Below are 112,567 nucleotides of genomic sequence, written 5' to 3'. Positions count from 1 at the left end.
CGGGTCGAACCGCATCCGGCATCCGGTCCGGGCCTGCCCTGCGGCAAAGCGCCATGCCGCGAAGGCGGGCAGTACATCTTCGCTCGAAATATACAGCACCCGAACCGCTGCAGATGGACGCTGCTGGCGCACGATGCTCAGCGGACGTCCCTCGGCGTCGATCCGGAACGCCATTTCGATCGGCTGCGTGCGCGATCCCGGCATGCCTTCGGCCCATACGGGGAATGGCCGCTCTACCCGCACCGGCACCGCCACCCCGCCGTCACAGCTTACCTGCCCCACTTCGAAATCCACTACGAAGCCAGTGCTGCTGACGGGCGGCCCCGCATGCGGCGCCACCGGGATGCCGTTCTGCGCAAGCGCCGCACCCGCCAGGCCGGCGGCTCCGATCCACGGCAATGCCAGAATGCCCTTCATACGCGATCTTCCCTCTTGTTCGCCTCGGAACGCATGCTCCCCTGTCGGGGTGACATCAGCGGTTCTTGAACTTCATTCTATGGGTCGCGCGCGACAGGTCCGTGACCCTCTTGGATACTCGCCCCTCGGGAAGCGGTGTGGGCCGCACAACACGAAACTGGGCTAGTCATGACGCCCGGACAGGATGCTTGCGAACCGCGGATCCCAGAATGCTGGGATTGAGTGCCACCTGCGTGTCGCCATTCTGGCGGTTGGGACCACCACCGCGTTGCGCCCCGCGATCGAACACCGGCTCGCCGATCAATCGCAAGCCTCAGCCGTGAACCCGGACAATCGAGCACGCAGTGTGGGGATCGTTCACCGCAAGGTTGCAGCGAAGGTCCACTTGCCGTGGCACGCCGGAACCCTTCCACGCCACCCCGGCGACCTCGGACTCCCCGTCATCATCCAGCCACCGCACCTGGAGCCTGTGCCCCTGTACGCCGCCCAGCCTGAATGCGGTTCCCGCTGGCGAAGCGGCGCAGACGCCAGCCATCGTCTGGCACGACGCGATCTGTCCCGATCCCTGTCGATCCGATCGATACGGATCGATGCTTGCGCCATATACCAGCACCAGAGTGGGGGTCTGCACCCCTGCTTCGGTCACTTCGATCCGCACCGCCGGCGCCGCCGGACCCCACTCTGCCGATGTCGACGCGATGCTCCCGCCGGCACCCATGGCCAGCCCGCTCAACGCCGTCCCCACATCCCAGATGCGAATCATGGCCCCGCGCCTCCCGACGCGGGGCATATCCGTAATACCTCGTAGCGGTATTGAGCGGAATCGACATGGCGCGATTGCTGGTGCGCAGCGATCGAGAACGCAGCGCCGGTGCCGATCAGAACGCCGGCTTGCCGAACTCCTGCCGCGTCACGGGATGGCTCGACGACAGCCCGCCATCCACCACCCAGGCCTGCCCGTTGACGTAGCTCGCCGCGTCGGATGCAAGGAACAGCGCCACGCGGGCGACTTCCTCCGGCGCTCCAGCCCGCCGCAGCGGGTTCAACCGGCCTAGCTTGTCCTCCTTGCCGACGTCGCGCGCGTGATCGAATGCCCGCTGGGTCATGCCCGTTTCGATCAGTCCGGGGCAGATCGCGTTGACCCGTACCTGGGAGGTCGACAGCTGCTGCGCCGCGGTCTGGACCAGGTTGATGACTCCGGCCTTCGATGCCGAATAGGCCGCCCCACCGGCGCCCGATCGCAGCCCCGCCACGCTGGCGGTGCACAGGATCGCGCCGCCGCCGCGCTCCGCAATCCGTGGCGCGGCATGCTTGATCGCCAGTGCCGGCCCAATCAGGTTCACGCGCAGCACTTCGGTCCACAGCGCGGCACTGGCCTCCAAAATGCCCGATGCGTCGCCGGAAACGCCTGCATTGGCGTAGAATATGTCCAGTCCGCCAAAGCGCTCGCACGCCAGCGCCACCGCGCGCGCGACATCGGCTTCCTCGCCGGCATCCATCTGCAACGGCACTGCCTGCGTGCCGACCGCCGCCGCCGTCTCGTGCACGGCATCGCTGATGTCGCACAGGACGACGCGCGCGCCGGCTTCGGCGAACAGCCGTGCCGACGCGCGTCCGATCCCGGATCCCGCCCCGGTGACGATCACCACCTTGTTCTCGAACATCATGCCCCTGCCTGTTCCGCGAAGCCCCACGCCGCCGCCGCCAGTCCGGGCAGGCGCTCCACCGTCGCGGCCGCCTGGGCGCTCGATGCATTGCCGTCCAGCATCCGTTTCTTGATCCCCTGGACGATGCCGGTCAGCCGAAACAAATTGTACGCGAAATACCAATGGAGGTCGGGCATCCCGTCGCGCCCGGTGGCGGCGCAATAACGCTCCACCATCGCCTCCATGGTCGGGATGCCAGTGGCGGGCCCGGTCAGCCCCTTCACGCCCGACCGCCCTTCCGGCTCGGTGACCCAGCTCATCAGGAAGTAGGAAAAGTCCGCCAGCGGATCGCCCAGAGTCGACAGCTCCCAGTCCAGAACCGCGCGGACCTGCGGTGCACTGTCAGCGAAGATCAGGTTGTCGATGCGGAAATCGCCGTGAACGATGCTGGTTCGCTGCTGTTCGGGCACCGTGCGCGGCAGCCATTCGATCAGCCGTTCGACCTCGGGCAGGTCGTCGGTCTGGCTCGCGCGATATTGCTTCGTCCAGCGCTCGACCTGGCGGGCGAAGTAGTTGCCGGGCCTGCCATATTCGCCCAGGCCGACGCTTTCAGGCTCGATCGCATGCAGCCTGGCGAGCGTGTCGAGAGTCGCGTGGTAGATGGCCGTGCGCGCGTCCGGGTCCATGCCGGGCAGCGCGCCGTCCCAAAAGGTTCGGCCTTCCACCAGGTCCATGACGTAGAAAGGCGCGCCGATCACCGCCGGATCCTCGCACATCGCGCGCGGGCGGGGCACTGGAAAGCCCGTCGGATGCAGCGCGGAGATCAGCTGGTATTCGCGCTCCACCGCATGCGCGCTGGCCAGCAGCACACCATAGGGTTTCCGGCGCAAAACCAATGGGTTACCGCCCGTTTCCAGCCGATAGGTGGGGTTGCTCTGCCCCCCGGGGAACTTCGTAATCGACGTCGACAAGATAGTGGCCGCGACATGCTCGCGCAGCCAGTTGCCCAGTTTTCCCTCGTCCAGGTCGCTCACCGCGCCGCTACTTCCGCATAGCGCCCGAACTCATGCCGCGCGATCGTCCGGTTGTGCACTTCGTCGGGCCCATCGGCCAACCGAAGCGTCCGCACATTGGCCCATGCGCTCGCGAGCTCGAAATCGTCCGACACCCCTGCACCACCATGCGCCTGGATCGCATCGTCGATGATCCGCAGCGCCATGTTCGGCGCCTGCACCTTGATCATAGAAATCTCCAGATGCGCTGCCTTGTTGCCCGCCTTGTCCATCATGTCCGCGGCCTTCAGACACAGCAGCCGCGTCATCTCGATGTCGATCCGCGCCCGCGCAATCCGTTCCTCCCACACCGACTGATCCGCGATACGCTTGCCGAACGCCACGCGACCTACCAGCCGCTTCGCCATAGCCGCGAGTGCCTCTTCGGCGACTCCGATCGTGCGCATGCAATGGTGGATACGGCCCGGCCCAAGCCGGCCCTGCGCGATCTCAAACCCGCGCCCCTCCCCCAACAGGACATTCTCGATCGGCACCCTGACATCCTCGAGCACCACATCGCCATGGCCATGAGGCGCGTGGTCATAGCCGAACACCGACAGCATCCGCTCGATCCGCACGCCCGGCGCGTCGAGCGGCACCAGGATCATGCTCTGCTGTGCATGGCGCGCCGCAGCTGGATCGGTTTTGCCCATCACGATCGCAACCCGGCAGCGCGGATCGCCCACGCCCGACGACCACCATTTGCGCCCGTTGATCACATAGTGATCGCCATCGCGCACCATCGCCGTCTGGATGTTGGTCGCGTCGGAAGACGCCACCGCCGGCTCCGTCATCAGAAAGGCGGATCGGATGGCGCCGTCCATCAACGGCTTCAGCCAGGACTCCTTCTGCGCGCGGCTGCCATAGCGGTGCAGCACTTCCATGTTGCCTGTATCGGGCGCCGAGCAGTTGAAGCACTCCGATGCCCAGCCGATCCGCCCCATCTCCTCGGCACACAGGGCATATTCCAGGTTGGTCAGCTGCGTTCCCTCGAACGCGAAGCTGTCGTCCGCCTGCACTTGGCCCGAGCTCGGCGGCATAAAGAGATTCCACAGACCGGCAGCCTTGGCTCGGGCCTTGACTGCTTCGATGAGGGGAATGACCTTCCAACGTTCCCCATCACCATGTTGAATACGGCATTCGGCATCGCGTGGGCGGATCTCGGCATCCACGAAACGCTTCACGCGGTCGCGGAAACTCATTTCTCGTTCATTCAGGGAGAAGTCCATCGCGCCGCTTCCATTGCAATCCCGTTCAAGCTCACAGCGTACCCGATCTTCGGCAAAGCGCCAGCCGCGAGATAATTCGCGATACGCAAACTTCAAAAAATACTTTGGCGCCCATGGGAATCGGCTAAGCTCGGCATCGATGAAGGCACCAGCATCTCCCGGGGAAGCAAGCGGCACCAAACGCTTTCAGGCGAAGCGGGACTCCATCCTTGCCGCCGCCGCCGACGCGATCAACGAGCAGAGCGCGAAGGGCATGACGTTCGCGGATGTCGCGCGCCGCGTCGGCCTCAACACGACGTCCGTGACCTATTACTTCAAGCGCAAGGAGGATCTGGCAGCCGCGGCGTTCGAGCAAACGCTGGCCCGGCTTGATGCAATGCTCGACTCGGCATTGGAAGAGCCGACCCCGGAACGCCGCGTCGCGCGATATTTGCACGATCATATCACGCGGCTCGCACGCATCGAACGCGGCGAAGAAAAGGCGTTCGCCATTCTCTCGGACCTTCGCGCAATGGAGGAGCCACTGAAAAGCCACCTGCTCGCCGGGTGGCGCAATATCTTCCGCAAGACGCGAAGCATCTGGGGCAGCGGCAGCAATCGTGCGCAGACCGATCTCTTCGGAGCGCGCGCCCATGTCCTGCTTGAGAACACCTTCTGGCTGGCGGCGTGGCTCGACCGATACGATGTCGACGAATATCCCCGTGTCGAAGCGCGGCTGAGAGAGGTGTTCAGCCACGGCGTCGCCGGGCCGGGCAAAGTGTGGGCGCCGCAGCTTCTACCCTTGATCCATCAGGAACCCGAACCCGGACGCGAAGCGTTCCTGCTGGTGGCGACGCGGCTTATCAACGAACTGGGCTATCGTGGCGCGTCGGTGCAACGCATCGCATCCGAGCTCAACGTCACCAAGGGCAGCTTCTACCATCATCTGGACGCCAAGGATGAACTTGTCGTCGCGTGCTACCGCCGCAGCTTTGACATCATCGCCGAAACGCAGCGCTTGGCCGAAGGGCTTCCGGGCACGCAATGGGATCGGCTGGAAGGCACGATCGCCACGCTGCTGGACTATCAGTTTTCAGAACGTGGCCCGCTTCTTCGCACCACCGCGCTGTCGGGGCTGCCGGCGGACGCACGAACCACGATGATCGACCGGTCCAACCGCATTGCCCGGCGCTTTGCGGGGATGCTGTCCGACGGGATTGCCGAAGGGTCGATCCGCGCCATCGACCCCCTCGTCGCCAGCCAGGCACTTATGGCGCTGCAAAATGCCGCCTTCGACATGCGCCGCTGGGCGAGCGCCATGCCGCGACGAAAAGCGGTCGCGTTGTACGCATCCACCTTGATGTTCGGTCTATTTGACGATCGCGTCTTGAACGCCTGAGGTCAGCTCCCCTGATGGGGCCGCTCTGCCGGCCAAGGCTGCTCCAGGTCATTGCCGCTGACGATGACTCGGCCGGTATCGTTGTAGCGGGCCAGTGCTCGCGCGGCCGCACGCTCAATCTCGCTCGAATGCTGCTGGAAGATCGCCACCGCATCATCCGAAGGGATACGGGCGCTCAGCGCCTCCAGAACGTCATACTGCACCGCGAAGTCATAGCGTTCACCGCTGGCCTCGCCGGAGAATTCGACCTGCCGATCACCGACATTGTCCAGCAGCGTGTTGTTGTCGATCGTAACCCGGTCCTCGGCCATGAGCCTGCTTCTCCTCAACGCGCACTTGCGCTCCCACAGATAATCGCAGCAGGCCCTTGGGAGTTCCCGAAAAGCCAAGGGCCCGCAGCGTGCGCGGGCCCTTGACCAAATTTGGTTCTTAGAAACGCGAGCGCAGCGTCACGCCATAGGTTCGCGGCTCCGACAGATAGGCGGAAAATATCTGCGACCCGCCCGGATAGCCTGGCGTCGGCGTAGTGCTCACGGCCTGGAACGGAGAACTGAACCCGACCTGCATGTAGTTGGTGTTCAACAGGTTCTGGCCCCAAATCTCAATCGACCAGAGCTGGTCGTTGCCGCTGATCCCGATCCGCCCATTCACCAGCACGAACCCGTCCTGTTCCTTTTGCGGAAACAGATCAGAGCCGGTGTTGTAATCGCCGGTCATCCGCGCATCGACATAAGCGAGTCCGCGCAGATTGCCGCCAAGTGTCGGCGTCCAGGCCACCGAGCTAGTCACCACCCACTCGGGAGCATTCGACATCTGATCGCCCGGGAGCAACCGGAGCTGCGGGTCCAACGGGGCGCCGGTCTTGCTGCCCACCAGATTGTCGGCAAAGCGAGTATCGGCATAGGTCACACCGAAATTCGTGCGCAGATCGCGGGCGGGCGACATGCCGAATTCCACTTCGACGCCTTTCGAAACCACGCCAGGCTTGATGTCGCCGGTGCAGCTGCCACTGGTCGGGCTCAAATCCCGGTCCAGCCCCCCCAAATCGTCTTCACAGCCATTGATGTTCTGGACGATGTACACCGTGCCATTGAACGTGTTCAGCTGAAAGTTGCTGAACTCCTGCCGGAACGCGGCGATGTTTATGTTGAAATGCGGGCGCGTGAACTTGATGCCCAGTTCATATGCGTTGACCGTTTCCTCGTCGAACTGGAGCACGTCTTCATAGAAATCGGCGTTGGCTGGTGTCGCCGGGAAGATTGGAAACGGCTGCGTCGCCAACGGATTCCGGAATGCCGAGCGGTCTAGATTGTACCCTCCGGCTTTGTAGCCGCGCGAGTAGCTGCCATAAAGGAGCAGGTCCTCAGTAGGCTTGTACGAAAGGATCGCCGTGCCGGTGAACCGATCCTCCTTCCGTTGATCATCGAGCGTGAGCCCGTTGACGCCAGAGGAAGAACCCCCTTGGCAGGCGAGCGAGATGATGCCCCCAATCAGCGCCTGAGAAGCGGCGAGGTAAGGCAGCAACGTCCTTTGCGCAGTCGGGCAGACGGTATTGGTGTTGTTGAAGTCCGCGCCCAGCGTCTTGGTCTCGTTGGTGTAGCGCAGACCCAAGGTCAAATCCACCTTGCTGGTCAGGTGCACGATGTTGTGCGTGAAGAAGGCGAAGTTCTCACTGGTCTGGTTGAAGTTCGCGGTGTCGTCGCCCACGTCGCGCACTGTATCGAGCAGGCGCAGTCCCCCAACCGCGACGGGACCCAGAGGACCAAGCGGCGACAGCCCGGAGTTCAACCCCGCCACGGTCGCCGGGCTGAGGCAGCCCGCGTTCGTCGGCGCGATGGTGCCAAGGGCCGACAGCGCGATCCGGCAGCTGGCGAAGCGGCCATAATCATTGCCGAACTTCAGCTCCTGTCGAGTCTTGAGCTTTTCGTTGGCGTAATAGCCGCCGATCAGCCAGTCGAGCGTGTCGCCAAAGGCTTCGCCTTGAAGACGCAGTTCTTGCGAAAAGGTCCGGAACTCACGTCCGGTATCCGGCCCGAAATAAAGGATGTCGGCCAGACCATAGTCTGCGTCGGCAGCCTGGTACGCGCTGTACTTACGGTAGGCGGTGATCGAGGTCAGCTCTGCGCCGCCCAGCTTCCAATTGATCTCGCCGGAAAAGCCGTAATCCTCCGTCTCTCCGGCGTAGCTGCGGTTCGGGGACACTGCGACGCGACGCGAATAGGCATCCCCGGCAGCAGGGAAATATTGCGCAAAGGTAGTGCCAGTGATTCCTGTCAGCACGCGGGCGACTGCGCTGGTCGGCGTGATCAGGCCACGGTTCGCCGGCGCAACATCTTCGGTGGCGTACACCGCCGCGCAGCAATCCTCCTCGCGATGGCTATAGTCCGCGATCAAACGAATGGAGAGGTCGGAGCTCGGCTCAAACAACAGCTGCCCGCGCACGAGATAGCGGTCTCGGTCGTTGAACCGCTGATCGGTGTTCACATCGCGTAGATAGCCATCGCGTTTGGCATAGAGCCCGTCGATGCGGAACGCGATCTGCTCCGACACCGGGCCGGTTACTGCTCCCTGAAAACGCCAGGAATCAAAGTTGCCGTATGTCGCCTCGGCCATGCCGCCAAAGGTGAAGGACGGCCCCTTGGTGACGATGTTCAGCAATCCCGCGGAGGCATTGCGCCCAAACAACGTGCCCTGCGGCCCCCGCAGGATTTCGACACGCTCGATTTCGCCCAAGTCGTTAAGCCCCAAGCCGGTGCGCGAACGATAGACGCCGTCGATGAACGTCGCGACCGAACTCTCCAGTCCGGGATTGTCGCCCACCGTACCCACGCCGCGAATTCGCGCGGAGGCATTGGCTTCGTTACCGGTGGACGAAACCAGCAGCGACGGGGCGACTTGGTTCAGTTGGCGGATGTCCGTCGCGCCGGTCCGCTCTAGTTGCTCCGACGTAATTGCCGAAACGGCCAGCGGCACGTCCGACAACGCCTGCACGCGCCCTTGTGCGGTGACCACCACCTCTTCACTGTCGCCGTCCTCTGAAGAAACCGCACCCTGCAAAAGCGGGTCGCTGGCCTGCGCCGGTGTGCCCGCTTGCGGGTCCGTGGCTTCTTGCGCATGAGCAGGCGCTGCCGACGCTATGATCACAGCCGTGACCGCGCAAGCCGACAAAAGGCGTAGCCGCATCATCCATCCTCTCCCTGTTCGGGTCGAAGCGCTTATCGGCTCCATACCCTATCCTCGAATAACACTATGTTGATCGGCTCTCGTCAAGCAAAACAAGGAAGTCGCAGTCTTATAGCGATGTGGGGACGCGCCGTGCACCGATCGGAGAAATCCAAAACCCTTTTTCGAAACACCTGGCGAGCCATGAACCTCCGCCCGATCACGCGGCCGAAATCCGCTGCCGATTGCGATCGGCCCGCTGCTTCCTATCTCCGCCGCTCTACGTTCCAGGAGACCAGGACATGATCGAGCTCTATTATTGGCCGACGCCCAATGGCCATAAGATCACCTTGCTCCTGGAAGAAGCCGGCCTGCCATATCAGATCAAGCCGGTGAACATCGGCGCTGGAGATCAGTTCGATCCGGAGTTCCTGAAATTCTCTCCGAACAACCGGATGCCCGCGATCATCGATCGGGCGCCGCAGGATGGCGGCGACCCGATTAGCGTCTTTGAGAGCGGCGCGATCCTGATCTACCTGGCGAACAAGACCGGTCAGTTTTTCGGACCCGATCAACGCGCCAAAGTCGAGCAGTTGCAATGGCTCATGTGGCAGATGAGCGGCCTTGGTCCGATGGCTGGACAGAATGGCCACTTCAACATCTACGCGCCTGAGAAGGTGCCTTATGCCATCGATCGTTACACCAACGAGACTGCACGCCTCTACGGCGTGCTCGACCGGCGCTTGAAGGACCGCGAATTCATCGCCGGCGACTATTCGATCGCCGACATGGCCTGCTACCCATGGATCGTTCCGCACGAGGCGCACAAGCAGAACCTCGATGATTTCCCGAACATCAAGCGATGGTTCAAAGCCACCCAGGCCCGCCCTGCCGTCATCCGCGCCTATGCCAAAGGTGAGGAAGTCCGCCCCTCCAACACGCCGATGACCGACGAGCAGAAGAAGATCCTGTTCGGGCAGGTGCCTTCCAATACTAGGCGGTGATCTCCACCGAGAGTACCGGGCTATGGCAATTGCCGCGTCCGTGAATTAGCGAAGGCGCATGGGGGAGACCATGCCAAGCGCCGAGCTCCTACTCGGCAGCGACTTCGCGAATATGACCGATCTGGTCCGAGCGCATGCGAGCGAGCGCCCGGACAAGCCGGCGATCTTCTGCGGCGAGGATAGCCTGTCCTATGCCGAACTGGACCGGGCCGTGGACCGAGTGGCGGCCGCGCTGCAACGCGACGGCGGACGCGTCGGCACGGTCGTCGCGATTTTGGGCGCGAATTCCATTGCCCATGTCCTTGTGTTTCTCGGCGCATTGCGCGCGGGTTGTGTGCCCGCACCGCTGGCGACTTCCGCCACGGCTGATCAGCTCGCAGGGATGGTGTGCGACAGCGCGGCGCCAATCATCTTCATCGATCCCGACTATGAGGCCCTGGCTCTCCCCACGCGTAAGGTCCGGTTGGATCGTCTCGCCTGCTGGTTAGCGCCCGAAGGTGCCCTGCCCCAGCCAGTTTCTGTCACGGCCCAGCATCCGTTCAACCTCATCTATTCCTCCGGCACCACGGGCACGCCCAAGGGCGTCGTGCAGCCCCATGCCATGCGGTGGTTCCACATCGCCCGTGCCCCGGCCGGCTTCGATCGTGCCGTGACGTTGGTCGCGACTCCGCTTTACTCGAACACGACGTTGGTCAGCATATTGCCGACGCTCGGCTGGGGCGGAACGGTGGTGCTGATGCGCCGGTTCGATCCGCGCGCGTTCCTGATCGAGGCGGAGCGCCACCGCGCCACGGTGACCATGCTCGTGCCGGTTCAGTACCAGCGCATCATGGCGCTACCGGATTTCGACAGCTTCGACCTGTCGAGCTTTCAGCTGAAAACCTGCTCGAGCGCGCCCTTTTCCGCAGCGCTCAAGGCCGATATTCTCGCCCGCTGGCCCGGGCTTCTTGTCGAATATTACGGCATGACTGAAGGGGGCGGCACAACCATCCTGGTCTGCAACGCACATCCCGGCAAGCTCGCCACGGTGGGCACGCCCCTGCCGGGCCATGATATCCGCATCATCGGCGAAGATGACCGTGAACTGCCCTGCGGCGGGATCGGCGAAGTGGTCGGCCGCTCGCCCGCCATGATGAGCGGCTATCATGGGCGCGACGAAGTCACAGACGAGGCTTCCTGGTCGGATGCCCACGGCAGCCGCTACATTCGCCACGGCGATATCGGCCGATTCGACGCCGATGGCTTCCTGACGCTGATCGACCGCAAGAAGGACCTGATCATCTCGGGCGGGTTCAACGTGTACCCTTCTGATCTGGAGGCGGCGCTCCTCCTGCATCCCGGCGTCGAGGATTGCGCCGTCATCGGCGTGCCATCCGAACAATGGGGAGAGGCGCCGGCTGGTTTCTTCGTTGGGCGGGCCGACCCATCGGAGCTGCTCGCCTGGCTTAATGCTCGCATGGGCAAGACTCAGAGGCTGGCCGACCTCCGCCTGATCGACGAGATACCCCGCAACGCGATCGGCAAGATCCTCAAGCGGGAGCTGCGCGCGCGCTACATCGCCTGACGCCCGTGCGACATGTTGCGACACTTTTCCGCGCCGGTGGCATAGGCTTGCGACAGATCGGGCGCAGATGTGCATCAACCGCGTAAGACTCGCGGGTCTCGCTCAGGAGTTCGCACACGTGAAGAAACCGATCCATGCCGCCCTGCTCGGCGCGACATTGCTTGCCGGCAATGCGCAGGCTGCCGGTCAACAGACGCCCCAGCACCCCGGTCCGACGGTGAAGGTGGACAGCAACGGCGACGGCCTCGTCACACGCCAGGAAGCGCTTGCCGCTGCCGACATGCGTTTTGCCATGCACGACGCCAACAAGGACGGGCAGCTGAGCGCTGAGGAGCGCCGCGCCGGCAAGCGCCACCGCATGCACAAGCCGGGCATCCCCCACGCAAACAAGCACGCGGCGTTCCGTCAGCAGATGCTCGAGCGCTTCGATACGAACAAGGACGGCGCGCTCTCGGACGCCGAGCGCGAGTCCGCACGTGAGGCGCGGCGGGCGAAACGTGCCGAACACCGCGGGCACGCTCCTGCAGGCGAACCGCTCCGGATCGACACCGACGGCAATGGCCTGGTGAGCCCTGCCGAGATGCGTGCCGCCGCGCAGGCAAGGTTTGATCGGACCGACACCAATCACGACGGCAGAATCGATGCAGGCGAACGCGACGCCGCACACGTAAAGCGCAAGGCGATGCACGCTCATGGCCGCGGGAGCGCGGTTCCAGCAGCCGCACCGCGCTGAGCGCCAGCCGGGGTGCGCCTACACCCCGGCACTTCCGTTCACGCAGCGAGTTGTTACGGTGACATCATGTCTGAAACACCCCACCTCCTTCTTGTCGATGATGAGCGCTCGATCCGCGAGCCGCTGGCGCAGTATTTGACGAAGCAGGGCTTTCGCGTGACTCAAGCCGGCGATGCGGAGGGTGCCCGTGCCCGCATGGCGGCCTATGCGATCGACTTGGTGGTGCTCGACATCATGATGCCCGGCGAAGACGGCCTGTCGCTCTGCCGGCACATTCGCGAGACCAGCGAGATGCCGGTTATCCTCCTTACCGCACGGGCCGAGGAGACCGATCGCATCGTGGGGCTTGAAATGGGCGCCGACGATTATGTGGTGAAACCGTTCAGCCCGCGCGAACTCGCCGCCCGCATCAAAGTGGTGCTGCGGCGGTTCCAAGCCGGCGGCGCCAAACAGCATGCACCCGAGAGCGGCAGTTTCTCCTTCGCCGGCTGGGTACTCAAGACCGGTGAACGCGCGCTCGTCGACCGCGAAGGGGTCTCGGTCCCCCTCTCCACTGGCGAGTACAACCTCCTCCACGCACTCGTCACGCGACCGCGCCAGGTACTGACCCGCGATCAGCTGCTCGACCTTACCCAAGGCCGGGAAGCCGCAGCGTTCGACCGCGCCATCGACAACCAAATCAGCCGGCTGCGCAAGAAGATCGAACCCGATGCCAAGAGTCCGGCGATCATCAAGACTGTCTGGGGCGGGGGCTACACGCTCGCTGCCGAAGTGACTCGTCTGTGAGGCGCTTCCTGCCCAAAAGCTTGGCGGGACAGATGGCACTGCTCGTCGCACTGGCGCTGTTCGTTGCGCAGGCGATAAACTTCACCATGCTGCTGCGCGAACGAAGAGCGTTCCGCTACAGTCAAGTCATCGTTCCCGCCGTCACTCGGCTGGTGGACACCAGTGAGCGCCTGGCTGCACCGCCCCAGGCGGATCGGCAGCGCGAACGGCGTCGAGGGCCCCAGGGCGGATCGCGAGTCCAGATCACGACCGCTAACCCGATCTCCGGCGGCGAGCGCCGCGGCGATCTGGAAGAAGACTTCCACCAGAGCCTTCGGGAGGCGGGATTGCGCCCGAAGCAGCTGATCGTCACCGTTCAGCGCATCGGCCCCGACCACCCTCTGCCTGGGCTTTCGGTAAACCGCGCCGAGCGTTTGCGCCGCGCCGGAGGCGAGCTTCGCGTCGCACTCCAACTTCCCGACGGCCATTGGCTTTCGCTTCACACCAGCTGGCCGAGGACGGAGCGCAGGCTCGTCTGGCAGCTCGCCGGCCAGACGTTGATCCTGTATATCGTCGTTCTCATTCCGTTGCTGCTCGCGGGCCGGCGCATCGCCCGTCCGCTCCGGACTCTGGCACAGTCTGCGCGCAGCTTCCGCCCCGGCGACGGCGCCTCGCCGTTGGAAGAGCGGGGTCCCCGCGACGTGCGAGCCGTCATCGCGGCTTATAATCACCTCCGCCAGCGGGTGACCGCGATGCTGGATGAGAAAGACCGGATGCTAGGTGCCATCGGCCACGATCTACGCACCCCGCTTGCAGCACTGCGCGTCCGCATCGAATCGGTCGAGGATGATGACGACCGCAATCGCATGGCCGACACGATCGATGAGATGAACCGCACGCTGGAGGACATCCTGTCGCTGGCGCGGCTGGGCCGCCCTAGCGAATCGGCGACCGATGTCGACCTGTCAGCGCTCATCGACGCCGTGGTCGAGGATTTCCGTGACCTCGATCATGATGTGCAGTTCGAAGAGGCCCCGCGCCTGCGCATGCACCTGCGCTCCGCGCTGATGCGCCGCGCCGTGCGCAACCTGATCGAGAACGCGGTGAAATATGCCGGAGGGGCCGAAGTGCGGCTGGTGCCCGGCGCCGGGCAGGTCCGCATCGAAGTCGCCGATCGCGGCCCTGGCATTCCGCAGGACAAGCTCGCCGCCGTTTTCGCGCCTTTCACGCGGCTGGAAACCTCGCGCAATCGGGAAACCGGCGGGATAGGGCTGGGCTTGGCGCTCGCCCATGCGATCGTCAGCGACGCTGGCGGCACCATTTCGCTCACTAACCGCGAAGGCGGAGGACTGCTTGCGACGATCACCCTTCCCCGCACGGCAGCGTAGCTGCCGTCAGGCCGCGGTGATGCTTTTCGCCACAGCTTCGGCCACTTTGATGCCGTCGATCGCTGCGGACAGGATGCCACCGGCATAGCCGGCGCCTTCGCCGGCCGGAAACAACCGCTCGACGTTCAGGCTCTGGAGATCGGCGCCACGGGTGATACGGATCGGCGACGACGTGCGCGTCTCCACCCCCGTCATTACTGCATCGGGATGATCATAGCACGCGATCTGTCGCCCGAACGCCGGCAGTGCCTCGCGGAACGATTCCAGCACGAACGGCGGCAGGCACGCGGACAATTCGGTCAATCGCACCCCCGGCTGATAGGACGGAATAACCTCCCCCAGCGCAGTCGAGGGGCGGCCAGCAAGAAAGTCGCCGACCAATTGCCCGGGCGCGTGATAGTTCGATCCGCCCGCCACGAACGCGAGCGACTCCCAGTGCCGCTGGAAGTCTATTCCCGCTAGCGGCCCCTCTGGGTAATCGCGCGCCGGATCGATGCCCACGACCAGTCCCGAATTGGCGTTGAACTCGGCGCGTGAATATTGGCTCATGCCATTGGTAACAACGCGCCCTTCTTCTGAGGTCGCCGCCACAACCCGCCCGCCCGGGCACATGCAAAAGCTGTAGACCGTACGTCCATTCTCGCAGTGATGCGCCAGGCTATACGCCGCCGCGCCCAGATCGGGATGCTTGGCACATTTGCCGTAGCGCGCCTGGTCGACCCAGCTCTGCGGATGCTCGATCCGCACTCCGATCGAGAACGGCTTGGCTTCGATATGCACGCCGCGCCGGTGCAGCATCTCGAATGTGGGCCGGGCGCTATGCCCCACCGCCAGGACGACATGATCCGCCTCCAGGAAGCTGCCGTCATGCAGATACAATCCCCGAATCCGCTGCCCGTCCTCGGTGGTGCGCTCCAGCGCTACGTCGTCCACTCGCGTCTGCCAGCGATATTCGCCGCCGAGCTCCTCGATGGTCCGGCGCATGCTCTCGACCATGGTGACCAAACGGAACGTGCCGATATGGGGATGCGCCTCCCACAAGATGTCGTCGGGGGCGCCGGCCTTGACGAATTCCTCGAGCACCTTGCGCCCAAGGAAGCGCGGGTCCTTGACCCGGCAATACAGTTTGCCGTCGGAAAAGGTCCCCGCCCCGCCCTCGCCGAACTGAACGTTCGAATCCGGGTTCAGCTCGGAACGGCGCCACAGCCCCCAGGTGTCCTTGGTCCGCTCGCGCACGATCTTGCCTCGGTCGAGGATGATCGGACGAAAGCCCATCTGCGCCAGGATCAATCCGGCAAACAACCCGCACGGCCCCGCCCCGATCACCACCGGCCGCAACCCGCTCCACCCCTGCGGCGCCTGCGCCACGAAGCGGTACCCCATGTCGGGGGTGGCCCGCACATCCTTGTCGCCCGCTAGCCGCGCCAGCACCTCGGCTTCATCATCCAGCGTGATGTCGAGCGTATAGACCAGCTGGATCGCGCTTTTGCGGCGAGCATCGTTGCCCCGCTTGAACACGCGATAATCGCGCACGGCTTGCGCCGTCACGCCCAGCCGCTTCGCGATCGCCGCCGGGATCGCATCGGGCACATGGTCGAGCGGCAGGGCAAGTCCGGACAGGCGTAGCATGGAACGACTCTAGGTGGAGGAAGAACGGGAGGTAAGCGCCGCGGCTTGAAAGAAAAAGGCCGAGGCAAAGCCCCGGCCTTTCAGCTTCATCGCGGAAGCGAAATCGTCAGCCGACGATCTCTTCGGGCTTGAAGAAGAAGTTGATCTCGATCTCAGCATTCTCTTCGGAGTCAGAACCGTGGACCGAATTAGCTTCGATCGACTCGGCCAATTCCTTGCGGATCGTGCCTGCTTCGGCATTGGCCGGGTTCGTCGCGCCCATGATGTCGCGGTTGCGCTGCACGGCGTTCTCGCCTTCCAGCACCTGCACGACCACCGGCCCCGAGATCATGAACTCGACCAGGTCGTTGAAGAACGGGCGCTCGCGGTGGACTCCGTAAAAGCCCTCGGCCTGCTCGCGGCTCATCTGGATGCGCTTGGACGCGACGACGCGCAGCCCGGCTTCCTCCAGCATCTTGGTGACCGCACCGGTAATATTGCGGCGCGTGGCATCAGGCTTGATGATCGAAAAGGTCCGGGTCGCGGCCATGGCCGTGCGGCTCCTGCTGTTGAATTGTGGAAAGTCGCGGCTCTCTAGTCCTGGCACCGTGCCGATGCAAGCCGCGCACCCGCGATCAACGCCGCTTCCCGCGCGACGATCCGCATAATCCCGGCATTGAAGCCGAAATCATATGACGCTAGCCAAAGACCGGGGCACAGCCGGGGAGGCTAACGTGATCGAATTCTTCATCTTTATGTACGCCACGCTCGGGATGTTCGTTATCGCCGCGATGCAGCGTAACCACCGGCTTGCACGGCCGACGCCTCAGATGGTGACCATGGTCGGGTGGGGATTGTTCTCCCTGTCCTCGACCTTGGCCATGCTCCTCGGCGCCGTTGCCGTCGCGATGGCGCTGGGCCTTCAGCCGCAGCTGCCTGCCAGCTTCCACGCGCCGCTCTTCTGACGGCAGGTGCCACTCTACGAAATCGACGGTCTAAGGCCTTCGCTAGCATCGGATGCCTGGGTGGCACCAAGCGCCGACTTGATCGGCGATGTGCGGCTCGCCGAATTGGTCAGCGTCTGGTTCGGGGCGGTCATCCGCGCCGACAACACGCCGATTCTGGTGGGCACACGCTCCAACATCCAGGAGGGCGCGATGCTGCACTCGGATCCGGGGGCACCTTGCGCCGTCGGAGCGGATGTCACCGTCGGGCATCATGCCATCCTGCACGGCTGTACCATTGGTGACCGGACGCTGATCGGCATGGGCGCGACGGTGCTCAACCGTGCCGTGATCGGCGAGGACTGCCTGGTTGGCGCCGGCGCGCTCGTGACGGAGGGCAAGACCTTCCCGCCAGGCCATCTGATCGTGGGCTCGCCGGCGCGCGCCGTCCGCCCGCTCGACGATGCGCAAAGGGCACTGCTGAAGGCCAGCGCCATGCTCTACGCTACCAAGCAGCGGCAATATGCCGCCGGCCTCACGCGAGTCGGCTGACCCGCAGCCGCGCCTGCCGTAGCGTCGGCAGCGACAGGATGGACAGGCGACGGCCTTGCGCTAGACTTTACGCATGGCCCTGCCCCCAATCTTCGACCGTCTGCGCCTTCCCGTCATCGGATCGCCACTCTTCATCATCTCGGTACCCGACTTGGTCATCGCCCAGTGCAAGGCTGGGATCGTCGGATCCTTTCCGGCGCTAAACGCTCGACCGCAGGGCCAGCTCGACGAATGGCTCCACCGTATCACCGAAGAGCTCGCCGCCTGGGACCGCGACAACCCCGACACCCCGTCCGCTCCATTCGCGGTGAACCAGATCGTCCACCGCTCGAACGAGCGGCTCGAACAGGATCTCGTGACCTGCGCCAAATGGAAGGTGCCGATCGTCATCACCTCGCTGGGCGCGCGCCCCGAACTCAACGACGCGGTACATGGCTGGGGCGGCATCACCCTGCACGACGTCATTGATGACCGTTTCGCGCACAAGGCGGTGGAGAAGGGCGCCGACGGACTGATCTTGGTCGCGACCGGCGCGGGCGGTCACGCCGGGCGGCTCAACCCGTTTGCACTGGTGCAAGAGGTGCGCGACTGGTTCGACGGGCCGTTGATCCTTTCGGGCGCGATCGCCACCGGTCGCGCGATCCTGGCGGCGCAGGTGCTCGGCGCTGATCTCGCTTATATCGGCTCGCCCTTCATCGCCACCGATGAAGCCAATGCCGTCGACGCTTATAAGCGAAGCGTGGTCGATGGCCGGGCCGCCGACATCGTCTATTCCAACCTGTTCACCGGCGTGCATGGCAATTATCTGCGCGCCTCGATCGAAGCGGCAGGACTGGACCCCGAAAAGCTGCCCGAAAGCGATCCCAGCACGATGAACTTCGCCGGCGCCAAGGCGTGGAAGGACATATGGGGATCTGGCCAGGGGATTGGGGCGGTCCATGCCATCGAGCCCGCAGCGGTCCGCATCGAGCGGATGAAGGCCGAGTATGACGCGGCCAAGGCTGCGCTCGCTTAGGCAAAGGCAGCCCATCTTCCGTTACTAGCTGGCTCTGAGCCAGGACCGCTGCCTCGAACTACAAAAACAGGATCTTTACGCGAGGTCGGGATGACAAGCGCTTCAACAGCTTGCGCAGGTTCCCAACCCTGGCGGCGTCAGCCCGCCGTCCGTTCAGAAGGACGCGGCCAGCCGGTTCATCATGGTGCGTGCAGGACTAGGCAACGCAACGGGCTCCTCCAGCGTTAGGTCGAGGCGCGCCACGCGGCGGTATAGATCAACACTGGTCCTGATGATGCCCGCCGCCTGAACCGGCATCGCCAGCAAGATCGCCGCGTCGGTTTCAGGCGCCTCTCCCAGCCGGCGGGACGGCATCAACGCGTCGCAAGCCTCGATCTCGCCGGCTTCCACTGCGCGCTGAGTCAGGAGCCAGGCGATGATGTGCATCAGCCGAGTCGTTACCTTCAGCGACTCGCACGAAAACGCGACACGGTTCAGCGCCGTCAGTCCATCGCGCTCGTCGCGGCCGACCCAGTCGAAATAGGCACGTGCCTCGTCAGCCAGCAGCATGGCATCGGTATAGAGCGAGTCGATCAGCCGCCGATGGATCAGGGATGCGCGCTTGGCCGTCATGTCGCCAGGATTGCCACACCCGCCGCCGCAACAAAATGCTTAATCTGAGTAACTTGTGCCAGCGCGGAGCATTAGGCGATGATATCGGGCACCAACTGATCTTCCAGCAGCGACATTTCGTCGCGGAGCTTGAGCTTGCGCTTTTTCAGCCGCGCGATCTGCAACTGATCGGCGGTGTTCGTGCCAAGTAGCGCCAGGATGGCAACATCCAGGTCGCGATGTTCGGACCGCAGCATTCCAAGCCGCTGTTGAATCTCGCCTACGCTCATACCCGCCCCCGTGCCGGCTCCCTGCACGAACCCTCGGCATATCGCAACGGACCATCGTTCGTTTTCGGCGGGCCACCGATTACGGGCAATCCACAGGAGACAAGGGGCTTTAAAGCTGATCTAATCGTTTCCCCAGCGACCCTGAAGGAGCAAGACTTCCATGCAGAATGCGCACCAGTCGGCACTCACGGCCAAGCACATGAAGCTCGATCAGCAGATCAGCAGCGAGGCGCAACGGCCCCTGCCCGACCAGATGCTGATCGCGCAGCTCAAGAAGGAAAAGCTGCGCCTAAAGGAAGAGCTCGGACGCTAGTTTGCGCTGCCTCCGGGGTGTGCCATGGCGCGTCACCCCGGTGGCCATAGCGGTCAACGGCGCGAAGAGAGCGGCTTGGTATAGCTCGGCGTCATCGTCCCCTTGCCCACCGGCTTGCGCGCCAGCAGCGGATCGATCTCCGTCGAAAACGCCACGCCCACTCGCCCGTCGGTCGCCCAGGCGATACGCCCGCTCACCCAGCCCACGCCGCGTACTTCGATCTCCACCAATGTGCCGGGCATGATCGGTCCGGCGAACTCGGCCATCAGGCCGCCCGACGACAGGTTGCGCACCCGCACCTGGTGCACCTCGTCGGTGTCCTTCACGCGAAACTGCGCCGTCAGCAACAGGCTGTCGCGAGCCCCGCTGCGAGGAACGGTGAAATCCTCGGCGGACAGCGCGTTCACGGATTCGGGTGTAAACTGTTCCATCGATGCTGCTCGAACGCGTAAGGGGAATGTAAGCGGACTACACCAGCAATCCTTATCGAACCAGTAACGATCAGGCTCCTGCGGCGCCCGACGTCGGGCGAACGCCCTGCCTCATTCCTCGCGCGACACCTTTTCGTTGCGCTCATGGCGCTCCTGGGCTTCCACCGTCATCGTCGCAGTCGGGCGCGCTTCCAGCCTGCCGAGCGGGATCGGCTCGCCGGTCACTTCGCAATAGCCATATTCGCCTTCTTCGATCCGGCGCAGCGCCGCGTCGATCTTGGCGATGAGCTTGCGCTGCCGGTCGCGGGTGCGCAGCTCGATCGACCAGTCGGTCTCGCTGGACGCGCGATCAGTCAGATCGGCTTCGCGAAGCGAGTCGGCCTGGAGCTGGTTGAGCGTACCCGCCGCCTCGCGGCAGATCGCGTCCTTCCAGGCGATCAGCTTGCTGCGGAAATAGTCCAGCTGCCTTGGCCCCATGAAGGGCTCGTCATTGTGCGGCCGGTATCCGTCCGACCTGTCGTTCGCGGCGGTCGGCAACATGTTTTCGGGTTCGTTGTAGCAGTCCAAAACGGTAGCCATCCCCACTCTCCTCACCGGTCTTCGAGTGGCCAAGCCCCCGAAGAACGCCGTTTGCCCGGACGCGCCTATACTTTCGCGCATCAACCTTCACAAGCAAATGATTGTGCGTGCGAATACCCTCCGACTACATGGAAATTAGCTCCGGCCGGGTTTTTACCTGCGCTGCGAGGTTTGCACCTGCGACAACATCGTGCAGCCGGTTGCTTCCTGGCTTTTGTACCGTTTCCGAACGTTAACCATAATATTTCGACTGCCGCGGCGAAATTGCCCAAAATAAAACGGTTAAGCGTCATTCACTGTCTTGCGCTTAATAGTTTGTTTTGCCCTTTCTCCCCAATGAATGGTGCACCTGTTGCCGGCGTCCGTGCCGGCACCAGCCGCCAGCAACGAGAGAGTGGGACATCATGTCGGTTCGCATGGCTTTGGCGAAACTTTGCGCCTGCGCTGCTGGCGGCGCGGTGATTGGCGGCTCGGGCATTTATGTCGCCGAACGTGTGCAGCAGCCCAAGGTGGTCAAGCAGCACGTAGTCGCGAAGAAGCGCGTCGTGCGCAAGGTCGCCACCGCGGCCGTGGCGAAGAAGACGCTGCGGCGCGTGACGACGACCACCACGACGACTCAGGCTCAGCCGCAGGTCGTGGTCGTCGCGGCCCAGGCAGCGCCGGTACCGGTGCCCGCCCCCTTTATCTCCTCCAGCTCGGGCTCCAGCAGCTCGTCGGGCGTGATCGGCGGCTCGGGCGGCGGCGGTTTCGCGGGCGGCTTCTTCGCTGGCGGATTTTTCGGCGGCTCGGCCTCGGGCAGCAGCTCTGGCAGCAGCGGCGTCGACATCAACATCGAGATCGACAACAAGAACAATAATCAGAACAATAATCAGAACCAGAACAACAATAACAACAATAACAACAATCATAACGAGCAGGAACAGAACCAAGGCCAAGGCCAAGGTCAGGGGCAAGGCCAGGGTCAAGGTCAGGGGCAAGGGCAACATCAGGACCAGGACACCAAGCCCGGTAAGCCGGACAAGCCTGATCGTCCGGACAAGCCCGACAAGCCCGACAAGCCCGGCTGGGGATCGAGCGGCTGGAACAATTCCAGCGGCTGGAATTCGAGCGGCAACCATGGCGGCGGCTCGGGTGGCAGTGGTGGCTCGGGTGGTCCCGCTCCGGTCCCCGCCCCGCCGATGATCCTGCTGTTCGGCGGCGCAGCGGCGGCGCTGGTCGCACGCAAGCGCTTCAGCAAAAAGGCCCCGGCCGGCACGACCGAGGCCTGATTTGCCCTGCCCCGGCCATGCGCCGGGGCAATTCGCGTTAGTCCGCCTTCAACAGCGCTTCCTCGATCTGGACCACGGTGTGTCCGGTCAGGTCCTTGCCGATCTCGCCGGTCAGCCGCTCGCTCACTGCCTGGTGATAATGCTTGCGCAGCTCGCCCAGCGTCCTGGGCGGCGCGACGATGATCAGCGATTCGAAATCGTTGTTCAGCGCCCGCTTCTTGAGCATCTCCGCGGTTTCGGCGGCGAACTTGTCTTCCTCCAATTGGTGGAAGTCGGTCTCGCCCATCGTGCCGCGCGCTGGCGCGAACTGCGCGCCGCCGCCACGGGCATGCATCGATCCGTTCTGCGCCACTGCCGGCGCGCCCGGGCCGCTCTGAGTCGACGAGGACTGGCCCGACTGATCCCGCTTCTGGTCAGAGTCCTTGGGGTTCTCGTGGATCTCCTTGGCCTCGACCTGCAGGTTCGGGAATTCGGCATCCCCTTCATTCCTGAGGAAGAGCATCTTTCGCCCATCGGCGACCAGAACCACTGCCTGGTGAGGAACCTGCATAACCTGTCTCCTTGTTCGGTTCTGCATCTGTAACGCCGCGCTTCGCGCCAGGGTTGCGCGGTTTTGTCGCCCCCGCCATAGCGGCTGCCATGCACGACATCCGATCGATCCGCGAAAATCCCGAAGCGTTCGACAAGGGCTTGGCCCTTCGCGGGCTGGCGCCGCGTTCGGCCGAACTGCTCGCTCTGGACGAGCGCCGCCGCGCGCTGATCACCGAGGCGCAGGCAGCCCAGGCCCGCCGCAACGAAGCGTCCAAGGCGATCGGCGCGGCAAAGGCGCGCCGCGATGATCCCACCGACCTGATGGCGGAAGTGGCCGCGTTGAAGGAACGGATGCCGCAGATCGACGCCGAGGAGAAAGCGGCCGGCGCGGAGCTGAACGAACTGCTGGCCGCCATTCCCAACCTGCCGCTGCGCGACGTGCCAAAGGGTGACGGCGAAGACGACAATGTGCTGGTTCACGAACGCGGCACTATCCCCAGCTTCGCGTTTGAGGCCCGCGAGCATGACGCGATCGGCCCGGCGCTCGGCCTCGACTTCGAAACCGGCGCGAAGATCTCCGGCTCGCGCTTCACCTTCCTGCGCGGTCCCGCAGCCCGGCTTCACCGCGCGCTCGGCCAATTCATGCTCGACACGCTGACGCACGAACATGGCTATGAGGAAACGGTCGTCCCGCTGCTGGTGCGTGGCGAGACCATGTTCGGCACCGGCCAGCTCCCCAAATTCGCCGAAGACAGCTTCCACACCACCGATGACCGCTGGCTGATCCCCACTGCCGAGGTCAGCCTGACCAATTCGGTGCGCGAGCAGATCTTGCAGAACGATGTGCTGCCGCTGCGCCTCGCCGCGCTCAGCCCCTGCTTCCGCTCCGAGGCGGGGGCGGCGGGCCGCGACACCCGCGGCTATATCCGCCAGCACCAGTTCGAAAAGGTGGAAATGGTGTCCATCACCGCCCCCGAAGCGTCCGAAGCCGAACATGAGCGCATGACTGCCTGCGCCGAGTATATCCTCGACAAGCTCGGCCTCGCTTATCGCCGCATGAAGCTGTGCACCGGCGACATGGGCTTCACTGCCGCGCGCACCTACGACCTCGAAGTATGGCTGCCCGGCCAGGCCCGCTTCCGCGAAATCTCCAGCTGCTCGACCTGCACCGATTTCCAGGCGCGCCGCATGAACACCCGCTATCGGCCCGAGGGCGAAAAGGGCACTCGCTTCGTCCACACCCTCAACGGTTCGGGCCTCGCGGTCGGCCGCACGCTGGTCGCCGTGGTCGAGAACTACCAGCAGGAAAACGGCGGGGTCGCGGTCCCGGAAGTGCTGCGGCCGTATCTCGGCGGGCTGACCCTATTGGAACCCAAGGCGTGAGCGCGCAGAATCCTCCCCGAGCTTGCCTCAGGGAGGGGGACCGCGCCCGAAGGGCGTGGTGGAGGGGCGCCCCGCAGCGGCGGGGTCGCGTGCCGCAAGCGCATTCCGCGCCTGAGGCGCGACCCCTCCACCAGCGAAGCTGGGGGAGGATCTAAGCCATGCGCATCCTCCTCACCAACGACGATGGCTACCACGCGCGCGGCCTGGCACATCTGGAAACGCTCGCCCGCACCATCTCTGATGACATCACCGTCATCGCCCCTGCCGACGAGCAATCGGGCAAGGGCCGCTCCCTGTCGCTGACCGAGCCGTTTCGCGTCCGTCGCCATGGCGACAATCGCTACGCCGTTCACGGCACGCCAACCGATTGCGTGATGTTCGCGCTGGCCGACGCGATGAAGGACAACAAGCCCGACCTTATCCTTTCGGGCATCAACCGCGGCGGCAACCTGGCCGAGGATGTTAGTTATTCGGGTACCGTTTCAGCGGCGATGGAGGGCGCGCTTGCCGGCATCCGCTCGGTGGCACTCAGCCAGCGTTATGCCCGGGGCGGCGCGGGTGAAAAGGTGCCGTTTGACGCCGCCATGGCCTGGGGCGAACGCGCGCTCAGGCCGCTGCTCGCCATGGAATGGGCACCGCGCACGCTCGTCAACATCAACTTCCCCCCACTCGCGCCCGAAGCGGTGAAGGGCATCAAGGTCGTGTCGCAGGGCTTGCGCGATTATGGCCGGGTCGGCGTGGAAAAGCGCGCCGATCCGCGCGGCTTCGACTATTACTGGCTGGCGATGGGCAGCCGCCCGATCGTGCCGGCACCGGACACCGATCTGGAAGCGATCGAACAGGGGTACGTGACGGTCACGCCGCTGCAACTCGATCTCACGCACAGGGACTCGCTCGACGCGCTGAAATCCGTCTATAGTTAACGCCATGTGGGGGTTTTCCAGGACGTATCGGCACGCCTGCTTTGCGGCACTTGCCGGCGCAGCATTGGCGGGGTGCATCCCGCCGTCGGGCTATGCTTCGGCGGCGAGCGAGCCGCCACCCGCGCCCCAACGCGCGCCGCAGCAGCGCCCCGTCCGGCAGTCTCCCGTCCAACAGCGTGCACCACAGCATCGCCCGCCGCAGCAGGTACCGGACTATGAGCGGCGTACGCTGGATCAGGATGTTCGCGCCCTGCCCGCGCCGCCGCCCGCCTGGGAAGCCCGCCGCGTCGTGCCGGACGCCCGCCAGGTCCCCAGCTCAACCTACGTCGTGCAACCCGGCGAGACACTGGGCGCCATCGCCGCCAAGACCGGCGCCGGTGCCGAAGCGATCGCTCGCGCCAACGCCATCACCTCGCCGGGCCTGATCCGGGCCGGGCAGCGCCTCTCCATCCCCGGCGGCCGCTATCACCTCGTCCGCGCCGGTGAGAGCGGCATCGCCATCGCCCGCGCCTACAGCATCGCCTGGTCGCAGGTCGTGGCCGCCAATGCGCTCGCCGAGCCCTATATCCTGCGCACCGGTCAGCGCTTGCTGATCCCGTTCACCGGCCCCGAGACGCTGGAACAGCGTGCAGCGCGCTTCCACATCGACATCGACGACATTCTGACGGGCGGCGAACCCGCGCTTGCCGCCAACGCAGCGCCCGCCAAACCCACTGCCTCCTCCGCGCGCATCCTGCCGCCGACCACGCCGGTCGCCGCGCCGGTCAAGCGCGCCGCCGGCCTGTTCGCCTGGCCGGTCAGCGGCAAGGTCGTGCGCCGGTTCGGCCCGGGCCGCAGCGGCGAACGCAATGACGGCATCAAGATCGCCGTGCCGCTCGACACCCCCGTGCTCGCCGCCTCGGACGGCGTCGTCGCCTATGTCGGCAGCGATGTGCCCGCGCTGGGCGGCCTCGTCATCCTCAAGCACGGCAATCGGATGACCAGCGTCTATGGCCATGCCGGCCAATTGCTCGTTCAACGCGGCCAGGCCGTGCGCAAGGGGCAGACGATCGCGCGGTCGGGCAACTCCGGCTTCGCCGACCGCCCCGAACTCCATTTCGAGATTCGCCAGGGCCGCACCCCCGTCGATCCGCTCGCGCGGCTGCCGGCGCGCTGATGGCGGCGCTGCAACCCGGCACGCTGAAACGCAAGTCGAGCCTGCCGGTATGGCTGGCGATCGGCTGGCGCGTGGCGGCGGTCCTGGCGCTGCTCGCGCTCGCGGTGGGTGTGCACTGGATCGAGCGGGACGGGCTGAAGGACACCGCTGACGGCCAGGTCAGCTTCCTCGACATCATCTATTTCACGTCGATCTCGATCACCACCACCGGCTATGGTGATATCGTGCCGGTCAGCACCGCGGCGCGGATGTTTGACGCGTTGGTGGTGACGCCGATCCGCATCTTCGTGGTGCTGCTCTTCCTCGGCACGGCGTACAACTTCGTGCTCAAGCGTAGCTGGGACAGATGGCGTATGACGATCATCCAACGGAACCTTCAGGGCCACATCGTGGTCGCCGGCTATGGCAAGACCGGCTCCGAAGCTGTCGACGAACTGATCGCCCGCGGCGCGACCGCCGACAATTTCGTGGTGATCGACGCCGATCCCGACGCGATCGCCCACGCCCAGGCATGTGGCTGTATCGTGGTGCAGGGCGACGCCACGCGCGACCAACTGCTGGAGGACGTCCGCATCACGCAGGCCAAGGCGATGATCGTCGCCGCCGGTCGCGACGACACGTCGATCCTCATCACGTTGACGGCGCGGCATCTCGCGCCTGATCTGCCGATCAGCATCATCGTCCGCAACGAGGATAATGAGTTTCCCGCCCGTGCCGCGGGTGCCACCACAGTGATCAACCCGGTTAGCTTTGCCGGCCTGCTGCTCGCAAGTTCGTGCACCGGCACCAACATCGCCGCCTCTCTAGCCGACCTGGCATCCGCGCGCGGCAAGGTCGCGCTGACGGAGCGCCCGGTTCGTGTGGGGGAGATCGGCAAGCCGTTGGGCGCCATCGCCACCGGGCTGGGTGTCCAGCTTCGCCGCAACGGTCAGGCCTTTAGCTTCGCCGATCCCGAAGCGGAGACGCTGCTTGCGGGCGACTCGGTCATCGAGATCATCGCGACGCCTCTCGCGCAGGCTTGACCTCTTCCTTGCGGGCGACATGGTCGCGGCATGACCGGAACCCTGCTGCCCCGCCTTCTCCCGATCCTGCTTCTGATCGGCTCCAACGTCCTGATGACCTTCGCCTGGTACGGACATTTGAAGTTCAAGGACAAACCGCTGCTCGCCATAATCCTGGTCAGCTGGGGTATCGCCTTCTTTGAATATTGCCTGGCAGTCCCCGCCAACCGCTGGGGCAGCAGCCTGTATTCGGCCGCGCAGCTCAAGGGCATGCAGGAAGTCATCACGCTGTGCGTCTTCGCCATATTCTCGGTCCTGTACTTGGGTCAGCGCATCACCCCCAATCACCTGATCGGCTTCGCCCTGATCGCCGCCGGCGCCTTCTTCCTGTTCCGTGCGCCGGTGGCCGCAGCCTGAATCCTCGCCTGCACGGGGAGGATTGCGCACCGCCCTCACTAGCAATTTCCCCAGAAATCCCTATGTCGCGCCGCAATCATGGCAACCAAACTTCCTGAAGCCCCCAAGGTGGGGATGGTCTCGCTCGGCTGTCCCAAGAACCTGGTCGACAGCGAACGCATCCTCACCAAGCTGCGCAGCGACGGTTATGCCATGTCGCCCGATTATTCGGGCGCGGACGTGGTGCTGGTCAATACCTGCGGCTTCCTCGACTCGGCGAAGGAAGAATCGCTCGAGGCGATCGGTGAGGCGATCGCCGAGAACGGCCGCGTCATCGTTACCGGCTGCCTGGGCAAGGAAGCCGAGGTCATCCGTGCCCGCTTCCCCAACGTGCTCGCCGTCACCGGCGCGCATCAATATGAGGAAGTCGTCGGCGCGGTGCACCAGGCTGCGCCGATGCCGCCCTCGCCCTTCGTCAACCTGGTGCCCGATGCCGGGCTCAAGCTGACGCCGCGCCACTACAGCTATCTCAAGATCTCCGAAGGCTGCAATCACCGCTGCTCCTTCTGCATCATCCCGGCACTGCGCGGCGATCTGGTCAGCCGCCGCCCCGACGCGATCCTGCGCGAGGCCGAAAAGCTTGTCGAGGCCGGCACCAAGGAGCTGCTGGTCATCAGCCAGGACACCTCGGCCTATGGCATCGACATCCGCAAGGAACCGCGGATGTGGAAGGGCGAAAGCGTCGTCCCCCACATGACCGACCTCGCCCGCGAACTCGGCAAGATCGCGCCTTGGGTGCGGCTGCACTATGTCTACCCCTACCCGCATGTCGATCAGGTCATCCCGCTGATGGCGCAGGGGCTGATCCTCCCCTATCTCGACATCCCCTTCCAGCACGCCGCGCCCAGCGTGCTGCGCACGATGAAGCGCCCCGCCAACGACGCCAAGGTGCTCGAGCGGCTGCGACACTGGCGCTCGATCGCCCCGGACATCACCATCCGCTCGACCTTCGTCGTGGGTTTTCCAGGTGAAACCGAAGCCGATTTCCAGTATCTGCTCGACTGGCTCGACGAAGCCCAGCTCGACCGGGTGGGCGCGTTCCGCTTCGAGCCCGTTCAGGGCGCCGCGGCCAACGACCTGCCGGGCGCCGTGCCGGAAGACGTCAAGGAAGAGCGCTATGCGCGCATCATGGAGAAGACTGCCGCGATCAGCGCCGCCAAGCTCCAGGCAAAGATCGGCCGCACCCTCGACGTCATCATCGACGAGGTCGGCGAAGAAGGTGCCACCGGCCGCAGCCAGGCCGACGCACCCGAGATTGATGGCGAGGTGTTCCTGCGGGACGCCGCCCATCTGAAGCAGGGCGACATCGTGTCGGTCGCCATCGAAGACGCCGATGAGCATGATCTCTACGGCGTACCCCTTTCCAACCCCAGCATGTGAGAACCCATGGGTTATAAAGTACCGACCTTCCAAGACCGCGCCGCCCTTGCTGCCGAGGCGAAGAAGAAGGCGTTGGAGCGCCTGAAGGCACAGCCCAAGCTCGATCCCGCCGAGCTCGAGAAGCGCCAGGCTGCCCGCCTCGTCCGCGAAGCCGAGGAAGAAGCCAAGCGCCAGGCCAAGCGCGATGCGATCGCGCAGGAAAAGGCCGACAAGCTCGCCGCGGCCGAGGCCGAACGCGTCCGCCTCGAAGAGGAAAAGGCGCAGGCTGACGCCGACCGCAAGGCAAAGGCGCCGCCCACGGCCGCCGAACTCAAGGCGATCCGTGACGCCCGCTACGCCGCCCGCAAGGCCCGCGTCCTCGGCAAGTAAGCCGGACAAGGGCCAGCCTTTGCTTGGCCATGCTCGGGGCTCCCCTTTCCGGAGCCCCGATGATCCACCCGGCCCCCACCCGCGCCAGAAATAAAGGCCGCGGAATCACCCGCGTCCTCCGCCGGGAAAGCCGGCCGCGCCACAGAACGCCGCCGACCGCCGGGGCAAGAACCCGCGCGACTTTGAGCCCGGGGCTAGGCGCAGGCCCCCGCGCGTCCTAGATCATTGCCATGACTGATCTTTCCACGCTGATTCAGCCCGATCGCGGCCAGGCCGCGCGCACCATCCACTTGATCGACGCAAAGGGCTTCGACGCCTGGCTCTCGGCCCAGCCGCCGCGCCACCGCGCCGCCGCCGCCGCGCAGAAGCTCGCGCCGGCCGGCTATTCCAGCGCGATCCTGCCGGGCGACAATCCCGATGACTGGTCGGTGGTCAGCGTCGTCAACAATGTCGAGCGCCTGTCGCCCTGGTGCTTGGCCAAGCTGGCCGAGACCCTGCCCGAGGGCACGTACCGCGTCGACGCGCGCGAGCCTGGCAAGGCGCTGCACGGCTGGCTCGCCGCCCAGTACAAGTTCGACCGCTACAAGAAAAAGGACGCCAAGCCCCAGGGTCCGCGCATCCTCCTGACCAGCGACCCGGCAAAGATGGAAGACGCCATCCGCATGGCCGCGGTCACCTTCAAGCTGCGCGACCGGATCAACACCGGCGCCAACGACATGGGCCCCGCCGATCTCGAAGCCGCCGCCGCCGATCTCGCCCAAAGCTATGGCGCGACCCTCAGCGTCGCGAAGGGCGCCGAAGTCGAAAAGGGCTATGGCCTGCTCTGGGCGGTCGGTCAGGCGGCGGGCAAGGGCCGCGAGCCGCGCCTGATCGAACTCGAATGGGGCAATCCCGAGCATCCGCGCGTTGCCATCATCGGCAAGGGCGTATGCTTCGACACCGGCGGCCTGGACATCAAGCCCGCCGCCGGCATGCGGCTGATGAAGAAGGACATGGGCGGCGCCGCCCACGCCCTCGCGCTCGCCGAACTGGTGATGCAGAACCGCCTTCCCGTCCGCCTCCACATGCTGGTCCCCGCGGTCGAGAACGCGATCAACGGCGACGCGACGCGCCCGGGCGACGTGATGATCTCGCGCAAGGGGCTCAGCGTGGAAAACAGCAACACCGACGCCGAAGGCCGCCTGATCCTGGCCGACGCGCTGACCAAGGCCGAGGAAGCCGGTCCCGAGCTGGTATTCGATTTCGCCACGCTCACCGGCGCCGCCCGCGTCGCGCTGGGCGCCGATCTCCAGGCGCTGTTCGCCAATGACGATACGCTCGCCACCGAACTGTTGTCCGCTGCCGAAAGCGAGTTCGATCCGATGTGGCGCATGCCGCTCTACGATCCGTACAAGGATCTGCTGAAATCGGATGTGGCCGACATGGTCAATGCCGCCGAAGGGCCGTTCGGCGGCGCGATCACTGCCGCTTTGTTCCTCAAGGAGTTCGTGCCGGACAAGGCGCAATGGGCGCATTTCGACATCTTCTGCTGGAACGGTGCGAGCAAGCCCGGCCGTCCCAAGGGTGCCGAAGCGGTCAGCCTGCGCGCAGTCTGGAAAGTTCTGAAAGACCGCTACGCGAGCTGAGCGCCCGCCACGTCGCTTCCACTTCGCCTGCGGCCATGGGACGTCCGAAATGGTATCCCTGGCCGTAGGTGCAGCCCATCACCGCCAGCGCCCGGGCGGCGGCAGCGGACTCCACGCCTTCGGCGATAACCGGCAGGTCCAGCTTGCGGGTCAGCGCGACGATCGCCTCCACCAGCCGCTGCGCTTGGGGATCGCGGTCCATGGTCGTCACGAACGACCGGTCGATCTTGATCTTGTCGAACGGCAGCATCTGGAGATGCTGGAGTGACGAATAGCCGGTGCCGAAATCATCCAGCGCCAGCTTGATGCCCTGCGTCTTCAGCTCGGCAATCGCGTCGCGGGCACTCTGCCCGTCGGTGATCAGCGCATTTTCGGTGATCTCGACGACCAGCTTGTGCGCCGGAAAGCCTTCGCGGGCCAGCAAGGCCAGCACCTTCTGCGCAAACCAGCCGTCGCGCAGCTGGTTCGGCGACACATTCACCGCCAGCATCGTACCCCAGTCGCGGGTCTCGCGAAACGCACGGCGCAAAAGCCGCAGCATCAGATCGTCGATCAGCCCACATTCCTCGGCGATCGGGATGAACTGGTCGGGCCCGATCGCGGCACCGTGACGGGGCCAGCGCGCCAGCAGCTCATATCCCACCACGACACCGGAACGCAGTTCCACCACCGGCTGATAAAAGGGTACGAACGCGTCGCGCTCCAACGCTTCCCGGATCTCGATTTCGATGGCTGACCGGCGCCGGATCTCTGCATCCAGCGATGGCTCGAATGCGCAATGGCGCCCGCGCCCTTCCTCCTTCGCCTTGTACAGCGCGATATCGGCACGACGCATCAGCGTCTCGCGATCGTCGCCATCGTCGGGGAACAGCGCCATGCCGACACTCGCGCCGATATGATGCGCGCGCTTGCCGCACGTGAAAGGCCGGCCCACCTGGTGGACGATGGCTTGAGACAGCCGGTGCGCCACGTCGCGTCCCCCCTCCAGCACGATGGCGAACTCGTCACCACCGATGCGATAGCTTTGGCCATTGCCGGCTATGGTGTCGGCCAGCCGGTCGGCGACGTCGTGCAGCAACCGGTCGCCGACCGGATGGCCATGCACGTCGTTCACGGCCTTGAACCGGTCCAGGTCGACGATCAGCAGCCCGAAGGGCCGCCTTGGCTCGTCGCCTTGCAACCGCATCGCCAGCGCCTCCGCCAACGCCCGGCGGTTGGGCAATCCGGTCAACGGGTCGTGATAGGCAAGCTGATAGGCCCGCTGCTCGGCGCCCTGCGCGCGCCGCTGCTCGCTCGCCATCTCCTGGCGCGATCGCAACACCTCCAGGAGTCCGGCGAAATTGGTGCGCAGCATGCGCACGATCACCACGGACACCAGCACCATGTTCATGCCCATTCCGCGCATGAACCAGCTTTCGGAAAGCACCATGCAGAAGGTAATCGGCGCCGCCCCGCACAGCAGCACCAGATACGCCGCGCGCGGCAGCGATTGCAGGCAGTAACAGCAGCAGATCGCACCGATGAACACATACAGGGCGATGCATGCCCGGCGCAGCAGATCCGCCTCGACATACAGGTACATGCCCCACCCGCCGAACCCCAGGCTCAGCAGGCCGGCCACGACCGTCGTGGTGATCAGGTATCGGCGCACCTGCTTCGGGCTTGGGTCCGCGCGCCGAAGGCGAAGCCAATATACCGCTCGCACGGCCGATGCCAGGGCGAGCAGCAGTGGCATGCCCAGGCTCCAACCATAGGCTACACTGTCATGCGACGCGAAGCCCAGAAAGGCCGCGTCGACCATGATCAGCGCGTACATCAGCGGCACCTGGCCCCGCAGCCCACGGAACTGCTCCAGCAGGATCTCGCTGCTCTCCGCCGAAGCGGGGATAATTGCCGAAACAAGGCGACGCGTCATCCGTCACAGATGGAGCCTCAGCGCCGCCGCTCCCATTCCCGCGTTGTACGGATGCGGGAATTACCTTTCGTTAACCAGAAGCGCGCGCTGCCGCTTCGACGATCGGCACGAACTTGTCGGCGGTCAGACTGGCGCCGCCGACCAGCGCACCATCGACATTGTCGACCGCCAGGATCGCCTCGGCATTGGCTGCGGTAACCGATCCGCCATATAGGATGCGGATGCCGTCCGCTGCATCGCCCACCATCATCCGCAGCTTGGCGCGGGCAATGGCGTGGATCGCCTCGATCTGGTCGAGCGACGGTGTGCGGCCGGTCCCGATCGCCCAGCGCGGCTCATAAGCCAGCGTCAGCCAATCGGGCGAGGCGCCGTCGGGCAGCGACTTCTCGATCTGCGACTGGACGATCCGCTCGGCACGGCCGGCATTGTGCTCGGCTTCGGTCTCCCCGCAGCACAGGATCACGCGCAGCCCGCGGCGATGCGCCGCTGCCGCCTTGGCCCAGGCGTCGTGACTGGTCTCGTGCTGATCCGCGCGGCGCTCGGAGTGGCCGACGATGGTCAGCGTTGCGCCGGCTTCGCGCAGCATCGCTGCGGAGATATTCCCGGTATGGGCGCCCTGATCCGCCTCGTGCACGTCCTGCGCGCCGATCGGCATATCGCCGGCAACCGCCACTGCCGCCGCGATCAGCGTGAACGGCACGCACAGCGCCACATCCACCTGGCGGTTCGCCGCCGCCGCCGCGGCGATCGCCTCCACTTCGCCCAACTGCGCGCGCAGCCCGTGCATCTTCCAGTTCCCGGCCACCAGTTTGCGGCGCATATTCTTTCCTCCCCAACGCGTGTCCTGCCGATAGCAAGCCCACCGCCGCGCACAAGCTTGATGGGATCGGCCCACGGCCCTAAAGCACGGCCAAACCCTCTTACGAACGGCCCTTCATGCTCCAGTTCTTCCGCCGCTTTACCAAGTCGCGCCTCGGCCTGATCGCGGTGTTCATCTTCCTCGGCATCATGGCGCTGGCCTTCGCGGTGGGAGACATTACCGGGCTGCGCTCGCAGGATGGCGGCCCGGGCGGCAACGTCATCGCCCAAGTCGGCCGGCACAAGGTGACCGACATCGAAGTGCGGGAGCGGATCGAACGCTTCCTCCAGAACGCGCAGCGCCAGGGCCAGACCGTGACCATGGCCGAATTCCTGGCACAGGGCGGCCTGGACGTCGCGGTTGATGAGATCATCAACAGCGCGGCAATTGTGGCGTTCGCCGAAAAGTCGGGCATGCAGGTCAGCAAGCGGCTGATCGACGGAGAGATCGCCAGCAATCCAGCCTTTCTCGGCCTCGACGGCAAGTTCAGCCAGAAGCAGTTCGAGGATCTGCTGGCGCAGAACCGTATCTCTCCCATCGCCTTTCGCCGCGATCTTGAGCAGGAACGCTATGGCAACTGGCTGATCAGCCGCGCCACGCTCGGCAATCAACTGCCCGATGGCGTGGTGCTGCCCTACGCCTCGCTGCTGCTGGAGCGCCGCACGGGTGTAGTCGGCCTCGTCCAATCGATCGCGATGGACCCGGGTCCCGATCCCGATGACAAGACGCTGAACAGCTATTACGCCAGCAACCGCGCTCGCTACAGCGTGCCGCAACGCCGCGTGATCCGCTATGCCGCGGTTACCGCCGATGCCGTGCGCGCCCAGGCGGCTGCCACCGACGCCGAGATCGCGGACGCTTATAAAAAGGCGGGCAATCGCTATGCCGCGACGGAGAAGCGCACCGTGCGTCAGGTCATCATCGCCGATCAGGCGACGGCGAACCGCATCGCTGCCCAGGTGAAGGGTGGCCAGGCGATGGCCGCCGCCGCCGCCGCTGCCGGGCTCGAACCCAGCAGCTTCGACGGCGTGGAAAAGGCTGCGCTGGCTACGCGCACCTCGCCCCAGATCGCCGACGCGGCCTTCGGCGCGGCACAGGGCGGCGTTGTCGGTCCGGTGCGTTCGCCGCTCGGCTGGCACGTGCTCAAGGTGGAGAAGGTGGAGCGTGTCGCAGCGCGTTCGCTCGATCAGGTCCGCGGCGAACTCGCCAAGGAAGTCACGGATCGCAAGGTCGCGCAGCGCCTGGCCGATCTGCGCCAGTCGATCGACGACGGCGTGGCCGACGGCAAGACCTTCGATGAAGCGATCCGCGATGCGAAGCTTTCGGCACAGACCACCCCGGCGTTGACCGCGCAGGGGCAGAACCCCGAAAATCCGGCCTACAAGCCCGATCCGGCGCTGGTGCCGATCCTGCGTGCCGGCTTCGGCGTAGAACAGGCCGGCGACGAGCCACAGGTCGTGCCCACAGGCGCCGATGGCAGCTTCGCGCTGGTGACGCTGGACCGCATCGTTCCCGCCGCGCCGCGTCCGCTTGCCCAGATCCGCGATCAGGTGAAGGGCGATTATCTGATGACTCAGGCGCTGCAAAAAGCACGCGCCGCCGCCACGCAGATCGTCGCCAAGCTGCAAAAGGGTGTGCCGATGGCGCAGGCTTTTGCCGAAGCCGGCGTGAAGAAGGGCCCGCCGCCCAAGCCGTTCGACCTGAAGCGCGCCGAAGTGCTCGGCCGCCGCATGGAACCGTTCATCCAGATGGCCTTCAGCATGGCGCCCAAAAAGGCCAAGCTGGTCGAAGGACCGAACCGTCTGGGCTATTATGTGGTCTATCTCGACCAGGTCGAGCAGCACAGCGCTGCGGGGAACAAGGCGGCGATCGCCCGCGTGCGCGGCGACATCGCCGGGCAGGTCGGTCCGGAATATGCCCGCCAGTTCATCCGCTCGATCCGCGCGCATATGAACGTCAAGCGCAATGAAAAGGCCGTGGCGCAGCTGCGTGCCCAGCTTGCGCAACAGGGTGTCCGTTAAGCGTGATCCATGGCAGCGAAGCGGCGCTGGCCGCGCTTGAACAGGGCAAGCCGGCGCTTCTCTGGCGGCGTGAGATCGCCGATACCGAGACGCCGGTCGCCGCCGCGCTCAAGCTGATCGAGCCGGGCCGCGGCGACTTTCTGCTGGAATCGGTCGAGGGCGGCTCGGTGCGCGGCCGCCACAGCCTGATCGGCCTGGCGCCAGACCTCGTCTTCCGCGCCACCGGCGCCGCTGCCGAAGTCAACGAGCATTGGCTGGCGGATCGCGATGCGTTCGCGCCCTGCCCCGAACCCACGCTCGACGCGCTGCGCACCCTTGTGGCGCGCTGCCGCATGGATGTGCCGCCCGAACTCCCCCGCGCCCTGGCCTGCCTAGTGGGTTATTTCGGCTACGAAACGATTGGGTTGGTGGAGGATCTACCCCGCCCTCGCAAGAACCCCGTCGACGTGCCCGACATGATGTTCGTGCGCCCCACCGTCATCCTCATCTTCGACCGCCTAGCCGACACGCTGTTCCTGGTGGCGCCCGTCTGGCCTGGCGATGATCCCCATACCACGCTCGCCGCCGCCGCCGAACGCCTCGACACCGTCGCCGCTCGCCTTTCGGGTACGTCGATACCCGAGCCGACACGTTTCGACGTCGACAAGATAGTGGCCCAGCCCGTCCTTCCCCCTGGCCGCTATGGCGAAATGGTCGCCCGTGCCAAGGACTACATCGCCGCCGGTGACATCTTCCAGGTCGTGCTCGCCCAGCGCTTCACTGCGCCCTTCCCGCTCCCGCCGTTCGAACTCTACCGCGCGCTGCGCCGCGTGAATCCCTCGCCTTTCCTCTACCATCTCGACCTGCCCGGCTTCGCGCTCACCGGCTCGAGCCCCGAAATCCTGGTCCGCGCCCGCGATGGTGAGATCACCATCCGCCCGATCGCCGGCACCCGCCCGCGCGGGCACACCGCTGCCGAAGACGAGGCAAACCGCGCGTCGCTCCTCGCCGATCCCAAGGAACGCGCCGAACACCTCATGCTGCTCGACCTCGGCCGCAACGATGTCGGCCGCGCAGCCGAAGCCGGCAGCGTCCGCGTCACCGACAGCTACACGGTCGAATATTACAGCCACGTCATGCACATCGTCTCGAACGTGGTCGGCAAGCTCGCGCCCGGCAGCGACGCGCTCGACGCGCTCTTCGCCGGTTTCCCCGCAGGCACCGTCAGCGGCGCGCCCAAAGTCCGCGCCTGCCAGATCATCGCCGAGCTCGAACCCGAAACCCGCGGGCCATATGCGGGCGGCGTCGGCTATTTCTCGCCCGACGGATCGATGGACAGCTGCATCGTCCTGCGCACCGCGCTGGTGAAGGACGGCGTCATGCACGTCCAGGCCGGCGCCGGCATCGTCGCCGACTCCGACCCGGCCTACGAGCAGCGCGAATGCGAAGCCAAGTCCGGCGCGCTCTTCGCTGCCGCGCGCGAAGCGGTGGCCCGCGCCAGCGAGCCCCGCTTCGGGCAATAGTTCACGGCACTCGCGCGGCCTTTGCCTTCTGGTCCAGCCGCTCCTGCGCCCATTGCCGCAGCCACTGGCGTGTACATCCGGTCTGTCCGCCCGTGCCCACCGGCGAGCAGCTGTTGGGCAGCCCAACGCGGTTCACTTCCTCGACCGTCTCGACCCGGTTGGTCCAGGCTTGGCCGCCAGGCCCCTCCTCGGGCTGGTCGCGGAACTCCTTGGGAATCCGATAGGGCGAATCGCCGCCCTTGGCGCACACCACCACTTCGTCGGGGCTCGCCGCCTTGGGGCATTGTTCGTCGCCATATAGCAGCACCGAGCGCACCCGCTTGGGCATGTCCTGCCCCGCCTCGCCGCGGTCCTGAACCGGAACAGGCGCAGCCATCAGCATGGCGATCAGCAACTGGGAAAGCATCGGCACTCCTTCGAACACGCACATCAACGCCCCTGTGCCGCCAACCGTTGCCACCAATCATGGCCGGGCCAAGGCAATTGCGCCCCACCTGCAGACGCAGGCAATTGCCCGGAACCGCCCAAGCGCCTACCTCCGCTCCCATGATCCTGGTCATCGACAATTACGACAGCTTCACCTGGAACCTGGTCCACTACCTCATGGAACTGGGCGCCGAGGTGCAGGTCGTGCGCAACGACGCGCTCACCGCCGCCGACGCGCTTGCCACCAATGCCCAGGCCTTCCTGATCTCGCCGGGCCCCTGCACGCCGAACGAGGCCGGAATCAGCCTGGACCTCGTCGCCGCCTGTGCCGAGGCTCGCAAGCCGTTGCTCGGCGTGTGCCTTGGCCATCAGGCGATCGGCCAGCATTTCGGCGGTCAGGTCGTCCGCGGCGGGCTGATGCACGGCAAGACCTGCCCGGTCGAGCATGACGGCACCGGCCTCTTCGCCGAACTTCCCTCGCCCTTCACCGCTACCCGCTACCATTCCCTGATCGTCACCGACGTGCCCGATGCGCTGGTGGTCAACGCCACCGCGTCCGACGCCTCGGTCATGGGCTTCCGCCACCGCGAACTCCCGATCCACGGCGTCCAGTTCCACCCCGAAAGCATCGCCACCGAACACGGCCACGCGATGCTGGCGAACTTCCTGAAGGAAGCCGGCGTACAGACTAAGGCGCTGGCCTAACTGAAACCTCCAGGGCACGGGGAAGTATGAGGTTGGCCACCACAACATTCCCTCGACTTCGCCCCGCCGCCCCGGAATAGAGGCCCCGTGACCACCTTCTCCCTGCTTCCCAGCCCGGCCACCCCGCTCTCGCGCGAATCCGCGGCGCAGGCGTTCGCCGACATCCTCGACGGCACCGTTCCCGAAGAAGCGATCGAGCATTTCCTCATCGCCCTCTCGGTCCGCGGTGAGACCAGCATCGAGATCGCAGAGGCTGCCCGTGCGATGCGCGCCCGCCTCATCCCGATCACCGCCCCGGCCGGCGCGATCGACGTGTGCGGCACCGGGGGTGACGGCCACCACACGCTCAACGTCTCCACCGCGGTCAGCCTGGTGGTCGCGGCGTGCGGCGTCCCCGTCGCCAAGCACGGCAACCGCGCCGCCTCGTCCAAAGCCGGCGCCGCCGACACCTTGGAAGCGCTCGGCCTCGATCTCGACCGCGCCGCCGCGCAGGCCGAGGACACGCTCGGCGACTTGGGCATCGCGTTCCTCTACGCGCAGCACCATCACCCCGCGATGGCGCGCATCGGCCCGCTGCGCCGCCGCATCGCCCGCCGCACGATCTTCAACCTGATGGGCCCGCTCGCCAATCCCGCGCACGTCACCCGCCAGCTGATCGGCATCGCGCGCCCGGACTATGCGCCGATCTATGCCGAAGCGCTCGAACAGCTCGGCGTCGAAGCGGCCGCGGTAATCTCGGGCGAGGAAGGCCTGGACGAGCTCTCCACCGAGCATCCCAGCATCGCGGTGAATATCGGTAGCGCCACTCTGCCTGCGCGCATCACTCCGGAGGATGCCGGCCTCGCGCGCCACCCGCTTGCGGCGATCCGCGGCGGCGATCCCGCGCACAACGCGCTGGCGCTGCGCCGCCTGCTGCTCGGCGACGCAGGCCCATATCGTGACGCCGTTCTGCTCAACGCCGCCGCCGCGCTGATGGTCGCCGGCACCGCCAAGACGCTGAGCGAAGGCGCCGCAGAGGCCGCCGACGCCATTGACGATGGCCGCGGGAACGCGCTGCTCGACCGCTGGATCGCTTACGTATGAGCAACATTCTGGACCGCATCCTCGCCACCAAGCGTCAGGAAGTCGCCGACCGCAAAGCCAACCCGCGCGCCTGGCCGCAGCCCACGCCGCCACGCGGCTTCAAGGCGGCGCTCGACGCGCGCGCCGCCGCTGGCGGCTATGGCCTTATCGCCGAGATCAAGAAGGCCAGCCCATCCAAAGGGCTGATCCGCGCCGACTTCGATCCGCCTGCGCATGCCCGCGCCTATCAGGCCGGCGGCGCCGCCTGCCTGTCGATCCTGACCGACCGTGACTATTTTCAAGGCCACGAAGACTATCTGATCGCCGCCCGTGCCGCCTGTGACCTGCCGGTGCTGCGGAAAGACTTCATGATCGACCCCTGGCAGGTCGAGGAAGCCCGCGCGATCGGCGCCGACGCAATCCTGATCATTGTCGCCGCGCTAGACGACGGCCAAATGGCCGAAATCGAAGCCGCCGCCTTCGAACAAGGCATGGACGTGCTGGTCGAAGTCCATGACGCGCAGGAACTCGACCGCGCGCTCAGGCTCAAGTCGCGCATGATCGGCGTCAACAACCGCAACCTCAAGACCTTCGAGGTCGATGTTCAGAAAACCTACGAGCTCGTCGCCCGCGCGCCCGCTAACTGCACCTTTGTCGCCGAATCCGGCCTAATCAGCCGCGGCGACTTGGACGCCATGGCCGAACACGACATCCGCTGCTTTCTAATAGGCGAGTCGCTGATGCGCCAGCAAGACGTGGAAGCAGCCACCCGCAACATGATCGGCTGAGTCTGACAGAAAAAGCCGAAACGCAAGCAACATCAAGAGTATGCATGTGGTGAAACAAGGATGCTACGAGCAGGTGCAAAGAAGGGAGCTGATCGCGGCAATAACGCGTTCGTAACGATTGTCTTCTATGGGAAGTGTAGGCTGGATCGAGGGCCTATCATTTCAGGGGACAGGTGAGGGCGTTGACAATTGGTGCTTCCACGGGACATCCGACGTCCCAGCAATCGCGTGAGCCGAAACCACACAGCTACCCGATTTCCCTCGGCGAACTCCGGCCCCTGAACGCCGACATGACGAAAGCCGTCCGGCTTTCCGCCGAACGACTGGAAGCCGTTCGGGGCCGACACTTGTCGCTCTCCAACTTGGAGATGATCGCCTCCCAGCCGGATTGGGCAGATAACACCGTGTCCAAGATTTGGGGCAATGTCGAAGTCGGCGGAAAAGTCGTGGCGCAGATTTACGATTCGGGTCTGACTGTCACCCGCACAGGCTTCGATCTGCCACCATCAGGAGTCGCAAGCGACGATCCGGCAGCCCGGGCACAAGCACTCATCGACGCCTATCACGGACATCTGGTGCGCCGGAACGAGATGACGAACCCGACCCTGTTCCACGGCTGACGGGGACCGACGTCAACCGGCCGGCGGCTTACCTATCCCACGCGAAGACGCGAAGAGAAGAGGGTCGCGCAGAGACGCGGAGGCGCAGAGAAGGTCGACCCGCCGCGCAAGCGGCGGCCTCATCAAAGAGCGCGGCCAACTTCCTGCCGCTGACGCGGCTTCCCGGCTACGCCAGGCGAACCGCCTCTGCGCCCTCTTCGTCTGCGCCTCTGCGCCTCTGCGCCTCTGCGCGAACCCCTGCCTTCTTCTAAACTTCGCGTCTTCGCGCCTTCGCGTGAACCCCATCTCCCCCACCGCTTGCCCCACACTTAAACTCAGCGCATGCCCAAAAACATGTCCCAGCTGACCCATCTCGACGAAACCGGCGCCGCCCACATGGTCGATGTCGGCCACAAGCAAGCCACCACCCGCGAAGCCATCGCCACCGGCCGCATCACTATGTCCGCGCAAGCCGCGACTGCCATCAACCAGGGCGCGATCGAGAAGGGCGACGTCCTCGCCACCGCCCGCATCGCCGGGATCATGGCCGCCAAGAAGACTGCCGAGCTGATCCCGCTCTGCCACCCCCTGCCGCTCACTCGCGTGGCCATCGATCTCGCGCCCGACGACACCGGCGTCACCGTCACCGCCACCGCCGCCACGTACGGCCAGACCGGCGTCGAGATGGAGGCGCTGACCGCCGCCACCGTCGCTCTGCTCACGCTCTACGACATGGCCAAGGCCGTCGATAAAGCGATGGTGATCGGCGATGTCCGCCTGCTTTCGAAGAAAGGGGGCAAGTCCGGCGACTGGAGCGCCTGACGCCGCGGACCTTTGCGCCTTGCCCGCGGGTTGTTCCCGCAGCCCACGTTAACGCGACATTCAAACGCGGGCGTCAAAGCTGGCCTGTGAAAGACCGAGCGGAAAGTACGACGACGTCATGCAGCCTGTCAGGTCCGGAACCATCTTCAGCCTCGCGGCCGACCCTCCCCGGGCCTTTTCGGACGCACGCGAAGCGCATACCCAATTCGACGCCGCGCTGCTGATCGCCGCTGAGAGCCAGCACCCCTGCTCGCTCGAACGGCTGACTGCGCTCGGCGCCACGTTGTGCCTTTCCGCCGATCTCGCGACTGGGGACTCGGTCACACTGGAACTCTCCAATGGGCAGGGAATCGTCGGCAGGGTCGATTGGGCCACCGAAGCCGAAGTCGGAGTCCGCTTCGATCAGCCGATCGACGTGATCGGCACCATCGCGCGCAATCTCGCCGCGCTTCCGGCCGACCGGCGGCACATGCCCCGTGTTGAGTTGCGCCAGACCGTCGCGATCCGCCATGCCGGACGGGTCGAACATGGCCGCACCCGCAATATCTCGCAGGGGGGCCTCGCCGTCGAAAGCAGCCTCACCCTCGCGCGCGATCAACCAGTCCAGCTTACCTTGGACGGGCTACGCCCGCTTGATGGCGTCGTGCGCTGGGCACAGGATAGCTTCGCCGGCATTGCCTTTGACGAAGATCTTGGCTGGCAGACGCTGATGCCCTGGCTGCGTAGCGTGCAGCAGGCCGCGCTTGCCCAGCAAACCGCACGCCTCGCCGCCCCGCCCGTTTCGATGGAGGCGGAAGCGGACGGCATGATCCCCGACAAGCACGCGATTCGCCTCGACGCGCCCGCGCGGGTTCGTGAAGGCGTGCGCTGGTGGAATGCGCGGGTCCGCGGGCTTACCGCGCAGATGGTTGAACTGGAAACGCATGCCCATCTGGCGCCGGGCGCCCAGCTTTGGGTGGCGCTGCCGGAAATCGGCGGCGGCCCCGCCTCCGTCGTGGAAGCCGCGCACGGCCGCGTGCTTTGCGAATTCCGCTTACCGCTCAAGCCCAGCGACTTGGGCGCGATCACCGGTCACCGCCGCCCCATCTAATACGGGCGCGAGCCAGCCTCTTACCGGCCCAAAGTTTCCCGAAAGGAAGGCCGCGCGACGAACGCCGCTTGGTAAAGGGGCCGGTTCCTAAGGGAGCGCGCCTACGCCTCTATCCTGCTCAGCAGGACCCCTCTCGGTGAAGCGCACATACTCGCACAGGGGTGACGCCGGCACCGCGAGGTGCCGGCAACGCCATTACCCGCGTACGCCACGCAGACTATTCAGCACCGCCACCGCGGCCACGCCGACGAATGCCGCGCTGGTCCAGGGCCGCGCCTTGGCAAAGCTCTTGGCCTTCTCGGTGATCGGCGCATCGCCCGAAAAATGCTCGCGGAACGCGTCGGTCAACGCGGTCTTCTTGTTCGACGTGTGGGTGGTGGTTTCGGTTGCAATCGCTTCGGTCATGAAAAACCTCCATGTCGGCGCGGAAGTGCGCCGGTTCGGAGGAGGGAACGCCCAAACGGCGCCGGAGTGCCAACGCCCGGCCGAAACCGCGGACACTATCGATGCGCGGCTGCATGCTACAAACGCTTGCGCACTCCCGCCTCGCCTGCACAAAGGCGGTTCATGCGCCCGCTGCTCCCCCTTGCCGAGGCTCAGGCCCGGCTCCTCGCCCTTGCCGAGCCGATCGCGGCAGAGCAGGTTCCCCTCGCCCAGGCGCACAATCGGTGGCTTGCCCAGGATCTCCATGCCGGCCGCACTCAGCCTTCATCCGATCTGTCGGCGATGGATGGCTACGCCATCCGCTTCGCCGACATGCCTGGTCCCTGGACCGTGGTGGGAGAGAGCGCCGCCGGACGCGCGCACCAGGACGCTGTGAACCCCCGTGAGGCCATCCGCATCTTCACCGGCGCTCCGATGCCCACCGGCACCGACACGGTGCTGGTGCAAGAGGAAGCCGCCCGGGACGGCGCCACGCTGCTCCTGGCCGGCGAAGGCCCGCCGCACCTCGCCCGCAACGTGCGCCGCCGCGGCCTCGATTTCAGCGAAGGCGAAATGCTCCTCTCAGCCGGCACGCGCCTCACGCCCGCGTGCCTGGCGCTCGCCGGCACCGCAGGTCACGCCGCGCTGCCGGTCCGCCGCCGCGTGCGCGTGGCGGTGGCCGCCACCGGCGACGAGCTCGTTCCGGCAGGCGCGCCGGTCGGCGAGGCAGAACTACCCGAAACCAACCGACTGATGCTGTGCGCCCAGCTCGACGATCTGCCCGTCGACATTCTCGATCTCGGCATCCTGCCCGATCGCCAGGATGCGCTCGAAGCCGCCTTTGCCGGGCTTGACGCCGACCTGCTCGTCACCAGCGGCGGTGCTTCGGTCGGCGATCACGATCTTGTCCAGCCCGCGCTCAAGGCACTGGGTGCAAACATGGATTTCTGGCGCGTGGCGTTGCGTCCGGGCAAGCCGGTGATGGCGGGACGCCTCGGCAGGACCTTGATTACCGGCTTGCCCGGCAATCCCGTCTCGGCCTTCGTCACCGCGCTCCTCTTCGTACGGCCGCTCGTCGCCCGCCTGGCCGGCGCCGTCGATCCACTGCCCCGTACCGGCATCGCTGTGCTGGGCGAACCGATCGCCGCGAACGGCGAACGCACCGATTATCTGCGCGCCGAACTGCGCGACGGACGGGCCTATGCTTCGACGATACAGGATAGTTCGATGCTGCGGACGTTGGCACGTGCACACTGCCTGATTTTACGCCAACCCCATGCACCGGCTGCAAAAATCGGCGACTCCGTGGAAATCCTAGACCTCGCTTGACAACTTATCGGAACATTGCATAAACGTTCCGTGTCTGTTCTGGACCCGGAGGACTTCCCGATGCTCACGCGCAAGCAGCACGAGCTCATCTGCTTCATCGCCGATCGCTTGAACGAAACGGGCGTCTCGCCTTCGTTCGAGGAGATGAAGGAAGCGCTCGACCTGAAGTCCAAGAGCGGCGTCCACCGTCTTATCAGTGCCTTGGAAGAGCGCGAGTTCATCCGCCGCCTCCCCAACCGCGCCCGCGCGCTTGAAGTCCTGCGCATGCCCGAGCGGAAAGCTGAGGGCCCTCAGCGTAAGGCGAAGGCCCCCTCCGCCGCGGCACCTTCACCAACTTCCGTGACTCCAGCCAACGACGTTGTGGAAATCCCCCTCCACGGCAGAATCGCAGCCGGCACTCCCATCGAAGCACTCGAAGGCGCCACCATGCTCCCCGTCCCCGCGGCCCTGCTCGGCGCCGGCGAGCATTACGCCTTGGAAGTTGCGGGCGACTCAATGGTCGAAGCCGGTATCCTCGACGGCGATTATGCCCTGATCCGCCGTACCGAAACCGCGCGCGATGGCGAAATCGTCGTGGCGCTCATCGAGGACGCCGAAGCAACCTTGAAATATTTCCGGAAGGAAGGCGCGATGGTCCGCCTCGATCCGGCGAACCGTTCCTACGATGCCCAGCGTTACCGCCCTGATCAGGTGCGGGTGCAGGGCCGTCTGGCAGGTCTGCTCCGCCGCTACTGACCAACGCGCGGTGGGTCGATGACCGGTGGCGATTTCCAAGGATGCACGCCACCATCGCGTACCGTGCGTATCCCTCGCGAAGCGAACTCGACCGCGACGCCACCGGTCTGCCGCAACGTGTCGCGGTCCAGCTTGAGCCAGCGCGGGTTGCACCCTGGTGGTAGCCGGCGCTCACTCACGACGATGTCCGACGCTGCGCATACTGCCATCATTTCGCGCCAAGGAACCAGGTACCCGCTCCGCGTCGCGGCGATGCGCCAGCCTCTTGCGCCATGTCGCACATCAACAAGGCATAGATCGGCGCTGCAACGCGCCTCGGGTGCCTCCGTCAACAGCGCAAGTTCGTCGCCCGCGCCGCTATTCTCACCTAACATCGAGCGCGTGTAATCGCCTGCACGATCGCGAAGCAGCGCCATCGATCCGTTGGACAATCGCAGCACCAGATGCCGCCCATCACCGGTGAGCAGCAGGTCGGGCGCCGGCGTGGTCAACGCCCAAACCAAGCCGCCCGCAGCAGGCACGAGCCCAACGAGCCGCGCCCGGGTCTGCCAGAGCGCCCCCCAAAGCCCTCCGCTTATGATCATGGCATAGGCCCCAGCAGGCATCGTGGGGAGCGAGGCCACTGCGCCCGGTGCCGAAGCGGCGGCGTGGGCGAGCCGAAGAAGAAGTTTCAGTGCGAGCTCCGTCATCCACCAAACCGGCCAGCCTAGGCCTACTAGGTCGAGCAGGAGTGCCAGCGCTTCGAGTGGCATGATAACAAAGGTCGTCAGCGGGATGGCGACGATATTGGCCAGCGCGCCATAGACACCGGTTTCGTGAAAGTGGAACAATGCGATCGGCATCAAGGTTAATTCGACGACGATCCCGGTAAGCAGAAGCGAGGCCATGCTGCGCGCGAGGCGAGGTAGACCTCCCTCCTCTCGCCTCGTAAAATGGGCGCGCAATTGCGGGCTTTCGTGCAACGCCACGATCGCAGTGACGGCGGCGAAGCTTAGCTGAAAACTTGGTCCCGCTAGTGACTCGGGCCAGATCAGCAGCACCAGCACCGCGCCCGAACCCACCAGCCGCAAGGTGATGGCTTCGCGCCCAAGGCTCAGCGCAAGCAAGACGAGTAGCGCCGCCGCGCAGGAGCGGATGGTCGGCACCTCCGCTCCGGTCAGCAACGTGTATCCAACTGCGGACAACGCTCCCGCGCCTGCCGCGATGACCGGCAGACTCCAGCGCAACGCCAGTGTCGGACTGAGCGCCAGGAGGCGGAGCACAGCCAGCATCGCCGCCGCGGTCACGGCGGTCACATGCAAGCCGCTGACGGACAATAGATGCGCCAGTCCCGACCGCTGCATCGCTTCGGCATCTTCGTCCCCAATCGCGCCGCGATCCCCTGTCGCCAGGGCGCTTGCAATCCCGCCGGGGCTGCCCTTCACCTGTAACTGGATGTGGGCGGACAGCCGCTCACGGAGCCCCGCGCCGCCGTTTTTACCGGGCTCCAGCAGTTCCACCGGAGCAAAGCCTTTGCCGGTCGCACCCAGCCCGCTGAACCACGCAGCGCGCGAAAAATCGTAGGCGCCGGGCACCGATGGTGGAGGTGGCGGCAATATCCGGGCCCGCACTCGGATCCTAGCGCCCTGCGCCAGTTGCTTTGGCACATCCGCCTCAGCGAGATTCAGCCGTACCGTCGGGGGCAAGCCGTTGGAGGCTGCCGGGACCACCGTGACACGCACCATCTGGCGGGCGGGAAGGAATTCGACCCGCTTCACCCGCCCGGTGACGATGACCACCGCAGGACGCGCGATCACGGGTGCTGCGACTCGCTCCGCCTTCCACCATATCAGCGCGCATCCCGCAGCCATCGCTAATCCGGCGATCATCAACAACTGCGCAGCCCGTGCTCTTCCGCTCAGTGCAGCACCCGTCAGGCCAGCCGCAACGCCCACCAGGAGGAACGCTGTCCACCGCGATTGGTCCGGCAGGACGAACCAGGCGGTAATGCCTATGCCCAGTGCGACCGGGATCCACAGGACGAGTCGCTCGCGCTCGGCTTCCAGCCAATTCCAGCACGCCGAAATATTGGCGAAACGCCGCCAGGGCACCCATTTGAAGGCGCGGCAACCCCGTGCTAGGGGCCTCGGCGGCTGATCTGGCCATCGATTTCATAGTCTGGGAGCACGCGCGGTTGAGCGCAACATCTGATACCGCCGCCGGCACCGTCATTACGCGCTTCGCGCCATCCCCTACCGGATTCCTGCACATCGGCGGTGCGCGTACCGCGCTGTTCAACCTGCTGTTCGCCCGCCGTCACGGCGGCAAGTTCCTGCTCCGCATCGAGGACACCGATCGCGCCCGTTCAACTCAGCCGGCGATCGACGCGATCCTGGATGGGATGCGCTGGCTCGAGCTCGATTGGGACGGCGACGTCACCTATCAGTTCGCCCGCGCCGAACGGCATGCCGAGGTCGCGCGCGCAATGCTTGCCAGTGGCCATGCTTATAAGTGCTTCGCCACCGCCGAGGAACTCGAGGCAATGCGCGCCGAGCAGCGCGCCAACAAGCAGCCCCTGCGCTATGCCGGCCGCTGGCGTGACCGGCCCGAGAGCGAGGCAACCGAAGGCGCGCCTTTCGTGGTCCGGCTCAAGGCCCCGCGGGAAGGATCGGTGACGATCCAGGACCAGGTGCAGGGCGCGGTAACCGTCAACAATGCCGAGCTCGACGACATGGTGCTGCTCCGCTCGGACGGCACGCCCACCTATATGCTCGCGGTGGTCGTCGATGATCACGACATGGGCGTCACGCACGTCATCCGCGGCGACGACCACCTCAACAATGCCTTCCGCCAGCTGCCGATATACCGCGCCATGGACGCGATCGAAGGGGGCTGGCCCGAACCGACCTACGCTCACATTCCGCTAATCCACGGGTCGGATGGCGCCAAGCTGTCCAAGCGCCACGGCGCCCTGGGCGTCGACGCGTACCGCGACGAACTCGGTTTGCTTGCCGAGGCAGTGTCGAATTATCTGCTCCGCCTCGGCTGGGGCCATGGCGATGACGAGATCATCAGCCGCAAGCAGGCGATCGAGTGGTTCGACCTCGGCGGCGTCGGCAAGAGCCCGTCTCGCTTCGACCTCAAGAAGCTCGAGAACCTCAACGGCCACTACATCCGCAACACCGACGATGCTCAGCTTGCCGATCTTGTCGCCAAACGGCTACCGTTCGAGCCCAACGACGCGCAGCGTCAGCTGCTCACCGATGCGATGGCCGCGCTCAAGCCGCGCGCGGCGAACCTCAACGAACTTGCCGACGGCGCCGCGTTCCTGTTCCGCATGCGCCCGCTCGACATGGATGAAGGCGCGGTCGCGCTGCTGGAGGGCGACGCGCGAACGCTGCTCGCCCAAGTGCATGACGCGCTCGCCGCGGCAGCCAGCTGGGACAGCGAGACGCTCGACGCTGCCGTCCGCGCCGTCGCCGAAGCGGCGGGCGTCAAGCTCGGCGCGGCAGCGCAGCCTTTGCGCGCGGCGTTGACCGGCCGACGGACCTCTCCGGGCATCTTCGACGTATTGCTTCTGCTTGGGCGCGACGAAAGCCTCGCCCGTATCGCTGATCAGATTTCCAAGCCCAACTGAACCAAGGGCAAAAACCTAAGGACTCGCATATGACCGACATCGCCAAGCTGCAGGTCGCAGGCAAGGATGTGGAATACCCGGTGCTCTCGGGCAGCGTCGGGCCGGACGTCGTCGACATCCGCAAGCTCTACGCCCAGACGGGCACCTTCACCTATGATCCGGGCTTCACCTCAACCGCGTCTTGCGAATCCGGGCTGACCTATATCGACGGTGACCAGGGCGTCCTGCTCCACCGCGGTTACCCGATCGGCCAGCTCGCCGAGCAGTCGAGCTTCATGGAAGTCGCCTATCTGCTGCTGAACGGCGAACTGCCGAATGGTCAGGAACTCGACAAGTTCAACAGCACGATCACCCGCCACACCATGCTGCACGAGCAGCTCGCCACTTTCTATCGCGGCTTCCGTCGCGATGCGCATCCGATGGCGGTGATGTGCGGCGTCGCCGGTGCGCTCTCGGCCTTCTACCACGATTCGACCGACATCACCGATCCGCAGCAGCGCATGATCGCCTCGCACCGTCTGATTGCCAAAATGCCGACGATCGCGGCGATGGCGTACAAGTACAGCGTAGGTCAGCCCTTCCTGTATCCGGACAATTCGCTGTCCTATACCGGCAACTTCCTGCGGATGACCTTCGGGGTTCCTGCCGAGCAATATGAAGTGAATCCGGTGGTGGAAAAGGCGCTCGACCGCATCTTCATCCTCCACGCCGATCACGAGCAGAATGCCTCGACCTCGACCGTGCGTCTCGCCGGCTCGTCGGGCGCGAACCCCTTCGCGTGCATCGCCGCCGGTATCGCCTGCCTATGGGGACCCGCGCATGGCGGCGCCAATGAAGCGGCGCTCAACATGCTCCACGAGATCGGCCGTCCCGAGCGCATTCCCGAGTTCATCGCCCGCGCCAAGGACAAGAACGATCCGTTCCGCCTGATGGGCTTTGGTCATCGTGTGTACAAGAACTACGATCCGCGCGCGACCGTGATGCAGAAGACGGTCCGTGAGGTGTTCGAGTCGCTCGGCGTCAACGACCCCGTCTTCGAAGTTGCGCTCCGACTCGAAGAACTGGCGCTCAAGGACGATTACTTCGTCGAGAAGAAGCTGTTCCCGAATGTCGACTTCTATTCGGGCGTGATCCTCTCGGCGATCGGCTTTCCGACCACCATGTTCACGGCGCTGTTCGCCCTTGCCCGCACCGTCGGCTGGGTGGCGCAGTGGAACGAGATGATCTCGGATCCGGAGCAGAAGATCGGCCGTCCGCGCCAGCTCTACACCGGCCCGACCCAGCGCGACTACGTGCCGGTCGGCCAGCGCTGAGCCAGCTTTGGCCCCGGCGGGTCCGGGGCCGTTAACTGAACCTCAGCCTACAGACCAGTTCAGCTTGGTGTATGGCTGGTCCGGCTACGCCTCTCCTCATCGAGAAGAGGAGACGGAAGCATGAAACTCGGGAAAATCCTCGCCGCCGCGGCTCTGGCGCTGTCCGGAGTCGCGGCTGGCGCATCGCCCGCCACTGCTGCAGCCACGACCAGTATCGCCGCCGCGAGTTCCCCCACTTTCATGGCGGCCAGTTCGGTTAGCAACATCCAACGCTACCGCGACGGCGATGGCTGGGGCCGCGATCACCGCCGTTGGGACCGTCGCGACCGCCGTGGCTGGAATCGTGGGCGCCATGATCGCCGCGGCTACAATCGCGGCCGCTACTACCGCCAACACCGCGCCTGCTGGAATGAATGGCGTCGCGGTCGCCCGGTGACCGTCTGCGCGCGCCGTTAAGCGCGAGGCAAACTCTTCCACGTCGACCGGCTGCAGAATGGCAGGTCTAACTAACCGCACTGAGCGGCTGAGCAGACATGCCCGGCCGCTCAGTGCAGTCATCGCGCACCGTACGGCAATGACACCGCTTTAGCCTGCGCTCTCGCAGCCGCGCCGAGGGGCATGACCCCGATCACACCTGGGTGTCGAACGCTTCGACGCGAAGCGGCAGCGTCAAGACGAAACGCGCACCCATGCCTGGCGCGCTGTCGACAGTCAGGTCCCCGCCCATTGCGCGGGCGAGCCGCCGGGCGATGTACAATCCCAGCCCGCTTCCGCCGGGCTCGGCGGGGTCGACGCGTGTGAATTTGTCGAAGATTCGCTTTTGATCCTCTGGGGCGATGCCCTTGCCCTGATCGGCCACGATGACATGGCCGAAGCCGTCCTCGCGCTCGAGCCGTATCCAAACCATGCCGCCGGCAGGCGAGTAGCGCACCGCATTGCCGATCAGATTGACCAGCACCTGCAGCGCGCGCCGGAACTCGCCGGTAACCGGCAGCCGCTCGTCCAAAGCCGGCTTGTCGATGCGCACCTCGGACTGCTGTGCCCGGACGGTCAGCAGTCCGGCCGCGCGCCGGGCCACGTCAGCCAGGTCCAGTGGTTCGGGCGCGATCGTGAAATCCGGGCGTTCGATCGCCTGCAAGTCTACCAGGTCCTCGACAAGACCGAGAAGATGACGCCCCGCGCTGGCGATATCGCCGGCATATTCGGCATAGTCGGCCTTTAGCGGTCCTTCGGTCTGGGCACTGATGCTGTCGGCGTTGGCGATGATACGACCCAGCGGCTCGCGCAGCGCACGATCTAACCGCTGGCTAAACGAGTCAGGAAAGCCGCCGAACGGACCCGGCGTTGGCAGCGGAGCGTCGGCCTGTGACGGGACCCCGTCGTCAGCGTCGAGCATGTAGGCCGCGCCGAGAAACCCCGCGAACCGCCCCGCCGGATCCATGCGTGGTGCTGCTTCCAAGCGGACAGTAAGACCGGTGCCGCGCAGTTCTGCCTCTTGACCGTGGAAGCGCGCCTGAGCCGCCACAGCGTTCAGGATCGGCAGATTGCCGCCTTGATCCTGGGCGAGGCTGAACAGACGGGTGATCGGCTGGCCGAGCACGGCACCGATGTCGAAGCCATAGCGGCTCCCGGCATCAGCCGAAATGAAGGTTATGCGCAGCGACGCATCAGTTTCCCACTGCCAATCGGCCGCAGACCGCAGGAAGTCGCTCTCTCGCTCAGGCTCGATGGTAGACGCACGCCAACTCGGCCGAGGACGCCAGCCGCTGACTTCCAATCTTACGCTGCCAATCTCTGGCTCGGCACGAACCCATAGTTCAACGTCTTCCTCACCATCGGCGGCAACAACGTTACGCGAGATGGCGATGCTCAGCCGCTGCGCTAAACGCGCCAGTGCCGCGATCTGCGGGATGGCTAACGGCGCACCGATTCGCCCGCCCGCACGCGCGTTCAACCCGGCAAGCTGCGGTTCGGCATCGAGCAGCCTGCCGGCGGCGTCGAGGCGCGCGATCGCGATGATCGAAAGCGATTCGGCCGCTCTCATGCCTGGGCCGCCGCGTTCAACGCTAAAACTGCTGCCCGATAATCTGGATGGAGCTTTAAAACCGCCATCGCACTCCGCGCCTCGGCCGAATCCAGCGCCATGATCTCGTCCATTCGATCCGCAAATTGCTCGAGATCGCGGCGCGCATCTGCTTCACACAAGGCAAAGCCTAGCTGCGCGACGGCGCCTCTCGGCAGGTCCAGCGCGCGCAGCGCCACCCACAATCGCTCTCCGGCAGGATCGAGCACCAACTCGCGTGCGATCGCAAAGCCGACTCCCAGCGCATGCGCGAGAATCGCGATGAAAAGTACGACGCGCCCGTCTCCAAGCGCTTCGATCAGCAGCGCGGCCAGTTCTTCGGGGGGGGCATCCAGCGCGACCGCGAAGCGCATTGCGGCTCCTTCCAAGCGCTCACCCTCGTCATGGCCGGCCAAGCTGCGCAGCGCCGCTTCCGAAAGCACCCGGTCGAGCACCACGCCGTCTTGTGCCCCGACCTTCGCGGTCTGCCGGATCGCTGCGGCCACCCACCAGGTAAGCCGATGCTGCAACTCTGCGGGCAGATCGCCTGCCCGGCTTCCGCCGTTCACACCGCGCCGCCGGCTCTCCGCCATCAGCAGCGCGACAGCGCCATTTGCGAGTATCCGGTCTGGGTGCTGCGCGAAGCGGTTGATCAGGCTTGGCTTCTCGGGATCGTCCGGCGCGTGCATCGGCAGCGCCGCGCTTAGCGCTTCCTGCCGCACGCGCGCGATCAGTTCGGCCATCAACTCGCCGTCGCGCAACAGTTCCGATTCGATCAGCCGGCGGTGCACCGCGCCCGGCGGCTGATCCAACGCAGCCGCGAGGTTCGTCTCGCCCCGGCCGACCAGGAGGCGACGGGCGCTTTCGCGCACCTCCGTCTCAACGGCGCCTACCAGCACTTCGATCACCAGTGCCAGTTCGGAGCGCAGTCGCTCGCCCAGGCGCACCGCTTCGGGAAGAAAGAAGTCGTCAATCGCCAGGGTCAGGCTGCGCGATGCGCGCGCCTCCGCTGCCGCTGCTCCTACGAGCAGCGTGCCGGCGTCCATGGTCGATCCATGACGCGTGTCGTGCGGTCGATCCGACATCCGCGTCGATCTAGCAGAGCCATGATTAAGACGAGACTAAGCTTTTTCGCGCGTCGCCTCGATCGCGCCTGCCAATGTGCCAAAGGCGTACAGCGCGCAGAGTCCCAGGCCGGTCCCGACCCACCCAGCCAAAGCGAAGGGAGTCAACATGAGAAGATGCGCCGCCGGACTGGCCCACCAACGCCGGGGCCGCGCCGGCACACGCTCCACCAGGAACTGCGCCGCGGCTGCGACCATCGCCAATACCATCGGAGTGGCCGCGTCGACTCGCGCCTGCTCCACCCAGCCGGCAACGAGTGTCACGCCACCGAACAATGCCAACATCGCCCATTCAAGCTGCTGCGAACGCCGTTCTTCGCCTCTCAGCGTCGTCAGCGATGCAGCGGTGCTAAGCGCCGCGGCCGAAAGGAGCGAGACGACAAGCCCAGTGCCCGTCCATTCCGCCGCAAGGGCAGCCAGTGCACCCACGCCCAGCAGGCCGCCAGCGGCAAGCGGGCCCCAATCGGGTATGTTTCGCGCGACAAGTTCCGGCAGCGCGAGCCGCGCGACGCGCGTGAATACCCAACGGTTGGCCCAATCGGCGCGGCGATCGCTGAGCGCTGCCAGCACGCCGGTGTTACGCGCGGCAAGCCCCTCCGCGCTGCGCTCGACGGCATGGCCGCCGCGCAGCCAGCCGCCGGTCAGCGGCACATGGTCAGCGCCAGATTGCGACGCCACGCGGAGCAGCGCAGACTGGAAATCATAATCATCGGGCATTTCGGCGATCTTCTTGAGCTGGCCTAGCGAGATGCGCGCCATTCCGGCCCAGCAATCGCGCATGTCCAGCCGTTCGATCGCCGCCGGCGAATCGGCTTGGTCGGTTACCAGCAGCGCTTCGGGGCCCTCGCTGCCCATCCGGTCCATTACGGGATCGGTGGTCACCAGCCCGTCCGCCAACACCAGCACGCGCGTACCTGGAGTCATCTTTTCCGCCGCTTCTTCGGCCGACCGCACCACCTCGAGCGCGATGTCGCGCCGCGACGCCCGATTGATCGCCGCGAGCAGCGCGGGTGTCATCCGTCCGACTGCGATCAGCACCTGCTGCGCACCAGCACCTACCAACAGCCGCACCTGATATTCCAGCAGCGTCATGCCGCCGAACGGCAGCGTCGCTACAAGCGTACCGGGCCGGTCGCTCGCATCCTCGATCGCAAAAATGAGCCCCGCCAACATGACCGGCTGGTTAAGCGGATTGTGCGCGTCCTGCAAAGCCCTTCCGCGTCCCCGCCTGCGGTCAGTACAACAGGAACGCCTCGCGCCCCTGGAGCCACGCGGCCTCGTCCGGCATGGTCAGCGCGTCTAGGTCGCGCGGCGTCGCGCCCGCATCGTCGACCCATTCGCGCAGACCTGGGCCGCCGTTGATGACGTCGATCGCTAGCTTGTCGAACACATATTCGTACGGAAAATCGCGCCACAAATCATAGGTCGGATACAGCCTGCGAATGGCTTTGAAACCCAGCGCCTGAACTCGCCAGGGCTGGAATGCGGCGTGCAGATAGCACGGCCCCTCGGCATGGATGAACACCCCCGAGCACAGCTGGCCGACATGTTTGTGGAAGGTCGGCTGGAACCACATATCGCGCAGGCTGACCCCTTCCAGCCACTCGGGCGAGAGGCGCCTCATCTCGGCAATCACTGCTTTGGCGTCGATATCGGGTGCGCCGAACAGCTCCAGCGCGCGCGTCGTGCCGCGCCCCTCGGACAGCGTCGTTCCTTCCAGCAGCACGGTGCCGGCATAAGCGCGCGCCATGTTGACGTTGGCGGCATTTGGGCTGGGATTGATCCAGGGCCGTTCCGCCGGCCAGCCGAACCCCGGCGCTGCCTCAGGCGCCCACCCTTCCATCCCGATCACGCGGTACTCCACGTCCAACCGGAAATGATCGATGAACCAGCGACCCATTTCGCCCAACGTCATGCCATGCCGCATCGGCATCGGCCCGGCCCCGACGAAGCTCTCCCAACCGGGCAGCAGCGTCAGCCCCTCGACCGGCCGTCCGGCCGGGTTCGGCCGGTCGAGCACCCACACCGCCTTGCCATGTGTTGCAGCGGCTTCGAGCACATAAAGCAGCGTCGTGACGAAGGTGTAGATGCGGCATCCGACATCCTGCAGATCGACCAGTATCACGTCGAACAGGTCCATCGATGCGTCGGTCGGCCGCCTAACTTCACCGTAGAGGCTGAACACCGGCATACCATAAGCCGGGTCGGTAAAATCCGGCGACTCCATCATATTGTCTTGCAGGTCACCGCGCACGCCGTGCTGCGGCCCGAACACGGCAGCGATGTTCAGACCGGTTCCAACCAGCGCATCCAGCGAATGCGTCAGGTCCGCCGTCACCGAAGCCGGATGCGCAAGTAGCGCCACGCGCTTGTCTTGCAGGGGGCGACGAAGCTCAGGGTCGGCGAGCAGCCGGTCAATGCCGAAGTTCATGACCCCTTCGCTGCCGGGAGTTCGAGCACGAAGCAAGCGGGATCGTGGAAGTCGGGCTTTCCCGCCGAATGCGCGAGCGCCCAAAAGGACTTGGTCCCGTCGCGCTCTTCGATCACGGCAGCTAGGTTCGTCTGGAACGTCTGGCCGTCTACACCGAACCAGTCGAGATCGGCTCGCAGCGTAAAGGCAGCACCGTTCTCCGGCTCGCTCGCCTCGATCATCGGCGTTGTGCGCATCGGCAGTTTGCGCATTCCGTCGCGATAAGCGTCAAAGCCGTATGCCGCCCAGCGGCTTGAGGGCGAGAAGTTGAACTCGACATAGCCTTCGCCGTTCCACCCGCGCAGGAACAGCTCGAAACAGGTTGCCTTCCAAAGATCATCGGCTCGAACACCGGACGCGGGCCTGGGAAGAAGGGGCACCGCCCCATAAACCTGGTAGGTCAGCACCAAATGATCGGCCTCCCGCACATGGATGTCGGCTTCAACTCGGTGCACGGCACGGGGCGGGAAATCCGGGTGCGGGATGAGGCGATACGTCACACGCTCTGCGTGCCCGAACCGCTGACGCGATGAAAGCCCCGAACCAAATTCGCGGTCCGACCGTTGAGGCTGCACCTCACCAACATCAGAAAGCCGCCCATGCTTCGCTCCATCCTTATCGGCCTCGTCGCCGGCGCCCGCGCGATGACTCCGCTTGCCGTCGTTGCTAACGCCGCGCGCACCGGCACGCTGCCCGCCGATAACGGCGCACCGCGCTTCCTCGCCCACCCGCTGGCCTCCCTGGGCGCGACCGCGCTCGCCACCTATGAGTTGATCGGCGACAAGCAGAAGAGTGCGCCCGACCGGATCATTCCACCCGCCGTGATCATCCGCAGCATGAACGCGGCATTCGCCGGAATGGCGCTGTCGCCGCGTAAGGATCGCTTCGCCGCGGCCGCAGTGGCGGGCGCTACCGCGGTGCTCTCTTCCTACGCGACCTTTGCAGCGCGCATGGTGGCCATGCGCTCGGGCAGCCAGTTCACCACCGGCGTGGCGGAGGACGCGCTTGTCGTCTCGGCAGCGATCGCAGCCGCCCGCGCGCCCCTGCCCGACGTGTCCGCGCCCACGCGGGAACTCGCCGCGCCGCGCTGACATCCTTTGCAACCGCGGGCGGAGGGATGACGTGCCCGCGTGCAGCGGCTATGCGACGCGGATCATGACCGAATACAAGTCCGATCTCCTCCGCCTGCTCCACGACCGTGGATACATCCACCAGTTAACCGATGCGGAAGGGCTTGACGCCCTCGCCGCAAAGCAGGTGGTGCCGGGCTATATCGGCTTCGATCCGACCGCGCCGTCGCTCCATGTCGGGCATCTGGTCTCGATCATGATGCTGCGCCGACTGCAGGCCGCTGGGCACAAGCCGATCGTGCTGATGGGCGGTGGGACCGGAAAGATCGGGGATCCCAGCTTCAAGGACGAGGCGCGCAAGCTCCTTACCCACGATCTGATCCAGGAGAATGTCGCGTCGATCCGGCGCGTGTTCGAAAACTTCCTGACGTTCGGGGACGGTCCCAGCGACGCGGTTATGCTCGACAACGCCGAATGGCTCGACAAGCTCGAATATATCCCGTTCCTGCGCGACATCGGCCAGCACTTCTCGGTCAACAGGATGCTGAGCTTCGACTCAGTCAAGCTGCGCCTGGACCGTGAGCAGTCACTGAGCTTCCTCGAATTCAACTACATGATCCTCCAGGCCTATGACTTCCTGGAGCTGAGCCGCCGCGCCGCCTGCCGACTGCAAATGGGCGGGTCGGACCAGTGGGGTAACATTGTTAACGGCGTCGAACTCGCGCGCCGCGTGGACAGCACACAGGTTTTCGGCTTGACGACACCGCTGCTCACTAATGCCGACGGCACCAAGATGGGCAAAACCGTGGGCGGTGCGGTGTGGCTGAACCCGGACCAGCTGCCGGACTTCGACTATTGGCAGTTCTGGCGCAACACCGACGACCGCGATGTGGGGCAGCGGCTGCGCCTGTTCACTGACCTGCCGCTCGATGAGATTGCCCGGCTCGAAGCGCTGCAAGGGGCCGAGATCAACGAAGCCAAGAAGATCCTTGCCAACGAGGCGACCGCGTTGTGCCGCGGCATCGAGGCGTCGGCGCGAGCTGCGGAGACCGCACGCAAGACCTTCGAGGAAGGCACAGCCGGCGCCTCGCTGCCGACCTACACCGTCGCTGGCGGCAGCATCGCCGTTGTCGATGCGCTGATCGCACTGGGCTTATGCGGGTCCAAGGGCGAAGCACGGCGCAAGATTGGGGAGGGCGCGATCCGGGTGGATGATCAGCCGGTCACCGACCCTGCTGCAACGGTACCCGTGACTGAGCAGGTCAAGCTCAGCTTCGGCAAGAAACGTCACGGACTTCTCGCGCCCGGACAGTAAGCCCGCGTTAAAGCGTTACCGGTATCATCTGCATCGTTCCTCATATGTGCGAAGAGGTGCGTGTGGCAGTAGCGTTCGGTAACCTGGCGATGGTGGATAATCGGCGCGAGTTGCGCGACGAGGTGCATTATCGTGCCCGTGCTTTCGGCCCCGACGCGCGCCAGCTCGGGTTTCTGGTGGTAAATCTCTCCCCGCAGGGCCTGATGGCACGGTCCGAGGCACCGTTCGAGATCGGCGATCGGCTGCGCGTCGTTTTTCCGGGCACCGGCTCGCTGGTGGCGGAGGTGCGCTGGTCGCTCGGCGGCCGCGTCGGCTGCCGCTTCGAACATGCCATCGATCTCGCTAGCTATTATGAACTGCTCGCCACGCTCCTGAAGGCGCGCTAGCCCGAGCGCAGCAGCCCGACCGCGGCGTCGCGCTCGAACAGGTACAACGCCATACGCGCCGCCTCGCCTCGCGGAGTCTGCAACGCGCGGTCCTGATCAACCAACAATCGCGCATCGGCATTGGCGCGTTCGAGCAGCGGCCCCATCAGCTCGGGCGTTGCCAGGCGGAACTGCTGCTCGCCCGATTGCCGCGTGCCGAGCAATTCGCCGGCACCGCGCAATTCCAGGTCGCGCTCGGCGATGACAAAGCCGTCATTGGTGTCGCGCATCAACGCCAGCCGCGCGCGCGATGTCTCGCTCAGTCCCTTCCCGCGCAGCAGGATGCAGTGCGAGACGCCGCCGCCGCGCCCCACGCGCCCTCGCAGCTGGTGGAGCTGAGCCAGCCCGAACCGGTCAGCATGCTCGATCACGATCAGCGTCGCGTTCGGCACGTCGACGCCCACCTCGATCACCGTAGTCGCGACCAGCACGCCGTGCGCACCATCCGCGAAGCGGGCCATAACCGCGTCCTTTTCCAACCCCTTCATTCGGCCATGGACAAGCCCCACCTTGTCGCCGAAGCGCATCGCCAGTTCGGCGGCGCGCGCCTCGGCGGCGGCCATGTCGGTCTTCTCGCTCTCCTCGACGAGCGGGCACACCCAATAAGCCTGCTTGCCCGCAGCGAGATGGCGGCCTAGCGCCTCGACCACGCTGTCGAGCTTGTCGTCAGCCATCACCACCGTCTGGATCGGCTCGCGGCCGGGCGGCATCTCGTCGAGCCGGCTGACATCCATCTCACCATGGCTGGCGAGCTGCAGCGTGCGCGGGATCGGCGTGGCGGTCATCACCAACAGATGCGGCGGCACCTGCGCCTTGGACTGGAGCATCAGCCGCTCGGCCACGCCGAACCGATGCTGCTCGTCGACCACCACCAGCCCCAGGTCGCGATACTGCACGCCTTGCTGAAAGATCGCATGGGTGCCGATCAGGATGTCGATTTCGCCTGAAGCGACCCCCATCAGCGTGGCTTCGCGCGCGCGCCCCTTGTCGCGGCCGGTAAGGATCGCCACCCGCACGCCCAGCCCCGACAGCTGGCGGCTGAGCGTCTCGAAATGCTGGCGCGCCAGGATCTCGGTCGGCGCAAGCAGCGCACCCTGCGCCCCTGCCTCGGCGGCGATCAGCAGCGCCATGAGCGCCACCAACGTCTTGCCCGATCCCACATCGCCCTGGAGCAGCCGCAACATCGGTCGGACCTGCCCCATATCGCCTTCGATTTCGCGGATCGTCCGAGCCTGCGCGCCGGTCGGCGCATAAGGCAGCTGCAGTGCGTCGCGCAGCCGGCCGTCGCCCTGTAACGCGCGGCCCCGCTTCGCACGCGCCGCGCCGCTCACCAGTAGCAACGCAAGCTGGTTGGCAAAAATTTCATCATAGGCCAGCCGCTCGCGCGCCTTGGCATCGGCCGGATCGGCATGGATGGCCGCTAACGCCATCCGCCATTCGGGCCAACCCTGCCGCGCCTTCAGGCTTGGCTCGATCCATTCGGGCAGCTCGGGCGCGCGTTCGATCGCTTGCACAGCTAGCTGCCCTAATCGCCGCGACGTGATCCCCTCCGAACAGGCATAGATCGCCTCCCGGCCTTTTGCCTCGCTCGCGCGCTCCAACGGCAGCACGTCGGGATGCACGATTTGGAGGAAGTCGCCATATTGCTCGAGCTTGCCCGACACCCACTGCGGCTGTTCCAGCGGCAGTAGCTTTTTCGCCCAACCTGAACTGCCGCCGAAGAATACCAGGCTGACATGGTTGCCCTTGCCATCGACCGCCTGCACCCGTGCCGGCGTGCGTGCGCTGCCCCCCACCCGATAGCTGACCGGCGTCAGTTGAAGCGCGACGATCCGCCCGACATCGGCCTGGAACAGCTCGTCCCGTTCGACTCGGTCGAGGAAGCCGGTCGGCAAATGAAATGTTACGTCCACCACCCGCGCCAGCCCGAGCCGCTCCAGAGGTTTGGCGAGGCCCGGGCCGATGCCCTTCAGCGCGGTGACTTCCGCGAACAGTGGATTGAGAATGTCGGGTCGCATGGCTATCTGCTGGCCCGTATACCCAGCCGACCGCGTGTTCCAGCGCCGTCGGCTTATCGCCGTTTGAAGGACTTCCGAATGGACCGCGAACATCGCCTCAAGCGCCTGCGCTTCCGCGCCTGGCACCGCGGCACCAAGGAGGCGGACCTGCTGATCGGCGGCTTCTTCGACGCGCATGGCGCCACCTGGAACGACGAAGAAATCACCCTGTTCGAAGCGATGATGGAAGAACAGGACGTCGATATCATGGCATGGGCGATGGGAACCGCCGAAGTGCCCGCGCGCTACGGCGGCACGATCATCACCGCGTTGAAGACCCTCACCTACGTGCCCATCGCAAGATAAATTAGCGCCCCTCCCGCCAGTGGAGGGGCGAAAGAAGAGCAGATGCCTGACCTGAAGACGATCCTTTCCGCCACTCGCTCCCTCACGCTTGCCGGCACGCCTGCGGGTTTTCAGCCCTGGATGCTCGCCGATCTCGCCCGGGCGGGTGGCTTGGCCGTGTTCATCGCTTCCGACGAAGCCGCGATGCGGGCCGTTGCTTCCACCGCGACGTTCTTCGCGCCGGAGCTTGAGGTGCTGAGCTTTCCCGCCTGGGATTGCCTCCCCTATGACCGTGCCTCACCAACCTTGCGCGTCATGTCCGAACGGCTGGCCACGCTGCACGCACTACAGGCGAAGGGCAGCCAGCCGCGGCTGCTCGTAACGACCGCCAATGCCGTCACGCAGCGCACGCTGACGCCGTTCCGCATTCGCCAGTTGGTCGCGAAGCTCGCCCCGGGCGAGCGGATCAGCCTCGATCGGCTGACGACCCTGCTGCAATCGAACGGCTATATCCGCGTCGACACCGTCAACGATCATGGCGAATTCGCCGTGCGCGGGGGCCTGGTCGACCTGTTCCCCTCGGGCGCCGAACAGGCGCTGCGGCTCGATTTCTTCGGCGACGAGATCGAAAGCGTCCGCACCTTCTCGCCCGAGGATCAGCGCACCACCGGCCGCGTCGATGGGTTCACGCTGCTCCCCGCCTCCGAAGCGCTGCTCGACGAAGACAGCATCAAGCGCTTCCGCACCCGCTATCGCGAGAAGTTCGGCGCCAACGCCACCGGCGATCCGCTTTACCAGGCGATCAGCGATGGCCGTCGGCTGGCCGGCATGGAGCATTGGCTGCCGCTGTTCGAAGAGCGTTTGGAAACACTGTTCCAGCATCTTCCCGACGAAGCCGTGCTCGTCCGCGATGCAGCCACCGATGGCGCCGCAGAACAGCGGTTTGAGGCCATTGCCGATTACCAGCAGAACCGCGTCCGCGCCGAATCCACCGCGCCCGGCAGCTATCGCCCGCTCGCGGCGGACGCGCTCTATCTATCGCCCGAGGAATGGGCGCGGGCGCTGGATCATGGTCCCGTCCACGTCTCGACGTCGTTCCACGAGCCGGAAAGCGACCGCGTCCTGGAGTTCAACGTCGATGGTCCGCGCGACTTCACGCCCGAGCGCGCCGCTGGCAGCAACGTTTACGAAGCCGTGGTCGCCCACCTCGCCAAGGTGCGCCGTGGCGGGCGCAAGCCGATCCTGGCCAGCTATTCGGCCGGCGCGCGCGAGCGCCTGTCGGGACTGCTCGCAGATCACGGCCTGAAGGGCGCCATCCCCGTCGACACTTGGCACGAGGCGCTGGGCGTCGCCGACAAGGGCGTCGCATTGATCGTCCTGCCGCTCGATCACGGCTTCACGGCACCCGACATCGCCGTGCTTACCGAGCAGGATATGCTCGGCGACCGGCTCGTCCGCCGCTCAAAGCGCCGCAAGAACACCGACGCGTTCCTGCAGGAACTGGCGACACTCTCGCCCGGCGATCTCGTCGTCCATGTCGACCACGGCATCGGCCGCTATGAAGGCCTGACGCAGGTTCCGGTGCAGAAGGCGCCGCACGACTGCGTCGCACTGAGCTATGCCGGCGGCGACAAGCTTTACGTCCCGGTTGAGAATCTAGAAGTCCTCAGCCGCTACGGCTCGGGCGAGGAAGGCGCGACGCTCGACCGTCTCGGCGGTGAGGCATGGCAGCGGCGCAAGGCCAAGATGAAGGAGCGTATCCGCGAGATTGCGGGTGAGCTGATCGTTACCGCCGCCAAGCGCGCCACGCGCCCCGCCGATGTCGCCGAGCCCGATCATGGCGGCTACCCCGCCTTTGTCGATCGTTTCCCCTATGAGGAGACCGAGGACCAGGACCGCGCGATCAGCGACGTCCTGGGCGATCTCGCCGCCGGCCGCCCCATGGACCGGCTGGTGGTCGGCGATGTCGGCTTCGGCAAGACCGAAGTCGCGCTGCGCGCCGCGTTCGTCGCGGCCATGGCAGGCATGCAGGTGGCGGTGGTGTGCCCCACCACCCTGCTTGCGCGCCAGCACCATCGCAACTTCACCGAACGTTTTCAGGGCTTCCCCATCGAAGTCGGACGTCTCTCCCGTCTGGTTCCCGCTGCCGAGACCAAGGCGGTCAAGGAAGGGCTCGCGCTCGGCAAGATCGACGTGGTGATCGGCACTCACGCGATCCTCGCCAAGAGCGTCGACTTCAAGCGCCTCGGCCTCGTCATCGTCGACGAAGAGCAGCGTTTCGGCGTGACCCACAAGGAACGCCTGAAAGCGATGAAGGCGGACGTCCACGTCCTCACCCTGACTGCCACGCCGATCCCGCGCACCCTCCAGATGGCGATGTCGGGCTTGCGTGAACTTTCGGTGATCCAGACCCCGCCGGTCGACCGCCTGGCGGTGCGCACCTATGTGATGCCCTGGGACCCGGTGGTGCTGCGCGAGGCGCTCCTGCGTGAGCATTATCGGGGCGGCCAGGCCTATTTTGTCACCCCGCGCATCTCGGACTTGCCCGATATCGAGAAGTTCCTGGCGCAGGACGTTCCGGAAATTTCGTACGTCGTCGCGCACGGCCAGATGGCACCGACGGAGGTCGAAGAGCGCATGTCGGCCTTTTACGACCGCCGGTACGACCTGCTCGTCTCCACCACGATCATCGAGTCCGGCTTGGACATTCCGTCGGCCAACACGCTGATAGTGAACCGCGCCGATAAGTTCGGGCTTGCCCAGCTGTATCAGATTCGCGGCCGTGTCGGGCGCTCGAAGACCCGCGCTTATGCCTACATGACCACCCCACCGCAGCGGCAGATGACCGAGGCAGCCGACAAGCGGCTGAAGGTGCTCTCGGATCTCGAGTCGCTCGGCGCCGGCTTCCAGCTTGCCAGTCACGATCTCGACATTCGCGGCGCCGGCAATCTGCTCGGCGACGAACAGTCGGGCCACATCAAGGAGGTCGGCTACGAACTCTACCAGTCGATGCTGGAAGAGGCGATCATGGACGCCAAGGCTGGCGGCATCCGCGACGACATCCGTCCCAAGGACCTCAGCCCGCAGATCACCGTCGACGCGCCGATCCTCATCCCAGAGGACTATGTCCCTGATCTCGATTTGCGCATGGGCCTCTACCGCAGGCTTAACGACATCGAGGATCGCCGCGGCATCGAGGAGTTCGCCGCCGAGCTGATCGACCGCTTCGGCAAGCTCCCCGAGGCGACCGAGAACCTGATCACCTTGATCGAAGCCAAGCTGAACGCGAAAAAAGCATGCATCGCCAAGCTCGATGTCGGCCCCAAGGGTGCGCTGGTGTCGTTCCACCAGGACAAGTTTCCCAGTATCGATGGCTTGCTCGCCTATGTCGACAAGCTGGAGGGCACCGCAAAGCTTCGCCCGGACATGAAGCTGGTGATCGCCCGCGCCTGGGCGAACCGCAAGGCACGCCTCAACGCTGCGCTTCAATTGTCGCGAGGGCTCGCCAAGGCCGCGGGATAAGACGCGTCAGCCCGATTAGAGCGGAAGGAGGAGTTCTTCTTCCGTTTCCAACTCGGCCTCGCTGAACTTCTCACGAATCATTGCGAAGCCGCCGCTAAGGCCTTTGAGGTGCCAACGCCCGCGGATCTCCGTCGCGTCAGCGTTGACTGCGCCGGCATAGCGGACGGCATGCGCCAGCCGGCCACTGGCGTCATATTGCTTCACCCACGCGATGCTGCTGCCGCTACGCTCCCCGCGCACCAGCGCGCGCAGCACGCCTTCCCCGCCATCCGCGTCAGGCTCGCTGATCGTGCCAGTAATCGCCCCGCCCTGTTCTTCCAGCATCGCGATGAAACGGTTCGGTGCCACTTGCGGCTGCTCGGCGTCCCAGCGCCCATACCAGACGCCGCCGACATCCTGCTGATTGCCGCTCATGCCTGCACCAACTGCGCAAGCGCCGGCACGTCCAGCGGTTCCGAGCACAGATAACCTTGGAAATACTGGCACCCTTCCTTCGCAAGTAGATCCAACTGGGCCTCTGTCTCGACACCCTCGGCAACTACCGAAAGGCCTAGGGAGCGTGCCATGTCGATTACGCCGCGTACGACGACCCGATCACGGTGCGATCCGGTGATGTCGTGGCTCAGCCGCTTGTCGATCTTGAGATAATCGAGTGGCAGCGCCTTGAGATACGCCAGGCTGGAATAACCCGTGCCGAAATCGTCGATGGCCACCCGGCACCCCGCAGCGCGCAATTCGGATAGGAGCCGCGCCGCCTCAGTCAAGTCGGCCATGATGCCGGTTTCGGTGATCTCCACCGTCAGGCGCGAACGCGGGAAGCCGCTCGCGTCGACGCGCCCGAGCAGGCTCTCCACGAAGCCCGCCCGCCCTACATCCGCAGCGGTCACGTTGACCGACAATCGCAGACCCGACAGCAGCGAAGGCCATTGTGCGCTGCCGGACAGCGCCCGGCGCTGAATGGTGTCGCTGAGCGCGGCTTCCAGCCCCGCCCGCTCGGCGGCGGCGAACAGCGCCTCGGCGCCGATCTCGCCAAGCTCAGGATGATTCCACCGCGCCAGCGCCTCCACGCCGATGATCTTGCCCGAGGCGATTTCCACCTGCGGCTGATAGCGGATGGTGATCTCGCCGCGCTCTAACGCCCGGTGCAATTCATTGGCGAGTTGCTCCACCGGGGGCCCGGCGGGGTCGCCCCGCACCTCCTTGCCTAGCAGTGCCTCGCTGGCCCGCCGCAGGATTGTCGCCGCAGAATCGCCCGCCTCACTCACTGCCGTGGCAAGCCGCGCGCCTATGGGGGTGATCGCGCCACGCACCACGAACGGGCGGCCTAACGCTTCCTCAAGCCGGACGACCCCCTGCTCCAGCCGCGCTCCAGCGGCCATGTCGGTGGCAACCAGGAACTCCGACCCCGCAATCCGGGCGATGATCGCCGATCCGCCCAATGCCTCGCGCGACACTTCGCTGACGCGCTTTGACACTGCCCGCAGCAGCTCGTCCCCAACGTCACGGCCATATGCGGTGTTGACCGTGTCGAACCGGCTCATGCCGATCAGCACGACGGCAAGCCCTGCGCCTTCCCCCAGTCGCCGATCGATCCATCGGCGTGCGCTCGGCCCGTCGCGTGCGCCGGTGAGCAGATCGCGAACCGCAGAGGAGGCGTCGGGAGCCACGCCCAACGCCTCAACCAGCACGTCGAGGCGCCCCGTGTCCGGATCGTGTTGCAGATGCTGCACCATGCGGCCGACGCCTGGCAGATCATGCGCAAAGGCAGTGGACCCGCCAGTTCGCCTCAATCGCCGCAACGCCGCGCGAAGCAACAGCCGATCCGGCGCTTCCAGCCGGCGCAGCATCGCGCGGAGGCCGGGCGCTTCCGTGAGACCCAGCAGATTGGCGAGCGCTGGCGTGAGCTGCGGCGCCCCTATTTCAGGATCGAAACGCCACCCAAGCGGTTCAGCGGCGCCACCGCCATCCTTGCCCCAGCCCGTCAGCCGCTCGGCATGCCGAAACGCGAATCGGATTGCATGGGCCATGGCAGCGGATGACATCGGGCTACTCAGGAAATGCGTCGCACCGGCATCGTAAAAGTGGCGCATATGCACCGTATCGCTCTGCGAGATCAGGATCAGCATCGCCGCACCATGCTGCTCGATGGTCGGTCCCAGAGCCTTGGCCGCGGCAAGCCCCTCGGACATCGCCCCCCGTGCATCCACTACTGCCACCGCTGCGCCGCTCGCCAGAAAGCGTTGGTCCACCCCCTCGGCCCGGCGCGCTGCGATCACGCGCCAGCCGCCGCTCGCCGCCGCTGCCGCAACTTCGTCGCGCTGGCGGAACGACAGGATGAAAACCGGCACTTCGGAGTCCGATGGTTCATTCGCGACCACGGTGAAACTGTCTTCCATTTGGCAATCGATAGCGGCAACGCATCCCCTTGCCCATCCGAAGGGTTGTTTGCGCGATCCGAAGTGCTTACCCCAGCGACATGGCCAGTGCCGTCCCTGTCTCCGTGCCTGAGAAACTGGTGGACCGGCATGGCCGGGCGATCACCTATCTTCGGATTTCCGTCACGGACCGCTGCGATCTGCGATGCCGCTATTGCATGGCGGAACAGATGACCTTTCTGCCGCGTGCTGCGCTGCTCGATTTGGAAGAGATCGCGCTTATTGCGGAGCGGTTCATCGCCCGCGGCGTGACCAAGATACGGCTGACGGGCGGCGAGCCGCTGGTCCGCCGCGACATGCTGGAGCTGGTTGCGCGGCTCGGCCGTTCGCTCGGCCATGGCCTGGATGAACTGACGCTCACCACCAACGGCACTCGCCTGGCGCAACATGCCGAAGCGCTGTTCGATGCAGGCGTTCGCCGCCTGAACGTCAGCATGGACAGCCGGGATGCCGCGACATTCCGCCACATCACGCGCCACGGCGACATTGAACAGGTTCTAGGTGGCATCCGTGCCGCCGCAGAGGCGGGCCTTGCGGTCAAGATCAACATGGTCGCGCTGAACGGGCTGAACGACCAGGAGATCGCGCCGATGCTCGCCTGGTGCATCGACCAGGGTCATGACCTGACGCTTATCGAAACCATGCCGCTCGGCCAGATCGACGAAGACCGTGCCGACCGCTTTCTGCCGCTCACACGGGTGTTCGACGATCTGCGCGCCCGGTTCGACCTGAAGTTCGATAATCGCAGCACCGGCGGTCCCGCACGCTATTGGCGGGTCGCGAGCACCGCCACGCGGCTCGGCCTTATATCTCCGCTGACCGGCAATTTTTGCGCGAGCTGCAACCGCGTCCGCCTCTCCACCGATGGCAAGCTCCATATGTGCCTGGGCCATGACGACTCGGTCGATCTCCGGGCAGCGATACGCAGCGGCGGCCTGGCTGAGGTGGATGCGCGCATTTCGGAAGCGCTGGACCTAAAACCCGCAGCACATGATTTCCGTATCGAGCGCGGCGCCGCCCCGGCGGTTGCCCGGCACATGAGCGTCACCGGCGGATGACGCCGACTGCGCTCGTCGCTTCGCCGACATCCCCTGCCCAGGTCGCCGAGGACGAACTGCGCCAGGCATATGACTGGGTGACGCTGGAGGAAGCCGAACAGGTCGTTGCGCTCGGCGGCGATGGCTTCATGCTGCAAACGCTGCACGCGATGCTCGAACGGCGCCGAACCGTGCCCGTCTTCGGGATGAACCTCGGCACGGTCGGCTTTCTGATGAACGACTGGCGCTTGGAAGGGCTGGGCGAGCGGCTGACGCGAGCGAAGCCGTTCCGTGTCTCTTCGCTCACCATGACGGCGGTGACTGTAAGCGGTGAGCATTGCCGTCTCCCCGCGATCAACGAAGTCTCGCTGCTTCGCGAAACGCGTCAGACCGCCAAGCTGGAAGTGACGGTTAACGACCGCGTCGTTCTCCCCGAACTGGTCTGCGACGGCATTCTGGTCGCGACCCCCGCCGGATCCACGGCCTACAACCTTTCGGCACAAGGCCCGATCCTGCCGCTCGGGTCGGCGCTGCTCGCCCTCACACCGATCAGCCCCTTCCGCCCTCGCCGCTGGCGCGGCGCCATTCTGCCCGAAAAGACGCGCATCGCAATCCGCGTGCTGGAAGCGGACAAGCGGCCGGTGTCGGCCGTCGCTGACCAGCGCGAGGTGCGGGAAGTTTGCGAAGTGCGCGTCGAAATCGACCAGACCCGCGACCTGACCTTGTTGTTCGATCCTGAGCATGCGCTCGACGACCGCATCACCATGGAGCAATTCATCGCCTGAGCGGCTTGCATCTCCAAAAACAGCAGCTATAGACGCCCCCCACGGCTTGTTCCCTGATAGCTCAGCGGTAGAGCTCTCGACTGTTAATCGAGCGGCCGTAGGTTCGAATCCTACTCAGGGAGCCAGCCGTCGGCCCAGCGCCGGCGGCAGGCATAAGCAGCTGTGGAACATTGGTATTCCCTGATAGCTCAGCGGTAGAGCTCTCGACTGTTAATCGAGCGGCCGTAGGTTCGAATCCTACTCAGGGAGCCACTGCTTGGGTCAAGCACCTCCACGCGCTGACTGGCACCCAAGGTGCGCTAGCTGCTAGCAGACACGCCATGCAGCCGATCCGCCAGACCACCCACATCCTCCGCATCGACACTCGGCGACAGGGTCTCGTCGAGATCACCCGCCCCGTCGTGGCCTGGGTGGCGGCGCAGGAATTGAACGAGGGGCTTCTCACCCTGTTCTGCCGTCACACATCGGCCTCGCTGCTCATTCAGGAAAACGCCGCCCCCGAGGTACGCAGCGATCTGGAGGCGTGGGTCGCGCGCTTGGCGCCGGAGGGTGCCCACTACGCGCATGACGACGAAGGGCCTGACGACATGCCCGCGCATCTTCGCGCCACATTGACGGGCATCCAGCTATCGATCCCGCTGATCAGAGGGCAACTCGCGCTCGGCACGTGGCAGGGCATCTACCTGTTTGAGCACCGCCGGCGCCCGCACCACCGCGACGTGGCGCTGCATCTGCTGGGCAACTGATCCGCCACTCCGGCTTGCGGCTCACCCTCGCCCCTGCGATGCTGGTGCCATGAGCGAGATCGTCTTCACCCATTTGCCGCACGAGGATCTGGTCGCGGGTGTCCATGCGATCGCCGACGCCGCGGCGCACTGGTCACCGACCCTGCTGGTCGGCGTCGGACGCGGCGGGCTCGTCCCGGCCGTGTACCTCTCCCACCGCATGGGCCTGCCGACGGTGTCGATCGATCATTCCAGCGGCATCGCTGCTTTCGGCGCGGATCGCCTGGCTCCCCTGGCGGCGCTTACCCGCAACGGCGAGCGTTTGTTGCTCGTCGAGGACATCAACGACACCGGCGGGACCATCGGCACGCTCCGTGCCGCGCTCGCCGCGCACGATGCGCGCGCAGACAATATCCGCTTCGCCGTGCTGCTCGACAATATCCGTTCGGGCCAGCGCACAGACTATGCGTTTCGCGCGATCGACCGCGACGTTACCAAGGACTGGTTCGTGTTCCCCTGGGAAGCGGTCGCCCCCAAGGCGTCGATTGACCATGATGCGGCGGAAGTACCTGAAAGAATTGCCTGAATGCGCCTCGTTCACCTGCCGTCAATCGGCGAAAGTGCACAGCTCACCGCATTCGCGTACGGACATTTCCTCCCGGATACGCGTTACTCCAGCAAGAACTCAGAACAACAAGATCGAGATTGGAGAATCCATGCCGAATCCTAATCTTCGCCGTCGGCGCCTCGCGCGCCTCGGCGCCGTCATAGCGGGCAGCCTCGCGCTGGCCTCGTGCATGACTGCGACACCCTACCGGCCCGCGGTCGGCACCGGCTCGTCCGCGACCGGCTATTCGGACCAGCAGATCGAAAGCAATCGCTTCCGTGTCAGCTTCGCGGGCAACAGCCTGACCTCCCGCGAGACGGTGGAGCGCTACCTGCTCTTCCGCGCCGCCGAACTCACCGTCCAGAACGGCGCCGACTATTTCGTCCTTGCCGACCGTGACACCGAGAAGAAGACCCGCACCTATGCCACGCCGGGCGCCGGCGGCTTTGGCGGCGGCTTCTATGGCGGCCCATGGGGCGGCTGGGGTCCGTCGTGGCGCTATTATCGTCCGCGCTTCGGCTGGCGCAGCTGGGACCCCTTCTGGGGCGACCCGTTCTTCGACCGCAGCGTCGATATCCGCACGGTCGAGCAGTATGAAGCCGTTGCGGAAATCGTGACCGGCCGCGGCCCGAAGCCGTCGGATAATGTCCGCGCCTTCGATGCACGCGAAGTGCTCAATCGCCTGGGCCCGACGATTCAGACGCCGCAACAGGGCCGCTGATCGAAGCACCAGTACTAAAAAGCCCTCCCGGAGCCTGCTCCGGGAGGGCTTTTTCGTGCCCGACTCGCTCACCCGCTACGGGCAAGCGGCAGCGCTTACGCCACCGCGCCGTGGCAATGCTTGTACTTCTGCCCCGAGCCGCACGGACACGGCGCATTGCGGCTAACCAGTCCGTCCCACTGTGACGGATCGGTACCCAACCCCTCGCCCGAAGGCTGCGGGATGCCCATTTGCGGCAGCCGAGTGGTGATCAGCCCCTGTGCACCCGCATCATAGTCATAGCTGTCGTCCTCGCCGGTGAACGGGTCGATATGCGATGTGAGGAAGTCGGGCAGTTCCGGCAGGTCCTGCGGCGGAGCCATGCTGAACTGGGCGTGCGCCAGTGTGCGCGTCACATCCTCACGGATGTTGATCAGCATCCGCTCGAACAGCGCGAACGCTTCATGCTTATACTCGTTGAGCGGCGTCTTCTGCGCATAGGCACGCAAGTGAACCACCTGTCGCAATGCGTCGAGTGTCGCCAGATGCTCTTTCCAGTGATGGTCCAGGTTCTGGAGCAGGATCGACTTCTCGATCTGGCCCCAGGTCTCAGGCTCCAAATCGGCGGCCTTGGCGTTCACATGCGCGTCGGCCATTTCGCGGATACGCTCCTCGACTGTCTCCGGCTCGATGGCTTCTTCCGCGGCGATCCAGTCGGCCAGCGGCACGTCGACGCCCAACGTCGCGCTCACCTTCTCAGTCAGTCCTACCACGTCCCACTGCTCGGGATAGCTGTTGGGCGGGCACGCCTCGCCGACCAGCCCGTTGACGGTCTCCCGGCGCATATCCTCGACCACATCGCCGATCGTGTCGGCATCCATGATGTCGGCGCGTTGCTCGTAAATGACCTTGCGCTGGTCGTTCATGACGTCGTCATACTCGACGACTTGCTTGCGGATGTCGTAGTTGCGCGCCTCAACCTTCTTCTGCGCGGTCTCGATCGCCTTGGTCAGCCACTTGCTGCCGATCGCCTCGCCATCCTCGATGTTGTTGCGCATCATCTTGGAGAACAGCGTGTTCGATCCGAAGATGCGCAGCAGATCGTCGTCCAGGCTCAGATAGAAGCGGCTCAGGCCCGGATCGCCCTGGCGGCCCGAACGGCCGCGCAGCTGGTTGTCGATGCGGCGGCTCTCGTGGCGCTCAGTGCCGAGCACGAACAGGCCTCCAGCCTCGCGCACCCGGTCCTTTTCGGCTGCGATCTCGCGGCGGATTTCGTCCACCCGGGCATCGCGCTCCGCGCCCTCCGGCATGTCGCCCAGTTCTTCGTGTATGCGGAACTCGAGGTTACCGCCCAGCTGAATGTCGGTGCCGCGGCCAGCCATGTTCGTGGCGATCGTCACCGCGCCCAGCCGCCCGGCCTGTGCGACGATGCCGGCTTCCAGCTCGTGATGCCGGGCGTTCAGCACCGAATGCTCGACGCCTTCCTTGTTCAGGAACTCGCTCAGCAGCTCGGACTTCTCGATCGACACGGTACCGACCAGCACCGGCTGGCCCTTGGCCGAATGGATCTTGATCTTCTTGGCGATCGCCGCGAACTTTTCCTCGGTGGTCTTGTAGAACTCGTCTTCCTCGTCGACCCGGCGGACCGGAACGTTCGTAGGGATCGAGACTACGTTCATCTTGTAAATGTCGAAGAATTCGGGCGCCTCGGTCGCGGCGGTGCCGGTCATGCCCGAAAGCTTGGGGTACATACGGAAATAGTTCTGGAAGGTGATGCTCGCGAGCGTCTGGTTCTCCGGCTCGATCGTCACGCCTTCCTTGGCTTCGACCGCCTGGTGCAGCCCTTCCGACCAGCGCCGGCCGTTCATCATGCGGCCGGTGAACTCGTCGATGATCACCACCTTGCCGTCGCGGACGATGTAATCGATATCGCGCTTGAACAGCACATTGGCGCGCAGCGCCTGGTTCAAGTGGTGCACCGCCTGAGTGTTCTCGAAATCGTATAGGTTCGCACCTTGCAGCAGCCCGGCCGCCTCCAGCGCGCGCTCTGCCTTTTCGGTGCCATCCTCGGTCAGGATGACGGTGCGCTGCTTCTCGTCCTTCTCGTAATCGTCGGGGTGGAACTGCTTCACCACCGCGTCGACGCCCATATAAAGATCGGACTTGTCGTCGGTCGGACCCGAGATGATCAGCGGGGTGCGCGCCTCGTCGATCAGCACCGAGTCCACTTCGTCGACAATCGCCATGGCGAAGGGCCGCTGCACCATGGATGCGCGATCATATTTCATGTTGTCGCGCAGGTAATCGAAGCCGAACTCGTTGTTCGTGCCATAGGTGATGTCCGAGCCATAAGCGTCGCGGCGCTGCTGGTCGCTCAGGTCGGGCACGATCACGCCGGTGGTCAGCCCCAGAAAGCCATAGATCTGGCTCATCGACTCCGCGTCGCGGCGGGCCAGATAGTCGTTGACCGTGATGACGTGCACGCCCTCGCCCGGCAGGGCGTTCAGGTACACGGCCAGCGTCGCCACCAGCGTCTTGCCTTCGCCGGTCCGCATTTCAGCGATCTCGCCACGATGGAGCACGATGCCGCCGATCATCTGCACGTCGAAATGGCGCATGCCCATCACCCGCACCGATGCTTCGCGCACGGTGGCGAACGCCTCCGGCAGGATCGAGTCGAGCTTCTCGCCATTGGCCAGCCGCTCGCGGAACAGCACCGTCTGATTGGCGAGCGTCGCGTCATCCATCGCCTGCAGCGTGGGCTCAAACGCGTTGATTTTGTTGACGATGGCGCCAAGCGACTTGACGTACCGATCGTTTGAGGAGCCGAAAAAGGTCTTGGCCAATCCGCCGAGCATGGGAATTTCCTGTGATCTGAATGTGGGTCATGCGGGCGCGGCAAGCGGCCTGCGTCCGTTGAGTCGATGAAAAGGACATGCGCGGCGCCGGTCGAGGAGCCGCAGGCGCGTTATTCGAGCCGCCGCTCGAAGCGCTGGCTGGCGGACACCGGCGCCGGCGTCCGCGACACTGCCCAGCGTTGGCCCAACGGAGTAAGCGACTGCGCTATCCCGGCAGTCGGCTGTACTGCCTCGGCGCGCTGGGCAACCGCCTGCGCGGCCTTGCTCGCCTGCACCACCGCGATGCCCTGCACTTGGCGTGCCCGCGCATCGCCCGAACCGATCCCGGTCAGGCTGGCGAACAACGCAGTCAGGAGAAGCAGCAGGTCCAAAGGGGCTCTCGTCCAGGCGGAAGGCTGGGACATAATGCGCCCCCGGCCATTCGTCCAACCCAAAGCGTGCAATTTCCGCGGCAGTCGGCGCGACCGCTCGCACCGCGGCGTCGCTCGTCAGGCCGGCCCCTCCTCCGCTGCCCGGTACGAACGCGGCCGAGTCTCGACCAGACTGAACAGGCCCACGCCGCCAAGAACGCACGCCGTCCCCAACGCCTCGGGCCAGCCGAACGGCTCGCCCAACACCATGATCGCAACGCCGATCGTCACCACAGGACTGATCGTCGAAACGATGGCCGTGCTCTGCGCGCCTATTCTGGCTGTGCCCGCAGACATCAGGAACGCAGGCACCACAGTTGAGAAGACGGCCAGCGCCACGATCAACGCCCATGCACCTCGCGGTGGGACCAGCGCCGTGGCCGGATGTGTTGCGAAGAAGCCGAGCAACGCCGTGATCCCAGCCGAGCCCATGGCGATGGCAGTGAACAACGAAGCTCCGCAACGTACGATAAGCTCGCGTGCGAACAACTGGTACAGGGCGAAGGTTGCCGCCGCTGTGGCGACGAGGCCCCCACCGATCAGCGCTGCCGGCCCGAGCCTGGTCGGCTCGGCTGCGAACATCACGAACAAGCCGACATAGCTGAGACCGGCGCCGAGCAGGGCATGCGCACGAAGCGGGTGTCCCAGCAACAATCGTCCGAACAGAATTACCAGAAAGGGATAGGTGAACAGGATCAAACGCTCGATCTGCGCGTCCAGCGTTTGCAGACCCTCGAAGTCCAGCCACGATGAAACATAATAGCCCAGGATGCCGACCAGCATGGCCAGGCAGAAGGTCCGCGCATCCGGTCGCGCACGTCGGTCTAATCGCAGCCATTGATGCACGCCCACCAGCGCGAACACCGGAACGGCCAACACCATGCGCATCGCCAGCAGGCTCGTCGTGTCGATACCATAGCGGTAGATCAGCTTGATGAGGACGCCCTTGATCGCAAACAGCATTGCGCCCGCCGCGGACAAGGCGAAGCCGGTGATGCGCCATGCGCGCGGGTGCGTGTCGGTCATCGTTAGGGAGTCTGCCTCGCGTTCGTGGCACCGACGACACGGCGCGATACACAAATACCGGCAGCGATCGCCCTGCATAGGCTAAACCGAAGAAGGATTGCGCGAATACACCGGCAACGTCTCCACCCCGGCTGCGCGCTGCCATCCAGGCACGGGGCCGACATTTGCCGCCCGCGTCCAACTTGGGTAGGCGCGGAAGCATGGAAACCTCGCCCCTCGCACTTCCCTTTCCCGCCCTGCCCGCCATCGCCGGCGTTACGCCCCGCGTCGCCCGTGCCCGGTACAAGAATTGGGACCGTTGCGACCTGACCTTCGTCACGCTGGAGCCGGGCACCAGCGTCGCGGGTGTGCTGACCAACAGCAAATGCCCGTCCCCCGAAGTGGAATGGTGCCGCAAGGCGCTGGTGCTGGGCCGCGCGCGAGCGCTGGTGGTCAACGCGGGCAATTCCAACGCCTTCACCGGCAATCGCGGCCGTGCCGCTGTGGAAGCGATCGCCGCACGCGCCGCCGCGCATCTCGGCTGCGAACCGTCGGACATCTTCGTGTCGTCGACCGGGGTGATCGGCGTCCCGCTGCCGATCGACAAGGCTGAAGCCGGCCTCGACGCTGCCTTCACTGCTGAGCCTGCCAGCTGGGAAGCCGCCGCCGAGACGATCATGACCACCGACACCTTTGCCAAGGCGGCGGTCACCAGCGCGGTGGTCGACGGCCGCACCGTCAACCTGGTCGGCATCATCAAGGGCTCCGGGATGATCGCGCCCGACATGGCAACGATGCTCGGCTTCATCTTCACCGATGCGGCAGTCGATCCGGTCTTCCTTCAGCGCGCGCTCGCCGACGCCAATACGCGCACTTTTTCGTGCATCACCGTCGACGGCGACACCTCGACCAGCGACACCGTGCTCGCCTTCGCGACCGGTAAGGCAGGCAATGCGCCGCTCACCAGCGAGGAGGATGCCGGCGCCGACGCCTTTCGCGCCGCGCTCGCCGATCTCTGCCACCAGCTTGCTTTGCTCGTCGTGCGCGATGGCGAAGGCGCGACCAAGCTGATCCAGATCGATGTCGAGGGGGCCGAGAGCGACCGCAGCGCTCATCGCATTGCCCTGTCGATCGCCAACTCGCCGTTGGTGAAGACCGCCATCGCCGGCGAGGACGCCAATTGGGGCCGCGTCGTCATGGCCGTGGGCAAAGCCGGCGAACCCGCCGAGCGCGACAAGCTCGCCATCCGCTTCGGCACCACCCAGGTTGCTCGCGAAGGGCTCGCGGTCGAGGGCTATGACGAAGCGCCCGTCGCCGCCCACTTGAAGGGGAAGGAAATCGAGATCGGCGTCGATCTGGGTCTCGGTGAGGGACATGCCAAAGTCTGGACCTGCGACCTCACCCACGGCTACATTTCAATCAACGCCGATTATCGGAGCTGATAAAATGCTGACGATCTGGGGCCGCCTCAACTCGCACAATGTGAAGAAGGTCGCCTGGTTCGCCGAGGAACTGGACATCCCCTATGTCCGCCACGATGTCGGCGGGGCGTTCGGCATGGACACCGCGTATCTCGAAAAGAACCCCAACGCGCTGATCCCCACCATCGAAGATGGCGATGTCGTGCTTTGGGAATCGAACGCGATCCTGCGCTACCTCGCTGCGCGCCGCGGCGCGGACCGTTTCTGGCCCACCGATCCGTCGGAGCGCGCGCTCGCCGACCGCTGGATGGACTGGCAGTTCGGCTATGCCGACGCTCAACGCGACGCGTTCCTCAACTTGATCCGGAGAACCCCGGATCAGCGGGACGCCGCGGCGATCACCCGCTCGGCAGCGGCTTGTTCCAAGCAGATGGCGATCCTCGACCGCTATCTTGCCGAAACGCCATGGCTGTCGGGCGACGCCTTCGGCATCGGCGACGTGCCCATGGGTGTGTACGCCTATACTTGGTTCACGCTTCCGATCGACCGGCCCCGGCTGGAACATGTCGAAGCCTGGTACGCTAGGCTTCGCGAGCGGCCCGGATATATCAGCCAGGTGATGATTCCGCTCAGCTGAGGAGAGCGCGAGTGAAGGGCGGATGCTTCTGCGGCGCGGTACGCTATCGACTCGACGGCACGCCTTATGACACCGGCTGGTGTCACTGCCGCATCTGCTAAAAGATATCAGGTGCCGGCGCTTGTGTTCACTACGGTAAAACTGGCCGACTATGTCCTTGAGCAGGGCGAGGACGCAATTGGTCGGGTAAAGACCACAGAATTCGGCGAGCGCAGCTTCTGCACCCGCTGCGGCACTCCGCTCACCATCCATGTCGACTTCCAAGGCGACGAGATCGACGTCACCGCCGCAACGCTGGACGATCCGGCGCAGGTCACGCCCGGATTTCACATCTTCTACGCGGAGCGCCTGTCCTGGAACGAAGCCGGCGACGACCTCCCGCGCTACGATGGCTGGCGCCCGGAAACGCGCGGGCGGGAATAAAGAAAGGCGGGACCCGCGAGCCCCGCCTTGTTCAGATCAGAGCTCGCGCTCGATCCACTGCTTGATGCCGCTCTTGGGCATCGCGCCGACCTGCGTCGCCGCGGGCTGGCCGTTCTTGAACAGGATCATCGTCGGGATGCCGCGCACGCCGTACTTGGTCGGCGCGTCGGGGTTCTCGTCGATGTCGAGCTTCACGATGTTGACCTTGTCGCCCAGTTCGGACGCCAGTTCCTCCAGCGCCGGGGCGATCATGCGGCACGGTCCGCACCACTCGGCCCAGAAGTCGACGAGCACCGGCTTGTCGGCCTGGAGCACATCGGCTTCGAAGCTGGCATCGGTGGTGGGCTGCGTAGCCATGGTAACGGTCTCCTGATTGTCGTGAGCGCTTATCTATGTGCGCCGGGTGGCCGGCTCAAGCGCGCGCGGTCAAGCTTTGCTCCGTGTCCGCGAAGCCGGGCTTGTGCGCCGCCAACACCGCGTCGTCGAGCACGTGCAGCACCGGGCCCGCCGTGTATAGCAACGCTGCCTCCACGGCACGCCCGGGAAAGATCACCCGCAACGCCGCGGCATAGGCCGCCATCTGCCGCAGGTGATAGGCCGGAATATCCTGCGCCAAGCGCGGCGCCCGCCGCCCCGTTTTGAAATCCACCACCCGCACCCGATCCGCCGTGACCACCAGCCGGTCGACCGTGCCCGACACCACCAGCCCCTCGACCACCGCGGCAATCGGCGCCTCGGCCAGCGCATCGCGCGCGAACAGCTCGGCAAAGCGCGGGTCCTCGGTCACCGCCATCGCATCGGCGATCAAGCCCGCGCGCATCTCGGCATCTTCAACTCCACCGGCGCCCGCCAGCCAGCGATCCGCCACCACCGCACGCTCGCCCGGTGCCACGCTCGGCAGCCGCTCGAACAGTGCGTGCAGCACCCGCCCCCGCTCGGCCGCCAGCCGCATCTTGGGCGAAGGCGGCGGATCGGCCACCAGATCCTCGCCTAGCGACGATGGTGCCAGCGGTCGCGGCGGCCGCGCCTCCTCGGGTGCCGGCCGCGAAGCCCAGTCAGGCAGCGGGGCAACCGCCTCCGCGACCGCCTCCGCCCGCGCAGCAGGCGCCACCGGCTTGGCCGCGCTCAACCCGCGGAACTCGCGCACACCCTCACCTTCCGGCACCCCCAGCGCGTCGAACGCGCGCACGCACGCGCCATACCAGCTCTTCTCCGGCGGCACGCCCTTGGCCATCGGGCCCAGCGCCCCCGCGACCACCAGCCGCTCCTCCGCTCGCGTCGCGGCGACGTAGAACAGCCGCCAATGCTCCTGAAGCTCGCCTGCGGCCTCGGCCGCCACCGCTTCGCCCAGCGCCCCCGCCTGCTCGGCCGAGCGTGGACGAAAGATCGGGAATTTCGGCCCGTCATGCCCCTCGGGCGCCCACAGCAGGAAGTCGCGCGGGCTGCGCGTCGGGTCCACCGTCGCGTCGGCCAGGATCACCAGCGGCGCCTGCAAGCCCTTCGCCCCATGCGCCGTCATCACCCGCACCGAACCCTGGGGCTGCGCGGCGTCGCGCACGATCTCGACATCGCCGCGGTCGAACCAGTCGAGGAAGTGCTGCAACGACGGCGTTGCCAACTTCTCGAAATTCAGCGCCGCGTTCAGCAACTCCTCGATCGGATCGCGCGCCTCCTCGCCCAACCGCAGCAGCAGCTTGCGCCGCCCCTGCATCGCCCCGGACAATATCTCTTCCAGGAACCGGTACGGCGTTGCGATATCCGCCCGCGCCAGCAGCGCGTAGAGTGGCGCCAGCCGTTCCTCAGGCTGCGTCGCGCGCAAATGCCGCCACAGCCCGCCGCCCTCGCGCAGCGCCGCCGCCATCAGTTCGTCCTGGGTCCAGCCGATCAGCGGCGACACCAGCAGGCTGGCCAGCGAAAGATCATCCTCGGGCTGCAACGCAAAGCGGATCGCCGCGAGCAGGTCCTGCACCGCCAACGGCGCGTTCAGCCGCAGCCGGTCCACCCCCGCCACCGGCACCCCTTCGGCATAGAGCCGCGCGACGATCAGCGACGCCAGCTCGCCGCGCCGCTTCACCAGGATCATCACGTCCTCGGGCCGCAGCGTCCGCCCCTTGCTCTCCAGCTCGAGCGTGCCGACCCAGCCCTTGATCGCCCGCGCAATGTCTCCCGCCAGCTTCCGCGTGGCGTCGCTGACCCATTCCTCTTCCTCGGCCTCGGTCGCACCTTCCACTGTCGCGGGCCACAACGTCACCGTGCCCGGCCCCGGCACCTCGCTGGCATGCGGCTCCAGCGCGCTCATCGGCCCCATGCCGGGATCAGGCAGCTCGGCCAGCGCCATGTCGACAAACTCCAGCACCGGCTTGGTCGTGCGGAAGCTGTGCGTCAGCGACAGGTCCTCGATGCTCCGATCATCCAAATCGAACCCGGCATCGGGGTGTGTCTCCGCCAGCTGCCGGAACCGTTCGAACGCCGCTCTGAAATAGATCGGGTCGGTCCCCTGAAAGCCGAAGATCGCCTGCTTGTAATCCCCCACGGTGAACAGCGTGCGCACGCGGTCGCCCCGCGCGCCTTCGCCGGCAAAGAACTCGTCCGCCACCGCGCTTACGATCGCCCATTGCTGCGGATTGGTATCCTGCGCCTCGTCGATCAGCACATGCTCGGTCACCTGGTCGAGCTTGAAGCGCACCCATTCGCCCATGCCCGGCTGGCCCAGCAGTTCCACCGTGCGACGGATCAGGTCGTTGAAGTCGACCGCCCCCACCCGCCGCTTCGCCGCGGCATAGGTACGGGCATAGTCTCGCCCGGCTTCCAGCCCCTGCGCGAGCAGATCGGCGAAGTCCGCCTGCACCTTCATCGCCAGCAATTCGGCGCAACGCCCGTGCAGCCGCATCGCCACATCGGCATAGCCGGCATCCTGCGGCGCTTGCCCCTTGCCGAACGAGCGCGGATCGCCCTTGGCGGTCGCCCAAACCTGATGCAGCAGCGACAGCCCCTCGGCCCGCGCCGTGGCCGACAGCCCCAGCCATTTCGCGATCGCGTCGGCGCGCTCGAGTCCCTTGCCGGTGCCCCAGGCCGCGTTCATCGCCGCAATCTCGCGCAGGCTCGCACAGTCGAACCCGTCGTCGCCGCAGCACCGCTCCAGCTCCTCGGCAATGTCGCCGATCGGCAGCCCCAGCGAGCGCCGCAGGAACGGCTGTATCCCGACAGGCAAAGCCTCCAGCGCCTCGGCCGAATGCGCGCACGCCTTCAGGAACGCTTCGGCCTTGCCCTCCCCCAGCCTCAGGCTCAGCGCGCCGACTGCCTCGGTCAGCCCGCCCCGCCCCTCGCGCTCGGCATCGACCAGCATCTCGGCCAGGCTCTCGCGCGCCAGCACCGCCTCTTCGCGCTGGTCGAGCGGGCGGAACCCCGGCACCAATCCTGCCTCCAACGGAAAGGCCGACAGCAGCGACTGGCAGAAACTGTGGATCGTCTGGATGCGGATGCCACCCCCAGGCGCATCGAGCACCTTGGCGAAGAGGGTCCGCGCCCGCTGCCGCCCCTCGGGCGAAATGCTCTCGCCCAGCGCCTCCAGGTCGGCGGCAAGCTCGGCATCGCTCGCCCGCACCCACCGCGCCAGCCGGCTGGTGATCCGCTCGGACATTTCGGCGGCACCCGCCTTGGTAAAGGTCAGGCACAGGATCGCGCCGGGATCGACGCCGGCCAGCAACAGCCGCCATACCCGCGCCGCCAGCACCTGTGTCTTGCCCGTGCCTGCCGACGCCGACAGCCAGATATGCCGCGACGGATCGCTGGCGCGCCGCTGATTGCCCTTCAGCCGATGAAGCGGACGCACCTCAGCCACGAACGCACCCCCTGCGTTCCCCGGCGAAGGCCGGGGCCCAGTTGCGGTGAATAGGAGAAGGGGCAACCCCGCCCGCTAGGCTCCGTCCAAGCCATTCCGCGCCTCCGTACGCGTCCCGCAGCTGGGCCCCAGCCGGCGCCGGGGTACAAGTATAGGGAATCACCCCCGCCTCAATCACGCCCATACCACTCATCCCGCCGCATCAGCTGGTCATACTCGGCATAAGGCGCGTAATCCGGGTGCAGCTTGGCCGTGAACGGCTCGTTCCCGGTCAGCCACATCCGCGCCGCGCTTTCGAACTGCTCCACAGCCTTGTCGATGAAGTCATCGGCGGGCAGGTGATCGCGCCGCTTGGGATCGCACGGGCTCTCGACATACCCAAATCCGCCAAAGCGATTGCGCGACAGCGACCAATATTCGAATGCCCGCGCCCGACCCGTCACATCGTCGAAGCCGCCGCGCTCGGCGATCAGCCCCAACAGCCCCAACTGCAAACTGAACCCCTCGCGCACGGCGGCAAGCGAGGGCGGCTTGCCCGTCTTGTAGTCGACGATCGCCAGCCCGCCGCCTTCCAGCCGGTCCAGCCGGTCGAACGTGCCGCTCAACTCGACGCCATCGAATGCGATCACCCCACGCCGCTCCACTGCGATCACCGCCCGGCCCGAACCGGCGCTGCTCGCCAGCTCCCCTGCGATCCACTTGATCGCCTCGCGCAACCTTGGCTTCCACAAGGCGCGTATCACCGGGTGCGTCCGTTCGTCCTCGAACATGGCGTCGGCACGCGGAAGCAAGCGCTCCGGTCGGCATTGGTCTTCTTCGAACCAGCGCTGAAGCACCGCATGTACGGCAGTACCCCGCCACGCGGCACTGAAGTCCGCGTCCACTGGGTCAAGGGGCATCAGCCGCAGCATCCGCCGCGCGTAAAAGGCATAGGGATCAGCCTTCAACCGGTCGACTTCGGTAACCGAGATCGCCTTTGGCCGTCGATCGACTGCAGGCTTCGGGGCGGGCCGCTCGGACGGCGCGAACCTGCCGGGCGCGTCCACAGCGCGCAGCCATTGCTCCAGCTCGCGCGCCCGCACCAGCCCGCCCGCCAACGCCTCGAGCCGCAGCCAAAAGCGCGAGGCGATCGTCGGCGCGCTGGCGTCGCGCCGCGCCCGGGTGAGCAACACCTGGGGCGCGCCCAGCGCGCGCGCCAGATCATGCGCCGACAGTCCGATCCGGCGCTCCAGCCCCGGCAGCCCCAGTTCGGCCCGCACCCGCGGCGCGAGCCACGGGTCGGGCGCCGGCAGCCCCGGCCACATCCCTTCGTTCAGTCCGCCCAGGATCATCAAGTCGGCGGTCTGTAATCGTGCCTCGATCAGGCCCAGGATCGCCAGGCGGGGATGTCCGCCCTGCGGCGGCCGCACTGCGAGTTCTTCCATCAACGTGCGCAGCATCGGCGCGATCGCGTCGGGTTCGGCCAGCGCTGGGCCATGGTCGGCTTCGCGCTCAAGCTTGTCGAGTAGATCGGCTGCCGCCCGCCCTTCCGCCCGGCTCCACACCGCGTCGCCACCCAGTGCCTGCGCCGCTTCGCGTAGCGCGGCCACCATGCCGCCCAGCGGCTGCGCGCCACGCCCGAACGTCGCTTCCAACGCTCGCAGCGGCGCCTGAACTGTTTGCCACCAAAGCTGCGCGCGGCGGCGAAGCGGCGCGTCGCGCCCCGTCTGCTCGGCCAGATGCCGCTCGATCCCGTCCAGTCCCGCCGCCGGCCGCGGCCCGCGCAACGCCCGGTCCAGTCCGCGCACCCCTTCCAACCAGTCCAGTCGGTCGGGCTGCCCCACCAGCGGATGCTTGAGCAGCGTCAGCAACGGCAAGGGCGCGAAACCCTGCGCGGCAGCCTCGGCGAGCGCGGACAACAAGGTGCCTGGCAGCAGCAGTGAAAGCGGCTGTCCGGCGGAATCGTCGATTGCCAGGTTCCAACGCGCGCAATGCGCCGCCACCCGCCGCCCCAATGCCCGGTCCGGCGTCACCAGCGCCGCCGTGCGCCCTGGCGTTTCCAGCACCTCACGCAGCGCCAGGGCGATCGCCTGCGCTTCCTCAGCCGGCGTCGCTACTTCCAGCACCCGCACGCCGTCCAGCCGCCGCTCGGCGGCGGGAAGGCTCGTCCAGCCATGCGTCAGTTCGGGCGGGGCCATCGCCGATGCGATCGCTTTGCTGCGCGCGGGCGGCGCGTCGTGCTCGCTGCCCGCCCGCCACAGGTCGAATTCGTCGCGGTGCACGCCCATCCGATCGAGCAGCAGCTTCAGCTGGAACTGGGGATGCGTCTCGATGCTCCGCCGGCGCACACCCGACACCGGGTCGGGCGCGTGCGGTCCCAACAGGCTCCATTCCGCCTCGCTGATCGTCGTCGACAGCCCGGGCAGCACCACCATGCCTTCGGGCATACCGGCGATCACGCGCAGCAATCGGGCAATGGCGGGTGCCGATGTGTTGATGCCCGCCGCACAGACAAAGCCGCCGGCCGGCGGCCGTTCGCGCCAGCGCGCCGCCACACGGTCCAGCAGCATTCGCCGCCGCTCGGCCAGATCGATCCGCCCCAGCTTCTCCAGTTCGCGCGGCCAGCGTTCCAGCAGCACTTCAAACAGCGACAGCGATCGCTCCCAATGCGCCGACAGTTCCGGGCCGAGTTCCAGTTCCTTCAGCGCGCGCGGCGGCACTTCCTCGACCAGCAGCTGGTCCAGCGTGGTTGCCAGGTCGCCGGCCAGCCGCACCGCTTCGGCAGCGTCGGCGCCCTGGCCCGCTTCCTGGATCAGCCTCGCCAGGATCATGCGCCGTTGCAGCGGATCGACCGCCGGCGGGATCGGCTCGGGAACCACGTCGGTATCGAACACCGCCTCATCCAGCTCCGGGTCGCCAGTCGCCACCAGTCGTGGCAGCAGCAGTCCGCCTTTGCTCGCACGGACGAACGCATCCTGGATCGACCGCTTGGCGCGGTTGTTCGGCACCAGCACCGTGCCGCGCGCCAGCCGCATCGGATCGCCGCCGAAGCGCCGGATCAACCCATTCGCCAACGCATCGGCAAAGGCGCGGTGCGGCCGGATCGTGTAGAGATTGAGCTTGCTCGGCATACCCGCTTTGTTCCTCTGCGTATCGGCAAAGGAAAGCAAGCTCACATCTCGGCCAGCACGGCCTCGGTCGCGGCGATTGCTGGCGGTGACCCGACATCGAACCACAAGCCCTGGTGCACCATCGCCCAGAGCCGGCCTTCTTCCATTGCCCGGTCCCAGAACAAATTGGTCGAGAACGGCCCTTCCGGCCAGTCGCGGATCACCCGCGGTGACAGGATTTGCACGCCGGTATAGACGAACGGCGCCATCCGGCCGGGCTTGCGACGCTCGATGACTCGCCCGAACGGGTCGAGCCGGAAATCGCCGCTGCCGGTGTGGTTGTGCGCGCGCGCCAGCGGCACCACCAGCAGCAGCGCATCCATGCGCGTGTCGTCCCACTGTGCGGCGAGCGCGCGGATCGCGTCGGTCGGCCCATCGACCCACAGATTGTCGCTGTTCACGCACAGAAACGGCTCGTTGCCGATCAGCGCGCGCGCATGGACCAGCCCCCCGCCCGTCTCCAGCAACTGCGCCCGCTCGTCGGACACCTGCACGTCGATGTCCTTCACCCGCGCGCGCAGATGCGCTTCAAGCTGGTCGGCCAGGTAATGGACGTTCACCACCGCCCGCTTCACGCCCGCTGCACGCAGCCGGTCGAAAACATGGTCGATCAGCGGCTTGCGGGCGACTTCCACCAGCGGTTTGGGGCGCGTCGCGGTCAGCGGCCGCATGCGCTTGCCCAGCCCCGCCGCCATGATCATCGCCGTCTCGGGCACAGGCGCGTCGGGCTGCGGGCGCAGCGACAGCGTGATACCCTGGCTCATGCCCCGGCGATCACCAGCGGATCGCCGCGCAGCTCGGCTGGGATATTCGCGTCGAACCAGTCCGCCACGGGCTTCAGCGCCGGATGCTTCAGGTCCCGCTCCAGATAGCTCCAGACCCGCGGGCACAATCCGGCATAGCGCGGCTTGCCGTCGCGCTGCCACAGCCGCGTGAAGATGCCGATGATCTTCGCGTTCCGCTGCGCGCCCAGCACATGATAGGCCACGTCGAATGCGTCGCCTGCCCCGGTGATCCGCTTGTAGCGGTCAAGCATCGCGGTCTCCAGGCTCGCCGCCACGTCGCGCCGCGCGTCCTGTAGCAGCGACACCAGGTCATAAGCGGGGTGCCCGGCCAGCGCGTCCTGGAAGTCGAGCAGCCCCAGCGTCTCGCTGCCCTCGATCAGCATGATGTTCTCAGCGTGGTAGTCCCGTAATACAGTAACGGGCGGCGCGTCCGTTTTCAGCGTCGACAAGATGCTAGCCCAAGCATCGGCATAGCCCTGCGCATCCACCTCCAGCCCCACTGCCGGGCAGTACCATTCGGTCAGCAACCCCGCCTCGCGCTGATACACCGCCAGGTCATAAGGCGGCACATCCGCGGCCTCTTCCTGACCCAACCGCACCAGCAGATCGACAGCGGCCTCATACAGCCGCAGCTCGCTCTCCGGCGCCGCCTCCACCGTCTCCTTCAGCCGCGCGTCGCCAAAGTCCTGGATCAGCACCAACCCCTGCTCCAAGTCCTGATGCAGGATGTCCGGCGCGGCGAATCCATTGCCCGTCAGCCACTGCGCAATTGCGATGAACGGCCGCGGGTCTTCCTGCGGCGGCGGCGCGTCCATCAGGATCGCGCTGCGGTCATGATCCACCACACGGAAATAACGGCGAAACGAAGCATCGCCGGCCAGTGGACGTACCTCGGCGCCTTCCCATCCGGCAGCGGTCAGAAAGTCGGTCGCCCCGGCGGGCGGATTCATGTCAGGGACCATCGGTCCTTCCATGCCGCCGGCACCCGCACTGTCAAGCCGCGCGCGCCGTCCGGCATGGGCTTCAGGCTGAACCACAAAGCGTCGGCCCAATGCTCCTCGCCCAGCCGCTCGGGCCATTCCACGATTAGCAGCGAGTCGGCCTGCGCGTCCTCGAGCCCTAGTTCCTCCACCTCGCTCGCATCCTCGATCCGGTAAAGATCGACATGCAGCACCGGCAGCCTTACCTCGGGCGGGTCGTAAGGCTGAACGATGGCAAAGCTGGGCGATGGCGCTTCTTCCTCCAACCCCAATGCGGCGAGCAGCCCGCGGACGATGCTGGTCTTGCCCGCGCCGAGCGGCCCCGACAGCGCGATAATGTCTCCCGGACGTACCACACCGGCCAGCTTCGCGCCCAATGCCAGCGCTTCCCCCGTCGATCGCAACGCGATCATCGCGGCAGCTCCACCGTCACCAACGTACCCTCGCCCGGTTCGGAAATCAGCTGGATACGCCCGCCATGCGCCTCAACAAACTGTTTCGCCAGCGGCAGGCCTAGCCCTAGTGCGCGCTCGCCGCTCCGGGAAATCCCATGCTGTGCGAAGCTGTCGAACGCCTTTGCAACTGCCTTGGGGCTCATGCCGGGCCCGTTATCCGAAACGATGATCCGCGCAACCTTTGCGTTGCCGTCCAGATGCAGCAGCACTCGTCCTTCCTCGGGGGTAGCGGCGACTGCATGACGCAGCAGATGCTCGATCGTCTGGCGCAGCCGGCGCGAGTCCCCGGTCACGCTTCCTGCGCTGCCGGCATCCTCGACCACCAATTCGATCCGCTTGCCACTTGCAAGAGACGCGATGGAGTCGGCAGCACTCTTCGCCGCTCCCGCCAGCTCTACATGCTCGCGCTCCAGCGGCGCGCCTTCGCTCTGCGTCAGGTCCAGCACGTCGTCGATCAGGTTCCCCAGCCGGTCAACCGACGTCAGGATCGCCTCGGTATATTCTTTCGCGCTCTTCGTCAGCTTGCCCGCAAAGCCGCCGTGCAGCATCTCAGAAAAGCCCTTGATCGACGTAAGTGGCGTACGCAGCTCATAGCTCATGTTCGCAACGAACGCGGTCTTCACTCGATCTGCCGCCTCCAAGGCCACGTTGCGGTCGCGCAGCGCGCTCTCGGCACGGTGGTGGTCCGTAGTATCGAGCATTGTCACCAGCGCATTGCCGTCGGGCAGTGGCACCGCAGTGACATCGAAATGCCTACCATCGGCAAAGGCGATGCTGGAGCCACGCTGCTGCCGGTCTTTTGCGGCGATGCGGATCAGGTCGCCCAGCACTTCGGCACGATTGGGATTGGCTAGCCTGGGCGCGGCTGCCTTCACGAGGATCGGTATCTGCGGATGCCCGTCCAGGAAGATGTCCTCGAACCCCCAGACCTGCCGGAATTTGCGGTTCCAAAGCTGCAAGCGCCCCTTGCTGAATACAGCCACCGCCTCGGCCAGACTTTCCAGCGTGGCGGTGCGCACCTGCTGCATCTCGCCATGCTCGCGTTGCAGCTCCAGCTGCTGCGTACGGTCTTCGAAGAGCAGCAGCAGCCCGCCTTCAGGCAGCGGTTGCGCCACGACACGGAGGTGCGTGCCTGCCACGCTCCAGGTCTCCTCCACTGCTTCGGGGGCAGTGAACCACTCGCGGCGCTCGTTCTTCCACGTGGGAAAATCGCGCACGTCGGGCAGCCGATTCACTTCACGCATTCGCTCCAGCACGCGGTCGAACTCGGGTCGGTCGGCGAGCCACTCGTTCTTCATCGCAAACATGCGGCGGAACGCCTGGTTGCAGAACACTAGGCCGCGGTCCGAACCGAATTGGGCCACGCCACCCGAAACCCGATCGAGCATCGCACGCTGCGCCTCGCCAAAGCGCTTGAGCCCGACGCGCGCCTGCTCAAGCTCTTCCACGTCTACGGCGAAGCCCGCGACTCCGCCCGTGGGCAACGGCACGTCGTGGAGCCGCAACATCCGCCGGGCACCACTCACCGTCGCCGGCATCGCGGCGATCTGTGGCTCCGCCGTATCGCGCGCGATCGCCGCGTTCGCCAGGGGCCCGCCTAGTCCCCCACCCTCGACCAACTCCAGCCCGCGTGCAACGACATCCTCGCCGTCCCTGCCCTCCACCGCGCGGACATAGGCCGAGTTTACCATCAACAGCCGAAGGTCGGATCCGCGATACCACATCGGCATCGGTGCGGCTTCGATCAGGGCCGTCATCGCGTCGAAGGCCGCATGCAGTTGGTCGGTGTCGCGCGTCAGCCGCGCGATCGCCTGCTCGCTTTCGGTCGCGTCCAGGAACCACAACAGCGCGCCTGCGGGCGTGCGCATCGCCTCGGGCGCGCGGTCGCCCACCACCAGCAGCGCGCGTTCGGCACCCTGCGGCCGCAACGTCATGCGGAACGTTCGCCCGGCACGCTGCGCAGCCGTCACATGCCGTGCCAGTAGTTGTGCGTCTTCGGGTGTGGCGCCCGCATTCTCCTGCGACAGCCCGCTCAATTCGCGAGGTACGCGGTCCAGCCCCAGCCATTCTGCCAGCCGCGGTGGCATCTCGATTTCACCGTCCGCACGCACCAGCAGCGGCTGGGCCGGCCCGGCCTCGCCGAGCGCGTTCAGCCGCGCATTCTCCCCCTCCAGCATCCGCGCCGCAGCGTACGCACGCAGGCCCGCGAACAACGCCCAGCCGCTAAGCAGCACCAGCAAAGCGAGCACTGCTCCGGCAAGCACGGCGCCAGATTGTGAAACAAGGATCAAGCCGCGCCTCCGCGGCGGCGACGGACCACCATGGCCTCATCCTTAAGCAAAGCTGCGCGTGACGGGAAGCCGGTTGCAGCCGGAGCTTCGAAACTCCTCTGCGCAGCGCCTCTTCGTTATCGGGATTGATCTCGCAGAGCGTGCAATGAACGGTTCAACACCCGCCGCAACAACGAACGCGGTGCCACCGGTCTTGATGTTGCATCCGGCGAAGCTTTTTCCGCCGGTGAAAGAACCTGCTTCGACGGCGGCTCGATGGAAAGATGCAGCATCAGTCGCCGAGTAGCATCGTCGATCGGAGCATCCTCTCGCGATTCCAAAGCCACCCGCAGGACCTCGGCAATACGCTCTCGTGCCGGTTTCCCCGCCTGCCCGTCCACATCATGACCGTCGGGCATCGCCATTTTAGTGGCCGGCTCTGAAATCAGCTGAAAAGGCGCGAGCATCCGCCGTATCGGGAAGCGCTTCATCCGAAGCAGCATCGAAGCCGCTGGGGCGTTCGTTCCACGCCGTCATTCGAGGCTGCTTGTAGAAGTGGAAAGAGCCCGACTCGACGTAGTTCGCCAGGCCCATTCCGGCCACGCTTCCACCAGCACCAACCGCAGCCACTCCGATGGCGAGCCTCGCAATCAGCACACGCAACATGAAACGCTCCCACTTTCCAGAATAACGTAGGTTGGAAGGGTGCGTTCCGATTTGCTTAGAATGAAAAGGGCCCGGCATACGCCAGGCCCTTTCGTTTCGCCCGCTCTGTCGGATCAGAACTTCACGGTCGCGCCGATATACATGAAGCGGCCTACATTGTCGTAGATCGCGTCTTCACCGTTGCCGAGCAGGCCATATGGCGGCCGTTCGTCGGTCAGATTGTCGATGCCGCCATACAAGGTGAACTGACGGTTCACATCCATGGTGGCGCGGATCGAGTGATAAAAAACCTCGGGATAGTACACTACGTCCGCATAGTTCGGGTCATAGGCCGGCACGCCATTATAATCGTGCTGCGCTTCCCAATCGGTGATCGACTGCTTGCCGACATAGCGGAGCTGATATCCAAGGCTGAACGGACCGTGCGAATAGTCCACCGTAGCGTTCGCGCTCCAGATTGGATCGCCCAACTCGCCAAGCTCGCGTTCCGGGAAGTCCGGATCGTCAAGATAGGGGTAATCGGTCCGGTTCTCTACCCAGGTGCCGATCAGGCGAACGGCAAGCCGATTATCCGCATCGAAACGATGGGTGTACGACATGTCGACGTCGATACCCTTCGCGCGTAGCGCCGAGAAGTTCACGCTGCTTTGAAGCAGTGCTGGTCGCGCAAAGTAACCATTGCTCTCCCGCGGATTGATGAACCCGCAGAACTGATTGTTCAACGAATCCGCATCATAGCACGCGTCAAGGATCTGCTGCGCATCCACCGAGCTGATGACGTTGTTTATCTCGATGTCGTAGTAATCAGCAGTGATTGCGAAGCCCGGCAAGAAACGCGGCTGAACAATCACGCCATAGGTCCAGCTGCGCGACGTCTCCGCCGTCAGGTTCGCATTGCCTCCGGACAGGATTTCCAGCGTTCCTGCGCGGACAACATCGTTCGCGAAGCCAACCGGAACGCCTGCCGCAAGGCAATTGGCGGCGCGGTTCGGCCCGTTGTTGATGAAGTTCACGTCGCACGGATCGTCGACGGACGCGAAGTTCTGCGAGGGCGATGAGTAAAGATCGCCTAGCGTAGGTGCGCGCACCGACTTCGAATAGTTCACACGGAACTTGATGTCGCGGATCGGCGCATAAATGCCCCCAGCGTTCCAGGCCCAGACCGTACCGGTCGAACCCTTGTAGTCGGCGACACGTGCCGCGGCGTTGATCGTCAACTCCTGCGCGAACGGCAGCTCCCGAAGGACCGGCAGCTCGATTTCGCCATAGGCTTCCTTTACTTCGAACGACGTGGGATCGAAATCCGGGATCGCGTTCAGGAAGGTGGCGCCGCTCTTCACCAGATCGTCATAGCGGTACGATGCCGTCTCGCGCCGATACTCGCCACCGATCGCGAAACGGACAGGGCCGCCGGGCAGTTCAAAGAGCTGCGAGGAGTCACCGACCAGGTTCGCGTTGATGTCGAACTGCGTCGCCTTACCTTCACGGCGCGAGGTCGTGTTGATGTAATTGAGCGCCGCCTGGCTCGGCGAACCATTGCCAAACAGGTTGATCGGAACGCAATTGGGATCGGTGACCGCCGCCTGGTTGATCCTGCACACGATCTGCCCGGCGCCGTTCCGCACCGAGTCCACCGCGTTGTAGAAGTTCTGCTCGATGCGGTTGTTGTAGAACTTCGAGGTCGAACGGAACTCGCCGTAGTTAGCCGAAATGTCGTACTTCCAGTCGTCGTTGAACGTGCCTTCCGCGCCGACCACCACACGGTACGTGTCGCGGCGGTCGAATTCGTCGCGCGTGCCCAGATCGTTGTTGTTGCGGTTCATCCGGAAGAAGTTCGCGCCAGCCGGAAGCAGCGACCGGATCGTCGCGGCCGCGCCGGGCTGGAGGAAAGCATTGTCGAACTGGATCGGAATGCCCGTGCTGGTGCCATAGCCCAGATTGGCCGGACGACGGACGGCGACGCCGGCAGCATCGACGTCGTCGACCAGTCCCTGCTCGCCGCCCTGCGCGAAGGTGGGCGTGCCTTGGTTGAAGCTTTCCACGCGGACGAACTTCGCCTCGATAAACGGACGGAACGCATCCGAGACGTCATAATGCCCGAGGAAATTGGCGACGTAGCGGTTAAGCTGCGGCACCAGAGTCCCGCGATCGTTCAGGATTGCGCCGCTGCCGCCCTGGTTGTTGCCCGATCCCACTGGGCGGAAGTCCGTACCGTAGTTGTATTCAGACAGCGATCCGTCGGTGTTGAAACCATAAATTCGCGGTCTGCCATTGGGTAGGCAACCGCCCGGCTGCGTGCCGCACGCAGTGATCCGGGTGCCGTTATAGGCGATGAAGTTGCCGCCATTGTCATAGCCGAAGCTCCGCACGCCGGTCAGGAACGTCCGGTCCGGGATGCTGTTGTCGGAACTGGGCGTGTTCACCAACTGGAACTGGTTGCGCCCGCTGAAGGCGCCTGTCAGCTCGGGGCGGTCGGTGTAGGTGACCAGGTTGGCCTGATTATATTCCAGGCTCAGCGCGACATTGCCGCGCCCCTCGGCGAAGTTCTTGCCGAAAGTGCTCGACAGACGATAGCTGCCGCGGTCGCCCTTGTCGCTCAAGCCAGCTTGGGCGTTCAGCCGCGCGCCTTCAAAGTCGCGCTTCAGCACGAAGTTGACGACGCCCGCCATGGCGTCCGACCCATATACGGCAGAGCTGCCCCCGGTGACGATGTCGACGCGGTCGATCAAGTCGGTCGGGATTGTATTGGTGTCGACCAGGAACTCACCTTCTTGCGAGGTGATGTGTCGGCGGCCGTTGACCAGCACCAACGTACGGCTCGGCCCAAGGCCGCGCAGATCGAGGATGTTGAGACCCGACGTACCGATATACTGAGTCGAATTCGCCTGGCTGTAGGTCGAACGCAGCGACGGCAGATCGTTCAGCGCGTCGCCGAGGACGATACCGCCGGTGCGAGTCAGATCGGCAATCGAGACGGATGTCACGGGGATGGGAGAGTCGAGCGTCGGGCGCGAGATGCGCGATCCAGTGACGACAACTTCCTCTGCCTGGGCCGGCTCGGCCTGCGTGCTGCTCGGTGCAGCGGCCGCATCGCCGATCGGCGGAACCGCCGTGTCCGTGGCGGTAGTGTCGGTGCCCGAAGCCATGTTGGCGCCAGCATTGTCGGAGGCATCCTGCGCGGCGGCAGGGTTGGCTGCGGCGATCGCCAGCACAGCCAGGGACGCAGTCAAGCTGAGCCGAGAGCGGCTGCCCATGGATACGAAACGCATACAATCCCTTTCACTGGACCCGTGCTCAAACGCGCCGTCACGCATCTGTCACGAGAAGGGCTGCGCTTAGTACAGGTGGATGTTTCTGCCGCGTGTCCTCCACATTTCGGCTGAACATCTATGGGGTTTCAATGACCTAGCTCACGCTAATTCCGAGATGTGTGACCTTAAAGTCACATCGAAAGCTTGCTCGCAAACGAAAAGAGGCCGCATCCTTGCGGAATGCGGCCCCTCATTTCACGCTGTTACCAGGATCAGTAGCGGTAGTGATCCGGCTTGAAGGGGCCTTCCACCGGCACGCCGATATAGCTGGCCTGCTTCTCGCTCAGCTTGGTCAGCTGCACGCCCAGCTTCTCGAGGTGCAGTTCCGCGACCTTCTCGTCCAGATGCTTGGGAAGCACGTACACTTCGTTCTTGTACTGCTCGGCCTTGGTGAACAGCTCGATCTGCGCCAGCGTCTGGTTGGTGAACGATGCCGACATCACGAACGACGGGTGGCCAGTCGCGTTGCCCAGGTTCACCAGGCGGCCCTTGGACAGGATGATGATCTGCTTGCCGTCCGGGAACTCGACCAGGTCGACCTGCGGCTTCACTTCGGTCCACTTGTAGTTTGACAGGCCCGAGATCTGGATCTCGCTGTCGAAGTGGCCGATGTTGCAGACGATCGCCATGTTCTTCATGCCGGCCATGTGCTCGGCGGTGATGACGTCGGCGTTACCGGTCGCAGTGACGAAGATGTCGGCGCGCTTCACCGCCTCTTCCATCGTGACGACTTCATAGCCTTCCATTGCCGCCTGCAATGCGCAGATCGGATCGATTTCGGTCACCAGCACGCGCGCGCCGCCGTTGCGCAGCGATGCTGCCGAGCCCTTGCCCACGTCGCCAAAGCCGGCAACCGCGGCAACCTTGCCGGCGAGCATCACGTCGGTGCCGCGACGGATCGCGTCGACCAGCGATTCCTTGCAGCCATACAGGTTGTCGAACTTCGACTTGGTGACGCTGTCGTTCACGTTGATCGCCGGGAAGGGCAGTTCGCCCTTCTTGGCGATGTGGTACAGGCGGTGCACGCCGGTGGTCGTCTCTTCCGACACGCCCTTGATGTTCTTGACGGTCTGCGTGAGGTAGCCGGGTTTGCGGGCGATGAACGCCTTTACCGCGCGCTGCATCTCGACTTCTTCGTCATTCTCCGGCTCGCCGAACGACTGGCCAGCTTCCAGCTTGGCGCCCCAGAGCGCGAACATCGTGGCGTCGCCGCCGTCGTCCAGGATCATGTTGCAGGTCTCGTCGCCCCAATCGAAGATCGAGCCGACATAGTCCCAATATTCGGCCAGGCTCTCGCCCTTGATCGCGAATACCGGCACACCAGTCGCGGCAATCGCGGCGGCAGCATGGTCCTGCGTCGAATAGATGTTGCAGGTCGCCCAGCGGACGGTCGCGCCTAGCGCGGTCAGCGTTTCAATCAGCACGGCGGTCTGGATCGTCATGTGCAGCGATCCGGTGATGCGCGCGCCCTTCAGCGGCTGCGATGCACCGAATTCCGAACGGAGCGCCATCAGGCCGGGCATTTCGGTTTCTGCGATGTTGATTTCAGCGCGGCCGAAGTCAGCCAGCGCGATGTCCTTGATGACGTAATCTTGTTCGGTAGCCACGAGCGGGTCTCCACGAGTGAATCGGATGCACGCCGGTTCCCGGCGGCGATGGGCTGCGCCCTACTCTCCTATGGCCGCCATCGCAAGGTGATATAAAGATATCTTTATATGACTGCGCTCATGCGGCGCAATGTCCCTCTCTCAACAGCCGCAGCGTGAGCGGATCCGCCTCGCCCCGGCACAATCGGCCGATGGCCTCACCAAACAGCGGCTCCTGTGGTGCGACCTCTCTGAACAGCGTCATGCACGAACGGAACTTCAAATCATCGGGATGGCCGAACAGCACCCCTGCTTCCGCGCCGCTGCCGATCGCAGCCGCGGTTGCTTCCCGCAAGCGCAGTCCTAGCACGCGGTGCTCCCAGTAAGCCCGCGCCTCGTCTGCCGATCGCAACGCGTAGAAGCGCGCAGTCTCGCTCCTCCCCAATCCGGCGAGTTGCGGGAAAACGAACCACATCCAATGCGTGCGTTTGCGACCGGCCCTCAACTCGGCCAGCGCATTCGCGTAGACAGACTTCTGGGCGTCGACGAGATGCTCTAGTTGCCGGACCACAGTGCCGTCACGCCCTGCCGGTGCAGTTCGCCAGCATCCGCGGATCGACACCCGCGCCGACGAACCCTTCTTCCCACCGATCTGCGGCAGCGACTTCGTACATCAATCTGGGATCACCCACTGTGCTGAACCAGCCGTGCCGCGACAGCTCTTGGTCCAGTTGCTCCTCGCCCCAGCCGGCATAGCCGAGCGCCACCAGCCACTGCCCCGGCCCCTTGCCCTCCGCGATCGCCCGCAGCACGTCCACCGTTCCGGACAAAGCCCAGCGTCCGCAGACATCCACCGTGTCCTGCCCGCTCCAATCGGTGGAGTGCAGCACGAACCCACGACGCGGCTCCACCGGACCGCCGAAATGCACCGGGCTGTCGGGCGCATCGCCTGGATCGATCTCGAACTGCCGCAGCACCTCGTGAAGCCCCAATCCCTCGATCGTCTCCCCGATGCCGATGCCCAGCGCTCCCTCTTCGTCATGCGCGCACACTGCGATCACTGCGCGCTCGAACCGGGGATCGCCGATCCCAGGCATGGCGAGCAAGAACTGTCCGGTGAGAAAAGGCGTCGACTCCATAGCGGTCTAACTTACCGGCGGCATATTGGCTCCCCAATTCCGGTAGCGCTTGCCCGCGCATCTGGGCTCGCTTAGGCCGGCGCAAACGGCTTCAGACAGGGAGAAACCGCATGCCCATCCAGACCGGCGACCGCATTCCCGCCACCACCTTCGTCAAGGTGACCGAAGATGGTCCCGAGCAGATCAGCTCCGACGCGTTCTTCGCCGGCCGCCGCGTCGCGCTCTTCTCCGTGCCCGGCGCCTTCACCCCAACCTGCTCGGCGCGCCACCTGCCTGGATTCGTGGAAAAGGCGGATGCACTGAAGGCCAAGGACGTGGATGAAGTCGCCTGCACCGCCGCAAACGACGCCTTCGTCATGGAAGCCTGGGGCAAGGCGTCCGGTGTGGAGGGCAAGGTGACGATGCTCGCCGACGGCAACGGCGCGTTCCCAAAGGCGCTGGGTCTTGAAATGGACGGTTCGGCCTATGGCATGGGCACGCGCGGGCAGCGCTTCTCGATGCTCGTCAACGATGGCGTAATCGAGCAGTTGTATGTCGAGGCGCCCGGCCAGTTCGAAGTCAGCTCGGCCGACTATTTGCTCGCCCGACTGTAAAACGGTTTCGCTTGCGGAACTGCCGCACTGCAACGCGAGTTGCAGCTGCGCAATTCCTTAGGGAGATAGGTCATGGCAGACATCAAGAACAGCGGCGAAACCTCGGCCAAGAACGAGGATTCGAACACCTCCTTCATCAAGACCGCGCAAGACGCGATCGGCGACGCTGTGGACGCCACGGTCAATGCGGTGAAGGAGCACCCCGTTGCGGCTGCAGCCATCGCAGCCGGCGCTGCAGCAGCCGTGGGCGGCGCAGCCTATGCCGTAACCCAGCTGCGCGGGGATAATGACGAAAAGAGCGACAAGGCCGGCGCCACGAAGGACAAGGCCGACGCCAAGAAGTAAGCCGGTGTGAGCCCCTCCCACGCGGGAGGGGCTCCGCCCACCCACTTGCCAGCCGGCCTTTGACGGCTTAGCCGTGGAAGATGACACGCGCATCCGACATCGTCGCCGAGCTAGACCGGCTTTACAGCGCCTCGGTCGAGCGGCTTCAGTCCGCCCTCACCCGCTATCTCACGCACGGCACGCCGCCGCCACCCGAAAGCCGCAGCGACGGCTCCTTCGCCTACCCCGAGATCCACGTCACCTATCGCGGCGGCACCGAGCGCCCGGTCCCGAGGCGCTCGTTTGGCCGGCTGGTGGAGCCGGGAAGCTACCGGATAAGCGTGACCAAGCCGGCGACGTTTGCCGACTACCTCATCGAGCAGCTGACCTTCCTCGTTGAGGATTACGACGTCGAGGTCGAAGCGCGGCCCGGCCGTCAGGAAATCCCCTTCGCCTATGTGCTCGATCCCGGTCACGCGCTGAGCCTTGACCAGGTGTCGGTCAGCGAACTCGCGCGGCACTTCCCCGCCACTGAGCTCGCCCATATCGGCGACGAGATCGCCGACGGGCTGTGGATCAGCCATGATAACACGCGTCCGCTCGCGCTGTTCGACGGACTGCGCACAGACTTCTCGCTCGCCCGGCTGCGCCACTACACCGGCACCCCGACGGAGCATGTCCAGCAGTACATCCTGTTCACCAACTATCACCGTTATGTCGACGAATTCGTCCGCTGGGCATGCAGCCAGCTGGGTCCGCGTGAAAACGGCGAGCCCAGCCGCTTCACGGGCGTCTCGGGCGCCGGCGGCATCGTCATCGAGCGGCCCGAGGACATGGACCGGCTGGTCACCGACAGCGCGTGGCGCCGGCATCAGATGCCCGCCTATCACCTGATGGCGCCGGGCCGCACTGGCATCACGCTGGTCAATATCGGCGTCGGACCGTCCAACGCCAAGACGATCACCGATCACCTTGCCGTGCTCCGGCCCGAGGCGTGGTTGATGATCGGCCATTGCGGCGGGCTGCGTCCGAGCCAGCGTATTGGCGACTATGTCCTGGCGCACGCTTATCTGCGCGACGATCACATCATGGACGACGTGCTTCCGCCCGAAATCCCTATTCCCGCGATCGCCGAGGTCCAGCTCGCGCTCGCCCGCGCAGCGGAGACCGTCTCCGGCCAGTCGGGAGACGAACTAAAGCAGCGCCTGCGTACCGGCACCATCGTCACCACCGACGACCGCAATTGGGAACTGCGCTACTCGCAATCAGCCCTACGCTTCTCCCTGAGCCGCGCCGTCGGCGTCGACATGGAATCCGCCACCCTGGCCGCGCAGGGCTATCGCTTCCGCGTTCCCTACGGCACCTTGCTGTGCGTCTCGGACAAGCCGCTCCACGGCGAGCTCAAGCTGCCCGGCCAAGCCAACCGCTTCTACGAACGTGCGATCAACGAGCACCTGCGCATCGGCATCGAAACGGTGGAGGAACTCCGCCGCGAAGGCGCCAAGCTCCACAGCCGCAAGCTCCGCGCCTTCAACGAGCCACCATTCCGCTGATCCATCGAGCCTCCGCGTGCGAACGGGGAGGAGCAATGTCCACGCGAACGCGTTCTTCCTACAAGGAGAGCGCCATGATGAACCCCGAACCAACCGACCCCAATACGCTCGAAACCGAGGAAGGCGGTCACGCCCATCACCCGGACGGCACCGACTCCTCGGGTTCGTTCGATGCGGGGGTCGCCGACGAGAACACGATTCCCGACGAGATCCCCGAATAGCTCAGCGGGTCAGCTGAAACTCGACCGTCAGGTTCGCCTGAACCGTCACCTCGTCCGACTGGGTTTCGGACTTGGGCGCGAAAGTGGATACGATCTGGCCGACGAAGTTGATCGCTCCGGCGGTCAGATCCTGACGTTCGCTGATCTTAGTGATCGTGGCGCGGCGCAGGCCCAGCGAGGCGGCATAGGAGTCCGCTTCGGACTGCGCCTTCTTCAGTGCGTCTGCCTTGGCTTGGCGCGTCGGCACAACATAGTCGATCAACAGCGGAAGCACATCGTCGGACAGCGTTCCGTCATTCGCTTCGATCACAGGCTTGGCGGCATCCACCGCCGCGCGGCTGGGTGCGTCCAACATCAACTTGCTGCTGGCAGTCGATTGCGGCGTCTCGTCGCTGCCTTCGTCGGGGATCTCAGTCGAGAAGCTGGTCTTGGTCCGGCCGCCAAAACTTGCCACGAGGCCGGCGACCGACGTCGGCGCAGCGTTCTCGGCAAGCGCCTCGCGCACGTTCAGGCCGGCCAGTTGCTGGAGCAATTTGGCGCGCGCTGCGGCCAGTGCTGCGCCCGCCGCCGCTTCATCGGCGCCCTTCGCGGTCAAGGTGACTTCAAGACGGTAGCGGTTCGCCGGCTGCCTGATTTGTCCCGCGGCCAGGATCTCCACCGATACCGGTCCGGTGGTCGGCGCGGCCTGCGCCAGCGCGCCGGATGACGTGCCGAGCAGTGTGAGTGCGAGTGCGTATTTGATCATGTTGGTTCCCCCTTCGCGGATGCAGCTTAGGGCATAACGGCACGTCGCGTCGACATCCGCGCCCTAAAGCTTCGCTTTCCATACCGAACAGGCGAAAGCGTTTCCATTCGCTGGCCGCACGCTTACAGGTGCGTCCCCGCCCCTCATGGGCGGATAGAGGAAAAGGACGCAAATGGGCTACCGTGTCGTGGTCGCTGGCGCCACCGGAAACGTCGGGCGCGAAATGCTGAACATCCTGGCCGAGCGGGAATTCCCGATCGACGAGATCGCCGTAGTGGCATCGTCGCGCTCGACGGGGGACATGATCGACTTTGGCGAGACCGGCAAACAGCTCAAGGTTCAGAATATCGAGCATTTCGACCCCACCGGTTGGGACATGGCGCTGTTCGCGATCGGCTCGGAAGGCTCGGCCCAATACGCGCCGAAGTTCGCCGCTGCGGGATGCACGGTGATCGACAATGCCTCGCTCTACCGCATGGACCCCGACGTGCCGCTGATCGTGCCGGAAGTGAATCCGGAAGCGATCGACGGGTACCGGGCCAAGAACATCATCGCGAATCCGAACTGTTCCACTGCCCAGATGGTGGTCGCGCTCAAGCCGCTGCATGACGCTGCGAAGATCAAGCGGGTGGTCGTCGCGACCTATCAGTCCGTTTCCGGCGCGGGCAAGGCGGGTATGGATGAGCTCTTCGAGCAGAGCCGCAACATCTTCGTCGGCGACCAGGCCGACCCGAAGAAGTTCACCAAGCAGATCGCCTTCAACGTGATCCCCCATATCGACAGCTTCCTCGACGACGGATCGACCAAGGAAGAATGGAAGATGGTGGTCGAAACCAAGAAGATCCTGGACCCCAAGATCAAGGTGACGGCAACCTGCGTGCGGGTCCCGGTATTCGTCGGCCACTCCGAAGCGATCAATATCGAGTTCGAGGACGAGATCTCGGCCGAACAGGCACAGTCGATCCTGCGTGAAGCTCCCGGCATCATGCTGATCGATAAGCGTGAAGATGGCGGCTATGTCACACCGATCGAATGCGTCGGCGAATACGCGACCTTCGTCAGCCGCGTGCGCGAGGACTCCACGGTGGACAACGGTCTGTCTCTCTGGTGCGTCAGTGACAATCTCCGCAAGGGCGCGGCGCTGAACGCGGTTCAGATTGCCGAGCTTCTCGGTCGCCGACACCTGCAAAAGGCCGACTGAAAACCGTACCCCTGCGTGGTGGGGATAGCGTGACCCAACAAAATGGGGCGGGTGCAGCAGCACCCGCCCTTTTTACCAATGGCTCCAGGGACGGTCGCGCTTTAGCGCGGGCCTTCCCGATCACCGCCCCTTGGGCGACATCGGGCTAAACGATTTCGGGCGGATCGGCCCCTTACCGCTCACACGGAATGCGCGTGCCATGCGGTCGAGCTCGGCAGCCTGATCGGTCAGCTGGCGCGCTGCGGCAGAGGTTTGCTCCACCATCGCCGCGTTCTGCTGCGTCGAATGATCCATCGTGCCGATGGCGGTACTGACCTCCCGGATGGCCTGCGATTGAGCATTATTGTCGGCCGAGATGGTGCCCAGTAGCGTGTGCACTTCATTCACGGTGCCGACGATCTGCGAAAGCGATTGATCGACGCGCTCGACTGCGCCGACAGCAAGGTCCACCTCGCCGCGCGTGGCGGTCAGCTGGTCGCGTGCCCGCCCGGCCTCTTCTTCGGCGCGCATGGCGAGTGCAGAAACCAGGTCCGCAACCACAGCGAAGCCGCGGCCCGCCTCGCCGGCCCGGCCCGCTTCCACGGCTGCGTTCATGGCAAGAACGCGCGTCTGGAACGCGATCTTGTCCAGCCCCTCGATGACGCTGTCGATGCCCTTCGCGCTTTCGGAAACCCGCGACATCGCCTGCACCGCTTCGTCGGTGGTGCTGCGGCCCGAACCCACTACCGTGATCGCCTCATCGGCACGCGACAACGTCTTCGTCGCAGCCTGTGCCGTGAAGCTGATCCGCTCGCTCATCTGGGTGATAGCGGCGGAGGTTTCCTCCAGGCTGGCAGCATTGCTCTCGGTGCGGCGCGCTAGATCCTCCGAAGCACTCGCGATCTCGCTTGAACCCGTGCGAATCGAGTCGGTGCTCTCGACAACCGACCCGATCAGCTCGCGGAGCTTGGCGACCGCGCTGTTGAAGTGTGCGCAAGCGCTGCATAGTCGCGTGGGAAGTCGCGGGCCAGTTCCACCGTCAGATCGCCGTCGGACAAACCGGTCAGCGCTTCGCCCAGCGCATCCATCGCCTTGGCGCGATCGGCCTGCGCTTCGGCATTACTCGCCTCAGCGGCTTGCTTTGCGATCGTCGCCTGACGAAACACTTCCAGTGCCGCGGCCATGCGGCCGATCTCGTCGGCGCGGTCACGCGCCGGGATGTCGACGCTGGTTTCGCCCGCGGCAAGCCGCTGCATAGCCTTGTCCATCTGCCCCAACGGACGGAACATGGCACGGTTGACCAGGAAACAAAGCGCAGTGGCGGCCATCGCGATCAACAGGCCGGCGATCGCCATCGAACGGCGCAGGTCCCCGATCGATGCAACGACATCTTCCTTGGGAATGCCGACATACAGTACGCCGATGGTCTCGCCGGCAGCGTTCTTGATGGGATCATAGGCGGTGTAGAACCACTTTCCTAGGATCTCCGCCTCGCCGCGATACGGCTTGCCTTCCTTCAACACCGCATCATAGGTCGCACCCGGGGCCAGCGGCGTGCCGACTGCGCGGCTGCCGTCCGGCTTGGTCACGTTGGTGGTGACGCGCATGTCACCGGCAAACACCGTCGCGGTGCCACCGACCAGCGTCTTGACTTCATCGACCGGGTCCGACCAGTTGTTGAGCAACTTGTCACCGACATACAGCTTGTCGCCGTCGCGCCGGAATTCCGCCCCATGGTTGCGCAGCACGCTCCATGCGACGCGCATGTTCGTCTCCTGACGTTCGGACGCTGTGCGTGCGGCTTCGGTCGTGACGGCGTTGTCGCTCACGACGAAGGTTGAGACGGCAAGCAGCAACAGCGCGCAGATGGTCAGCGCCGTTGTCTTGGTCGCGAGTGGAAGATTTCGGATACGGGTGAACAAGACGACCTCATTTTGCAAAGAACGGGGGCAGCAGCATGCCCAATCCTGGTATGACTCCCTTGCATCATAGGAAAATTTGACGGTGGGGTTCGCCGCCTCAGGACAACTACCTAGGACCACGCGCTGGATTGAGGAGCAGGGCAATGGCGGATCAGGTAACCGGCGGATGCCAGTGTGGGCGTATCCGCTACCAAGCGTCGATCGAGGACGACGACGCCTATCTCTGCCATTGCCGCATGTGTCAGCGCGCGACCGGCGGCGTTTCGATCGCCTTTAAGAACCTGCCGAAACGCGACGTGAGATGGGCAACCGAGCCGGACCGCTATGGTTCTTCTCCAATCGCCGAGCGCGGCTTCTGCGCGCACTGCGGGACGCCCCTGACCTATGAGGCGTATGACCATGACCGCATGGACCTGACTGTCGGGAGCTTCGATGCTCCCGAGCGCTTCAGGGCTGTCGAGCATTCCGGCATCGAGAGCTGGCACCGCGATTGGCTTGACACCAGCCACTTGCCCGCCTCACGGACCGATCAGAACCAGAGCATGGTTCAACGCTGGATGGAAAAACTTGGCAGACTTCCCGATTAAGACGCATCGCTTCACAAGCTTCGACGGCTTCGACCTGGCGTGGCACGAAGTGGGGCATGCCGCAGGCCGCCCTATCGTTCTGATCCATGGCTATTTCTCGACCGCGTATGTGAACTGGATAAAATACGGCCATGCGGCACTGCTCGCTGATGCCGGGTTCCGGGTCATCCTTCCCGATCTGCGTGCGCATGGCGAAAGCGCAAAGCCACACGATCCCGCCGCTTATCCCCCGGACGTGCTGATGCATGACGGGCTGGCCCTGATCCGGCATCTCGGCCTCATCGATTATGATCTGGGCGGCTATTCGCTCGGCGCGCGTACGGTCGTCCGTATGCTCGCCAACGGCGCGAGCCCTAGGCGTGCAGCGCTGTGCGGCATGGGGCTGAGCGGCCTGCTCGCCACCGAAGGCCGCGGCGCGTATTTCCGGCGCGTGCTCACCAACCTCGGCAGCTTCGAGCGCGGCAGCACCGAATGGATGACCGAGGCCTTTCTCAAGACCACCAAGGGCGATCCGGAAGCACTCCTGCTGATCCTTGGGACCTTTGTCGACACGCCCCAGGAACGCATCGCCGCGATCCCGCAGCCCGCAATCGTTGTCGCGGGCGCCGAGGATTTCGACAACGGCTCCGCCCAGGACGTCGCCGATCTTCTTCCCCACGGACATTTCGTGGAAATCCCGGGCAATCACATGAGCGCAGTGTCGCGCCCGGAACTCGGCCGTGCGATCCTGGACTTCTTCGCCGCCGCTTGAGCCTACACCTGCCATCTTGACCCCGCTCCGGCCGCGCGCGACTGTCCGAAAATTCCTCCTTTGCTTGAAGGTACTTCCATGATCCGCACCGGCATTTCGATGCTCGCCCTCGCCGCCTTCCTCGCTACGCCGGCGGTGTCGCAAACGGCCCAGGCACCCAGCGCAGCCGAAGCCCAGGCCTTCCTCGACCGCGTCCAGAAGGAAGTGACCGAGTTCAACCTGACGGCGCAGCGCGTCGCCTGGATCAACGCCACCTATGTCAACGACGACACCGACGCCCTCGCCGCCGATTATAGCGCCCGCGGCACCGAGATGGCGGTGCGCTATGCCGGCGAAGCCGCGCGCTTTCAGAAGGCGTCGGGGCTCACGGCTGAGCAGCAGCGCCAGCTCACCATGCTGCGCAGCGCGATCACGCTTCCCGCTCCCACCACGCCGGGCGCGGCGCAGACACTGTCGGACATCTCGACCAAGCTCGGCTCGATGTACGCGCGCGGCAAGGGCACGCTGAACGGCAAGCCGATCAACGGCAGCGACATCGAAGCGGCGATGGGCGAAAGCCGCAACCCTGCCGAATTGAAGGAAATGTGGGTCAGCTGGAACGACCAGGTCGGCGCGCCGATGCGCGGCGACTATGCCAAGATGACCGGCATTGCCAATCAGGGCGCGCGCGACCTGGGCTTCCCCGACACGGGCACGATGTGGCGTTCGGCCTATGACATGCCGCCCGAGGAGTTCGCCAAGCTAACCGACAAGCTGTGGAACGAGGTCAAGCCGCTTTACGTCTCGCTCCACACCTATGTCCGCCGCAAGCTGAACGAGAAATATGGCGACGCGGTGCAGCGCAAGACCGGCCCGATCCGCGCCGATCTGCTCGGCAACATGTGGGCCCAGGAGTGGGGCAACATCTATGACGTGGTCGCGCCCAAGGGATCAGGCGGCCTCGGCTTCGACACTGGTGAACTGCTCAAGGCCAAAGGCTATGACTGGCGCAAGATGGTCCAGACCGGCGAGGGCTTCTATTCCTCGCTCGGCTTCGCCCCGCTACCGGAGACGTTCTGGCAGCGCTCGCTGTTCCTGAAGCCCGCTGACCGGGAAGTGCTGTGCCACGCCTCGGCCTGGGACCTGGACGAGAAGGACGACATCCGGATCAAAATGTGCATCAAGGTCAACGGCGACGATTTCGTCACGATCCACCATGAGCTTGGCCACAATTACTACCAGCGGGCGTACAAGAACCAGCCGCTGCTCTATCGCAACGGCGCGAACGACGGCTTCCATGAAGCGATCGGCGATTTTGTCGCGCTGTCGATCACGCCCGAATATCTCACCCAGATCGGCCTGCTCGAAAAGGCGCAGGTTCCCAGCGCCGACAAGGACACCGGCCTGCTGCTGCGCCAGGCGATGGACAAAGTCGCGTTCCTGCCCTTCGGCCTGCTGGTCGACAAATATCGCTGGAACATCTTCTCGGGCCAGATCAAGCCGACCCAGTACCAGGCCGGCTGGGACCAGCTGCGCCTCCAGTATCAGGGCATCGTGCCCCCGGTGGCGCGCGACGAGACCAAGTTCGACGCCGGTGGCAAGTATCACGTCGCAGGCAGCGTGCCCTATACGCGCTACTTCCTCGCCCGCCTGCTCCAGTTCCAGTTCTTCAAGGCAGCCTGCGACCAGTCCGGCTGGAAGGGGCCGCTCCACCGCTGCTCCTTCTACGGCAACAAGGAAGTCGGCGCGCGGCTGAACAAGATGCTGGAAATGGGCGCGTCCAAGCCCTGGCCCGACGCGCTCCAGACCTTCACCGGCAGCCGGGAAATATCGGGCAAGGCGATGATGGACTATTTCGCCCCGCTCAAGACCTGGCTCGACCAGCAGAACAAGGGCCAGCCCCAAGGCTGGTGAAGCCACGCTGTTCCCCGGCAGAGGCCGGGGAACAGCGTCCCAGAACGTCTACTTTGCGTCCTTGGTATACCGATCCAGGAAGTTCAGGATCGTTTCCCACAGATGCACGCTCACCCCCGGGCCACCGACGCGGTGGGTCTGGCCGGGGTAGAACATCATCTCGAACGGCTTGCCCTGCGCCTGCATCCGCGCCGCGAACACGGTGGCATTCTCGAACACCACATTGTCGTCCGCCATGCCGTGGATCAGCAGCAACGGATCGCGGATATTCCCCGCCTCCGCCAGCGCGTCGGACGACGCATAGCTTTGCGGGTCCTTTCTGGGATCTCCCAAATACCGCTCGGTATAATGCGTGTCGTACAGTTCCCATCGAGTGACCGGCGCGCCCGACACCGCGGCGGCGAACACCCCCGGTGCCTTTTCCAGCATCTTGAGCGACAGATAGCCGCCATAGGACCAGCCATAGGTGACGATCTTCTTGGGATTCACGAATGGCAGCGTCTTCAGATAGTCTGCGCCGGCAACCTGATCCTCGACCTCCACCGTGCCCATCGCGTGATAGATATGGTCCTCAAATTCCTTGCCACGGTTGAACGACCCGCGATTATCGATCCGGAAATAGATATAGCCGCGGTCCGCCAGATATTGCGGCAATGCGCCGGTCCAGCGGTGCATCACCTGCTGCCCGGTGCCCGGGCCGCCATAATGCTCGAAGAACACGGGGTACTTCTTGCCTGGCTCCATGGCGGGCGTGATCATTTCCCAGTACAGCGTCGTGCCATCCTTGGCCTTGAACGATCCGTACTGCGTCTTCTGATGCCCCTGGACATAGGGGTAGTAAGGATGCCCCGGCTTGAGCGCATTCTCCTCAACCCAGGCGATCCGCTTGCCGGCGGCGTCGGCGAGATACACCTGGCTCGGATGGCTGGGGCTCGATCGCGTCACGATCGCCCGCGTTGCCGCGCCGTCCATGGTCGCGCCATTGTTCCAGCCGGCCTCGGTCAGCCGCGTGATCTTCTCCGGATGCGCCAGGTCCAGCGCGTAAAGCTGCTGCTCCAGCAGGTCGTCCTTGTTCGCGGTGAAGAACAACCGCCCCCGAGCCTCGTCCACGCCCACCAGATCGGTGACCACCCACGGCCCCCTGGTCAGCGGCGTCCACTTGCCCTTGGCGAAGCGATACAGATGCTGGAACCCGCTGCGTTCCGACGCCCAGATGAGGCTGCCATCAGGCATGAAATGATATGCGTCGGTCAGGTTCAGCCAGCTCTTACCCTTGGCTTCAGGCCGGATGGTCTCGCTGAACAGCACCGAAGCCTTGCCCGACGCCGAATCGACCTTGAGCATGTCGAGCCGCTTCTGGTCCCGGCTCTGCCGCTGCACGTACAGCGTCTTGCCATCGGGCGCCCAATCGACTCGCGCCAGATAGATGTCCGGGTCCGACCCCAGGTCCACCTTCACTTGCCCGCCCGTGACCGGGTTGAGCACAAACAGCTCGATCAGCACGTTGGGCGTGCCGGCGGCCGGATAGCGCTGCTCATAGATGCTGGTGCCCTCGGCACCGATTGCGGCGCGGCGGACCACGCCCACCGGCGCCTCATCGAACCGCTCCACGGCGACCAGCGCGTCGTCGGGCGACCACCAATAGCCGGTGCGCCGGTCCATTTCCTCCTGCGCGACGAACTCGGCCTCGCCCCAATGCACCGTCCCGGCGCCGGTGGTGGTCAGCTGCTTCTCCGCCCCGCCGGCCAGCGGTTGGACATACAAGTTCTGGTCACGCACGAAGCTGACGAACCCGCCCGCCGGGCTCACCACCGGGTTCAGCTCGCCCTGCGCCGTCTGGGTCAGCCTCCGTGTCTGCCCGTCCAACGTCGCGAGGTACAAGTCCCCGTCCAGCGGCACCAGGATCGACTTGCCGTCCGGTGCCCAACCATAAGCGACCACGCCCTTGCTGCCGCCGATGCGCAGCCGCTCGCGCTGCATCTTCTCGGCTTCCGACAGTTCGGCACCCGATCCGATCTTCTTGGAGTCGACCAGCATGCGCCATTGCCCGCTGCTGGTGTCCATCGCCCACAGGTCGAACCGCTCCTTCTCGTCGGCCCGGTTGCGCAACAGCGTCAGATACTTGCCGTCGGGGGACAGCCTAGGCGCACGCGGGGTCTGACCATTCAGGTCTGGGCTGCCGAAGATACGCTCAAGCGTGAGCGCTTGGCCCGCCGCCTGCGCCGCCGCCTCACTGCTCATGCCGGCACTTCCAACTGCGGCCAATGCCATTCCCAGCAACCATTTGTGCATCCCACAACTCTCCGGAGCATCACCCGCGGACGCGGGGAACATGACCTATCGCGGAGCCCGCCCGCCGGGTAAAGGCCGCGCCGGCTTTCCCGTCCGCACGACCGCAAGCTTATGGAGCGCGCGCTAACCAGCTTTTTTGGAAGCGCCCCTGCCGGCTCCCCGTTGCTGCATGCGAACCGCAGATGATGAATCACCATGTCCACCGACCACGACGTTTCGAAGCTCGATGATCTGATCGTCACCACGATCGACAGCGTACGCGGCTATGAACACGCCGCGGAGCACGCGGATGCGGGCCGTTATGCCCAGTTCTTCACCGAAATGGCTGCCGAGCGCCGCGAAGCGGTCGACGCTCTCTCCGCACGCAGCCGTGCGCAGGGCGGTACGCCGGCCGATTACGGCTCGGCGGCGGCCACCATCCACCGCCCCCTGGGAAGTCCTGCGCCGCGTGCTCGGCCGCGGTGACAAGGCCTTGCTCTCAGAGATCGAGCGCGGCGAGGATTATTTCAAGGAAGAGTTCGGCTGCGTGCTGAAGGACGATTGGATGTCGGTCGAAAGCATGACGGTGGTGGAACGTTGCTACCAGTCGGTCCTGCGCGATCAGCTTCAGGACGCCGAGTAACCCCGATACTGGGTCAGTGCGCGCGTCTACGCGTCAACAAGACTGGGCAACATCGTACAAACGAAGAAGGCGCGGTGGCCAAGCCACCGCGCCTTTCTCTGTTCTTGAAGCCAAAGCTTACTCGGCTGCGGCGACCTCGGTCGGACGCGGGTCGCGGCGCTCGGCGATACGCGCCGACTTACCGGTGCGACCACGCAGATAGTAGAGCTTCGCACGACGCACGACACCGCGACGAACGACTTCGATCGAATCAGTGTTCGGCGAATACAGCGGGAACACGCGCTCCACGCCTTCACCGAACGAAATCTTGCGCACGGTGAAGCTCGAACCCATGCCCTTGTTGGCGCGGGCGATGCACACGCCTTCGAAGTTCTGAACGCGGGTGCGCTCGCCTTCGACGACCTTCACGCCGACGCGCAGCGTATCGCCGGGGCGGAATTCCGGAATCTTCTTGTCGCCAGTGAACTTGGCGATCTGCTCGGCTTCGAGCGTCTGGATGACGTTCATGTCTGTTTCCCGTTTCGTTGCCGCGCGCCAGAGGGAGACTGAACCCGAGCGCCCTCGTGGCGCTCCCAAAGGTCCGGCCTCCGTAGCCGTGTGTCGGTCTCCGCCTGGGCACGTCGCCAGGATTCGATCCTCGCATGATCCCCCGATCGCAGCACTTCGGGGATCGTGCGCCCTTCCCATTCAACAGGTCGGGTATATTGCGGATATTCGAGCAGCCCCGTTTCGAAGCTCTCGTCCATGCCGCTTGAAGCCGCGCCCATTACGCCAGGGATCAGCCGAATGCAAGCATCCAGCAGCGTCATCGCCGCCATCTCCCCGCCCGACAGGATATAGTCGCCGATCGAGATCTGCGCGACGTCGCGCGCCTCCAGCAGCCGCTCGTCAAACCCCTCGAATCGCCCGCACAGGATCGTCATCCCCGGCCCGGCAGCCAGCGCCCGCACCCGCTCCTGCGTCAACGGCGCCCCCCGCGGCGTCATCGCCAGCACTGGCCGTCCCGGCGCCACGCTATCCAGCGCCGCGCCGAGCACATCGGCGCGCAGCACCATCCCCGCGCCGCCCCCCGCTGGCGTGTCGTCCACGGTACGGTGCTTATCCGGCGCGAAGTCTCGGATCTGCACTGTCTCCAAGCTCCACAACCCCTCGCGCAGCCCACGTCCGGCAAGCGAAAGCCCCAGCGGCCCGGGAAACATCTCCGGATACAGCGTCAATATGGTGGCAGCGAAGGTCACTTGGTCCAATTCTCAATTTTCAGGCCCGGCACAGCGGCAAAGTCGCCGTCGTTGTTCGTCACCAGCGTCAACCCCAGCGACAGCGCATGCGCGGCGATCAGCCGATCGAAACGTCCTCGCCTGAACGGCAATCCCGCATAGGCCCGCGCGGCCACCTGATCGAACGGCAGCACGGAGACCACCTGGAACACACGCTCAGCCTGCTCTGCGGCACCGCTCGCTTGTGCGCCTAACATGACCTCCGCATATGCGATCGACGAGGTTGCAACCATACCTACATCCGCCGCCTCGATCCGTCGTCGTAGATTCGGAAAGGCGGATTTGAGCACGTAGATCAGGATGTTGCTGTCCAGCATGAACACCGGCTCAGTCACGCTTCAACAGCTTCCCGTCCCAGTCGAGCTCCCGCTCCTCGAACACCCGATCCTCGGGCGAAAGCGGCTTCAGCCCGGGGATGGCGCCCCAGATGCCATCCAGGTTGATCTTGCGCGGCGCAGGCTCTGCCCGCTCCACCACAAAGTGCCCGGCTTCCTCGCGCACGCGCATCTCAGTACCTTCCCTAAGGCCCAGCGCCTTGGGCAGTCGCAACGCGAGCGAATTGCCTGACTTGAAGACCTTGGCGCGATACCTTCGCTCATCACCATCCCCGTATATACATCCTGTATATACATTCTCCATAGACCCATCAAGGAACGAACCCGCGCGCCGCGCGCTACGCCGCACCATGGACGACTGCATCATCATCGGCGCAGGACCCGCCGGGCTCACCGCCGCCATCTATCTCGCGCGCTACCACCTCCGAATCCGGATGTTCGATTCCGGTTCGAGCCGCGCCGCGCTGATCCCCTGTACCCATAATCATGCCGGCTATCCCGACGGGATATCGGGCAAGGACCTGCTCGGCCTCATGCTCGAGCAAGCGGAAAAATACGGCGCCACTCGGGAACAGGCCGAAGTCACCGGCCTGCGCGTTCTTGAAGAAGGCTTCGCCGTCCGCGTCGGCGATCGCGAATTCGCCGCCCGCTCGGTCCTGCTCGCTACCGGCGTGGTCAACCACCGGCCCAACATGCCCGACGACCTGCACGACGAAGCGCTGCAGCGCGGCCTCTTGCGCTACTGCCCGGTTTGCGACGGCTATGAAGTCACCGACAAGCGCGTCGGCGTGATCGGTACCGGCGAGCACGGCATGCGCGAGGCACTGTTCATCCGCGGTTTCACGGCCGACCTGACGATGATCGCCCCAGAAGCGCATGAACTCGACACCGCACTCACCGATCAGCTCGACGATGCCGGTATCGCGCGCATCGATGGCCCCTGCGGCAACTGGGCGATTGAGGGCGACCAGATCGCGCTAGACACCGCACAGGGCCGCCTGTGCTTCGACAGCGTCTACCCGGCACTGGGATCGCGCATACGGTCGACGCTGGCGGTGCAGGCGGGCGCCCGCGCGGCGGAGGATGGCTGCCTGGAAGTCGACGATCACCAGCGAACCACCGTTCCGGGTCTGTTCGCCGCCGGTGATGTCGCGAAAGGGCTCGACCAGATCAGCCACGCTATGGGCGAAGCTGGCGTCGCCGCCACCACCATCCGCAACACGCTCAATGCTCAAAGGCCGATACGGCGGTAAAATCCTCCCGGTACGGGGAGGGGAGCCATGCACAGCATCGTGGAGGGGGTTACCCGAATGGCGATTTGCTCGGGGAGATCCCCCTCCCTCACTCGCTGCGCGAGCGGTCCCCCTCCCCGCGCCAGGAGGAGTACACCTTCACCGCTCTATAAAGTCCTCTGCCACCACCAGCCGTTCGGCGTTCCAATCGGAAACCGCCTGCGCGTTCATCGGCACCATGAAGCGCTTGCCCTCGGGCATCTCGATCTCGATCACGTCGCCAGCGCCATAATCATCGACCGCGACCACCTGTCCCAGGGCCGCGCCGCTTTCGTCGACCGCCGGCAGTCCGATCAAGTCGACATGATAATATTCGCCCTCGTCCAGCGCGGGCAGCGCAGAGCGCGGCACCGTCAGCGCCGTTCCCCGCAAGGCTTCGGCGGCGTTGCGGTCGGGAACTTCAGCAAAGCGGGCGATCGCACCGTTCGATCCGGTGCGCAGGCTCTTGAGCGTCAGCGCCCCGCCATTGAAACTCTTATAGCTGGCCAGATCGTTGGCGAAGACCTTCAGCCGAACCTCTCCGGCGATGCCGTGTGCGCCGATGACGGCAGCAAGCGTAACCGTCTTTTCGGAAGTCATGCCATCTCATCCATCGTCCGTTCAAAAGAAAGGGGCCCAAAAGCGATGCGCCGGATGGCACATGCGCTTCGGACCCCTGCCCTCACCGGCTGACGAAGCGTTGCTCCGTCCGCCTGCGTCTCAGCCCTGCGGCGATCCCGGCTGCTTGGGTTCGGATTCCTCGTCACCCTCGGCAGGCGCATCGGTCGATACGCCGCTGGGGTTGAGGGTATCGCCACCCGGATTGTCCTTGTCGGACTGATCGTCAGGTCCGGTTCCGTTGGGCATATTGCCGGCCATCATGCGCTCCTTTGGTGCTGTCCCTTACGGAACGCATGACAGCCGGCAAGTTCCTCACGCCTCGGCGGCTTCCTCGGTCGGGGTCTCTGCCGGAGCGTTGGCGGCTTCCTCGGCAGCACGGGCCTTCTCGGCACGCTCTTCTGCGCGCTCCTTGGCCTTTTCGCCCGGAACACCCTTGTTCGGGTTGTTGCGCGCGGTGCGCTCCTTGACGCCGGTGGTGTCCAGGAAGCGAGCGACGCGGTCCGTCGGCTGCGCGCCCATCTTCAGCCAGTGTGCGGCACGCTCGGTGTCCAGCTTGATGCGCTCGCCCGAATCCTTGGCGAGCAGCGGGTTGTAGGTGCCGATCTTCTCGATGAACTTGCCGTCGCGGGGCGAACGCGCATCCGCAATGACGATCCGATAGTACGGACGCTTCTTGGAACCGCCGCGCGAGAGACGCATAGAGAGAGCCATTACTTCATTTCCTTCTTCGAATGATAAGAGGTTGGATTACTTCTTCTTGTTCAACATGTTCTCGAAACCGGGCGGCAGCTTGGCGCCACCGGGAAGGCCCGGAAGCCCGCCGCCGATCTTGCCCATCATGTCGCCCATTTCGGCGCCGCCCAGCGC

The 112,567-nt window shown here is 65.2% G+C and carries 112 protein-coding genes and 2 tRNA genes (2 of these 114 only partly in view); 59 read left to right on the top strand and 55 right to left on the bottom strand.

The window, feature by feature from the left end; all coding sequences use genetic code 11:
- The 5 genes from FHT02_RS01175 to FHT02_RS01155 form a co-directional block, all read right to left on the bottom strand.
- On the bottom strand, window positions 1–417 hold the start of the coding sequence (locus tag FHT02_RS01175; protein ID WP_184083402.1) for a TonB family protein. 729 nt of this gene lie to the left of the window's left edge; only the first 417 of its 1,146 coding nucleotides appear in the window; its start codon is at window positions 415–417; its stop codon lies off the left edge, out of view.
- A 313-nt stretch (window positions 418–730) separates the two neighbouring features.
- On the bottom strand, window positions 731–1,180 hold the full coding sequence (locus FHT02_RS01170; protein WP_184083400.1) for a hypothetical protein: 450 nt from the start codon (window positions 1,178–1,180) through the stop codon (window positions 731–733).
- A 115-nt stretch (window positions 1,181–1,295) separates the two neighbouring features.
- Window positions 1,296–2,084 (bottom strand): SDR family NAD(P)-dependent oxidoreductase, encoded by a 789-nt coding sequence (locus FHT02_RS01165; RefSeq protein ID WP_184083398.1) that lies wholly within the window; start codon window positions 2,082–2,084, stop codon window positions 1,296–1,298.
- On the bottom strand, window positions 2,081–3,097 hold the full coding sequence (locus FHT02_RS01160) for a phosphotransferase (protein ID WP_184083396.1): 1,017 nt from the start codon (window positions 3,095–3,097) through the stop codon (window positions 2,081–2,083). Before FHT02_RS01160 ends, FHT02_RS01165 begins: the two co-directional genes overlap by 4 nt.
- Window positions 3,094–4,344: an acyl-CoA dehydrogenase family protein gene (locus tag FHT02_RS01155; RefSeq protein WP_184083394.1), complete on the bottom strand. Its 1,251-nt coding sequence runs from the start codon at window positions 4,342–4,344 to the stop codon at window positions 3,094–3,096. Before FHT02_RS01155 ends, FHT02_RS01160 begins: the two co-directional genes overlap by 4 nt.
- A 139-nt stretch (window positions 4,345–4,483) precedes the next feature.
- Here FHT02_RS01155 and FHT02_RS01150 point away from each other — a divergent pair, with 139 nt between their 5' ends.
- On the top strand, window positions 4,484–5,722 hold the full coding sequence (locus tag FHT02_RS01150) for a TetR/AcrR family transcriptional regulator (protein WP_184083392.1): 1,239 nt from the start codon (window positions 4,484–4,486) through the stop codon (window positions 5,720–5,722).
- A gap of 2 nt (window positions 5,723–5,724) precedes the next feature.
- Here FHT02_RS01150 and FHT02_RS01145 read toward each other — a convergent pair whose 3' ends face one another.
- On the bottom strand, window positions 5,725–6,033 hold the full coding sequence (locus tag FHT02_RS01145) for a DUF1488 family protein (RefSeq protein WP_184083390.1): 309 nt from the start codon (window positions 6,031–6,033) through the stop codon (window positions 5,725–5,727).
- Window positions 6,034–6,151: 118 nt separating this feature from the next.
- Complete coding sequence (locus tag FHT02_RS01140; RefSeq protein ID WP_184083388.1) at window positions 6,152–8,908, bottom strand: TonB-dependent receptor; 2,757 nt, start codon at window positions 8,906–8,908, stop codon at window positions 6,152–6,154.
- A gap of 278 nt (window positions 8,909–9,186) precedes the next feature.
- Here FHT02_RS01140 and FHT02_RS01135 point away from each other — a divergent pair, with 278 nt between their 5' ends.
- The 5 genes from FHT02_RS01135 to FHT02_RS01115 all read left to right on the top strand — a co-directional run bounded on the left by FHT02_RS01135 (window position 9,187) and on the right by FHT02_RS01115 (window position 14,338).
- The gene (locus FHT02_RS01135) at window positions 9,187–9,888 is read left to right on the top strand and encodes a glutathione S-transferase N-terminal domain-containing protein (RefSeq protein ID WP_184083387.1); all 702 of its coding nucleotides are present in this window, start codon (window positions 9,187–9,189) and stop codon (window positions 9,886–9,888) included.
- A 58-nt stretch (window positions 9,889–9,946) separates the two neighbouring features.
- Window positions 9,947–11,452 (top strand): class I adenylate-forming enzyme family protein, encoded by a 1,506-nt coding sequence (locus tag FHT02_RS01130; RefSeq protein ID WP_184083385.1) that lies wholly within the window; start codon window positions 9,947–9,949, stop codon window positions 11,450–11,452.
- Between the two features lie 118 nt (window positions 11,453–11,570).
- The gene (locus tag FHT02_RS01125) at window positions 11,571–12,185 is read left to right on the top strand and encodes an EF-hand domain-containing protein (protein WP_184083383.1); all 615 of its coding nucleotides are present in this window, start codon (window positions 11,571–11,573) and stop codon (window positions 12,183–12,185) included.
- Window positions 12,186–12,251: 66 nt separating this feature from the next.
- Window positions 12,252–12,971: a response regulator gene (locus FHT02_RS01120; protein ID WP_184083381.1), complete on the top strand. Its 720-nt coding sequence runs from the start codon at window positions 12,252–12,254 to the stop codon at window positions 12,969–12,971.
- A 32-nt stretch (window positions 12,972–13,003) separates the two neighbouring features.
- Entirely contained in the window at window positions 13,004–14,338 is a 1,335-nt protein-coding gene (locus FHT02_RS01115; RefSeq protein ID WP_184083379.1) for a sensor histidine kinase, read from the top strand.
- Window positions 14,339–14,344: 6 nt separating this feature from the next.
- On the opposite strand, the gene FHT02_RS01110 is transcribed toward FHT02_RS01115, so the two are convergent.
- Entirely contained in the window at window positions 14,345–15,967 is a 1,623-nt protein-coding gene (locus tag FHT02_RS01110; RefSeq protein WP_184083377.1) for an NAD(P)/FAD-dependent oxidoreductase, read from the bottom strand.
- Between the two features lie 106 nt (window positions 15,968–16,073).
- Window positions 16,074–16,496, bottom strand: coding sequence for a nucleoside-diphosphate kinase (gene ndk, locus FHT02_RS01105; RefSeq protein WP_184083375.1), 423 nt, complete (start codon window positions 16,494–16,496; stop codon window positions 16,074–16,076).
- A gap of 184 nt (window positions 16,497–16,680) precedes the next feature.
- Here ndk and FHT02_RS01100 point away from each other — a divergent pair, with 184 nt between their 5' ends.
- The 3 genes from FHT02_RS01100 (at window position 16,681) to FHT02_RS01090 (ending at window position 18,457) form a co-directional block, all read left to right on the top strand.
- Window positions 16,681–16,911, top strand: a complete 231-nt coding sequence (locus FHT02_RS01100) for a hypothetical protein (RefSeq protein ID WP_184083373.1) — start codon at window positions 16,681–16,683, stop codon at window positions 16,909–16,911.
- A gap of 6 nt (window positions 16,912–16,917) precedes the next feature.
- Window positions 16,918–17,442 carry a gamma carbonic anhydrase family protein gene (locus tag FHT02_RS01095; protein ID WP_184083371.1) on the top strand — a complete coding sequence of 175 codons (525 nt, stop codon included), beginning with the start codon at window positions 16,918–16,920 and terminating at the stop codon, window positions 17,440–17,442.
- Window positions 17,443–17,515: 73 nt separating this feature from the next.
- Window positions 17,516–18,457 (top strand): NAD(P)H-dependent flavin oxidoreductase, encoded by a 942-nt coding sequence (locus FHT02_RS01090; RefSeq protein WP_184083369.1) that lies wholly within the window; start codon window positions 17,516–17,518, stop codon window positions 18,455–18,457.
- Window positions 18,458–18,610: 153 nt separating this feature from the next.
- Here the strand turns inward: FHT02_RS01090 and FHT02_RS01085 are convergent, their stop codons facing one another.
- On the bottom strand, window positions 18,611–19,069 hold the full coding sequence (locus tag FHT02_RS01085) for a DUF1465 family protein (protein WP_184083367.1): 459 nt from the start codon (window positions 19,067–19,069) through the stop codon (window positions 18,611–18,613).
- A 71-nt stretch (window positions 19,070–19,140) separates the two neighbouring features.
- Complete coding sequence (locus FHT02_RS01080; protein ID WP_184083364.1) at window positions 19,141–19,338, bottom strand: YdcH family protein; 198 nt, start codon at window positions 19,336–19,338, stop codon at window positions 19,141–19,143.
- 160 nt (window positions 19,339–19,498) lie between these two features.
- On the opposite strand from FHT02_RS01080, the gene FHT02_RS01075 reads away from it, so the two are divergent.
- On the top strand, window positions 19,499–19,651 hold the full coding sequence (locus tag FHT02_RS01075) for a YdcH family protein (RefSeq protein ID WP_184083362.1): 153 nt from the start codon (window positions 19,499–19,501) through the stop codon (window positions 19,649–19,651).
- Window positions 19,652–19,704: 53 nt separating this feature from the next.
- Here FHT02_RS01075 and FHT02_RS01070 read toward each other — a convergent pair whose 3' ends face one another.
- Together FHT02_RS01070 and dksA are read right to left on the bottom strand one after the other, a co-directional pair.
- Entirely contained in the window at window positions 19,705–20,082 is a 378-nt protein-coding gene (locus tag FHT02_RS01070) for a PilZ domain-containing protein (protein WP_184083360.1), read from the bottom strand.
- 111 nt (window positions 20,083–20,193) lie between these two features.
- Entirely contained in the window at window positions 20,194–20,661 is a 468-nt protein-coding gene (gene dksA, locus FHT02_RS01065; protein WP_184083358.1) for an RNA polymerase-binding protein DksA, read from the bottom strand.
- A gap of 404 nt (window positions 20,662–21,065) precedes the next feature.
- Here dksA and FHT02_RS01060 point away from each other — a divergent pair, with 404 nt between their 5' ends.
- Window positions 21,066–21,929: a hypothetical protein gene (locus FHT02_RS01060; RefSeq protein ID WP_246352123.1), complete on the top strand. Its 864-nt coding sequence runs from the start codon at window positions 21,066–21,068 to the stop codon at window positions 21,927–21,929.
- A 37-nt stretch (window positions 21,930–21,966) separates the two neighbouring features.
- Here the strand turns inward: FHT02_RS01060 and FHT02_RS01055 are convergent, their stop codons facing one another.
- Window positions 21,967–22,479 carry a host attachment family protein gene (locus FHT02_RS01055; protein ID WP_184083356.1) on the bottom strand — a complete coding sequence of 171 codons (513 nt, stop codon included), beginning with the start codon at window positions 22,477–22,479 and terminating at the stop codon, window positions 21,967–21,969.
- An 89-nt stretch (window positions 22,480–22,568) separates the two neighbouring features.
- Here FHT02_RS01055 and serS point away from each other — a divergent pair, with 89 nt between their 5' ends.
- The 8 genes from serS to FHT02_RS01015 all read left to right on the top strand — a co-directional run bounded on the left by serS (window position 22,569) and on the right by FHT02_RS01015 (window position 30,753).
- Complete coding sequence (gene serS, locus FHT02_RS01050) at window positions 22,569–23,843, top strand: serine--tRNA ligase (protein ID WP_184083354.1); 1,275 nt, start codon at window positions 22,569–22,571, stop codon at window positions 23,841–23,843.
- A 158-nt stretch (window positions 23,844–24,001) separates the two neighbouring features.
- Complete coding sequence (gene surE, locus FHT02_RS01045) at window positions 24,002–24,766, top strand: 5'/3'-nucleotidase SurE (RefSeq protein WP_184083352.1); 765 nt, start codon at window positions 24,002–24,004, stop codon at window positions 24,764–24,766.
- A gap of 4 nt (window positions 24,767–24,770) precedes the next feature.
- On the top strand, window positions 24,771–25,922 hold the full coding sequence (locus FHT02_RS01040) for a M23 family metallopeptidase (protein ID WP_184083349.1): 1,152 nt from the start codon (window positions 24,771–24,773) through the stop codon (window positions 25,920–25,922).
- The gene (locus FHT02_RS01035) at window positions 25,922–26,944 is read left to right on the top strand and encodes a potassium channel family protein (RefSeq protein ID WP_184083347.1); all 1,023 of its coding nucleotides are present in this window, start codon (window positions 25,922–25,924) and stop codon (window positions 26,942–26,944) included. Before FHT02_RS01040 ends, FHT02_RS01035 begins: the two co-directional genes overlap by 1 nt.
- A 30-nt stretch (window positions 26,945–26,974) precedes the next feature.
- Window positions 26,975–27,340 (top strand): DMT family protein, encoded by a 366-nt coding sequence (locus FHT02_RS01030; protein ID WP_184083345.1) that lies wholly within the window; start codon window positions 26,975–26,977, stop codon window positions 27,338–27,340.
- Between the two features lie 78 nt (window positions 27,341–27,418).
- Window positions 27,419–28,759 (top strand): 30S ribosomal protein S12 methylthiotransferase RimO, encoded by a 1,341-nt coding sequence (gene rimO, locus FHT02_RS01025; RefSeq protein ID WP_184083343.1) that lies wholly within the window; start codon window positions 27,419–27,421, stop codon window positions 28,757–28,759.
- Between the two features lie 6 nt (window positions 28,760–28,765).
- Window positions 28,766–29,128 carry a DUF6481 family protein gene (locus FHT02_RS01020; protein ID WP_184083341.1) on the top strand — a complete coding sequence of 121 codons (363 nt, stop codon included), beginning with the start codon at window positions 28,766–28,768 and terminating at the stop codon, window positions 29,126–29,128.
- A gap of 230 nt (window positions 29,129–29,358) precedes the next feature.
- Window positions 29,359–30,753, top strand: coding sequence for a leucyl aminopeptidase family protein (locus tag FHT02_RS01015; RefSeq protein ID WP_184083339.1), 1,395 nt, complete (start codon window positions 29,359–29,361; stop codon window positions 30,751–30,753).
- On the opposite strand, the gene FHT02_RS01010 is transcribed toward FHT02_RS01015, so the two are convergent.
- Window positions 30,704–32,668, bottom strand: coding sequence for a putative bifunctional diguanylate cyclase/phosphodiesterase (locus FHT02_RS01010; RefSeq protein ID WP_184083337.1), 1,965 nt, complete (start codon window positions 32,666–32,668; stop codon window positions 30,704–30,706). The genes FHT02_RS01015 and FHT02_RS01010 overlap by 50 nt on opposite strands.
- Window positions 32,669–32,738: 70 nt before the next feature.
- The gene (tpiA, locus tag FHT02_RS01005; RefSeq protein ID WP_184083335.1) at window positions 32,739–33,488 is read right to left on the bottom strand and encodes a triose-phosphate isomerase; all 750 of its coding nucleotides are present in this window, start codon (window positions 33,486–33,488) and stop codon (window positions 32,739–32,741) included.
- 116 nt (window positions 33,489–33,604) lie between these two features.
- Between tpiA and FHT02_RS01000 the strand changes: the two genes are divergently transcribed.
- Together FHT02_RS01000 and FHT02_RS00995 are read left to right on the top strand one after the other, a co-directional pair.
- Window positions 33,605–35,548, top strand: coding sequence for a peptidylprolyl isomerase (locus tag FHT02_RS01000; RefSeq protein WP_184083333.1), 1,944 nt, complete (start codon window positions 33,605–33,607; stop codon window positions 35,546–35,548).
- 2 nt (window positions 35,549–35,550) lie between these two features.
- Window positions 35,551–37,050, top strand: a complete 1,500-nt coding sequence (locus tag FHT02_RS00995; protein ID WP_184083331.1) for a chorismate-binding protein — start codon at window positions 35,551–35,553, stop codon at window positions 37,048–37,050.
- Between the two features lies 1 nt (window position 37,051).
- On the opposite strand, the gene FHT02_RS00990 is transcribed toward FHT02_RS00995, so the two are convergent.
- Window positions 37,052–37,456: a hypothetical protein gene (locus FHT02_RS00990; RefSeq protein WP_184083329.1), complete on the bottom strand. Its 405-nt coding sequence runs from the start codon at window positions 37,454–37,456 to the stop codon at window positions 37,052–37,054.
- A gap of 140 nt (window positions 37,457–37,596) precedes the next feature.
- Here FHT02_RS00990 and FHT02_RS00985 point away from each other — a divergent pair, with 140 nt between their 5' ends.
- The 6 genes from FHT02_RS00985 (at window position 37,597) to FHT02_RS00960 (ending at window position 42,542) form a co-directional block, all read left to right on the top strand.
- Window positions 37,597–38,181: an anthranilate synthase component II gene (locus FHT02_RS00985; protein WP_184083327.1), complete on the top strand. Its 585-nt coding sequence runs from the start codon at window positions 37,597–37,599 to the stop codon at window positions 38,179–38,181.
- Between the two features lie 87 nt (window positions 38,182–38,268).
- Window positions 38,269–39,264 (top strand): anthranilate phosphoribosyltransferase, encoded by a 996-nt coding sequence (gene trpD / locus FHT02_RS00980; RefSeq protein WP_184083325.1) that lies wholly within the window; start codon window positions 38,269–38,271, stop codon window positions 39,262–39,264.
- Window positions 39,261–40,031, top strand: a complete 771-nt coding sequence (trpC, locus tag FHT02_RS00975) for an indole-3-glycerol phosphate synthase TrpC (RefSeq protein ID WP_184083323.1) — start codon at window positions 39,261–39,263, stop codon at window positions 40,029–40,031. Before trpD ends, trpC begins: the two co-directional genes overlap by 4 nt.
- Window positions 40,032–40,321: 290 nt before the next feature.
- On the top strand, window positions 40,322–40,651 hold the full coding sequence (locus FHT02_RS00970; RefSeq protein ID WP_184083321.1) for a hypothetical protein: 330 nt from the start codon (window positions 40,322–40,324) through the stop codon (window positions 40,649–40,651).
- A gap of 333 nt (window positions 40,652–40,984) precedes the next feature.
- The gene (moaC, locus tag FHT02_RS00965) at window positions 40,985–41,452 is read left to right on the top strand and encodes a cyclic pyranopterin monophosphate synthase MoaC (protein ID WP_184083319.1); all 468 of its coding nucleotides are present in this window, start codon (window positions 40,985–40,987) and stop codon (window positions 41,450–41,452) included.
- A gap of 118 nt (window positions 41,453–41,570) precedes the next feature.
- Window positions 41,571–42,542 (top strand): PilZ domain-containing protein, encoded by a 972-nt coding sequence (locus tag FHT02_RS00960; RefSeq protein ID WP_184083317.1) that lies wholly within the window; start codon window positions 41,571–41,573, stop codon window positions 42,540–42,542.
- A 195-nt stretch (window positions 42,543–42,737) separates the two neighbouring features.
- Here the strand turns inward: FHT02_RS00960 and FHT02_RS00955 are convergent, their stop codons facing one another.
- The gene (locus tag FHT02_RS00955) at window positions 42,738–42,947 is read right to left on the bottom strand and encodes a hypothetical protein (protein ID WP_184083315.1); all 210 of its coding nucleotides are present in this window, start codon (window positions 42,945–42,947) and stop codon (window positions 42,738–42,740) included.
- A gap of 162 nt (window positions 42,948–43,109) precedes the next feature.
- Between FHT02_RS00955 and FHT02_RS00950 the strand changes: the two genes are divergently transcribed.
- Together FHT02_RS00950 and lexA are read left to right on the top strand one after the other, a co-directional pair.
- Window positions 43,110–44,294 (top strand): molybdopterin molybdotransferase MoeA, encoded by a 1,185-nt coding sequence (locus tag FHT02_RS00950; protein WP_184083313.1) that lies wholly within the window; start codon window positions 43,110–43,112, stop codon window positions 44,292–44,294.
- 60 nt (window positions 44,295–44,354) lie between these two features.
- Entirely contained in the window at window positions 44,355–45,029 is a 675-nt protein-coding gene (lexA, locus tag FHT02_RS00945) for a transcriptional repressor LexA (protein WP_184084193.1), read from the top strand.
- Here lexA and FHT02_RS00940 read toward each other — a convergent pair.
- The gene (locus tag FHT02_RS00940; RefSeq protein ID WP_343056788.1) at window positions 45,023–47,119 is read right to left on the bottom strand and encodes a ComEC/Rec2 family competence protein; all 2,097 of its coding nucleotides are present in this window, start codon (window positions 47,117–47,119) and stop codon (window positions 45,023–45,025) included. The genes lexA and FHT02_RS00940 overlap by 7 nt on opposite strands.
- 83 nt (window positions 47,120–47,202) lie before the next feature.
- On the opposite strand from FHT02_RS00940, the gene gltX reads away from it, so the two are divergent.
- From gltX to FHT02_RS00925, 3 genes are all read left to right on the top strand, one after another.
- Window positions 47,203–48,645: a glutamate--tRNA ligase gene (gene gltX, locus FHT02_RS00935; RefSeq protein WP_221239235.1), complete on the top strand. Its 1,443-nt coding sequence runs from the start codon at window positions 47,203–47,205 to the stop codon at window positions 48,643–48,645.
- A gap of 29 nt (window positions 48,646–48,674) precedes the next feature.
- Complete coding sequence (locus FHT02_RS00930) at window positions 48,675–49,958, top strand: citrate synthase (protein WP_184083309.1); 1,284 nt, start codon at window positions 48,675–48,677, stop codon at window positions 49,956–49,958.
- Window positions 49,959–50,078: 120 nt separating this feature from the next.
- On the top strand, window positions 50,079–50,414 hold the full coding sequence (locus tag FHT02_RS00925) for a hypothetical protein (protein WP_184083307.1): 336 nt from the start codon (window positions 50,079–50,081) through the stop codon (window positions 50,412–50,414).
- 172 nt (window positions 50,415–50,586) lie between these two features.
- Here FHT02_RS00925 and FHT02_RS00920 read toward each other — a convergent pair whose 3' ends face one another.
- From FHT02_RS00920 to FHT02_RS00900, 5 genes are all read right to left on the bottom strand, one after another.
- Window positions 50,587–52,002, bottom strand: coding sequence for a sensor histidine kinase (locus tag FHT02_RS00920; RefSeq protein ID WP_184083304.1), 1,416 nt, complete (start codon window positions 52,000–52,002; stop codon window positions 50,587–50,589).
- A complete protein-coding gene (locus tag FHT02_RS00915; RefSeq protein ID WP_246352122.1) occupies window positions 51,999–53,066 on the bottom strand; it encodes a DUF2336 domain-containing protein in 1,068 nt (355 codons plus the stop codon). Before FHT02_RS00915 ends, FHT02_RS00920 begins: the two co-directional genes overlap by 4 nt.
- Before the next feature lie 75 nt (window positions 53,067–53,141).
- Complete coding sequence (locus FHT02_RS00910; RefSeq protein ID WP_184083301.1) at window positions 53,142–54,317, bottom strand: hypothetical protein; 1,176 nt, start codon at window positions 54,315–54,317, stop codon at window positions 53,142–53,144.
- 61 nt (window positions 54,318–54,378) lie between these two features.
- Complete coding sequence (locus FHT02_RS00905) at window positions 54,379–55,575, bottom strand: exo-beta-N-acetylmuramidase NamZ family protein (protein WP_184083299.1); 1,197 nt, start codon at window positions 55,573–55,575, stop codon at window positions 54,379–54,381.
- A complete protein-coding gene (locus tag FHT02_RS00900) occupies window positions 55,572–56,114 on the bottom strand; it encodes a DOMON-like domain-containing protein (protein WP_184083297.1) in 543 nt (180 codons plus the stop codon). The genes FHT02_RS00905 and FHT02_RS00900 overlap by 4 nt, the downstream gene beginning before the upstream one ends.
- Before the next feature lie 99 nt (window positions 56,115–56,213).
- Between FHT02_RS00900 and FHT02_RS00895 the strand changes: the two genes are divergently transcribed.
- The 3 genes from FHT02_RS00895 (at window position 56,214) to FHT02_RS00885 (ending at window position 58,385) form a co-directional block, all read left to right on the top strand.
- Window positions 56,214–56,705, top strand: a complete 492-nt coding sequence (locus FHT02_RS00895; RefSeq protein ID WP_184083295.1) for a DUF4126 family protein — start codon at window positions 56,214–56,216, stop codon at window positions 56,703–56,705.
- Window positions 56,706–56,769: 64 nt separating this feature from the next.
- Complete coding sequence (tyrS, locus tag FHT02_RS00890; protein WP_184084191.1) at window positions 56,770–57,999, top strand: tyrosine--tRNA ligase; 1,230 nt, start codon at window positions 56,770–56,772, stop codon at window positions 57,997–57,999.
- A 62-nt stretch (window positions 58,000–58,061) separates the two neighbouring features.
- Complete coding sequence (locus FHT02_RS00885; protein WP_343056787.1) at window positions 58,062–58,385, top strand: PilZ domain-containing protein; 324 nt, start codon at window positions 58,062–58,064, stop codon at window positions 58,383–58,385.
- Here the strand turns inward: FHT02_RS00885 and recG are convergent.
- Window positions 58,382–60,442, bottom strand: coding sequence for an ATP-dependent DNA helicase RecG (gene recG / locus FHT02_RS00880; protein WP_184083293.1), 2,061 nt, complete (start codon window positions 60,440–60,442; stop codon window positions 58,382–58,384). The two genes, FHT02_RS00885 and recG, sit on opposite strands and share 4 nt — an antisense overlap.
- Before the next feature lie 78 nt (window positions 60,443–60,520).
- Here recG and FHT02_RS00875 point away from each other — a divergent pair, with 78 nt between their 5' ends.
- Together FHT02_RS00875 and mfd are read left to right on the top strand one after the other, a co-directional pair.
- Window positions 60,521–60,787: an FAD assembly factor SdhE gene (locus FHT02_RS00875; protein WP_184083291.1), complete on the top strand. Its 267-nt coding sequence runs from the start codon at window positions 60,521–60,523 to the stop codon at window positions 60,785–60,787.
- Window positions 60,788–60,829: 42 nt separating this feature from the next.
- A complete protein-coding gene (gene mfd, locus FHT02_RS00870) occupies window positions 60,830–64,288 on the top strand; it encodes a transcription-repair coupling factor (protein ID WP_184083289.1) in 3,459 nt (1,152 codons plus the stop codon).
- A 15-nt stretch (window positions 64,289–64,303) separates the two neighbouring features.
- Here mfd and FHT02_RS00865 read toward each other — a convergent pair whose 3' ends face one another.
- Both FHT02_RS00865 and FHT02_RS00860 read right to left on the bottom strand, forming a co-directional pair.
- Entirely contained in the window at window positions 64,304–64,702 is a 399-nt protein-coding gene (locus FHT02_RS00865) for a hypothetical protein (protein WP_184083288.1), read from the bottom strand.
- Window positions 64,699–66,684, bottom strand: a complete 1,986-nt coding sequence (locus FHT02_RS00860; RefSeq protein WP_184083287.1) for a putative bifunctional diguanylate cyclase/phosphodiesterase — start codon at window positions 66,682–66,684, stop codon at window positions 64,699–64,701. Before FHT02_RS00860 ends, FHT02_RS00865 begins: the two co-directional genes overlap by 4 nt.
- A gap of 80 nt (window positions 66,685–66,764) precedes the next feature.
- Here FHT02_RS00860 and moaA point away from each other — a divergent pair, with 80 nt between their 5' ends.
- The 7 genes from moaA (at window position 66,765) to FHT02_RS00825 (ending at window position 70,598) form a co-directional block, all read left to right on the top strand.
- Window positions 66,765–67,781 carry a GTP 3',8-cyclase MoaA gene (gene moaA, locus FHT02_RS00855; protein ID WP_184083286.1) on the top strand — a complete coding sequence of 339 codons (1,017 nt, stop codon included), beginning with the start codon at window positions 66,765–66,767 and terminating at the stop codon, window positions 67,779–67,781.
- Complete coding sequence (locus FHT02_RS00850) at window positions 67,778–68,545, top strand: NAD kinase (protein WP_184083285.1); 768 nt, start codon at window positions 67,778–67,780, stop codon at window positions 68,543–68,545. The genes moaA and FHT02_RS00850 overlap by 4 nt, the downstream gene beginning before the upstream one ends.
- A 50-nt stretch (window positions 68,546–68,595) precedes the next feature.
- Window positions 68,596–68,670, top strand: a tRNA-Asn gene (locus FHT02_RS00845).
- A gap of 52 nt (window positions 68,671–68,722) precedes the next feature.
- A tRNA-Asn gene (locus FHT02_RS00840) sits at window positions 68,723–68,797 on the top strand.
- 68 nt (window positions 68,798–68,865) lie between these two features.
- Window positions 68,866–69,291 carry a secondary thiamine-phosphate synthase enzyme YjbQ gene (locus FHT02_RS00835; RefSeq protein WP_221239234.1) on the top strand — a complete coding sequence of 142 codons (426 nt, stop codon included), beginning with the start codon at window positions 68,866–68,868 and terminating at the stop codon, window positions 69,289–69,291.
- Between the two features lie 49 nt (window positions 69,292–69,340).
- A complete protein-coding gene (locus FHT02_RS00830; RefSeq protein WP_184083284.1) occupies window positions 69,341–69,856 on the top strand; it encodes a phosphoribosyltransferase in 516 nt (171 codons plus the stop codon).
- Between the two features lie 130 nt (window positions 69,857–69,986).
- On the top strand, window positions 69,987–70,598 hold the full coding sequence (locus FHT02_RS00825; RefSeq protein WP_184083283.1) for a CC0125/CC1285 family lipoprotein: 612 nt from the start codon (window positions 69,987–69,989) through the stop codon (window positions 70,596–70,598).
- A gap of 95 nt (window positions 70,599–70,693) precedes the next feature.
- Here the strand turns inward: FHT02_RS00825 and secA are convergent, their stop codons facing one another.
- The 3 genes from secA to FHT02_RS00810 all read right to left on the bottom strand — a co-directional run bounded on the left by secA (window position 70,694) and on the right by FHT02_RS00810 (window position 74,871).
- Window positions 70,694–73,435: a preprotein translocase subunit SecA gene (secA, locus tag FHT02_RS00820; RefSeq protein ID WP_184083282.1), complete on the bottom strand. Its 2,742-nt coding sequence runs from the start codon at window positions 73,433–73,435 to the stop codon at window positions 70,694–70,696.
- 110 nt (window positions 73,436–73,545) lie between these two features.
- Window positions 73,546–73,806: a hypothetical protein gene (locus FHT02_RS00815; RefSeq protein WP_184083280.1), complete on the bottom strand. Its 261-nt coding sequence runs from the start codon at window positions 73,804–73,806 to the stop codon at window positions 73,546–73,548.
- Window positions 73,807–73,923: 117 nt separating this feature from the next.
- Window positions 73,924–74,871: a DMT family transporter gene (locus FHT02_RS00810; RefSeq protein WP_184083278.1), complete on the bottom strand. Its 948-nt coding sequence runs from the start codon at window positions 74,869–74,871 to the stop codon at window positions 73,924–73,926.
- 200 nt (window positions 74,872–75,071) lie between these two features.
- Here FHT02_RS00810 and argJ point away from each other — a divergent pair, with 200 nt between their 5' ends.
- The 4 genes from argJ to FHT02_RS00795 are packed head-to-tail and all read left to right on the top strand — an operon-like array spanning window position 75,072 to window position 77,331.
- Entirely contained in the window at window positions 75,072–76,292 is a 1,221-nt protein-coding gene (gene argJ, locus FHT02_RS00805; RefSeq protein ID WP_184083276.1) for a bifunctional glutamate N-acetyltransferase/amino-acid acetyltransferase ArgJ, read from the top strand.
- 4 nt (window positions 76,293–76,296) lie between these two features.
- Entirely contained in the window at window positions 76,297–76,908 is a 612-nt protein-coding gene (locus FHT02_RS00800; RefSeq protein WP_184083274.1) for a glutathione S-transferase family protein, read from the top strand.
- 11 nt (window positions 76,909–76,919) lie between these two features.
- Window positions 76,920–77,009 (top strand): GFA family protein, encoded by a 90-nt coding sequence (locus FHT02_RS22355; RefSeq protein WP_484592912.1) that lies wholly within the window; start codon window positions 76,920–76,922, stop codon window positions 77,007–77,009.
- A gap of 10 nt (window positions 77,010–77,019) precedes the next feature.
- Window positions 77,020–77,331 carry a GFA family protein gene (locus FHT02_RS00795; protein WP_184083272.1) on the top strand — a complete coding sequence of 104 codons (312 nt, stop codon included), beginning with the start codon at window positions 77,020–77,022 and terminating at the stop codon, window positions 77,329–77,331.
- Between the two features lie 36 nt (window positions 77,332–77,367).
- Here FHT02_RS00795 and trxA read toward each other — a convergent pair whose 3' ends face one another.
- From trxA to FHT02_RS00730, 13 genes are all read right to left on the bottom strand, one after another.
- A complete protein-coding gene (gene trxA / locus FHT02_RS00790; RefSeq protein ID WP_184083270.1) occupies window positions 77,368–77,688 on the bottom strand; it encodes a thioredoxin in 321 nt (106 codons plus the stop codon).
- A gap of 55 nt (window positions 77,689–77,743) precedes the next feature.
- The gene (gene addA, locus FHT02_RS00785) at window positions 77,744–81,172 is read right to left on the bottom strand and encodes a double-strand break repair helicase AddA (RefSeq protein ID WP_184083268.1); all 3,429 of its coding nucleotides are present in this window, start codon (window positions 81,170–81,172) and stop codon (window positions 77,744–77,746) included.
- Between the two features lie 170 nt (window positions 81,173–81,342).
- Window positions 81,343–84,282 (bottom strand): double-strand break repair protein AddB, encoded by a 2,940-nt coding sequence (addB, locus tag FHT02_RS00780; protein WP_184083266.1) that lies wholly within the window; start codon window positions 84,280–84,282, stop codon window positions 81,343–81,345.
- Window positions 84,283–84,323: 41 nt separating this feature from the next.
- The gene (locus FHT02_RS00775) at window positions 84,324–85,085 is read right to left on the bottom strand and encodes a nucleotidyltransferase family protein (protein WP_184083265.1); all 762 of its coding nucleotides are present in this window, start codon (window positions 85,083–85,085) and stop codon (window positions 84,324–84,326) included.
- A complete protein-coding gene (locus FHT02_RS00770) occupies window positions 85,082–86,056 on the bottom strand; it encodes an aminoglycoside phosphotransferase family protein (protein ID WP_184084185.1) in 975 nt (324 codons plus the stop codon). Before FHT02_RS00770 ends, FHT02_RS00775 begins: the two co-directional genes overlap by 4 nt.
- Window positions 86,053–86,499: a tRNA (adenosine(37)-N6)-threonylcarbamoyltransferase complex ATPase subunit type 1 TsaE gene (gene tsaE / locus FHT02_RS00765; RefSeq protein WP_184083263.1), complete on the bottom strand. Its 447-nt coding sequence runs from the start codon at window positions 86,497–86,499 to the stop codon at window positions 86,053–86,055. Before tsaE ends, FHT02_RS00770 begins: the two co-directional genes overlap by 4 nt.
- Entirely contained in the window at window positions 86,496–88,832 is a 2,337-nt protein-coding gene (locus tag FHT02_RS00760; protein WP_184083261.1) for a PAS domain-containing sensor histidine kinase, read from the bottom strand. Before FHT02_RS00760 ends, tsaE begins: the two co-directional genes overlap by 4 nt.
- Window positions 88,833–88,948: 116 nt before the next feature.
- On the bottom strand, window positions 88,949–89,236 hold the full coding sequence (locus FHT02_RS00755; RefSeq protein ID WP_184083259.1) for a hypothetical protein: 288 nt from the start codon (window positions 89,234–89,236) through the stop codon (window positions 88,949–88,951).
- 1 nt (window position 89,237) lies between these two features.
- Window positions 89,238–89,477, bottom strand: coding sequence for a hypothetical protein (locus FHT02_RS00750; RefSeq protein WP_184083257.1), 240 nt, complete (start codon window positions 89,475–89,477; stop codon window positions 89,238–89,240).
- Between the two features lie 113 nt (window positions 89,478–89,590).
- Window positions 89,591–92,746 carry a TonB-dependent receptor domain-containing protein gene (locus FHT02_RS00745; protein WP_184083255.1) on the bottom strand — a complete coding sequence of 1,052 codons (3,156 nt, stop codon included), beginning with the start codon at window positions 92,744–92,746 and terminating at the stop codon, window positions 89,591–89,593.
- A gap of 254 nt (window positions 92,747–93,000) precedes the next feature.
- Window positions 93,001–94,422 (bottom strand): adenosylhomocysteinase, encoded by a 1,422-nt coding sequence (gene ahcY, locus FHT02_RS00740; RefSeq protein WP_425506406.1) that lies wholly within the window; start codon window positions 94,420–94,422, stop codon window positions 93,001–93,003.
- A gap of 91 nt (window positions 94,423–94,513) precedes the next feature.
- Window positions 94,514–94,945, bottom strand: coding sequence for a DUF1810 family protein (locus FHT02_RS00735; protein ID WP_184083251.1), 432 nt, complete (start codon window positions 94,943–94,945; stop codon window positions 94,514–94,516).
- 7 nt (window positions 94,946–94,952) lie between these two features.
- Complete coding sequence (locus FHT02_RS00730) at window positions 94,953–95,513, bottom strand: YqgE/AlgH family protein (protein ID WP_184083249.1); 561 nt, start codon at window positions 95,511–95,513, stop codon at window positions 94,953–94,955.
- Window positions 95,514–95,623: 110 nt separating this feature from the next.
- On the opposite strand from FHT02_RS00730, the gene FHT02_RS00725 reads away from it, so the two are divergent.
- From FHT02_RS00725 to FHT02_RS00710, 4 genes are all read left to right on the top strand, one after another.
- The gene (locus FHT02_RS00725; RefSeq protein WP_184083247.1) at window positions 95,624–96,106 is read left to right on the top strand and encodes a peroxiredoxin; all 483 of its coding nucleotides are present in this window, start codon (window positions 95,624–95,626) and stop codon (window positions 96,104–96,106) included.
- A gap of 72 nt (window positions 96,107–96,178) precedes the next feature.
- Window positions 96,179–96,451 (top strand): hypothetical protein, encoded by a 273-nt coding sequence (locus FHT02_RS00720; protein ID WP_184083245.1) that lies wholly within the window; start codon window positions 96,179–96,181, stop codon window positions 96,449–96,451.
- Window positions 96,452–96,531: 80 nt separating this feature from the next.
- Window positions 96,532–97,983 carry an AMP nucleosidase gene (locus tag FHT02_RS00715; protein WP_184083243.1) on the top strand — a complete coding sequence of 484 codons (1,452 nt, stop codon included), beginning with the start codon at window positions 96,532–96,534 and terminating at the stop codon, window positions 97,981–97,983.
- A gap of 74 nt (window positions 97,984–98,057) precedes the next feature.
- The gene (locus tag FHT02_RS00710) at window positions 98,058–98,204 is read left to right on the top strand and encodes a hypothetical protein (RefSeq protein ID WP_184083241.1); all 147 of its coding nucleotides are present in this window, start codon (window positions 98,058–98,060) and stop codon (window positions 98,202–98,204) included.
- 1 nt (window position 98,205) lies between these two features.
- Here FHT02_RS00710 and FHT02_RS00705 read toward each other — a convergent pair whose 3' ends face one another.
- The gene (locus tag FHT02_RS00705) at window positions 98,206–98,949 is read right to left on the bottom strand and encodes an SIMPL domain-containing protein (protein ID WP_184083239.1); all 744 of its coding nucleotides are present in this window, start codon (window positions 98,947–98,949) and stop codon (window positions 98,206–98,208) included.
- 172 nt (window positions 98,950–99,121) lie between these two features.
- Here FHT02_RS00705 and FHT02_RS00700 point away from each other — a divergent pair, with 172 nt between their 5' ends.
- Window positions 99,122–100,150 (top strand): aspartate-semialdehyde dehydrogenase, encoded by a 1,029-nt coding sequence (locus tag FHT02_RS00700; RefSeq protein WP_184083237.1) that lies wholly within the window; start codon window positions 99,122–99,124, stop codon window positions 100,148–100,150.
- Between the two features lie 120 nt (window positions 100,151–100,270).
- Here FHT02_RS00700 and FHT02_RS22165 read toward each other — a convergent pair whose 3' ends face one another.
- Window positions 100,271–100,948, bottom strand: coding sequence for a methyl-accepting chemotaxis protein (locus FHT02_RS22165; protein ID WP_425506400.1), 678 nt, complete (start codon window positions 100,946–100,948; stop codon window positions 100,271–100,273).
- A 134-nt stretch (window positions 100,949–101,082) separates the two neighbouring features.
- The gene (locus FHT02_RS22160) at window positions 101,083–102,051 is read right to left on the bottom strand and encodes a cache domain-containing protein (RefSeq protein ID WP_425506399.1); all 969 of its coding nucleotides are present in this window, start codon (window positions 102,049–102,051) and stop codon (window positions 101,083–101,085) included.
- A gap of 143 nt (window positions 102,052–102,194) precedes the next feature.
- Here FHT02_RS22160 and FHT02_RS21425 point away from each other — a divergent pair, with 143 nt between their 5' ends.
- From FHT02_RS21425 to FHT02_RS00685, 3 genes are all read left to right on the top strand, one after another.
- Complete coding sequence (locus tag FHT02_RS21425) at window positions 102,195–102,638, top strand: GFA family protein (protein ID WP_246352120.1); 444 nt, start codon at window positions 102,195–102,197, stop codon at window positions 102,636–102,638.
- Complete coding sequence (locus FHT02_RS00690) at window positions 102,619–103,389, top strand: alpha/beta fold hydrolase (protein WP_246352119.1); 771 nt, start codon at window positions 102,619–102,621, stop codon at window positions 103,387–103,389. Before FHT02_RS21425 ends, FHT02_RS00690 begins: the two co-directional genes overlap by 20 nt.
- A 78-nt stretch (window positions 103,390–103,467) precedes the next feature.
- On the top strand, window positions 103,468–105,282 hold the full coding sequence (locus FHT02_RS00685; protein ID WP_184083227.1) for a M2 family metallopeptidase: 1,815 nt from the start codon (window positions 103,468–103,470) through the stop codon (window positions 105,280–105,282).
- 48 nt (window positions 105,283–105,330) lie between these two features.
- On the opposite strand, the gene FHT02_RS00680 is transcribed toward FHT02_RS00685, so the two are convergent.
- Window positions 105,331–107,574: a S9 family peptidase gene (locus FHT02_RS00680; protein WP_184083225.1), complete on the bottom strand. Its 2,244-nt coding sequence runs from the start codon at window positions 107,572–107,574 to the stop codon at window positions 105,331–105,333.
- Window positions 107,575–107,769: 195 nt separating this feature from the next.
- Here FHT02_RS00680 and FHT02_RS00675 point away from each other — a divergent pair, with 195 nt between their 5' ends.
- Complete coding sequence (locus FHT02_RS00675) at window positions 107,770–108,039, top strand: PA2169 family four-helix-bundle protein (protein ID WP_184083223.1); 270 nt, start codon at window positions 107,770–107,772, stop codon at window positions 108,037–108,039.
- 7 nt (window positions 108,040–108,046) lie between these two features.
- On the top strand, window positions 108,047–108,196 hold the full coding sequence (locus FHT02_RS00670; RefSeq protein ID WP_184083221.1) for a ferritin family protein: 150 nt from the start codon (window positions 108,047–108,049) through the stop codon (window positions 108,194–108,196).
- Window positions 108,197–108,313: 117 nt separating this feature from the next.
- On the opposite strand, the gene rplS is transcribed toward FHT02_RS00670, so the two are convergent.
- The 4 genes from rplS to FHT02_RS22155 are packed head-to-tail and all read right to left on the bottom strand — an operon-like array spanning window position 108,314 to window position 109,980.
- A complete protein-coding gene (gene rplS, locus FHT02_RS00665) occupies window positions 108,314–108,703 on the bottom strand; it encodes a 50S ribosomal protein L19 (RefSeq protein ID WP_184083219.1) in 390 nt (129 codons plus the stop codon).
- On the bottom strand, window positions 108,700–109,434 hold the full coding sequence (gene trmD, locus FHT02_RS00660) for a tRNA (guanosine(37)-N1)-methyltransferase TrmD (protein ID WP_184083217.1): 735 nt from the start codon (window positions 109,432–109,434) through the stop codon (window positions 108,700–108,702). The genes rplS and trmD overlap by 4 nt, the downstream gene beginning before the upstream one ends.
- Window positions 109,431–109,808 carry a PIN domain-containing protein gene (locus FHT02_RS00655; protein WP_184083214.1) on the bottom strand — a complete coding sequence of 126 codons (378 nt, stop codon included), beginning with the start codon at window positions 109,806–109,808 and terminating at the stop codon, window positions 109,431–109,433. Before FHT02_RS00655 ends, trmD begins: the two co-directional genes overlap by 4 nt.
- Window positions 109,801–109,980, bottom strand: coding sequence for a hypothetical protein (locus tag FHT02_RS22155; protein WP_425506398.1), 180 nt, complete (start codon window positions 109,978–109,980; stop codon window positions 109,801–109,803). The genes FHT02_RS00655 and FHT02_RS22155 overlap by 8 nt, the downstream gene beginning before the upstream one ends.
- 178 nt (window positions 109,981–110,158) lie before the next feature.
- Between FHT02_RS22155 and FHT02_RS00645 the strand changes: the two genes are divergently transcribed.
- Complete coding sequence (locus FHT02_RS00645; protein ID WP_184083210.1) at window positions 110,159–111,061, top strand: NAD(P)/FAD-dependent oxidoreductase; 903 nt, start codon at window positions 110,159–110,161, stop codon at window positions 111,059–111,061.
- 138 nt (window positions 111,062–111,199) lie between these two features.
- Here the strand turns inward: FHT02_RS00645 and rimM are convergent, their stop codons facing one another.
- The 4 genes from rimM to ffh all read right to left on the bottom strand — a co-directional run.
- Entirely contained in the window at window positions 111,200–111,679 is a 480-nt protein-coding gene (gene rimM / locus FHT02_RS00640) for a ribosome maturation factor RimM (RefSeq protein ID WP_184083208.1), read from the bottom strand.
- 120 nt (window positions 111,680–111,799) lie between these two features.
- Window positions 111,800–111,958: a hypothetical protein gene (locus FHT02_RS00635; protein ID WP_184083206.1), complete on the bottom strand. Its 159-nt coding sequence runs from the start codon at window positions 111,956–111,958 to the stop codon at window positions 111,800–111,802.
- A 54-nt stretch (window positions 111,959–112,012) separates the two neighbouring features.
- Window positions 112,013–112,411 carry a 30S ribosomal protein S16 gene (gene rpsP / locus FHT02_RS00630; RefSeq protein WP_184083204.1) on the bottom strand — a complete coding sequence of 133 codons (399 nt, stop codon included), beginning with the start codon at window positions 112,409–112,411 and terminating at the stop codon, window positions 112,013–112,015.
- Between the two features lie 36 nt (window positions 112,412–112,447).
- A protein-coding gene (ffh, locus tag FHT02_RS00625) for a signal recognition particle protein (RefSeq protein WP_184083202.1) crosses the window boundary here: on the bottom strand, window positions 112,448–112,567 show its 3' end. 1,368 nt of this gene lie beyond the right edge of the window; 120 of the gene's 1,488 nt are visible here — the last part of the coding sequence; the start codon falls outside the window, past its right edge — the gene reads right to left on this strand; its stop codon occupies window positions 112,448–112,450.

The organism is Sphingomonas xinjiangensis, from assembly GCF_014199255.1.
In the GTDB taxonomy this organism is placed as follows: Bacteria; Pseudomonadota; Alphaproteobacteria; order Sphingomonadales; family Sphingomonadaceae; genus Sphingomonas; species Sphingomonas xinjiangensis.
The sequence above is the reverse complement of the archived record's forward strand: the minus strand, read 5'-3'. Positions and strand labels throughout refer to the sequence as shown.

Excerpts from the sequence above, each read along its gene's own strand:
- FHT02_RS01170 (WP_184083400.1), bottom strand. The coding sequence starts at position 1,180 with ATGATTCGCATCTGGGATGTGGGGACGGCGTTGAGCGGGCTGGCCATG.
- FHT02_RS01165 (WP_184083398.1), bottom strand. The coding sequence starts at position 2,084 with ATGATGTTCGAGAACAAGGTGGTGATCGTCACCGGGGCGGGATCCGGG.
- FHT02_RS01155 (WP_184083394.1), bottom strand. The coding sequence starts at position 4,344 with ATGGACTTCTCCCTGAATGAACGAGAAATGAGTTTCCGCGACCGCGTG.
- FHT02_RS01150 (WP_184083392.1), top strand. The coding sequence starts at position 4,484 with ATGAAGGCACCAGCATCTCCCGGGGAAGCAAGCGGCACCAAACGCTTT.
- FHT02_RS01145 (WP_184083390.1), bottom strand. The coding sequence starts at position 6,033 with ATGGCCGAGGACCGGGTTACGATCGACAACAACACGCTGCTGGACAAT.
- FHT02_RS01140 (WP_184083388.1), bottom strand. The coding sequence starts at position 8,908 with ATGATGCGGCTACGCCTTTTGTCGGCTTGCGCGGTCACGGCTGTGATC.
- FHT02_RS01135 (WP_184083387.1), top strand. The coding sequence starts at position 9,187 with ATGATCGAGCTCTATTATTGGCCGACGCCCAATGGCCATAAGATCACC.
- FHT02_RS01130 (WP_184083385.1), top strand. The coding sequence starts at position 9,947 with ATGGGGGAGACCATGCCAAGCGCCGAGCTCCTACTCGGCAGCGACTTC.
- FHT02_RS01120 (WP_184083381.1), top strand. The coding sequence starts at position 12,252 with ATGTCTGAAACACCCCACCTCCTTCTTGTCGATGATGAGCGCTCGATC.
- FHT02_RS01115 (WP_184083379.1), top strand. The coding sequence starts at position 13,004 with ATGGCACTGCTCGTCGCACTGGCGCTGTTCGTTGCGCAGGCGATAAAC.
- FHT02_RS01110 (WP_184083377.1), bottom strand. The coding sequence starts at position 15,967 with ATGCTACGCCTGTCCGGACTTGCCCTGCCGCTCGACCATGTGCCCGAT.
- ndk (WP_184083375.1), bottom strand. The coding sequence starts at position 16,496 with ATGGCCGCGACCCGGACCTTTTCGATCATCAAGCCTGATGCCACGCGC.
- FHT02_RS01090 (WP_184083369.1), top strand. The coding sequence starts at position 17,516 with ATGGCCCTGCCCCCAATCTTCGACCGTCTGCGCCTTCCCGTCATCGGA.
- FHT02_RS01085 (WP_184083367.1), bottom strand. The coding sequence starts at position 19,069 with ATGACGGCCAAGCGCGCATCCCTGATCCATCGGCGGCTGATCGACTCG.
- FHT02_RS01080 (WP_184083364.1), bottom strand. The coding sequence starts at position 19,338 with ATGAGCGTAGGCGAGATTCAACAGCGGCTTGGAATGCTGCGGTCCGAA.
- FHT02_RS01075 (WP_184083362.1), top strand. The coding sequence starts at position 19,499 with ATGCAGAATGCGCACCAGTCGGCACTCACGGCCAAGCACATGAAGCTC.
- FHT02_RS01070 (WP_184083360.1), bottom strand. The coding sequence starts at position 20,082 with ATGGAACAGTTTACACCCGAATCCGTGAACGCGCTGTCCGCCGAGGAT.
- dksA (WP_184083358.1), bottom strand. The coding sequence starts at position 20,661 with ATGGCTACCGTTTTGGACTGCTACAACGAACCCGAAAACATGTTGCCG.
- FHT02_RS01060 (WP_246352123.1), top strand. The coding sequence starts at position 21,066 with ATGTCGGTTCGCATGGCTTTGGCGAAACTTTGCGCCTGCGCTGCTGGC.
- FHT02_RS01055 (WP_184083356.1), bottom strand. The coding sequence starts at position 22,479 with ATGCAGGTTCCTCACCAGGCAGTGGTTCTGGTCGCCGATGGGCGAAAG.
- serS (WP_184083354.1), top strand. The coding sequence starts at position 22,569 with ATGCACGACATCCGATCGATCCGCGAAAATCCCGAAGCGTTCGACAAG.
- surE (WP_184083352.1), top strand. The coding sequence starts at position 24,002 with ATGCGCATCCTCCTCACCAACGACGATGGCTACCACGCGCGCGGCCTG.
- FHT02_RS01040 (WP_184083349.1), top strand. The coding sequence starts at position 24,771 with ATGTGGGGGTTTTCCAGGACGTATCGGCACGCCTGCTTTGCGGCACTT.
- FHT02_RS01035 (WP_184083347.1), top strand. The coding sequence starts at position 25,922 with ATGGCGGCGCTGCAACCCGGCACGCTGAAACGCAAGTCGAGCCTGCCG.
- FHT02_RS01030 (WP_184083345.1), top strand. The coding sequence starts at position 26,975 with ATGACCGGAACCCTGCTGCCCCGCCTTCTCCCGATCCTGCTTCTGATC.
- rimO (WP_184083343.1), top strand. The coding sequence starts at position 27,419 with ATGGCAACCAAACTTCCTGAAGCCCCCAAGGTGGGGATGGTCTCGCTC.
- FHT02_RS01020 (WP_184083341.1), top strand. The coding sequence starts at position 28,766 with ATGGGTTATAAAGTACCGACCTTCCAAGACCGCGCCGCCCTTGCTGCC.
- FHT02_RS01015 (WP_184083339.1), top strand. The coding sequence starts at position 29,359 with ATGACTGATCTTTCCACGCTGATTCAGCCCGATCGCGGCCAGGCCGCG.
- FHT02_RS01010 (WP_184083337.1), bottom strand. The coding sequence starts at position 32,668 with ATGACGCGTCGCCTTGTTTCGGCAATTATCCCCGCTTCGGCGGAGAGC.
- tpiA (WP_184083335.1), bottom strand. The coding sequence starts at position 33,488 with ATGCGCCGCAAACTGGTGGCCGGGAACTGGAAGATGCACGGGCTGCGC.
- FHT02_RS01000 (WP_184083333.1), top strand. The coding sequence starts at position 33,605 with ATGCTCCAGTTCTTCCGCCGCTTTACCAAGTCGCGCCTCGGCCTGATC.
- FHT02_RS00990 (WP_184083329.1), bottom strand. The coding sequence starts at position 37,456 with ATGCTTTCCCAGTTGCTGATCGCCATGCTGATGGCTGCGCCTGTTCCG.
- FHT02_RS00985 (WP_184083327.1), top strand. The coding sequence starts at position 37,597 with ATGATCCTGGTCATCGACAATTACGACAGCTTCACCTGGAACCTGGTC.
- trpC (WP_184083323.1), top strand. The coding sequence starts at position 39,261 with ATGAGCAACATTCTGGACCGCATCCTCGCCACCAAGCGTCAGGAAGTC.
- FHT02_RS00970 (WP_184083321.1), top strand. The coding sequence starts at position 40,322 with ATGACGAAAGCCGTCCGGCTTTCCGCCGAACGACTGGAAGCCGTTCGG.
- moaC (WP_184083319.1), top strand. The coding sequence starts at position 40,985 with ATGTCCCAGCTGACCCATCTCGACGAAACCGGCGCCGCCCACATGGTC.
- FHT02_RS00960 (WP_184083317.1), top strand. The coding sequence starts at position 41,571 with ATGCAGCCTGTCAGGTCCGGAACCATCTTCAGCCTCGCGGCCGACCCT.
- FHT02_RS00955 (WP_184083315.1), bottom strand. The coding sequence starts at position 42,947 with ATGACCGAAGCGATTGCAACCGAAACCACCACCCACACGTCGAACAAG.
- FHT02_RS00950 (WP_184083313.1), top strand. The coding sequence starts at position 43,110 with ATGCGCCCGCTGCTCCCCCTTGCCGAGGCTCAGGCCCGGCTCCTCGCC.
- lexA (WP_184084193.1), top strand. The coding sequence starts at position 44,355 with ATGCTCACGCGCAAGCAGCACGAGCTCATCTGCTTCATCGCCGATCGC.
- FHT02_RS00930 (WP_184083309.1), top strand. The coding sequence starts at position 48,675 with ATGACCGACATCGCCAAGCTGCAGGTCGCAGGCAAGGATGTGGAATAC.
- FHT02_RS00925 (WP_184083307.1), top strand. The coding sequence starts at position 50,079 with ATGAAACTCGGGAAAATCCTCGCCGCCGCGGCTCTGGCGCTGTCCGGA.
- FHT02_RS00920 (WP_184083304.1), bottom strand. The coding sequence starts at position 52,002 with ATGAGAGCGGCCGAATCGCTTTCGATCATCGCGATCGCGCGCCTCGAC.
- FHT02_RS00915 (WP_246352122.1), bottom strand. The coding sequence starts at position 53,066 with ATGGACGCCGGCACGCTGCTCGTAGGAGCAGCGGCAGCGGAGGCGCGC.
- FHT02_RS00910 (WP_184083301.1), bottom strand. The coding sequence starts at position 54,317 with ATGTTGGCGGGGCTCATTTTTGCGATCGAGGATGCGAGCGACCGGCCC.
- FHT02_RS00905 (WP_184083299.1), bottom strand. The coding sequence starts at position 55,575 with ATGAACTTCGGCATTGACCGGCTGCTCGCCGACCCTGAGCTTCGTCGC.
- FHT02_RS00895 (WP_184083295.1), top strand. The coding sequence starts at position 56,214 with ATGCTTCGCTCCATCCTTATCGGCCTCGTCGCCGGCGCCCGCGCGATG.
- tyrS (WP_184084191.1), top strand. The coding sequence starts at position 56,770 with ATGACCGAATACAAGTCCGATCTCCTCCGCCTGCTCCACGACCGTGGA.
- recG (WP_184083293.1), bottom strand. The coding sequence starts at position 60,442 with ATGCGACCCGACATTCTCAATCCACTGTTCGCGGAAGTCACCGCGCTG.
- FHT02_RS00875 (WP_184083291.1), top strand. The coding sequence starts at position 60,521 with ATGGACCGCGAACATCGCCTCAAGCGCCTGCGCTTCCGCGCCTGGCAC.
- mfd (WP_184083289.1), top strand. The coding sequence starts at position 60,830 with ATGCCTGACCTGAAGACGATCCTTTCCGCCACTCGCTCCCTCACGCTT.
- FHT02_RS00865 (WP_184083288.1), bottom strand. The coding sequence starts at position 64,702 with ATGAGCGGCAATCAGCAGGATGTCGGCGGCGTCTGGTATGGGCGCTGG.
- FHT02_RS00860 (WP_184083287.1), bottom strand. The coding sequence starts at position 66,684 with ATGGAAGACAGTTTCACCGTGGTCGCGAATGAACCATCGGACTCCGAA.
- moaA (WP_184083286.1), top strand. The coding sequence starts at position 66,765 with ATGGCCAGTGCCGTCCCTGTCTCCGTGCCTGAGAAACTGGTGGACCGG.
- FHT02_RS00850 (WP_184083285.1), top strand. The coding sequence starts at position 67,778 with ATGACGCCGACTGCGCTCGTCGCTTCGCCGACATCCCCTGCCCAGGTC.
- FHT02_RS00835 (WP_221239234.1), top strand. The coding sequence starts at position 68,866 with ATGCAGCCGATCCGCCAGACCACCCACATCCTCCGCATCGACACTCGG.
- FHT02_RS00830 (WP_184083284.1), top strand. The coding sequence starts at position 69,341 with ATGAGCGAGATCGTCTTCACCCATTTGCCGCACGAGGATCTGGTCGCG.
- FHT02_RS00825 (WP_184083283.1), top strand. The coding sequence starts at position 69,987 with ATGCCGAATCCTAATCTTCGCCGTCGGCGCCTCGCGCGCCTCGGCGCC.
- secA (WP_184083282.1), bottom strand. The coding sequence starts at position 73,435 with ATGCTCGGCGGATTGGCCAAGACCTTTTTCGGCTCCTCAAACGATCGG.
- FHT02_RS00810 (WP_184083278.1), bottom strand. The coding sequence starts at position 74,871 with ATGACCGACACGCACCCGCGCGCATGGCGCATCACCGGCTTCGCCTTG.
- argJ (WP_184083276.1), top strand. The coding sequence starts at position 75,072 with ATGGAAACCTCGCCCCTCGCACTTCCCTTTCCCGCCCTGCCCGCCATC.
- FHT02_RS00800 (WP_184083274.1), top strand. The coding sequence starts at position 76,297 with ATGCTGACGATCTGGGGCCGCCTCAACTCGCACAATGTGAAGAAGGTC.
- trxA (WP_184083270.1), bottom strand. The coding sequence starts at position 77,688 with ATGGCTACGCAGCCCACCACCGATGCCAGCTTCGAAGCCGATGTGCTC.
- addB (WP_184083266.1), bottom strand. The coding sequence starts at position 84,282 with ATGCCGAGCAAGCTCAATCTCTACACGATCCGGCCGCACCGCGCCTTT.
- FHT02_RS00775 (WP_184083265.1), bottom strand. The coding sequence starts at position 85,085 with ATGAGCCAGGGTATCACGCTGTCGCTGCGCCCGCAGCCCGACGCGCCT.
- FHT02_RS00770 (WP_184084185.1), bottom strand. The coding sequence starts at position 86,056 with ATGAATCCGCCCGCCGGGGCGACCGACTTTCTGACCGCTGCCGGATGG.
- tsaE (WP_184083263.1), bottom strand. The coding sequence starts at position 86,499 with ATGATCGCGTTGCGATCGACGGGGGAAGCGCTGGCATTGGGCGCGAAG.
- FHT02_RS00755 (WP_184083259.1), bottom strand. The coding sequence starts at position 89,236 with ATGGCGATGCCCGACGGTCATGATGTGGACGGGCAGGCGGGGAAACCG.
- FHT02_RS00750 (WP_184083257.1), bottom strand. The coding sequence starts at position 89,477 with ATGTTGCGTGTGCTGATTGCGAGGCTCGCCATCGGAGTGGCTGCGGTT.
- FHT02_RS00745 (WP_184083255.1), bottom strand. The coding sequence starts at position 92,746 with ATGCGTTTCGTATCCATGGGCAGCCGCTCTCGGCTCAGCTTGACTGCG.
- FHT02_RS00730 (WP_184083249.1), bottom strand. The coding sequence starts at position 95,513 with ATGGAGTCGACGCCTTTTCTCACCGGACAGTTCTTGCTCGCCATGCCT.
- FHT02_RS00725 (WP_184083247.1), top strand. The coding sequence starts at position 95,624 with ATGCCCATCCAGACCGGCGACCGCATTCCCGCCACCACCTTCGTCAAG.
- FHT02_RS00720 (WP_184083245.1), top strand. The coding sequence starts at position 96,179 with ATGGCAGACATCAAGAACAGCGGCGAAACCTCGGCCAAGAACGAGGAT.
- FHT02_RS00715 (WP_184083243.1), top strand. The coding sequence starts at position 96,532 with ATGACACGCGCATCCGACATCGTCGCCGAGCTAGACCGGCTTTACAGC.
- FHT02_RS00710 (WP_184083241.1), top strand. The coding sequence starts at position 98,058 with ATGATGAACCCCGAACCAACCGACCCCAATACGCTCGAAACCGAGGAA.
- FHT02_RS00705 (WP_184083239.1), bottom strand. The coding sequence starts at position 98,949 with ATGATCAAATACGCACTCGCACTCACACTGCTCGGCACGTCATCCGGC.
- FHT02_RS00700 (WP_184083237.1), top strand. The coding sequence starts at position 99,122 with ATGGGCTACCGTGTCGTGGTCGCTGGCGCCACCGGAAACGTCGGGCGC.
- FHT02_RS22165 (WP_425506400.1), bottom strand. The coding sequence starts at position 100,948 with ATGAGCGAGCGGATCAGCTTCACGGCACAGGCTGCGACGAAGACGTTG.
- FHT02_RS21425 (WP_246352120.1), top strand. The coding sequence starts at position 102,195 with ATGGCGGATCAGGTAACCGGCGGATGCCAGTGTGGGCGTATCCGCTAC.
- FHT02_RS00685 (WP_184083227.1), top strand. The coding sequence starts at position 103,468 with ATGATCCGCACCGGCATTTCGATGCTCGCCCTCGCCGCCTTCCTCGCT.
- FHT02_RS00680 (WP_184083225.1), bottom strand. The coding sequence starts at position 107,574 with ATGCACAAATGGTTGCTGGGAATGGCATTGGCCGCAGTTGGAAGTGCC.
- FHT02_RS00675 (WP_184083223.1), top strand. The coding sequence starts at position 107,770 with ATGTCCACCGACCACGACGTTTCGAAGCTCGATGATCTGATCGTCACC.
- rplS (WP_184083219.1), bottom strand. The coding sequence starts at position 108,703 with ATGAACGTCATCCAGACGCTCGAAGCCGAGCAGATCGCCAAGTTCACT.
- FHT02_RS22155 (WP_425506398.1), bottom strand. The coding sequence starts at position 109,980 with ATGCGCGTGCGCGAGGAAGCCGGGCACTTTGTGGTGGAGCGGGCAGAG.
- FHT02_RS00645 (WP_184083210.1), top strand. The coding sequence starts at position 110,159 with ATGGACGACTGCATCATCATCGGCGCAGGACCCGCCGGGCTCACCGCC.
- rimM (WP_184083208.1), bottom strand. The coding sequence starts at position 111,679 with ATGACTTCCGAAAAGACGGTTACGCTTGCTGCCGTCATCGGCGCACAC.
- FHT02_RS00635 (WP_184083206.1), bottom strand. The coding sequence starts at position 111,958 with ATGGCCGGCAATATGCCCAACGGAACCGGACCTGACGATCAGTCCGAC.
- rpsP (WP_184083204.1), bottom strand. The coding sequence starts at position 112,411 with ATGGCTCTCTCTATGCGTCTCTCGCGCGGCGGTTCCAAGAAGCGTCCG.